The 115343-nt window shown below is 72.7% G+C and carries 100 protein-coding genes and 1 riboswitch (1 of these 101 running past the window's edge); of the genes, 72 read left to right on the top strand and 28 right to left on the bottom strand.

The genetic code is table 11. From position 1 onward, the window contains the following. From mltG to nusB, 10 genes are all read left to right on the top strand, one after another. Positions 1-45, top strand: partial view of an endolytic transglycosylase MltG gene (gene mltG / locus ACIRB4_RS13205; protein WP_403290668.1) — the 3' end only. Its footprint begins 1662 nt before the window's first position; 45 of the gene's 1707 nt are visible here — the last part of the coding sequence; its start codon lies off the left edge, out of view; its stop codon occupies positions 43-45. Then, positions 45-872, top strand: a complete 828-nt coding sequence (locus ACIRB4_RS13200; protein WP_403290666.1) for a shikimate dehydrogenase — start codon at positions 45-47, stop codon at positions 870-872. Before mltG ends, ACIRB4_RS13200 begins: the two co-directional genes overlap by 1 nt. 167 nt (positions 873-1039) lie before the next feature. Then, positions 1040-2224, top strand: a complete 1185-nt coding sequence (gene aroC, locus ACIRB4_RS13195; protein WP_403290664.1) for a chorismate synthase — start codon at positions 1040-1042, stop codon at positions 2222-2224. A 29-nt stretch (positions 2225-2253) separates the two neighbouring features. Then, entirely contained in the window at positions 2254-2739 is a 486-nt protein-coding gene (locus tag ACIRB4_RS13190) for a shikimate kinase (protein WP_403291225.1), read from the top strand. Further along, complete coding sequence (gene aroB, locus ACIRB4_RS13185) at positions 2736-3830, top strand: 3-dehydroquinate synthase (protein ID WP_403290662.1); 1095 nt, start codon at positions 2736-2738, stop codon at positions 3828-3830. The genes ACIRB4_RS13190 and aroB overlap by 4 nt, the downstream gene beginning before the upstream one ends. Next, positions 3827-4273: a type II 3-dehydroquinate dehydratase gene (gene aroQ / locus ACIRB4_RS13180; RefSeq protein ID WP_403290659.1), complete on the top strand. Its 447-nt coding sequence runs from the start codon at positions 3827-3829 to the stop codon at positions 4271-4273. Before aroB ends, aroQ begins: the two co-directional genes overlap by 4 nt. 115 nt (positions 4274-4388) lie before the next feature. Beyond that, a complete protein-coding gene (locus tag ACIRB4_RS13175; RefSeq protein ID WP_403290657.1) occupies positions 4389-5321 on the top strand; it encodes an AAA family ATPase in 933 nt (310 codons plus the stop codon). 157 nt (positions 5322-5478) lie between these two features. After that, a complete protein-coding gene (locus ACIRB4_RS13170; RefSeq protein ID WP_403290654.1) occupies positions 5479-6585 on the top strand; it encodes an aminopeptidase P family protein in 1107 nt (368 codons plus the stop codon). A 49-nt stretch (positions 6586-6634) separates the two neighbouring features. Continuing rightward, a complete protein-coding gene (gene efp / locus ACIRB4_RS13165; protein ID WP_403290652.1) occupies positions 6635-7201 on the top strand; it encodes an elongation factor P in 567 nt (188 codons plus the stop codon). A 2-nt stretch (positions 7202-7203) separates the two neighbouring features. Then, positions 7204-7635 carry a transcription antitermination factor NusB gene (gene nusB, locus ACIRB4_RS13160; protein WP_403290649.1) on the top strand — a complete coding sequence of 144 codons (432 nt, stop codon included), beginning with the start codon at positions 7204-7206 and terminating at the stop codon, positions 7633-7635. A 166-nt stretch (positions 7636-7801) separates the two neighbouring features. On the opposite strand, the gene bldD is transcribed toward nusB, so the two are convergent. Continuing rightward, entirely contained in the window at positions 7802-8302 is a 501-nt protein-coding gene (gene bldD, locus ACIRB4_RS13155) for a transcriptional regulator BldD (RefSeq protein WP_030214967.1), read from the bottom strand. Positions 8303-8549: 247 nt separating this feature from the next. Between bldD and pyrR the strand changes: the two genes are divergently transcribed. The 14 genes from pyrR (at position 8550) to ACIRB4_RS13085 (ending at position 25161) form a co-directional block, all read left to right on the top strand. After that, positions 8550-9113 (top strand): bifunctional pyr operon transcriptional regulator/uracil phosphoribosyltransferase PyrR, encoded by a 564-nt coding sequence (gene pyrR / locus ACIRB4_RS13150; protein ID WP_403290646.1) that lies wholly within the window; start codon positions 8550-8552, stop codon positions 9111-9113. 96 nt (positions 9114-9209) lie between these two features. Next, positions 9210-10196 carry an aspartate carbamoyltransferase catalytic subunit gene (locus tag ACIRB4_RS13145; protein ID WP_403290644.1) on the top strand — a complete coding sequence of 329 codons (987 nt, stop codon included), beginning with the start codon at positions 9210-9212 and terminating at the stop codon, positions 10194-10196. Positions 10197-10198: 2 nt separating this feature from the next. Next, on the top strand, positions 10199-11485 hold the full coding sequence (locus ACIRB4_RS13140) for a dihydroorotase (protein WP_403290642.1): 1287 nt from the start codon (positions 10199-10201) through the stop codon (positions 11483-11485). After that, positions 11482-12051: a hypothetical protein gene (locus tag ACIRB4_RS13135; RefSeq protein WP_403290640.1), complete on the top strand. Its 570-nt coding sequence runs from the start codon at positions 11482-11484 to the stop codon at positions 12049-12051. The genes ACIRB4_RS13140 and ACIRB4_RS13135 overlap by 4 nt, the downstream gene beginning before the upstream one ends. Next, the gene (gene carA / locus ACIRB4_RS13130; protein ID WP_403290637.1) at positions 12048-13205 is read left to right on the top strand and encodes a glutamine-hydrolyzing carbamoyl-phosphate synthase small subunit; all 1158 of its coding nucleotides are present in this window, start codon (positions 12048-12050) and stop codon (positions 13203-13205) included. Before ACIRB4_RS13135 ends, carA begins: the two co-directional genes overlap by 4 nt. Continuing rightward, positions 13198-16506 (top strand): carbamoyl-phosphate synthase large subunit, encoded by a 3309-nt coding sequence (gene carB, locus ACIRB4_RS13125; protein ID WP_403290634.1) that lies wholly within the window; start codon positions 13198-13200, stop codon positions 16504-16506. Before carA ends, carB begins: the two co-directional genes overlap by 8 nt. Before the next feature lie 56 nt (positions 16507-16562). After that, positions 16563-17672 carry a quinone-dependent dihydroorotate dehydrogenase gene (locus ACIRB4_RS13120; protein ID WP_403290632.1) on the top strand — a complete coding sequence of 370 codons (1110 nt, stop codon included), beginning with the start codon at positions 16563-16565 and terminating at the stop codon, positions 17670-17672. A 71-nt stretch (positions 17673-17743) separates the two neighbouring features. Further along, positions 17744-18577 (top strand): orotidine-5'-phosphate decarboxylase, encoded by an 834-nt coding sequence (gene pyrF / locus ACIRB4_RS13115; protein ID WP_403291224.1) that lies wholly within the window; start codon positions 17744-17746, stop codon positions 18575-18577. Between the two features lie 263 nt (positions 18578-18840). Next, the gene (locus tag ACIRB4_RS13110; protein ID WP_026246651.1) at positions 18841-19164 is read left to right on the top strand and encodes an integration host factor; all 324 of its coding nucleotides are present in this window, start codon (positions 18841-18843) and stop codon (positions 19162-19164) included. 50 nt (positions 19165-19214) lie between these two features. Further along, the gene (gene gmk / locus ACIRB4_RS13105) at positions 19215-19778 is read left to right on the top strand and encodes a guanylate kinase (RefSeq protein WP_403290629.1); all 564 of its coding nucleotides are present in this window, start codon (positions 19215-19217) and stop codon (positions 19776-19778) included. A 70-nt stretch (positions 19779-19848) separates the two neighbouring features. Beyond that, a complete protein-coding gene (gene rpoZ, locus ACIRB4_RS13100; protein ID WP_005319902.1) occupies positions 19849-20121 on the top strand; it encodes a DNA-directed RNA polymerase subunit omega in 273 nt (90 codons plus the stop codon). Between the two features lie 105 nt (positions 20122-20226). Continuing rightward, positions 20227-21441 (top strand): bifunctional phosphopantothenoylcysteine decarboxylase/phosphopantothenate--cysteine ligase CoaBC, encoded by a 1215-nt coding sequence (gene coaBC, locus ACIRB4_RS13095; protein ID WP_403290626.1) that lies wholly within the window; start codon positions 20227-20229, stop codon positions 21439-21441. A 264-nt stretch (positions 21442-21705) separates the two neighbouring features. Next, positions 21706-22914 carry a methionine adenosyltransferase gene (metK, locus tag ACIRB4_RS13090; RefSeq protein ID WP_403290623.1) on the top strand — a complete coding sequence of 403 codons (1209 nt, stop codon included), beginning with the start codon at positions 21706-21708 and terminating at the stop codon, positions 22912-22914. Between the two features lie 93 nt (positions 22915-23007). Next, positions 23008-25161 carry a primosomal protein N' gene (locus tag ACIRB4_RS13085; protein WP_403290621.1) on the top strand — a complete coding sequence of 718 codons (2154 nt, stop codon included), beginning with the start codon at positions 23008-23010 and terminating at the stop codon, positions 25159-25161. Positions 25162-25243: 82 nt separating this feature from the next. Here ACIRB4_RS13085 and ACIRB4_RS13080 read toward each other — a convergent pair whose 3' ends face one another. Beyond that, a complete protein-coding gene (locus ACIRB4_RS13080; protein WP_403290619.1) occupies positions 25244-25762 on the bottom strand; it encodes a hypothetical protein in 519 nt (172 codons plus the stop codon). A 228-nt stretch (positions 25763-25990) separates the two neighbouring features. Between ACIRB4_RS13080 and fmt the strand changes: the two genes are divergently transcribed. From fmt to ACIRB4_RS13050, 6 genes are all read left to right on the top strand, one after another. Next, the gene (gene fmt, locus ACIRB4_RS13075) at positions 25991-26923 is read left to right on the top strand and encodes a methionyl-tRNA formyltransferase (protein WP_403290618.1); all 933 of its coding nucleotides are present in this window, start codon (positions 25991-25993) and stop codon (positions 26921-26923) included. Positions 26924-27013: 90 nt separating this feature from the next. Continuing rightward, positions 27014-28456, top strand: a complete 1443-nt coding sequence (locus tag ACIRB4_RS13070) for an RsmB/NOP family class I SAM-dependent RNA methyltransferase (protein ID WP_403290617.1) — start codon at positions 27014-27016, stop codon at positions 28454-28456. A 204-nt stretch (positions 28457-28660) separates the two neighbouring features. Beyond that, positions 28661-29344 (top strand): ribulose-phosphate 3-epimerase, encoded by a 684-nt coding sequence (gene rpe / locus ACIRB4_RS13065; RefSeq protein WP_403290615.1) that lies wholly within the window; start codon positions 28661-28663, stop codon positions 29342-29344. A 182-nt stretch (positions 29345-29526) separates the two neighbouring features. Further along, on the top strand, positions 29527-30516 hold the full coding sequence (locus ACIRB4_RS13060; protein WP_403291222.1) for a sugar-binding transcriptional regulator: 990 nt from the start codon (positions 29527-29529) through the stop codon (positions 30514-30516). A gap of 150 nt (positions 30517-30666) precedes the next feature. Continuing rightward, on the top strand, positions 30667-30999 hold the full coding sequence (locus ACIRB4_RS13055; protein ID WP_403290614.1) for a barstar family protein: 333 nt from the start codon (positions 30667-30669) through the stop codon (positions 30997-30999). A gap of 104 nt (positions 31000-31103) precedes the next feature. Beyond that, positions 31104-32546 (top strand): GuaB1 family IMP dehydrogenase-related protein, encoded by a 1443-nt coding sequence (locus tag ACIRB4_RS13050; RefSeq protein WP_403290612.1) that lies wholly within the window; start codon positions 31104-31106, stop codon positions 32544-32546. Between the two features lie 98 nt (positions 32547-32644). On the opposite strand, the gene ACIRB4_RS13045 is transcribed toward ACIRB4_RS13050, so the two are convergent. Continuing rightward, positions 32645-33697: a GDSL-type esterase/lipase family protein gene (locus ACIRB4_RS13045; RefSeq protein ID WP_403290610.1), complete on the bottom strand. Its 1053-nt coding sequence runs from the start codon at positions 33695-33697 to the stop codon at positions 32645-32647. Between the two features lie 288 nt (positions 33698-33985). Here ACIRB4_RS13045 and ACIRB4_RS13040 point away from each other — a divergent pair, with 288 nt between their 5' ends. From ACIRB4_RS13040 to ACIRB4_RS13025, 4 genes are all read left to right on the top strand, one after another. Continuing rightward, complete coding sequence (locus ACIRB4_RS13040; RefSeq protein ID WP_403290608.1) at positions 33986-35449, top strand: amino acid permease; 1464 nt, start codon at positions 33986-33988, stop codon at positions 35447-35449. A gap of 10 nt (positions 35450-35459) precedes the next feature. Beyond that, positions 35460-35915 carry an Lrp/AsnC family transcriptional regulator gene (locus tag ACIRB4_RS13035; RefSeq protein WP_030204433.1) on the top strand — a complete coding sequence of 152 codons (456 nt, stop codon included), beginning with the start codon at positions 35460-35462 and terminating at the stop codon, positions 35913-35915. A 243-nt stretch (positions 35916-36158) separates the two neighbouring features. Beyond that, complete coding sequence (locus ACIRB4_RS13030; RefSeq protein ID WP_403290606.1) at positions 36159-36965, top strand: carbon-nitrogen hydrolase family protein; 807 nt, start codon at positions 36159-36161, stop codon at positions 36963-36965. A 55-nt stretch (positions 36966-37020) separates the two neighbouring features. After that, a complete protein-coding gene (locus ACIRB4_RS13025; protein ID WP_403290604.1) occupies positions 37021-38715 on the top strand; it encodes a flavin monoamine oxidase family protein in 1695 nt (564 codons plus the stop codon). A 102-nt stretch (positions 38716-38817) separates the two neighbouring features. On the opposite strand, the gene ACIRB4_RS13020 is transcribed toward ACIRB4_RS13025, so the two are convergent. From ACIRB4_RS13020 to ACIRB4_RS13010, 3 genes are all read right to left on the bottom strand, one after another. Continuing rightward, on the bottom strand, positions 38818-39459 hold the full coding sequence (locus ACIRB4_RS13020; RefSeq protein ID WP_403291220.1) for a DUF5995 family protein: 642 nt from the start codon (positions 39457-39459) through the stop codon (positions 38818-38820). Between the two features lie 242 nt (positions 39460-39701). Then, positions 39702-41102 (bottom strand): uracil-xanthine permease family protein, encoded by a 1401-nt coding sequence (locus tag ACIRB4_RS13015; RefSeq protein WP_403290601.1) that lies wholly within the window; start codon positions 41100-41102, stop codon positions 39702-39704. 111 nt (positions 41103-41213) lie between these two features. Continuing rightward, positions 41214-42434 (bottom strand): MFS transporter, encoded by a 1221-nt coding sequence (locus tag ACIRB4_RS13010; protein ID WP_403290599.1) that lies wholly within the window; start codon positions 42432-42434, stop codon positions 41214-41216. Between the two features lie 109 nt (positions 42435-42543). Between ACIRB4_RS13010 and ACIRB4_RS13005 the strand changes: the two genes are divergently transcribed. Then, positions 42544-43677, top strand: coding sequence for an ROK family transcriptional regulator (locus ACIRB4_RS13005; protein ID WP_403290596.1), 1134 nt, complete (start codon positions 42544-42546; stop codon positions 43675-43677). A gap of 97 nt (positions 43678-43774) precedes the next feature. On the opposite strand, the gene ACIRB4_RS13000 is transcribed toward ACIRB4_RS13005, so the two are convergent. Together ACIRB4_RS13000 and ACIRB4_RS12995 are read right to left on the bottom strand one after the other, a co-directional pair. Continuing rightward, complete coding sequence (locus ACIRB4_RS13000; RefSeq protein ID WP_403290593.1) at positions 43775-44530, bottom strand: SDR family oxidoreductase; 756 nt, start codon at positions 44528-44530, stop codon at positions 43775-43777. 207 nt (positions 44531-44737) lie between these two features. After that, positions 44738-47110: a chitinase C-terminal domain-containing protein gene (locus tag ACIRB4_RS12995; protein ID WP_403290591.1), complete on the bottom strand. Its 2373-nt coding sequence runs from the start codon at positions 47108-47110 to the stop codon at positions 44738-44740. A 254-nt stretch (positions 47111-47364) separates the two neighbouring features. Next, positions 47365-47494: riboswitch (FMN riboswitch) on the top strand. Between the two features lie 175 nt (positions 47495-47669). On the opposite strand from ACIRB4_RS12995, the gene ribD reads away from it, so the two are divergent. From ribD to ACIRB4_RS12945, 10 genes are all read left to right on the top strand, one after another. Continuing rightward, entirely contained in the window at positions 47670-48758 is a 1089-nt protein-coding gene (ribD, locus tag ACIRB4_RS12990; protein ID WP_403290588.1) for a bifunctional diaminohydroxyphosphoribosylaminopyrimidine deaminase/5-amino-6-(5-phosphoribosylamino)uracil reductase RibD, read from the top strand. 2 nt (positions 48759-48760) lie between these two features. After that, the gene (locus tag ACIRB4_RS12985) at positions 48761-49369 is read left to right on the top strand and encodes a riboflavin synthase (protein ID WP_403290586.1); all 609 of its coding nucleotides are present in this window, start codon (positions 48761-48763) and stop codon (positions 49367-49369) included. Between the two features lie 44 nt (positions 49370-49413). Continuing rightward, the gene (locus tag ACIRB4_RS12980; RefSeq protein ID WP_403291219.1) at positions 49414-50004 is read left to right on the top strand and encodes a nicotinamide riboside transporter PnuC; all 591 of its coding nucleotides are present in this window, start codon (positions 49414-49416) and stop codon (positions 50002-50004) included. Then, entirely contained in the window at positions 50001-51278 is a 1278-nt protein-coding gene (locus ACIRB4_RS12975; RefSeq protein WP_403290584.1) for a bifunctional 3,4-dihydroxy-2-butanone-4-phosphate synthase/GTP cyclohydrolase II, read from the top strand. The genes ACIRB4_RS12980 and ACIRB4_RS12975 overlap by 4 nt, the downstream gene beginning before the upstream one ends. Before the next feature lie 43 nt (positions 51279-51321). After that, complete coding sequence (gene ribH / locus ACIRB4_RS12970) at positions 51322-51807, top strand: 6,7-dimethyl-8-ribityllumazine synthase (RefSeq protein ID WP_158985358.1); 486 nt, start codon at positions 51322-51324, stop codon at positions 51805-51807. 34 nt (positions 51808-51841) lie between these two features. Continuing rightward, the gene (locus ACIRB4_RS12965) at positions 51842-52114 is read left to right on the top strand and encodes a phosphoribosyl-ATP diphosphatase (protein WP_053643769.1); all 273 of its coding nucleotides are present in this window, start codon (positions 51842-51844) and stop codon (positions 52112-52114) included. 48 nt (positions 52115-52162) lie between these two features. After that, on the top strand, positions 52163-53011 hold the full coding sequence (hisG, locus tag ACIRB4_RS12960; protein WP_403290582.1) for an ATP phosphoribosyltransferase: 849 nt from the start codon (positions 52163-52165) through the stop codon (positions 53009-53011). Between the two features lie 63 nt (positions 53012-53074). After that, complete coding sequence (locus ACIRB4_RS12955; RefSeq protein ID WP_403290580.1) at positions 53075-53527, top strand: PH domain-containing protein; 453 nt, start codon at positions 53075-53077, stop codon at positions 53525-53527. Positions 53528-53769: 242 nt separating this feature from the next. Next, positions 53770-55110: a hemolysin family protein gene (locus ACIRB4_RS12950; RefSeq protein WP_403290577.1), complete on the top strand. Its 1341-nt coding sequence runs from the start codon at positions 53770-53772 to the stop codon at positions 55108-55110. Continuing rightward, positions 55107-56228 (top strand): hemolysin family protein, encoded by a 1122-nt coding sequence (locus tag ACIRB4_RS12945; RefSeq protein WP_403290575.1) that lies wholly within the window; start codon positions 55107-55109, stop codon positions 56226-56228. Before ACIRB4_RS12950 ends, ACIRB4_RS12945 begins: the two co-directional genes overlap by 4 nt. 163 nt (positions 56229-56391) lie before the next feature. Here the strand turns inward: ACIRB4_RS12945 and ACIRB4_RS12940 are convergent, their stop codons facing one another. Both ACIRB4_RS12940 and ACIRB4_RS12935 read right to left on the bottom strand, forming a co-directional pair. After that, complete coding sequence (locus ACIRB4_RS12940; protein WP_403290572.1) at positions 56392-58308, bottom strand: AAA family ATPase; 1917 nt, start codon at positions 58306-58308, stop codon at positions 56392-56394. Positions 58309-58673: 365 nt separating this feature from the next. Continuing rightward, on the bottom strand, positions 58674-59300 hold the full coding sequence (locus ACIRB4_RS12935) for a uridine kinase (protein ID WP_403290570.1): 627 nt from the start codon (positions 59298-59300) through the stop codon (positions 58674-58676). 253 nt (positions 59301-59553) lie between these two features. Between ACIRB4_RS12935 and ACIRB4_RS12930 the strand changes: the two genes are divergently transcribed. From ACIRB4_RS12930 to ACIRB4_RS12920, 3 genes are all read left to right on the top strand, one after another. Next, positions 59554-60924: a peptidase C39 family protein gene (locus tag ACIRB4_RS12930; RefSeq protein ID WP_403290567.1), complete on the top strand. Its 1371-nt coding sequence runs from the start codon at positions 59554-59556 to the stop codon at positions 60922-60924. Positions 60925-60998: 74 nt separating this feature from the next. Continuing rightward, positions 60999-61145 carry an SCO1431 family membrane protein gene (locus tag ACIRB4_RS12925; protein WP_403290565.1) on the top strand — a complete coding sequence of 49 codons (147 nt, stop codon included), beginning with the start codon at positions 60999-61001 and terminating at the stop codon, positions 61143-61145. A 235-nt stretch (positions 61146-61380) separates the two neighbouring features. Further along, positions 61381-62553 (top strand): acyl-CoA dehydrogenase family protein, encoded by a 1173-nt coding sequence (locus ACIRB4_RS12920; protein ID WP_403290564.1) that lies wholly within the window; start codon positions 61381-61383, stop codon positions 62551-62553. Here ACIRB4_RS12920 and ACIRB4_RS12915 read toward each other — a convergent pair. Together ACIRB4_RS12915 and ACIRB4_RS12910 are read right to left on the bottom strand one after the other, a co-directional pair. Then, positions 62516-62812 carry a hypothetical protein gene (locus ACIRB4_RS12915; protein WP_403290562.1) on the bottom strand — a complete coding sequence of 99 codons (297 nt, stop codon included), beginning with the start codon at positions 62810-62812 and terminating at the stop codon, positions 62516-62518. The two genes, ACIRB4_RS12920 and ACIRB4_RS12915, sit on opposite strands and share 38 nt — an antisense overlap. A gap of 154 nt (positions 62813-62966) precedes the next feature. Further along, positions 62967-63335, bottom strand: a complete 369-nt coding sequence (locus tag ACIRB4_RS12910) for a hypothetical protein (RefSeq protein WP_403290561.1) — start codon at positions 63333-63335, stop codon at positions 62967-62969. A 225-nt stretch (positions 63336-63560) separates the two neighbouring features. Between ACIRB4_RS12910 and ACIRB4_RS12905 the strand changes: the two genes are divergently transcribed. From ACIRB4_RS12905 to fxsA, 4 genes are all read left to right on the top strand, one after another. Beyond that, positions 63561-64001 (top strand): Lrp/AsnC family transcriptional regulator, encoded by a 441-nt coding sequence (locus ACIRB4_RS12905; protein ID WP_403290559.1) that lies wholly within the window; start codon positions 63561-63563, stop codon positions 63999-64001. Positions 64002-64011: 10 nt separating this feature from the next. Then, a complete protein-coding gene (locus ACIRB4_RS12900) occupies positions 64012-65640 on the top strand; it encodes an amidohydrolase (RefSeq protein ID WP_403290558.1) in 1629 nt (542 codons plus the stop codon). Positions 65641-66162: 522 nt separating this feature from the next. Beyond that, positions 66163-66942: a polyprenol monophosphomannose synthase gene (locus ACIRB4_RS12895; protein ID WP_403290557.1), complete on the top strand. Its 780-nt coding sequence runs from the start codon at positions 66163-66165 to the stop codon at positions 66940-66942. Positions 66943-66989: 47 nt separating this feature from the next. Next, positions 66990-67586, top strand: coding sequence for an FxsA family membrane protein (fxsA, locus tag ACIRB4_RS12890; protein ID WP_403290555.1), 597 nt, complete (start codon positions 66990-66992; stop codon positions 67584-67586). Between the two features lie 145 nt (positions 67587-67731). Here fxsA and ACIRB4_RS12885 read toward each other — a convergent pair whose 3' ends face one another. The 4 genes from ACIRB4_RS12885 to ACIRB4_RS12870 all read right to left on the bottom strand — a co-directional run bounded on the left by ACIRB4_RS12885 (position 67732) and on the right by ACIRB4_RS12870 (position 71235). After that, the gene (locus tag ACIRB4_RS12885; RefSeq protein ID WP_026278069.1) at positions 67732-68106 is read right to left on the bottom strand and encodes an RNA polymerase-binding protein RbpA; all 375 of its coding nucleotides are present in this window, start codon (positions 68104-68106) and stop codon (positions 67732-67734) included. Positions 68107-68361: 255 nt separating this feature from the next. Next, positions 68362-69720: an MFS transporter gene (locus ACIRB4_RS12880; RefSeq protein ID WP_403290554.1), complete on the bottom strand. Its 1359-nt coding sequence runs from the start codon at positions 69718-69720 to the stop codon at positions 68362-68364. A 40-nt stretch (positions 69721-69760) separates the two neighbouring features. After that, positions 69761-70525: a glycerophosphodiester phosphodiesterase family protein gene (locus ACIRB4_RS12875; protein ID WP_403290552.1), complete on the bottom strand. Its 765-nt coding sequence runs from the start codon at positions 70523-70525 to the stop codon at positions 69761-69763. Further along, the gene (locus ACIRB4_RS12870; RefSeq protein ID WP_403290550.1) at positions 70522-71235 is read right to left on the bottom strand and encodes a YitT family protein; all 714 of its coding nucleotides are present in this window, start codon (positions 71233-71235) and stop codon (positions 70522-70524) included. The genes ACIRB4_RS12875 and ACIRB4_RS12870 overlap by 4 nt, the downstream gene beginning before the upstream one ends. A 64-nt stretch (positions 71236-71299) precedes the next feature. Between ACIRB4_RS12870 and ACIRB4_RS12865 the strand changes: the two genes are divergently transcribed. Next, complete coding sequence (locus tag ACIRB4_RS12865; protein WP_403290548.1) at positions 71300-72805, top strand: PLP-dependent aminotransferase family protein; 1506 nt, start codon at positions 71300-71302, stop codon at positions 72803-72805. A gap of 161 nt (positions 72806-72966) precedes the next feature. Here the strand turns inward: ACIRB4_RS12865 and ACIRB4_RS12860 are convergent, their stop codons facing one another. After that, the gene (locus ACIRB4_RS12860) at positions 72967-74646 is read right to left on the bottom strand and encodes a hypothetical protein (RefSeq protein WP_403290547.1); all 1680 of its coding nucleotides are present in this window, start codon (positions 74644-74646) and stop codon (positions 72967-72969) included. A 37-nt stretch (positions 74647-74683) separates the two neighbouring features. After that, positions 74684-74878 carry a hypothetical protein gene (locus ACIRB4_RS12855; protein ID WP_361232465.1) on the bottom strand — a complete coding sequence of 65 codons (195 nt, stop codon included), beginning with the start codon at positions 74876-74878 and terminating at the stop codon, positions 74684-74686. 355 nt (positions 74879-75233) lie between these two features. Between ACIRB4_RS12855 and ACIRB4_RS12850 the strand changes: the two genes are divergently transcribed. The 6 genes from ACIRB4_RS12850 (at position 75234) to ACIRB4_RS12825 (ending at position 84839) form a co-directional block, all read left to right on the top strand. Next, the gene (locus ACIRB4_RS12850) at positions 75234-75626 is read left to right on the top strand and encodes an ankyrin repeat domain-containing protein (RefSeq protein ID WP_403290545.1); all 393 of its coding nucleotides are present in this window, start codon (positions 75234-75236) and stop codon (positions 75624-75626) included. A gap of 241 nt (positions 75627-75867) precedes the next feature. Continuing rightward, positions 75868-77283 carry a HEAT repeat domain-containing protein gene (locus ACIRB4_RS12845; protein ID WP_403290543.1) on the top strand — a complete coding sequence of 472 codons (1416 nt, stop codon included), beginning with the start codon at positions 75868-75870 and terminating at the stop codon, positions 77281-77283. A gap of 179 nt (positions 77284-77462) precedes the next feature. Beyond that, a complete protein-coding gene (locus ACIRB4_RS12840; RefSeq protein ID WP_403290541.1) occupies positions 77463-78641 on the top strand; it encodes a glycosyltransferase family 4 protein in 1179 nt (392 codons plus the stop codon). Then, a complete protein-coding gene (locus ACIRB4_RS12835; protein ID WP_403290538.1) occupies positions 78638-80029 on the top strand; it encodes a glycosyltransferase in 1392 nt (463 codons plus the stop codon). The genes ACIRB4_RS12840 and ACIRB4_RS12835 overlap by 4 nt, the downstream gene beginning before the upstream one ends. Positions 80030-80244: 215 nt before the next feature. Then, positions 80245-81201, top strand: a complete 957-nt coding sequence (locus ACIRB4_RS12830; protein ID WP_403291217.1) for an SGNH/GDSL hydrolase family protein — start codon at positions 80245-80247, stop codon at positions 81199-81201. Further along, on the top strand, positions 81198-84839 hold the full coding sequence (locus tag ACIRB4_RS12825) for a hydantoinase B/oxoprolinase family protein (RefSeq protein WP_403290536.1): 3642 nt from the start codon (positions 81198-81200) through the stop codon (positions 84837-84839). Before ACIRB4_RS12830 ends, ACIRB4_RS12825 begins: the two co-directional genes overlap by 4 nt. 70 nt (positions 84840-84909) lie before the next feature. On the opposite strand, the gene ACIRB4_RS12820 is transcribed toward ACIRB4_RS12825, so the two are convergent. The 4 genes from ACIRB4_RS12820 to ACIRB4_RS12805 form a co-directional block, all read right to left on the bottom strand. After that, positions 84910-85773: a biotin-dependent carboxyltransferase family protein gene (locus ACIRB4_RS12820; protein ID WP_403290535.1), complete on the bottom strand. Its 864-nt coding sequence runs from the start codon at positions 85771-85773 to the stop codon at positions 84910-84912. After that, on the bottom strand, positions 85770-86396 hold the full coding sequence (pxpB, locus tag ACIRB4_RS12815; RefSeq protein ID WP_403290533.1) for a 5-oxoprolinase subunit PxpB: 627 nt from the start codon (positions 86394-86396) through the stop codon (positions 85770-85772). The genes ACIRB4_RS12820 and pxpB overlap by 4 nt, the downstream gene beginning before the upstream one ends. Continuing rightward, positions 86393-87163 carry a LamB/YcsF family protein gene (locus ACIRB4_RS12810; RefSeq protein ID WP_403290531.1) on the bottom strand — a complete coding sequence of 257 codons (771 nt, stop codon included), beginning with the start codon at positions 87161-87163 and terminating at the stop codon, positions 86393-86395. The genes pxpB and ACIRB4_RS12810 overlap by 4 nt, the downstream gene beginning before the upstream one ends. A gap of 106 nt (positions 87164-87269) precedes the next feature. Beyond that, complete coding sequence (locus tag ACIRB4_RS12805) at positions 87270-88550, bottom strand: MFS transporter (RefSeq protein WP_403290529.1); 1281 nt, start codon at positions 88548-88550, stop codon at positions 87270-87272. Between the two features lie 170 nt (positions 88551-88720). Between ACIRB4_RS12805 and ACIRB4_RS12800 the strand changes: the two genes are divergently transcribed. The 5 genes from ACIRB4_RS12800 to ACIRB4_RS12780 all read left to right on the top strand — a co-directional run bounded on the left by ACIRB4_RS12800 (position 88721) and on the right by ACIRB4_RS12780 (position 97475). Further along, positions 88721-89425: a GntR family transcriptional regulator gene (locus tag ACIRB4_RS12800; protein ID WP_403290527.1), complete on the top strand. Its 705-nt coding sequence runs from the start codon at positions 88721-88723 to the stop codon at positions 89423-89425. Between the two features lie 158 nt (positions 89426-89583). After that, a complete protein-coding gene (locus ACIRB4_RS12795; protein ID WP_403290524.1) occupies positions 89584-91110 on the top strand; it encodes a hypothetical protein in 1527 nt (508 codons plus the stop codon). Positions 91111-91433: 323 nt separating this feature from the next. Continuing rightward, on the top strand, positions 91434-91616 hold the full coding sequence (locus ACIRB4_RS12790) for a hypothetical protein (protein WP_403290521.1): 183 nt from the start codon (positions 91434-91436) through the stop codon (positions 91614-91616). Further along, positions 91613-92506 carry a hypothetical protein gene (locus ACIRB4_RS12785; protein ID WP_403290519.1) on the top strand — a complete coding sequence of 298 codons (894 nt, stop codon included), beginning with the start codon at positions 91613-91615 and terminating at the stop codon, positions 92504-92506. The genes ACIRB4_RS12790 and ACIRB4_RS12785 overlap by 4 nt, the downstream gene beginning before the upstream one ends. An 85-nt stretch (positions 92507-92591) precedes the next feature. After that, on the top strand, positions 92592-97475 hold the full coding sequence (locus tag ACIRB4_RS12780) for a hypothetical protein (protein WP_403290516.1): 4884 nt from the start codon (positions 92592-92594) through the stop codon (positions 97473-97475). A gap of 136 nt (positions 97476-97611) precedes the next feature. On the opposite strand, the gene ACIRB4_RS12775 is transcribed toward ACIRB4_RS12780, so the two are convergent. After that, positions 97612-98034, bottom strand: a complete 423-nt coding sequence (locus ACIRB4_RS12775) for a hypothetical protein (RefSeq protein WP_403290513.1) — start codon at positions 98032-98034, stop codon at positions 97612-97614. Between the two features lie 408 nt (positions 98035-98442). Between ACIRB4_RS12775 and ACIRB4_RS12770 the strand changes: the two genes are divergently transcribed. Genes ACIRB4_RS12770 through ACIRB4_RS12755 form a run of 4 tightly spaced genes read left to right on the top strand, consistent with a single transcriptional unit; the run spans position 98443 to position 102830 of the window. Continuing rightward, entirely contained in the window at positions 98443-101334 is a 2892-nt protein-coding gene (locus ACIRB4_RS12770) for a nitrate- and nitrite sensing domain-containing protein (protein ID WP_403290510.1), read from the top strand. After that, positions 101331-101759 (top strand): roadblock/LC7 domain-containing protein, encoded by a 429-nt coding sequence (locus ACIRB4_RS12765; RefSeq protein ID WP_403290508.1) that lies wholly within the window; start codon positions 101331-101333, stop codon positions 101757-101759. The genes ACIRB4_RS12770 and ACIRB4_RS12765 overlap by 4 nt, the downstream gene beginning before the upstream one ends. Positions 101760-101779: 20 nt before the next feature. Continuing rightward, entirely contained in the window at positions 101780-102241 is a 462-nt protein-coding gene (locus ACIRB4_RS12760) for a DUF742 domain-containing protein (RefSeq protein WP_403290506.1), read from the top strand. Then, entirely contained in the window at positions 102222-102830 is a 609-nt protein-coding gene (locus ACIRB4_RS12755; RefSeq protein ID WP_403290503.1) for a GTP-binding protein, read from the top strand. The genes ACIRB4_RS12760 and ACIRB4_RS12755 overlap by 20 nt, the downstream gene beginning before the upstream one ends. Positions 102831-102991: 161 nt before the next feature. Here ACIRB4_RS12755 and ACIRB4_RS12750 read toward each other — a convergent pair whose 3' ends face one another. After that, positions 102992-103846 carry a M15 family metallopeptidase gene (locus tag ACIRB4_RS12750; RefSeq protein WP_403290500.1) on the bottom strand — a complete coding sequence of 285 codons (855 nt, stop codon included), beginning with the start codon at positions 103844-103846 and terminating at the stop codon, positions 102992-102994. A 59-nt stretch (positions 103847-103905) separates the two neighbouring features. Here ACIRB4_RS12750 and ACIRB4_RS12745 point away from each other — a divergent pair, with 59 nt between their 5' ends. Then, a complete protein-coding gene (locus ACIRB4_RS12745; protein ID WP_403290498.1) occupies positions 103906-104406 on the top strand; it encodes an NUDIX domain-containing protein in 501 nt (166 codons plus the stop codon). Positions 104407-104443: 37 nt separating this feature from the next. Here ACIRB4_RS12745 and ACIRB4_RS12740 read toward each other — a convergent pair whose 3' ends face one another. Then, entirely contained in the window at positions 104444-106798 is a 2355-nt protein-coding gene (locus ACIRB4_RS12740) for a glycoside hydrolase family 31 protein (RefSeq protein WP_403290495.1), read from the bottom strand. A gap of 214 nt (positions 106799-107012) precedes the next feature. On the opposite strand from ACIRB4_RS12740, the gene ACIRB4_RS12735 reads away from it, so the two are divergent. Further along, a complete protein-coding gene (locus ACIRB4_RS12735) occupies positions 107013-108983 on the top strand; it encodes an acetoacetate--CoA ligase (RefSeq protein ID WP_403290493.1) in 1971 nt (656 codons plus the stop codon). 85 nt (positions 108984-109068) lie between these two features. Here the strand turns inward: ACIRB4_RS12735 and ACIRB4_RS12730 are convergent, their stop codons facing one another. Further along, entirely contained in the window at positions 109069-110388 is a 1320-nt protein-coding gene (locus ACIRB4_RS12730) for an aminotransferase class I/II-fold pyridoxal phosphate-dependent enzyme (RefSeq protein WP_403290490.1), read from the bottom strand. Between the two features lie 46 nt (positions 110389-110434). Between ACIRB4_RS12730 and ACIRB4_RS12725 the strand changes: the two genes are divergently transcribed. Together ACIRB4_RS12725 and ACIRB4_RS12720 are read left to right on the top strand one after the other, a co-directional pair. Continuing rightward, positions 110435-111697, top strand: coding sequence for an MFS transporter (locus ACIRB4_RS12725; protein ID WP_403290487.1), 1263 nt, complete (start codon positions 110435-110437; stop codon positions 111695-111697). A 22-nt stretch (positions 111698-111719) separates the two neighbouring features. Further along, positions 111720-112616, top strand: coding sequence for a hypothetical protein (locus ACIRB4_RS12720; protein ID WP_403290485.1), 897 nt, complete (start codon positions 111720-111722; stop codon positions 112614-112616). Positions 112617-112682: 66 nt separating this feature from the next. Here ACIRB4_RS12720 and ptsP read toward each other — a convergent pair whose 3' ends face one another. Both ptsP and ACIRB4_RS12710 read right to left on the bottom strand, forming a co-directional pair. Then, positions 112683-114353, bottom strand: coding sequence for a phosphoenolpyruvate--protein phosphotransferase (gene ptsP, locus ACIRB4_RS12715; RefSeq protein ID WP_403290483.1), 1671 nt, complete (start codon positions 114351-114353; stop codon positions 112683-112685). Positions 114354-114436: 83 nt separating this feature from the next. Continuing rightward, positions 114437-114886, bottom strand: coding sequence for a PTS glucose transporter subunit IIA (locus ACIRB4_RS12710; RefSeq protein ID WP_403290480.1), 450 nt, complete (start codon positions 114884-114886; stop codon positions 114437-114439). Positions 114887-115343 lie beyond the last annotated feature (457 nt).

Below are 115343 nucleotides of genomic sequence, written 5' to 3'. Positions count from 1 at the left end.
CACGACAAGCTCGTCGAGAAGTTCAACGCCTCCGGGAGCAGCTGATGTCCGCAACGCGGCGGGCGGCCGTCCTCGGCTCGCCCATCGCCCACTCGCTCTCCCCGGTGCTCCACCGGGCGGCGTACACCGCGCTCGGCCTGGAGAACTGGTCGTACGACCGGTTCGAGGTGGACGAGGCCGGGCTCCCCGGCTTCGTCGCCGGCCTGGACGGCTCCTGGGCGGGGCTCTCGCTGACCATGCCGCTGAAGCGGGCGATCATCCCGCTGCTCGACGAGATCAGTGACACGGCCGCCTCCGTCGAGGCCGTCAACACCGTCGTCCTCAGGGAGGACGGCCGCCGCGTCGGCGACAACACGGACATCCCCGGCATGATCGCGGCTCTGCGCGAGCGGGGCGTCGAGAAGGTGGAGTCCGCGGCGATCCTCGGCGCGGGCGCCACCGCCTCCTCGGCCCTGGCCGCACTCGCCCGGATCTGCGGCGGGCCGGTCACCGCGTACGTACGGAGCGAGGCGCGGGCCGAGGAGATGCGGGGCTGGGGCGAACGGCTCGGCGTCGACGTGCGTACGGCCGACTGGGGGAGCGCGGCGGAGGCGTTCGCGTCGCCGCTGGTCATCGCCACCACGCCGGCCGGCACCACGGACGACCTGGCACCGGCCGTCCCGGACGCCCCGGGAACCCTCTTCGACGTGCTGTACCACCCCTGGCCGACGCCGCTCGCCGCCGCATGGTCGGACCGCGGCGGCAAGGTGCTCGGCGGCCTCGACCTCCTCGTCCACCAGGCGGTCCTTCAGGTCGAGCAGATGACGGGGCGGTCTCCTGCGCCCCTGGCGGCGATGCGGGCCGCGGGCGAGCGGGCGCTCGACGAGCGCTGAGCGGTCGGCTCGGACGTCCGTTTCCGATCCGACCTGACAGGGTGCGTCCGATACCTGGACCGGCGGGCAGGTTCGCGCCCCGGACGTGGGAGGATCGGATACGGCGGGCTCGGGCCGCGCACCCGGTCGCGCCACAGCAGTTCCAGGCGCGAGCATGAGGAGCATCGTTGAGCAGGTTGCGTTGGCTGACCGCTGGGGAGTCCCACGGACCCGCGCTGGTCGCGACGCTGGAGGGTCTTCCCGCCGGTGTCCCGGTCACCACCGAGCTGGTGGCGGACCACCTGGCGCGGCGGCGTCTGGGCTATGGGCGCGGTGCGCGGATGAAGTTCGAGCAGGACGAGATCACGTTCCTCGGCGGTGTCCGGCACGGTCTCTCGCTGGGCTCGCCGATCGCCGTCATGGTGGGCAATACGGAGTGGCCGAAGTGGGAGAAGGTGATGTCGGCCGATCCGGTCGACCCCGCCGAGCTGAAGGAGACGGGCCGCAACGCGCCGTTGACCCGGCCCCGTCCGGGCCATGCGGACCTGGCCGGTATGCAGAAGTACGGTTTCGACGAGGCCCGGCCGATCCTGGAGCGCGCCAGCGCCCGGGAGACGGCGGCCCGGGTGGCTCTCGGCGCCGTGGCCCGTTCGTTCCTCAAGGAGGCGGCGGGTATCGAGATCGTCTCCCATGTGGTGGAGCTGGCCGGCGCGAAGGCGCCGTACGGCGTGTATCCGGTCCCGGGCGATGTGGCGAAGCTGGACGCCGACCCGGTGCGCTGTCTGGACGCGGACGCGTCGAAGGCGATGGTCGCGGAGATCGACCAGGCCCACAAGGACGGTGACACCCTCGGTGGTGTCGTGGAGGTCCTCGCGTACGGGGTGCCGGTGGGGCTGGGTTCGCATGTGCACTGGGACCGGCGGCTCGACGCCCGGCTGGCGGCGGCGCTGATGGGGATCCAGGCGATCAAGGGGGTCGAGGTCGGTGACGGCTTCGAGCTGGCGCGTGTGCCCGGTTCGAAGGCGCACGACGAGATCGTCTCGACCCCTGAGGGCATCAAGCGCACGTCCGGCCGCTCGGGCGGTACGGAGGGTGGTCTGACCACCGGTGAACTGCTGCGGGTGCGGGCGGCGATGAAGCCGATCGCGACCGTGCCGCGTGCGCTGGCCACCGTCGACGTCGTCACGGGCGAGGCCGCGCAGGCCCACCACCAGCGCTCCGACGTGTGCGCGGTGCCGGCGGCCGGGATCGTCGCGGAGGCGATGGTCGCGCTGGTCCTGGCGGACGCGGTGGTGGAGAAGTTCGGCGGCGACAGCGTCCCGGAGACCCGCCGCAACGTCCGCTCCTACCTCGACAACCTCCAGATCCGGTGACCGGACCGAAGGTCGTCCTGGTCGGACCGATGGGCTCCGGCAAGTCCACGGTGGGCGCGCTCCTGGCCGAGCTGCTCGGCGCGCCCTACCGGGACACCGACGCCGACATCGTCGCCGCCCAGGGCCGGGAGATCTCGGACATCTTCATCGAGGACGGCGAGGACCACTTCCGCGCCCTGGAACGCGACGCCGTACGGACCGCGGTCACCGAGCACGAGGGAGTCCTCGCGCTCGGCGGCGGCGCCATCCTCGACGCCTCCACCCGCGAGCTGCTCAGCGGGCTGCCCGTCGTCTATCTCTCGATGGACGTCGACGAGGCGGTCCGCCGCGTCGGCCTCAACACCGCGCGGCCGCTGCTCGCCGTCAACCCGCGCCGCCAGTGGCGCGAGCTGATGGAGGCGCGCCGCCCTCTCTACACCGAAGTCGCACGCGTCGTCGTCGCCACGGACGACCGCACCCCCGAAGAGGTCGCGAGCGCGGTCCTCGACGCTCTGGAGCTGAAGAAGGACGTATGACGGACCAGGAAGTGACCCGTATCCAGGTCGACGGCTCGGCGGGCACGGATCCGTATGAGGTGCTGGTGGGACGGCAGCTGCTCGCCGAGCTGCCCACCCTGATCGGCAACCGCGCCAAGCGCGTGGCCGTGATCCACCCCGAAGCCCTCGCCGAGACGGGCGAGGCCCTGCGCGCCGACCTCGCCGGCCAGGGCTTCGAGGCCGTCGCCATCCAGGTGCCGAACGCCGAGGAGGCCAAGACCGCCGAGGTCGCGGCGTACTGCTGGAAGGCGCTCGGCCAGACCGGCTTCACCCGCACCGACGTCATCGTCGGCGTGGGCGGCGGCGCCACCACCGACCTCGCCGGGTTCGTGGCGGCGACCTGGCTGCGGGGCGTGCGCTGGATCGCCGTCCCGACGACCGTGCTCGCCATGGTGGACGCGGCCGTCGGCGGCAAGACCGGCATCAACACCGCCGAGGGCAAGAACCTCGTCGGCGCCTTCCACCCGCCCGCCGGAGTGCTCTGCGACCTGGCCGCGCTGGACTCGCTGCCGGTCAACGACTACGTGAGCGGGCTCGCGGAGATCATCAAGGCCGGCTTCATCGCCGACCCCGTCATCCTCGACCTGGTGGAGGAGGACCCGCAGGCGGCCCGGACACCCGCGGGACCGCACACCGCCGAGCTGATCGTCCGCTCGATCCGGGTGAAGGCGGAGGTCGTCTCCGGCGACCTCAAGGAGTCCGGTCGGCGGGAGATCCTCAACTACGGCCACACCCTGGCCCACGCCATCGAGAAGAACGAGCGGTACAAGTGGCGGCACGGCGCCGCCGTCTCCGTCGGCATGGTCTTCGCCGCCGAACTCGGCCGGCTCGCCGGCCGGCTCGACGACGCCACCGCCGACCGGCACCGCACGGTCCTGGAATCGGTCGGCCTGCCGCTGACCTACCGCGGCGACCAGTGGCCCAAGCTGCTCGAGACCATGAAGGTCGACAAGAAGTCCCGCGGCGACATGCTGCGCTTCATCGTCCTCGACGGCCTCGGCAAGCCGACCGTCCTCGAGGGCCCCGACCCGGCGGTGCTCGTCGCGGCCTACGGCGAGGTGTCCGCGTGAGCGACCTCAGCCCCGTTCTGGTGCTGAACGGCCCGAACCTCGGCCGGCTCGGCTCCCGCGAACCCGACATCTACGGCGCCACGTCCTACAAGGGCCTGGCGGAGTCCTGCCGGACGCTCGGCGCCGAGCTGGGCTTCGACGTGGAGGTCCGGGAGACCAACGACGAGGGCGAGATGATCCGCTGGCTGCACGAGGCCGCGGACGGATCGATTCCGGTCGTTCTCAACCCCGGTGCGTTCACGCACTACTCGTACGGAATGCGCGACGCGGCCGCCCAGCGGACCGCCCCGCTGATCGAGGTGCACATCTCGAATCCGTACACCAGGGAGGAATTCCGGCACACCTCGGTCGTCGCCGCCGTCGCGACGGGGACGATCGCCGGGTTCGGGATCGGCTCGTACCGGCTGGCGCTGCGCGCGCTGGCCGAGGAACTGACCGGCTGAGAGTGAACGGCCCCGCCTGAGGGCACTGCGGACCGCCCCCGGCCGTTCCCCTTGAGGGGGCCGGGGGCGGTAACGTTCCCGGAAGTATCGGCCGTACGAGACGGAGTGGCACCGGATGCAGCACGCAGTGGGGGCTCCGTTGCCACCGCCCGAGCGCTCGGGATGGGCAGCGGCCCAGGGCGGACACCAGGCGCAGTCCCCGCACTCCCCGCCGCACCACCCGTCGGCGCCCCACGCCCACCCCGCGCCGTCCCATCCGGGGGTGGCCCCGCATCCGGCGCCACAGGTGCACCACCCGGCCCCCCAGGGACCGCCGCCGTCCCCGCCCGCACCGGGCTGGGCCGCCGGAGGGATGCCGCCGCACCCCGGACCGCCGCACCCGCCCCAGCAGACCCCCGCCCACCCCGGCCCGCCACGGGACACCACCGCGCACGTCCAGCTGCCGCCGGTCGGCATACCCGCCGCGCCGCCCGCCGAGGCCGGCACCGGCACCGCGACCCTCGCCGTCCTGCTCATCGGCCCGGCCGGCGCGGGCAAGACGACCGTCGCCCGTCACTGGGCACAGCGCCGTCGCGTCCCCACGGCGCACATCAGCCTCGACGACGTCCGCGAATGGGTCTGCTCCGGCTTCGCCGACCCCCAGTCGGGCTGGAACGAGCACTCCGAGGCCCAGTACCGCCTCGCCCGCCGCACCTGTGGCTTCGCCGCCCGCAACTTCCTCGCCAACGGCATCTCCTGCATCCTCGACGACGCCGTCTTCCCGGACCGCCCCGTCGTCGGCCTCGGCGGCTGGAAACGGCACGTCGGCCCCGGCCTGCTCCCGGTGGTCCTCCTGCCGGGCCTGGAGATCGTCCTGGAGCGCAACGCCGAACGCAGCGGGAACCGGCGCCTGTCGGACGAGGAGGTCGCCTCCATCCACGGCCGGATGGCGGGCTGGTACGGCTCCGGCCTGCCGATCATCGACAACTCCAAGTACGACGTGGAGACCACCGCCCGCGTCCTCGACGAGGTCCTGGCCCGCTCCATCGCCAGCCCGCCGTCCTGGTAGCCCGCCTTCCGGTCGCTGGGCCGGCTGGTGGCCAGCCCGCCCGTACGGCCCCCTGGCCAGCGCTCCGGCCCCCGCGACCTGGCCGGATCCGTCCGGCGATGGCCCGGTCGGCCGCGCTGAGCGGGCCGGGGCGCCCAGCCCCTCGTAGGCTCGGAACATGTCACAGGTGTATGCGGACCGCCGTGTGCGGCTGCGCGACCGGTGCGCGGCAGCGGGCAGCCCGGCGGCCATGGTCTCCCGCCCCGCCAACGTCCGCTATCTCGCGGGCGCTTCACCCCCAGGAGCCGTCCTCCTCGTCGGTCCGGACGAAGACGTGCTGCTCTGTCCCGTACCGCCCGGCGGCGATCCGGCCGACGGACGGCTCGACGAACTGCTCCGGCAGGCCGTCCTGCCCGCCGGCAGCGGCGATCCCGCCGTCGCGGCCGTCGACTTCGCCCACAAGGCGGGCGCGGACGCCCTCGCCGTCGAGGAGCACCACCTGACGGTCGCCCGGCACCGGGCCATGGGGTCGATCGCGCCCCGGCTCCGGCTCGCCGACCTCCGCGGGGCCGTGGAACAGCTGCGGATCGTCAAGGACGAGGACGAGATCGCCTGTCTGCGGATCGCCGCGGAGATCGCCGACCAGGCCCTCGGCGAACTCCTCGAATCCATCCTGGTCGGCCGGACCGAGCGCCACCTCGCCCTGGAACTGGAGCGGCGGCTCGTCGACCACGGCGCCGACGGCGCCGCGTTCCCGACCTCCGTCGCCACCGGCCCGAACTCCGGCCGCAGAGGCCACCGGCCCTCCGACCGCCGGGTCGAGGAGGGCGATTTCCTCTCCGTCTGCCTCGGCGCCGAGTACCGCGGCTACCGCTGCGAGATCGGCCGCACCTTCGTCATCGGCACGACCCCCGCGGACTGGCAGATCGAGCTCTACGACCTCGTCTTCGCCGCTCAGCGGGCCGGGCGGGAGTCCCTCGTGCCCGGCGCGGCGTACCGCGACGTGGACCACGCCGCCCGTCACATCCTGGACGCCGCGGGCCACTCGGAAGCCGTTCCGCCGCTCATCGGACACGGTGTCGGCCTCGAAATCGACGAGGACCCGCAGCTCGCACCCTCGGCCATGGGTAAACTGGACGCTTGTGTGCCGGTCACCGTCGAACCGGGGGTCCACCTCCCGGGCCGGGGCGGGGTCCGGATCGATGACACGCTCGTCGTGCGCCAGGAGGCGGACGGCGGACCCGAGCTACTCACCATTACGACCAAGGAGCTGCTCGCGCTGTAGGGCGCGTACTCCTCTCTGGTCCCACGTCAGTCCAGGAGATTCCGCAACCGTGGCTTCCACGAACGACCTCAAGAACGGCATGGTGCTCAAGCTCGACGGGGACCAGCTCTGGTCCGTCGTCGAGTTCCAGCACGTCAAGCCCGGCAAGGGCCCGGCCTTCGTGCGCACCAAGCTCAAGAACGTGCTCTCCGGCAAGGTCGTCGACAAGACCTTCAACGCCGGTGTGAAGGTCGAGACGGCCACCATCGACCGCCGCGACATGCAGTTCTCGTACATGGACGGCGACTACTTCGTCTTCATGGACATGCAGACGTACGACCAGCTGCACGTCGACCGCAAGGCCGTCGGCGACGCCGCCAACTTCCTGGTCGAGGGCTTCACCGCCTCCGTCGCGCAGCACGAGGGCTCGGTGCTCTACGTCGAGCTCCCCGCCGCCGTCGAGCTGACCATCCAGCACACCGACCCGGGCGTCCAGGGCGACCGCTCCACCGGCGGCACCAAGCCCGCCACGCTGGAGACCGGCCACGAGATCCAGGTCCCGCTCTTCATCACCACCGGTGAGAAGATCAAGGTCGACACCCGCACGAGCGACTACCTCGGCCGGGTGAACAGCTAACCGTGGCTGCCCGCAGCAACGCCCGTAAGCGCGCCTTCCAGATCCTCTTCGAGGCCGACCAGCGCGGCGCGTCCGTGCAGCAGGTCCTCGCGGACTGGGTACGGCACGCTCGCTCCGACGACCGGCAGCCCGCGGTCAACGAGTTCACGATGCAGCTGGTCGAGGGGTACGCGGACCACGTGGACCGTATCGACGACCTCATCGCCACCTACGCGGTGGACTGGGACCTCGACCGGATGCCGGTCGCCGACCGGAACATCGTGCGCCTCGGCGCGTACGAACTGATCTGGCTGGACGAGACGCCGGACGCGGTCGCGATCGACGAGGCGGTGCAGCTCGCCAAGGAGTTCTCCACCGACGAGTCCCCGACCTTCGTCAACGGCCTCCTGGGCCGCTTCAAGGACCTGAAGCCTCGCCTGCGCCGGGACGCCTGACCCAGGCACCCCCGGCAGTCGAAGGGGCCCGCAGCACCTGGTGCTGCGGGCCCCTTCGGCGTACGCGGGCGGCGGCGGACGAAAAGACCGCCGGGGCGGCGGAAGACCCGCAGGTCTTCCGCCGCCCCGGCGGCAACGTTTCTGCTGAGCTCTCAGCGGATGAGGATCAGCTGTCCTCGTGGGCGACCGCGCGGCGCGCGTCCGCGTCCAGGACGCCCCAGCTGATGAGCTGCTCGGTCAGCACCGACGGCGACTGGTCGTAGATCACGGCGAGGGTACGGAGGTCGTCCTGGCGGATCGACAGCACCTTGCCGTTGTAGTCACCGCGCTGCGACTGGATCGTCGCGGCGTAGCGCTGCAGCGGGCCGGCCTTCTCCTGCGGGACGTGGGCCAGGCGCTCCAGGTCCAGGACCAGCTTCGGCGGCGGCTCGGCGGCGCCGCCAGGGGTCGTACCGGGCAGGAGCTCCTGCACCGGGACGCCGTAGAAGTCCGCCAGCTCGGCGAGGCGCTGCACCGTCACCGCGCGGTCGCCGCGCTCGTACGAGCCGACCACGACGGCCTTCCAGCGGCCCTGGGACTTCTCTTCCACACCGTGGAGGGAAAGGCCCTGCTGGGTGCGGATGGCGCGGAGCTTGGCCCCGAGCTGCTTTGCGTATTCGCTGGACATATAGCTCCCCGGACGCTGTGACAACGTGCGGCTCCGCCGCGTGGCTGGTAACTCACTGTGAGGTTACGCAGCGTTACTTGGCTCCGTCAAGCCGAATGGTCCATACCGCCCCCTCCCGGGGGACGGCGCCCGGAGTGGCGGGAGGGGTGTGAGCGGGACACCCGCCCGCCCCTGCTACAGTCGAAGGCGCAGTTCCGACGTCCTTTAAGAGCCGTCCCGTGAGGCGGAGAAGGAGGTCCGTTTTCATATGGACACACAGCAGCACACCGATGCCGCGCGCCCCGTCCTCGAGGGCCCGGACATCGCGCGGGTTCTGACCCGCATCGCCCACGAGATCGTCGAACGCGCGAAGGGCGCCGACGACGTGGTCCTCCTCGGCATTCCCACGCGTGGCGTCTTCCTCGCCCGCCGACTGGCCGACAAGCTCGCCGAGATCACCGGACGCACCATCCCGGTCGGCTCCCTCGACATCACCATGTACCGGGACGACCTGCGGATGAAGCCCGCCCGGGCGATCGGCCGCACCGACATCCCCGCCGACGGCATCGACGGCCGCCTGGTCGTCCTCGTCGACGACGTCCTCTTCTCCGGCCGCACCATCCGCGCCGCGCTCGACGCGCTCGGCGACATCGGCCGCCCCCGCGCCGTCCAGCTCGCGGTCCTCGTCGACCGCGGCCACCGCGAACTCCCGATCCGCGCCGACTACGTCGGCAAGAACCTCCCCACGTCGCTGCGGGAGACGGTCAAGGTCCAGCTCGCCGAGGAGGACGGTCGCGACACCGTGCTGCTCGGCGGCAAGCCCATCGCCTAGCCGGGCCCCAGCCGGAACGGCACCCCGACGGGTCCAGGGCACACCCCTGCGTGCCCGCACGCCCTCACCTCGCCACCACACGGAGCGAAACCCCCGATGATGCGTCACCTCATCTCGGCCGCCGACCTCACCCGCGACGACGCCGTCCTCATCCTCGACACCGCCGAGGAGATGGCCCGGGTGGCCGACCGGCCGATCAAGAAGCTGCCCGCGCTGCGCGGCCGCACGATCTGCAACCTCTTCTTCGAGGACTCCACCCGCACCCGGATCTCCTTCGAGGCCGCCGAGAAGCGCCTCTCCGCCGACGTCATCAACTTCGCGGCCAAGGGATCCAGCGTCTCCAAGGGCGAGTCCCTCAAGGACACCGCGCAGACCCTGGAGGCGATGGGCGTCGACGCCGTCGTCATCCGGCACAGCGCCTCCGGCGCCCCCTACCGCCTCGCCACCTCCGGCTGGATCGACGCCCCCGTCATCAACGCCGGCGACGGCACCCACCAGCACCCCACCCAGGCCCTGCTGGACGCCTTCACCATGCGCCGCCGCCTCGTCGGCCGCGACGCCGGTCTCGGCCAGGACCTCGCGGGCAAGCGCATCACGCTCGTCGGCGACGTCCTGCACAGCCGGGTCGCCCGCTCCAACGTCGACCTGCTGCACACCCTCGGCGCCGAGGTCACCCTGGTCGCCCCGCCCACCCTCGTACCGGTCGGCGTGGAGGCATGGCCCTGCGACATCAGCTACGACCTCGACAGCGTGCTGCCGAAGTCCGACGCGGTGATGATGCTCCGTGTGCAGCGCGAGCGGATGAACGCCGCCTTCTTCCCGACCGAGCGCGAGTACTCGCGGCGGTACGGCCTCGACGGCGACCGGATGGCCAAGATGCCCGAGCACGCCATCGTGATGCACCCCGGCCCCATGGTCCGCGGCATGGAGATCACCGCCGAGGTCGCCGACTCCGACCGGTGCACGGTCGTCGAGCAGGTCGCCAACGGCGTCTCCATCCGGATGGCCGTCCTCTACCTGCTTCTGGGCGGCAACGAGCCCGCCGTCACCCCGCACACCTCCGCCACCGAGGAGAGCAAGTAACCATGAGCAAGATCCTTATCCGAGGTGCCAAGGTGCTCGGCGGCGAGGCCCAGGACGTCCTCGTCGACGGCGAGACCATCGCCGCCGTGGGCACGGGCCTGTCGGCCGACGACGCCACCGTCGTCGAGGCGGAGGGCCGGATCCTGCTGCCCGGCCTGGTCGACCTCCACACCCATCTGCGCGAGCCCGGCCGCGAGGACTCCGAGACCGTGCTCACCGGCACCCGCGCCGCCGCCTCCGGCGGCTACACCGCCGTCTTCGCGATGGCCAACACCTTCCCCGTCGCCGACACCGCCGGCGTCGTCGAGCAGGTCTACCGACTCGGCAAGGAGTCCGGCTACTGCGACGTGCAGCCCATCGGCGCCGTCACCGTCGGCCTGGAGGGCAAGAAGCTCGCCGAGCTCGGCGCCATGCACGACTCCGCCGCAGGCGTCACCGTCTTCTCCGACGACGGCAAGTGCGTCGACGACGCCGTGATCATGCGCCGCGCCCTGGAGTACGTGAAGGCCTTCGGCGGAGTCGTCGCCCAGCACGCCCAGGAGCCCCGCCTCACCGAGGGCGCCCAGATGAACGAGGGCGTCGTCTCCGCCGAGCTCGGTCTCGGCGGCTGGCCGGCCGTCGCCGAGGAGTCGATCATCGCGCGCGACGTCCTGCTCGCCGAGCACGTCGGCTCCCGCGTCCACATCTGCCACCTCTCCACGGCCGGCTCGGTCGAGATCGTCCGCTGGGCCAAGTCCCGCGGCATCGACGTCACCGCCGAGGTCACCCCGCACCACCTGCTCCTGACCGACGAGCTGGTCCGCACCTACAACCCGGTCTACAAGGTCAACCCGCCGCTGCGCACCGAGCGCGACGTCCTCGCCCTGCGCGAGGCCCTGGCCGACGGCACGATCGACATCGTCGCCACCGACCACGCCCCCCACCCGCACGAGGACAAGGACTGCGAGTGGGCCGCGGCCGCCATGGGCATGGTGGGCCTGGAGACCGCGCTCTCCGTCGTCCAGCAGACGATGGTCGAGACCGGACTGCTCGACTGGGCCGGCGTCGCCGACCGGATGTCCTTCGCGCCCGCCCGGATCGGGCGGGCCGAGGGCCACGGCCGCCCCGTCTCGGCTGGTGAGCCCGCCAACCTGACCCTGGTCGATCCGGCATACCGTGGAGCCGTGGACCCCGCGGGCTTCGCCTCCCGCAGCCGCAACACCCCCTACGAGGGCCGCGAGCTGCCGGGACGCGTCACCCACACCTTCCTGCGGGGCCGGGCGACGCTCGTGGACGGGAAGCTGGCGTGACATCTCTGATCATCCTGGCCGCCGGGGAGAAATCGGCGGAGGTCACCAACTGGGCCGGACGCATCGGCTGGCTGGTCGGCCTGACCCTCTTCGTCGCCTTCGTCTACTGGCTGATGCGCCAGGGATGGAAGTGGCGCGGCAGCCTCCAGTCCGACCTGCCCGAGCTCCCGGGAGTGCCGGAGACGCCGGGCGAGGCGAAACTGACTCTGAGCGGGCGCTACCACGGGTCCACCACCGCCGGGCAGTGGCTCGACCGGATCGTCGCCCACGGTCTCGGCACCCGCAGCCGTGTCGAGCTCACGCTCACCGAGGCGGGGATCGAGGTCGTACGCCCCGGGGCGAACGACTTCCTCATCCCGGCCGACGCCCTGCGCGAGGCCCGCCTCGACAAGGGCATCGCCGGCAAGGTCCTCGCCGAGGGCGGGTTGCTCGTCGTCACCTGGACGCACGGCGACCGGCTGCTCGACTCCGGCTTCCGCTCCGACCGCGCGGCCGAGCACACCGCCTGGGTCGAGGCCATCAACTCCATGAACCACACACGCACGACGGAAGGCACCGCACGATGACGACCTCCAGCCAGGGGGCCCGCTCGCAGGGGCACAAGGCAGCTCCCGCCGTACTCGTCCTGGAGGACGGCCGCATCTTCCGCGGCCGCGCCTACGGGGCCGTGGGGGAGACCTTCGGCGAGGCCGTGTTCTCCACCGGCATGACCGGCTACCAGGAGACCCTCACCGACCCGTCGTACCACCGCCAGGTCGTCGTGATGACCGCCCCGCACGTCGGCAACACCGGCGTCAACGACGAGGACCCCGAGTCCAAGAAGATCTGGGTCGCCGGTTACGTCGTCCGAGACCCCGCCCGCGTCTCCTCCAACTGGCGCTCCCGCCGCTCGCTCGACGAGGAGCTGGAGAACCAGGGCGTCGTCGGCATCTCCGGCATCGACACCCGCGCCCTCACCCGCCACCTGCGCGAGCGCGGCGCCATGCGCGTCGGCATCTTCTCCGGCGACGCCGTGATGGACGACGCCGTCCTGCTCGCGAAGGTCCAGGAAGCCCCGCAGATGAAGGGCGCGAACCTCGCCGCCGAGGTCGCCACCCACGAGACGTACGTCGTCCCGGCCATCGGCGAGAAGAAGTTCACCGTCGCCGCCGTCGACCTCGGCATCAAGGGCATGACCCCGCACCGGATGGCCGAACGCGGCATCGAGGTGCACGTCCTGCCCGCCACCGCCACCGTCGAGGACGTGTACGCCGTCCGGCCCGACGGCGTGTTCTTCTCCAACGGCCCGGGCGACCCGGCCACCGCCGACGGCCCCGTCGCCGTCATGCAGGGCGTCCTGGAGCGCAAGACCCCGCTCTTCGGCATCTGCTTCGGCAACCAGATCCTCGGGCGCGCCCTCGGCTTCGGCACCTACAAGCTGAAGTACGGCCACCGCGGCATCAACCAGCCCGTGCAGGACCGTACGACCGGCAAGGTCGAGGTCACCGCGCACAACCACGGCTTCGCCGTCGACGCTCCGCTCGACAAGGTCTCGGACACCCCCTACGGGCGCGCCGAGGTCTCCCACGTATGCCTGAACGACCAGGTCGTCGAAGGCCTCCAGCTGCTCGACCAGCCGGCCTTCAGCGTCCAGTACCACCCCGAGGCGGCCGCGGGCCCGCACGACGCCGCGTACCTCTTCGACCGCTTCGTATCCCTGATGGAGGCCGAGCGTGCCTAAGCGCACCGATATCCAGTCCGTCCTGGTCATCGGCTCCGGCCCGATCGTCATCGGTCAGGCCGCCGAGTTCGACTACTCCGGCACCCAGGCCTGCCGCATCCTCAAGGCCGAGGGCCTGCGGGTGATCCTGGTCAACTCCAACCCGGCCACGATCATGACCGACCCGGAGATCGCCGACGCCACCTACGTCGAGCCGATCACCCCCGAGTTCGTCGAGAAGATCATCGCCAAGGAGCGCCCCGACGCCCTCCTGCCCACCCTCGGCGGCCAGACCGCGCTCAACACCGCGATCTCCATGCACGAGCAGGGCGTCCTGGAGAAGTACGGCGTCGAGCTCATCGGAGCCAACGTCGAGGCCATCCACAAGGGCGAGGACCGCGACCTCTTCAAGGGCGTCGTCGAGGCCGTCAAGGCCAAGATCGGTTACGGCGAGTCCGCCCGCTCGGTCATCTGCCACTCCATGGACGACGTCCTCAAGGGCGTCGAGACGCTCGGCGGCTACCCCGTCGTCGTCCGCCCCTCCTTCACCATGGGCGGCGCCGGCTCCGGCTTCGCCCACGACGAGGAGGAGCTGCGCCGCATCGCCGGCCAGGGCCTGACCCTCTCGCCGACCACCGAGGTGCTCCTGGAGGAGTCCATCCTCGGCTGGAAGGAGTACGAGCTGGAGCTGATGCGCGACAAGAACGACAACGTCGTGGTCGTCTGCTCCATCGAGAACTTCGACCCGATGGGCGTCCACACCGGTGACTCGATCACCGTCGCCCCGGCGATGACCCTCACCGACCGCGAGTACCAGCGGCTGCGCGACATCGGCATCGCGATCATCCGCGAGGTCGGCGTCGACACCGGCGGCTGCAACATCCAGTTCGCGGTCAACCCGGACGACGGCCGGATCATCGTCATCGAGATGAACCCGCGCGTCTCGCGCTCCTCCGCGCTCGCCTCCAAGGCGACCGGCTTCCCCATCGCGAAGATCGCGGCCCGTCTCGCCGTCGGCTACACGCTGGACGAGATCCCCAACGACATCACGGAGAAGACCCCGGCGTCCTTCGAGCCCACGCTCGACTACGTCGTCGTCAAGGCGCCGCGCTTCGCGTTCGAGAAGTTCCCCTCCGCCGACTCCACGCTGACCACGACCATGAAGTCGGTCGGCGAGGCCATGGCCATCGGCCGCAACTTCACCGAGGCGCTCCAGAAGGCCCTGCGCTCCCTGGAGAAGAAGGGCAGCCAGTTCACCTTCGTCGGCGAGCCCGGCGACAAGGACGAGCTGCTGCGGGAGGCCGCCCGCCCCACGGACGGCCGGATCAACACCGTCATGCAGGCCATCCGCGCCGGCGCCACCCCCGAGGAGGTCTTCGACGCCACGAAGATCGACCCCTGGTTCGTCGACCAGCTCTTCCTCATCAAGGAGATCGCCGACGAGCTGGCCGCCGCCGAGCGGCTCGACCCGGACCTGCTCGCCCACGCCAAGCGCCACGGCTTCTCCGACGTCCAGATCGCCGAGCTCCGCGGCCTGCGCGAGGACGTCGTCCGCGAGGTCAGGCACGCCCTCGGCGTCCGCCCGGTCTACAAGACCGTCGACACCTGCGCCGCCGAGTTCGCCGCCAAGACCCCGTACTTCTACTCCTCGTACGACGAGGAGAGCGAGGTCGCCCCGCGCGAGAAGCCCGCCGTGATCATCCTCGGCTCCGGCCCGAACCGCATCGGCCAGGGCATCGAGTTCGACTACTCCTGCGTCCACGCCTCCTTCGCGCTCAGCGACGCGGGCTACGAGACCGTGATGGTCAACTGCAACCCCGAGACCGTCTCGACCGACTACGACACCTCCGACCGCCTGTACTTCGAGCCGCTGACGCTCGAGGACGTGCTGGAGATCGTCCACGCCGAGTCGCTCGCCGGGCCCATCGCCGGCGTCGTCGTCCAGCTCGGCGGCCAGACCCCGCTGGGTCTCGCCCAGGCGCTCAAGGACAACGGCGTGCCGGTCGTCGGCACCTCCCCGGAGGCCATCCACGCCGCCGAGGACCGCGGCGCCTTCGGCCGCGTGCTCGCCGAGGCGGGCCTGCCGGCCCCCAAGCACGGCACCGCCACCACCTTCGCGGGCGCCAAGGCCATCGCCGACGAGATCGGCTACCCCGTCCTCGTACGCCCGTCGTACGTGCTCGGCGGCCGCGGCATGGAGATCGTGTACGACGAGGCCCGCCTCGAGACGTACATCGCCGAGTCCACCGAGATCAGCCCCACCCGGCCGGTCCTGGTCGACCGCTTCCTCGACGACGCCATCGAGATCGACGTCGACGCGCTCTACGACGGTCACGAGCTCTACCTCGGCGGCGTCATGGAGCACATCGAGGAGGCCGGCATCCACTCCGGCGACTCGGCCTGCGCCCTGCCCCCGATCACCCTCGGCGGCTTCGACATCAAGCGGCTGCGCGCCTCCACCGAGGGCATCGCCAAGGGCGTCGGCGTCCGCGGCCTGATCAACATCCAGTTCGCGCTCGCCGGCGACATCCTGTACGTCCTGGAGGCCAACCCGCGCGCCTCCCGGACCGTCCCCTTCACCTCGAAGGCGACCGCCGTGCCGCTGGCGAAGGCCGCCGCCCGCATCTCGCTGGGCGCCACCATCGCCGAACTGCGCGAGGAGGGCCTGCTGCCGAAGAACGGCGACGGCGGCACCCTGCCGCTCGACGCGCCGATCTCCGTCAAGGAGGCCGTGATGCCGTGGTCGCGCTTCCGCGACGTCCACGGCCGCGGGGTGGACACCGTCCTCGGCCCGGAGATGCGCTCCACCGGTGAGGTGATGGGCATCGACGCGGTCTTCGGCACGGCGTACGCCAAGTCGCAGGCCGGCGCCTACGGCCCGCTGCCCACCAAGGGCCGCGCGTTCATCTCCGTCGCCAACCGCGACAAGCGATCGATGATCTTCCCGGCCCGCGAACTCGTCGCCCACGGCTTCGAGCTGCTCGCCACCTCCGGCACGGCCGAGGTCCTCAAGCGCAACGGCATCAACGCCACCGTCGTGCGCAAGCAGTCCGAGGGCGAGGGCCCGGGCGGCGAGAAGACCATCGTCCGCCTCATCCACGAGGGCGAGGTCGACCTCATCGTCAACACCCCGTACGGCACCGGCGGCCGCCTCGACGGCTACGAGATCCGCACCGCGGCCGTCGCCCGTGGCGTCCCGTGCCTGACGACGGTCCAGGCGCTCGCCGCCGCCGTCCAGGGCATCGAGGCGCTCGGCCACGGCGGTGTGGGCGTCCGCTCGCTCCAGGAACACGCGGAACACCTGACCGCGGCCCGCGACTAGCAGCCCACAAGGGGGACACCGGAAACGGTGTCCCCCTCTTGCTGAGGACACCTCCCATGTACAAGTTCTTCTTCCACCTCGTCTTCAAGCGCATGGACCCCGAGGACGCCCACCACCTGGCCTTCCGCTGGATCCGCCTGGCCGCCCGCGTCCCCGTGCTGCGCACCTTCGTCGCCGCCGTCCTCGCTCCCCGCCACAAGGAGCTGCGCACCGAGGCCCTGGGCCTGCGCATGCACGGCCCCTTCGGCCTCGCCGCCGGCTTCGACAAGAACGCCGTCGCCATCGACGGCATGTCGATGCTCGGCTTCGACCACGTCGAGATCGGCACCGTCACCGGCGAGGCCCAGCCGGGCAACCCCAGGAAGCGGCTCTTCCGGCTGGTCCCCGACCGCGCCCTGATCAACCGCATGGGCTTCAACAACGACGGCTCCGCCGCCGTCGCCGCCCGCCTCCACGCGCGCGTACCGGTCTTCCGGACCGTCGTCGGCGTCAACATCGGCAAGACGAAGACCGTCCCCGAGGCCGAGGCCGCCGCCGACTACGTCAAGTCGACCGAGCGCCTCGCCGCGCACGCCGACTACCTCGTCGTGAACGTCTCCTCGCCCAACACCCCCGGCCTGCGCAACCTGCAGGCCACGGAGTCGCTGCGCCCGCTGCTCACGGCGGTACGGGAAGCGGCCGACCGCACGGTCACCGACCGGCGCGTCCCGCTCCTGGTCAAGATCGCCCCCGATCTCGCCGACGACGACATCGACGCCGTCGCCGACCTCGCCCTTGAGCTGGGCCTCGACGGCATCATCGCCACCAACACGACCATCGCCCGCGAGGGCCTGGGCCTGAAGTCCGACCCCGCGCTGATCAAGGAGACCGGCGGTCTGTCCGGCGCGCCCGTCAAGCAGCGGTCCCTGGAGGTCCTGCGCCGCCTCTACGCGCGCGTGGGCGACCGTCTGGTCCTGGTGGGCGTCGGCGGCATCGAGAACGCCCAGGACGCCTGGCAGCGGATCCTCGCCGGAGCCACGCTGATCCAGGGATACAGCGCCTTCATCTACGAGGGCCCGTTCTACGCCCGCGCGATCCACAAGGGCCTCGCCGCGCGCCTCGCGGCCTCCCCGTACGCCACCCTCGCCGAGGCCGTCGGCGCCGACACCCGAAAGGCCGCCTCGTGACCGCACTCCCGTCGCCCGACCACCGCCCCTCGACGACGCCCTCCGGGCGGCCCCGCGCGTTCGGTACCCGCCTGCGCACCGCCATGGACGAGCGCGGCCCCCTCTGCGTCGGCATCGACCCGCACGCCGCCCTGCTCTCGTCGTGGGGCCTGAGCGACGACGTCACGGGCCTGGAGCGGTTCTCCCGTACGGTCGTCGAGGCGCTGGCCGACCAGGTCGCCGTCTTCAAGCCGCAGGCCGCCTTCTTCGAGCGCTTCGGCTCCAAGGGGATCGCGGTCCTGGAGCGGACCGTGGCGGACGCCCGCGCCGCCGGGACCCTCGTCGTCATGGACGCCAAGCGCGGCGACATCGGCTCGACCATGGCCGCCTACGCCGAGACCTTCCTGCGCGCGGACGCCCCGCTCTTCTCGGACGCGCTGACCGTCTCCCCGTACCTGGGCTACGGCTCGCTGAAGCCGGCCGTCGACCTGGCCAGGGAGAGCGGTGCCGGCCTCTTCGTCCTGGCCCTCACCTCCAACCCGGAGGGCGCCGAGGTCCAGCGCGCGGTCCGCCCCGACGACCCGGCCGGTCGCACGATCGGCGCCACCATGCTGGCCCACCTCGCCGCGGAGAACGCGGGAGAGACCCCCATGGGCTCCTTCGGCGCGGTCGTCGGCGCCACCCTGGGCGACCTCTCCTCCTTCGATCTCGACATCAACGGCCCCCTGCTGGCCCCCGGCCTCGGCGCCCAGGGCGCGACCCCGGCCGACCTCCCGGCCGTCTTCGGCACGGCGGTCCGCAACGTCGTCCCGAACGTCAGCCGGGCCGTGCTGCGGCACGGGCCGGACGCCTCCGCGCTGCGTGCCTCGGCGCGGCGGTGGGCGGACGAAATCCGCGAGGCCGTCGCCGCGGCACCGCACATCTGACCAATCCGCAGGTCGGAGCCTTCTGGCCCGGAGACGCCGAACTTGGCCGAAAACCCGGTCGATATGCCGGAAAAGTCCTGGTCGGTCGATGCTGACCAGGACTTTTCCTCCGTTCTCGCTGACTGGAGAGGCATAGGCCGCTAGTCTCCGGGGCAGAGTCAGCGTTCAACGGAGGCTTGCGTTGATCGCTGCTCCACTGGTGTGGGGCGACAGGTTCCTCACCGGTCCGTATCCGACAGTTCGACATCCGAGGTGACGTAGGCGTGGCTCTTCCGCCCCTTACCCCCGAACAGCGCGCAGCCGCGCTCGAAAAGGCCGCCGCGGCTCGCCGGGAGCGGGCCGAGGTCAAGAATCGACTCAAGCACTCCGGCGCCTCCCTCCACGAGGTCATCAAGCAGGGCCAGGAGAACGACGTCATCGGGAAGATGAAGGTCTCCGCCCTGCTGGAGTCGCTGCCGGGCGTGGGCAAGGTCCGCGCCAAGCAGATCATGGAGCGGCTCGGCATCTCCGAAAGCCGCCGGGTGCGTGGTCTCGGTTCCAACCAGATCGCTTCCCTGGAGCGCGAGTTCGGCAGCACCGGCGCCTGAGCCGGGGACCGCCGTCCCTGGCATACCCGTAAAGCTGGAATAATCGCTGCATGGCAGCAGAGGTTCGTCCGCGACTGACCGTGCTCTCCGGCCCCTCAGGGGTCGGCAAGAGCACGGTCGTCGCTCATATGCGCAAGGTCCACCCCGAGGTATGGCTCTCGGTGTCGGCCACGACACGAAAGCCGCGGCCCGGCGAGAAGCACGGCGTCCAGTACTTCTTCGTCACGGACGACGAGTTCGACAAGCTGGTCGCCAACGGTGAGCTCCTCGAGTGGGCCGAGTTCGCGGGCAACCGCTACGGCACCCCCCGGCGCGCGGTCCTGGACCGGCTGGAGGCGGGCGAGCCCGTCCTCCTGGAGATCGACCTCCAGGGCGCCCGGCAGGTCAAGGAGTCGATGCCCGACTCCCAGCTGGTCTTCCTGGCCCCGCCGAGCTGGGAGGAGCTGGTCCGCCGGCTCACCGGCCGCGGCACCGAGTCGCCCGAGGTCATCGAGCGGCGCCTCCAGGCCGCCAAGATCGAACTGGCCGCCGAGCGGGAGTTCGACACCACCCTGGTCAACACCTCCGTCGAGGACGTGGCGCGTGAGCTGCTAGCCTTGATGAACGTTGTCTGATCTATTCCTGATCACCTGGATCTGATCATCCCGATCAGCTCACCCAGAAGTTTCTTCGGAAGGCTAGAGCGTGTCCTCTTCCATCACCGCGCCCGAGGGCATCATCAACCCGCCGATCGACGAGCTGCTCGAGGCCACCGACTCGAAGTACAGCCTCGTGATCTACGCGGCCAAGCGAGCGCGTCAGATCAACGCGTACTACTCGCAGCTCGGCGAGGGCCTGCTCGAGTACGTCGGTCCGCTGGTGGACACCCACGTCCACGAGAAGCCGCTCTCGATCGCCCTGCGTGAGATCAACGCGGGTCTGCTGACCTCCGAGGCCATCGAGGGCCCGGCGCAGTAAGCACGTATCCGAGCGCGTGACGCTCGTCACCACAGGCCCGGCGGAACATCCGCCGGGCCTGTGGTGTCTCATGGAGTCGTACGCATCCGAGTGCGGGGAGCAGCAGTGGCAGAGCCGAAGGTCGTCCTGGGGGTGAGCGGCGGCATCGCCGCCTACAAGGCGTGCGAGCTGCTCCGGCGGCTGACCGAGTCCGGTCATGACGTACGGGTCGTCCCGACCGACTCCGCCCTCCACTTCGTCGGCGCGGCCACCTGGTCCGCGCTCTCCGGCCACCCCGTCTCCACCGAGGTGTGGGAGTCCGTCCACGAGGTCCCGCACGTACGGATCGGGCAGGCCGCCGATCTCGTCGTCGTGGCCCCCGCCACCGCCGACATGCTGGCCAAGGCCGCCCACGGCCTCGCCGACGACCTGCTCACGAACACGCTGCTCACCGCCCGCTGCCCGGTCGTCTTCGCCCCGGCGATGCACACCGAGATGTGGGAGCACCCCGCCACCCAGGAGAACGTGGCCACGCTGCGCCGCCGCGGCGCCGTCGTCATCGAACCCGCCGTCGGCCGGCTGACCGGCGTCGACACCGGCAAGGGGCGGCTGCCCGAGGCCGCCGAGATCTTCGAGGTCTGCCGGAGGGTCCTGGCCCGCGGCACCGCCGCGCCCGACCTCGCCGGCCGCCATGTCGTCGTCAGCGCCGGCGGCACGCGCGAGCCCCTCGACCCCGTCCGCTACCTGGGCAACCGCTCCTCCGGCAAGCAGGGCTACGCCCTCGCCAAGGCCGCCGCCGCCCGCGGCGCCCGGGTCACCCTCGTCGAGGCCAACACCGGCATCCCCGACCCGGCGGGCGTCGACGTCGTGCACGTCGGCACCGCCGTCCAGCTGCGCGAGGCGGTCCTCAAGGCCGCCGCCGACGCCGACGCGGTCGTGATGGCCGCCGCGGTCGCCGACTTCCGCCCGGCGGTCTACGCCACCGGCAAGATCAAGAAGGCGGACGACGGCGGCGCCCCGACCGTCGAGCTCGTCCGCAACCCCGACATCCTCGCCGAGATCTCCGCCGACCGCGCCGTACCGGGCCAGGTCGTCGTCGGATTCGCCGCCGAGACCGACGACGTCCTCGCCCACGGCCGCGAGAAGCTGCGCCGCAAGGGCTGCGACCTGCTGGTGGTCAACGAGGTGGGGGAGCGCAAGACCTTCGGCTCCGAGGAGAACGAGGCCGTGGTGCTCGCGGCCGACGGCGCCGAGACGCCCGTACCGTACGGGCCGAAGGAAGCCCTCGCCGAGACGGTCTGGGACCTCGTCGCACCGCGACTGCGGTCCGTGTCCGGGTAGGATTCCGGAAATCCCCGGTCCGCCCGGACATCACCGCGATGGCGGAGCGAAACTCCGCGAAAGCGGGCCACTCGGGCGCACCGGAGCGGTGTTCCCGCTGGTTGAGGGCCGATTTTCTCGTATGATCCGGCTCCCACCTTGCGAGACACCCGGTCCCATGCGGGACCATGACCGATAGACTGGTCGCGGAACGTCGCGGGGCGCAGCCCCCTGCCGGTCCGCACATGCATTGAGCCAGCAGCCGCTGCAACCACAGGGAGCGTTGTGTCCCGTCGTCTCTTCACCTCGGAGTCCGTGACCGAGGGTCACCCCGACAAGATCGCTGACCAGATCAGCGACACCATTCTCGACGCGCTCCTCCGGGAGGACCCCACCTCCCGCGTCGCCGTCGAGACGCTGATCACCACCGGTCTCGTACACGTCGCCGGCGAGGTGACCACGAAGGCGTGGGCCGACATCCCCACCCTGGTGCGGAACAAGATCCTCGAGATCGGGTACGACTCCTCGAAGAAGGGCTTCGACGGCGCCTCCTGCGGCGTCTCGGTCTCCATCGGGTCGCAGTCCCCGGACATCGCACAGGGCGTCGACACGGCGTACGAGAACCGCGTCGAGGGCGATGACGACGAGCTGGACAAGCAGGGCGCCGGCGACCAGGGCCTGATGTTCGGCTACGCCACGGACGAGACCCCCGAGCTGATGCCGCTCCCGATCCACGTCGCGCACCGGCTCTCCCGGCGCCTGACCGAGGTCCGCAAGAACGGGACCATCCCGTACCTGCGTCCCGACGGCAAGACCCAGGTCACCATCGAGTACGACGGCGACAAGGCCGTCCGTCTCGACACCGTCGTGGTCTCCTCGCAGCACGCCTCGGACATCGACCTCGAGTCGCTGCTCGCGCCCGACATCCGCGAGTTCGTCGTCGAGCACGTCCTCAAGCAGCTCCTGGACGACGGCATCAAGCTGGACACCGACGGCTACCGCCTCCTGGTCAACCCGACCGGACGCTTCGAGATCGGCGGCCCGATGGGCGACGCCGGCCTCACCGGCCGCAAGATCATCATCGACACCTACGGCGGCATGGCCCGCCACGGCGGCGGCGCCTTCTCCGGCAAGGACCCGTCCAAGGTCGACCGCTCGGCCGCCTACGCCATGCGCTGGGTCGCCAAGAACGTCGTGGCCGCCGGCCTCGCCTCGCGCTGCGAGGTCCAGGTCGCCTACGCCATCGGCAAGGCGGAGCCCGTCGGCCTCTTCGTCGAGACCTTCGGCACCCACACCGTCGAGCCCGAGAAGATCGAGCACGCCATCGGCGAGGTCTTCGACCTCCGCCCGGCCGCGATCATCCGCGACCTCGACCTGCTGCGCCCGATCTACTCCCAGACGGCGGCCTACGGCCACTTCGGCCGCGAGCTCCCCGACTTCACCTGGGAGCGCACCGACCGCGTCGACGCCCTGCGCGAGGCCGCGGGTCTCTGAGCGACCCCAGCACTGCCAGGAAGCCCGGCACCCCTCGGGGGAGCCGGGCTTCCGCATGTCCCGCTGTCGGTGCGGTCTGGTAGGTATGTGGCTGTGAGCAGCGAGAACGAGAAGCCCGACGAGGCGGCCGGTGAGCCGCCCGAGCAGCTCGCGCTCATCCGGGAGACCGTGCGCAAGGCGAAGGTGCCACGGGCCAAGCCGCGGACCTGGCGGGGCGCCGCACTGGCCAAGGAGCTGCCCGTGGCACGGGTGGTGGTCAACAAGGGAGTGCTGCACCTCGACCAGTTCTTCGACTACGCCGTGCCGGAGGAGCTGGACGCCGTCGCACAGCCGGGCGTGCGGGTGCGCGTGCGGTTCGGGGCCGGGGCGCACCAGGTCCGGGACGGGCGGCGCGAGGGAGGGCGGCTGATCGACGGGTTCCTCGTCGAGCGGCGGGCCGAGTCGGACTACAAGGGAGCCCTCGCCGCGCTCGCCGACGTCGTCTCGCCCGAGCCGGTCCTGAGCGCCGAGCTGCTCGCCCTGGCCCGCGCGGTCGCCGACCGGTACGCCGGGAGCCTGGCGGACGTCCTCCAGCTGGCGGTCCCGCCGCGCAGCGCCCGGGCGGAGGGCAAGGCCTCGCCGGAACCGCTGCCGCCGCCGGAGGCGCCGGAGCCCGGCACCTGGGGGCGGTACGAACGGGGACCGGCGTTCCTGGAGTCCCTCGCCCGGGGCGGGGCGCCCCGCGCGGTCTGGAACGCGCTGCCGGGGCCGCACTGGGCGGACGAGCTGGCCCGGGCCGTGTGCGCCACGCTCGCCTCCGGGCGCGGCGCCCTCGTCGTCGTGCCCGACGGCCGGGCGGCGAGCCGGGTCGACGAGGCGCTGGGCCGGGTGCTCGGCGAGGGACGGCACGCGGTGCTGACGGCGGAGACCGGCCCGGAGAAGCGGTACGCCCAGTGGCTCGCGGTACGGCGGGGCTCGGTGCGGGCGGTGGTGGGCACCCGGGCCGCGATGTTCGCTCCGGTACGCGACCTGGGCCTGGTGGTCATCTGGGACGACGGCGACGGCAGCCACAGCGAGCCGCACGCCCCCCAGCCCCACGCGCGGGACGTCCTGCTGCTGCGCGCCGCGCACGACCGGTGCGGCTTCCTCCTGGGCAGTACGAGCTGCACGGTCGAGGCCGCCCAGCTCGTGGAGTCCGGCTGGGCCCAGCCGCTGCTGGCCCGCCGGGACCAGGTCAGGGCCGCCGCCCCGCTCGTACGGACCGTGGGCGACACCGACCTCGCCCGCGACGAGGCCGCGCGCGCCGCCCGCCTGCCCTCACTGGCCTGGCAGACGGTACGCGAGGGGTTGAAGACCGGCCCGGTCCTCGTCCAGGTCCCGCGCCGGGGCTATGTGCCGAGGCTGGCGTGCGAGCGGTGCCGGACCCCGGCGCGCTGCAGGCACTGCGCCGGACCTCTGGAGGCGCCCGAACAGCGGGAGTTGACCTGCGGCTGGTGCGGGCGTGGCGCCGCAGACTGGCACTGCGTGGAGTGCGGTTCCACCCGGCTGCGCGCCCAGGTGGTGGGAGCGCGGCGGACGGCGGAGGAGCTCGGCCGGGCGTTCCCCGCCGTGCCGGTACGCACATCGGGCCGCGACCACGTCCTGGACCGTGTGCCGGGGAGGCCCGCGCTCGTCGTGTCCACGCCCGGGGCCGAGCCCGTCGCGGACGGCGGGTACGCGGCCGCGCTGCTCCTGGACGGCTGGGCCATGCTCGGCCGGCCCGATCTGCGGGCGGGCGAGGAGGCCCTGCGGCGCTGGATCGACGCCGCCTCGCTCGTACGGGGGCAGGGGGCGGACGGGACGGGCGGCGTCGTCGTCGTGGTGGCCGAGCCGACGCTGCGGCCGGTGCAGGCGCTCGTGCGGTGGGACCCCGTGGGCCACGCGCAGCGGGAGCTGGCGGAGCGGGCGGAGCTGGGCTTTCCGCCGGTGTCCCGGATGGCGGCGGTCTCGGGGCCGCCGGAGGCCGTCCAGGCCTTCCTGGCGGCCGCCGAACTGCCCGGGGACGCCGAGATCCTGGGCCCGGTGCCCCTGCCGGTCGCCCGGGCGGGCGGTCCGCGCCGTCCGGGCGACCCGCCACCGGGGGAGCAGTGGGAACGCGCGCTGATCCGCGTCCCGCCGGGCAACGGGGCGGCGCTCGCTGCCGCGCTGAAGAAGGCGCGGGCGGCCCGTCTGGCCCGGGGCGGCGGCGACCCGGTGCGGGTACGCGTGGATCCACCGGACATCGGCTGAACCGGCGATCGGTCGGAGCCCCGGACGCGGCTCGGCCGCCCGGCCCCGGGGCGGGGCTGGGCGGCCGGAGGAGCGGGGAGCGTCAGCCGTTGCGCGGGCCCGGAAGGGCCGACGGGCGGGGGTCCTCGCGGAGGGAGGCGGTGGCGGGCGTGGGCTGCGGGGGCATCGTGCGGGCCGACGGGACCACCGGGATCGTCCGGGTCGGGCCCGGCTCCGGCGCCCGGTCCTGCTCCACGACGCCCGCCTGCTGGGGCGCGCGCCGGGCGCCGTAACGGCGGTGGACGGCCTGTTTCGTGACCCCGAGCGCCGAGCCCACCGCGTCCCACGAGAAACCGAGCGAGCGGTCGAAGTCGACCGCCGCCGTCACCAGGGTCTCGACGCTGTCCCGCAGCTCCTGGGCGAGCCGGACGGTCGGGGCGGGCGCCCGTCCGTAGACGACGAAGCCCGTCGACGGGCCGGAGCGGCGCGGGCGGTAGACATTGCCCAACTGGGCCGTGAGCGTGCGCAGTGCGTCCACCTGCCGCCGGACCCGCTCGATGTCCCGCACCAACAGATGCAGACTTGCCCGGGCTTGGGCGTCGTGGGTTGCGTGGTCGGCCATGTGAAAGCCTCTCGAACCGGCGTGGAATAGGGGCGGGCCACGACGAGGGGGCGGCCCGTTTCGGTCAATCTCTCTTGACCAACGCGTCACCCGTGCTCGGGGTCACGCTGCGGGGGCGTACACGCATATGCGTGGGGCGCTCGTCCTCACGTACGCCCCCTCCTGTCCCGGCCCCTAGACTGGGGCGCTGCCCGCCAACAGCCCCGACAGACAGGCAGTCAGCCCCCGATGAAGCTCGTCTTCGCAGGCACCCCCGAGGTCGCCGTACCCGCCCTGGACGCCCTGCTCGCCTCCGGGCGGCACGAGGTGGCCGCCGTCGTCACCCGCCCGGACGCCCCCGCCGGGCGTGGCCGGCGCCTGGTCGCCAGCCCGGTCGCCCAGCGCGCGGAGGAGGCCGGTATCGAGGTGCTCAAGCCGGCGAAGCCACGGGACGAGGAGTTCCTCGCACGGCTGCGCGAGATCGCCCCGGACTGCTGCCCGGTGGTGGCCTACGGCGCCCTCCTGCCCCGCGTCGCCCTGGACATCCCGGCGCACGGCTGGGTCAACCTGCACTTCTCGCTGCTTCCGGCCTGGCGTGGCGCCGCGCCCGTACAGCACGCGGTGATGGCCGGGGACGAGGTGACGGGCGCGTCGACCTTCCAGATCGAGGAGGGGCTCGACTCCGGCCCCGTCTACGGCGTCATCACCGAGGACGTCCGGCCGACCGACACCAGCGGCGATCTGCTCACCCGGCTCGCCTTCGCGGGCGCCGGGCTGCTCGCCGCGACGATGGACGGCATCGAGGACGGCACGCTGAAGGCCGTTCCCCAGCCCGCAGAGGGCGTCACCCTCGCGCCCAAGCTCCAGGTCGAGGACGCGCGCGTGGACTTCACCGCCCCCGCGCTCCGCGTGGACCGCGTCGTGCGCGCCTGCACCCCGGCCCCCGGCGCCTGGACCGTCTTCCGGGGCGAGCGCCTCAAGCTGATCCAGGCGCACCCGGTCCCCGACCGCACCGACCTCGCCCCCGGCGAGCTCGCGGCCGGCAAGAACAACGTGTTCGTCGGCACCGGCTCGTACGCCGTCGAACTGGTCTGGGTCCAGCCCCAGGGCAAGAAGCCGATGAAGGCCGCCGACTGGGCGCGCGGGGTGCGGATCGCCCACGGGGAGAGGGTCGGCGCGTAGCGACGCCGGCCGAGGGGGGCGGTGGGTGGCTCGGCGGGGCGGACGTAGGCTGAGGGGGTTGGACCTCTCACTTCGTCAGCGGAGCACCTTTTGAGCGAGCAGGCACGTCGCCGTCCCTCCAAGCCGTACCGGCGCCCCAAGAAGGATCCCGTCCGGATCCTGGCCTTCGAGGCGCTCAGGGCCGTCGACGAGCGCGACGCGTACGCGAACCTCGTGCTGCCGCCGCTGCTGAAGAAGGCGCGGGAGAAGGAGGGGCCCGAGAAGTTCGAGGCCAGGGACGCGGCGCTGGCCACCGAGCTGGTCTACGGGACGCTGCGGCGGCAGGGGACGTACGACGCGATCGTCGCCGCGTGCATCGACCGGCCGCTGCGCGAGGTCGACCCGCCGGTCCTCGACGTGATCCTGCTCGGGGCGCATCAGCTGCTCGGTACGCGCATCCCCACCCACGCCGCCGTCTCGGCGACCGTGGAACTGGCGCGGGTCGTGCTCGGGGACGGCCGGGCCAAGTTCGTGAACGCCGTTCTGCGGAAGATCTCGCAGGACGACTTCGACACCTGGGTGGAGCGGGTCGCCCCGCCGTACGAGAAGGACGCCGAGGAGCACCTCGCGGTCGTCCACTCGCACCCCCGCTGGGTGGTCTCCGCGCTGTGGGACGCGCTCGGCGGCGGGCGGGCCGGCATCGAGGACCTGCTGGAGGCCGACAACGAGCGGCCCGAGGTCACGCTGGTGGCCCGGCCGGGCCGGTCCACGGCCCGTGAGCTGGTCGAGGTCCTGGGCGAGGACTCGGTGCTGCCGGGCCGCTGGTCGCCGTATGCCGTACGGCTGGCCGAGGGCGGCGAGCCCGGCGCCATCGAGGCGGTCCGCGAGGGACGGGCGGGCGTCCAGGACGAGGGCAGCCAGTTGGTCGCCATCGCGCTCGCCCAGGCGCCCCTGGAGGGCCGCGACGAGCGCTGGCTCGACGGGTGCGCCGGACCCGGCGGCAAGGCCGCGCTGCTCGGCGCACTCGCGGCGGAGCGCGGCGCCGCGCTGCTCGCCTCCGAGAAGCAGCCGCACCGCGCCCGCCTCGTCGAGCGCGCGCTGGCCGGGAACCCCGGCCCGTACCAGGTCATCGCCGCCGACGGCACCCGCCCGCCGTGGCGCCCCGGATCCTTCGACCGCGTCCTGATGGACGTTCCCTGCTCGGGTCTCGGCGCCCTGCGCCGCCGCCCCGAGGCCCGCTGGCGCCGCCGCCCGGCCGACCTCGACGGCTTCGCCCCGCTCCAGCGCGGGCTGCTGCGCGAGGCGCTGCAGGCCGTCCGCGTCGGCGGGGTCGTCGGCTACGCGACCTGCTCGCCGCACCTCGCCGAGACCCGCGTCGTCGTCGAGGACGTCCTCAAGGGGCGGGGCGGCCCGGCGGTCGAAGCCGAGTGGATCGACGCCCGCCCCCTCATGCCGGACGTCCCCGCCCTCGGCGACGGCCCGGACGTCCAGCTCTGGCCGCACCTCCACGGCACCGACGCGATGTATCTGGCGCTTCTGCGCCGCACGGCCTGACGGAGGGCGCGCCTCCGGAGGCGGCGGCCGCCACGGGGACCGCTTCCGGAGGCGGTCCCCGTGGCGGCGAAAAGCCGGGTATGCCTGGCCTGTGGCGGTCTCGGGGACCGCGATCGGTGCCGAAGTCGGACCGATGTGGGACCGAACCCGGTCCGAAACCGGTCCGCGGCAAAGAACCGCCCAAGAACATGGCAGGCTTGGCACATGGCGCAGATCAATCCCAGCATCCTGTCCGCGGACTTCGCTCGCCTCGCCGAGGAGGCGAAGGCCGTCGAGGGCGCCGACTGGCTCCACGTCGACGTGATGGACAACCACTTCGTGCCCAACCTGACCCTCGGCGTGCCGATCGTCGAGTCCCTCAGCCGGGCCACGGACACGCCGCTGGACTGCCACCTCATGATCGAGGACCCCGACCGCTGGGCCCCGCAGTACGTGGAGGCCGGCGCCGGCTCCGTCACCTTCCACGTGGAGGCGGCGGCCGCGCCCGTCCGGCTGGCGCGGGAGATCCGGGCCAAGGGCGCGCGGGCGTCGATGGCGCTGAAGCCGGCGACGCCCATCGAGCCCTACGAGGACCTGCTCCCCGAGCTCGACATGCTGCTGATCATGACGGTCGAGCCCGGCTTCGGCGGCCAGGCCTTCCTCGACATCATGCTGCCCAAGATCCGGCGCACCCGTGAGCTGATCTCCAAGCACGGCCTGGAGCTGTGGCTCCAGGTCGACGGCGGTGTCGCGGAGTCGACGATCGAGCGCTGCGCCGAGGCCGGAGCCGACGTCTTCGTGGCCGGTTCCGCCGTCTACGGCGCGAGCGACCCGGCCGGGGCCGTGCGCGCCCTGCGGGCCAAGGCCGACGCCGCGACCGCGAACGCGGCGTGGGCGTGTGGCCACTGAGCCTCCGGGAGATGAACGCGGCCCGAAGGCGGGCCGACAGGACTGATCAAGGACCGTGGGATCTGACAGGATGAACCGCGAGTCCAGAGTGTGAACAGCAGTGACGTGAGCAGCGGTACGTGAACAGCAGCAGTGAGGAGATCGCGGTGGCGGGTATCTCGGCGGGACGGTCAGCCCTGCGGATGGGACCCGCGGAGCTGGTGCAGGCGGCGGCCATGGCCCGCCGCTTCTATCTCGAAGGCAAGTCCAAGATCCAGATCGCCGAGGAGTTCGGCGTGAGCCGCTTCAAGGTGGCCCGGGTCCTGGAGACCGCCCTCGAACGCGACCTCGTACGCATCGAGATCCGCGTACCCGCCGAGCTGGACGCCGAGCGCTCCGACGCGCTCCGCGCCCGCTTCGGGCTCCGCCACGCCGTCGTCGTCGAGTCCCCCGCGGAGGGCGAGGACGAATCGCCCGACCCGGAGAACCTCGGCGAGGTCGCGGCCGATCTGCTCGGCGAGCTGGTCAACGAGGGCGACGTCCTGGGCCTGGCCTGGGGCCGCTCGACCATCCACATGGCCGCCGCGCTCGACCGGCTGCCGCCGTGTACGGTCGTCCAGCTCACCGGGGTGTACGACGCCGGGACCGCCGAGCGCGGCTCGGTGGAGGCGGTACGCCGTGCCGCCCAGGTCTCCGGCGGCGAGGCACACCCCATCTACGCCCCGATGCTCCTCCCGGACCCGGCCACGGCGGCCGCGCTCCGCAACCAGACCGGGATCGCCCGCGCCTTCGACTACTTCGACAAGGTCACGGTCGCCTGTGTGTCCATCGGCTCCTGGGAGCCGGGCATCTCCACCGTGCACGACATGCTCACGGACGAGGAGCGGGCCCACTACGCCTCCCTCGGCGTCGCCGCCGAGATGTCCGCGCACCTCTTCGACGCCGAGGGCCGCCGGGTCGGGCGGGACCTGGGCGAGCGCTGCATCACGGTCGAGGCCGACCGGCTGCGCCGGATCCCCGAGGTCGTGGCCATCGCGGGCGGGCAGCGCAAGGCGGCGGCGATCGGCGCGGTCCTGCGGTCGGGTCTCGTCACCAGCCTCGTGACGGACCGCGCCGCGGCGGACTACCTCCTCACCGAGGCGGCCCCCGGCACCCGCCCGGCCCTGGACCGCGCGGACCCGGACGGCGTCTGACCGGGACGGCGTCCGACCGGGACGGTGTCCGACCCGGCGGCACGGCTTCCGGACCGGGACGACGGCCGCTCCGGACCCGGACCGCGTCCGCGCCGAGGTCCCCGGCCGTACCCCGACGACCCTACGAGACCATCCGGGAGGTCGTGCCCGATGAAGCCCGCCGACGCGTTCCCCGGCGCCCTCGTCCTCGATCTGCGCGGCGCCATGGACAAGGCCGCCTTCATGGACCGCTGCGCGTCCGCCCTCCGGCTGCCCGGCTGGTTCGGGCGGAACTGGGACGCCCTCGCCGACTGCCTCTCCGATCTCCCCGAACCCCTCACCGTGGTCGTCACCGGCTGGCAGGCCTACGCCGCGGCCCACCCCTGCGAGTGGGAGACCGCCCAGGAGGTCTTCGCCGCTGCGGTCGACACCCGCCCCTCCGGCCTCGCCGTCCTCCTCGCGCTCGGAGGATCCGACAAGAGCGATGCCGCAAGCCTCGGATGAATCGCCCGGGTCTGGTATCCGTACCGGCGTGGGACAATGAACTACGTGCTTTTTCCCCTGGCTGAAATGCCTAGGGGCCACTCCGATCGACTGGGATTCAGCACGTGCGTTTCCTCAATGACGTCAAGCCGCCGTACGACCTGACGTACGACGATGTGTTCATGGTGCCGAGCCGCTCGGCCGTCGGCTCCCGCCAGGCCGTGGACCTCACCTCGCCGGACGGCTCCGGTACGACGATCCCGCTGGTCGTCGCGAACATGACCGCGATCGCCGGCCGCCGCATGGCCGAGACCGTCGCCCGCCGCGGCGGGCTCGTCGTCATCCCCCAGGACATTCCGATCGAGGTCGTCACCGACGTCATCTCCTGGGTCAAGAGCCGCCACCACGTACTCGACACCCCCATCGTCCTGGCTCCGCACCAGACCGTCGCCGACGCCCTGTCGCTGCTGCCCAAGCGGGCGCACGACGCCGGTGTCGTCGTCGACGAGGACGGCCGTCCGGTCGGTGTCGTCACCGACGCCGACCTGTCGGGAGTGGACCGCTTCACGCAGCTGTCCGAGGTCATGTCGAAGGACCTGCTGCTCCTCGACGCCGACATCGAGCCGCGCGACGCGTTCAACACGCTCGACCACGCCAACCGCCGCTACGCCCCGGCCGTCGACAAGGACGGACGCCTGGCCGGCATCCTCACCCGCAAGGGCGCCCTGCGCGCCACCCTGTACACCCCGGCCACCGACGCCGACGGCAAGCTGCGCATCGCCGCCGCCGTCGGCATCAACGGCGATGTGGCGGGCAAGGCCAAGCAGCTCCTCGACGCCGGTGTGGACACCCTCGTCGTCGACACCGCGCACGGCCACCAGGAGTCGATGATCGCCGCGATCAAGGCCGTCCGCGGTCTCGACCCGCACGTCCCGATCGTCGCCGGCAACATCGTCGCCGCCGAGGGCGTCCGCGACCTCATCGAGGCCGGCGCGGACATCATCAAGGTCGGTGTCGGCCCCGGCGCGATGTGCACCACCCGCATGATGACCGGTGTGGGTCGCCCGCAGTTCTCCGCCGTCCTGGAGTGCGCCGCCGAGGCGAAGAAGTACGGCAAGCACGTCTGGGCCGACGGCGGTGTCCGCCACCCGCGTGACGTCGCCATGGCGCTCGCCGCCGGCGCGTCCAACGTGATGATCGGCTCCTGGTTCGCCGGGACGTACGAGTCCCCGGGCGACCTCCACCAGGACGCCCAGGGCCGGTACTACAAGGAGTCCTTCGGCATGGCGTCCGCCCGCGCCGTGCGCAACCGTACGAGCGAGGAGTCGGCCTACGACCGCGCCCGCAAGGCGCTGTTCGAGGAGGGCATCTCCACCTCCCGGATGTTCATCGACCCGGCCCGCCCGGGCGTCGAGGACCTGATCGACTCGATCATCGCGGGCGTCCGCTCCTCCTGCACCTACGCCGGTGCGGGCTCGCTCGCCGAGTTCGAGGAGAAGGCCGTCGTCGGCATCCAGAGCGCCGCCGGTTACGCCGAGGGCAAGCCGCTGCACGCCAGCTGGAGCTGAACACCGTAACCAAGAGGGCCCCCGGGACACGTGTCCCGGGGGCCCTCTGTCGTGTCCGGAAAGCCTCGCCGTTCCCGTACGGGCGCCAGGGGACGGCGTCAGGCGGTGCGACCGGCGGACCGGCCCACGAAGCCGGCCTCCCGCAGCGCCCCCGCCACCGCCGCCGCCAGCCGGGCGTGGCCGCGGTCGTCGGGGTGGAGGCCGTCGGGGAGGTCCTCCGGGGCGAGCAGCGGCAGCCCGCTCAGCAGCGCCAGCCGGGGGTCCCCGGCCGAGACGAGGTCGCGGACCGCCTCCTCCATCGCGGTACGGAGCTCCGCCAGCGTGGCTCCCAGCGCGTTGGGCGTCGTCTCGGCCGCCGGGCGCAGAACGGGGGAGAGGACCAGCAGCGGTGTGTCCGGGTGCCCTCGGCGCACCAGCGCGACGAACGCCCGCGTCGTCTCGTAGAGGAGCGGGGCCGAACTCGGCACGGCTCCCCAGCAGTTGGTGCCGAAGGCCAGGGTGACGAGCTCGCCCGGCAGGGTCGCGAGCTGCTCGGCGAGGGACAGCTCGCCGCGCGCTCCGCCCGCGAACCCGAGGTTGACCGTGTCGAGACCGAGCATCCGTCCCGCCGTCGCCGGCCAGGAGTGGGCCGGCCTGGTCGACCACCAGCCCTCGGTGATCGAATCGCCGTGCACCAGCCAGCGCGGTCGCCGCGGGGCGGGCGCAAGCGCGCCGTCGAGCGCTCGCAGGCCCAGGACGACCGGCCCCCGGCTGTCGGGCGGGTGGACGGCGAACGAGCCGCCGCCCGGCGGCAGGGGCAGGCGGACCGTCGCCTCCTCGGCCGGGTCCGTCATGACCTCGCTCACGCACCGCCCGTGCTGCCACAGCGCGAAGCAGTGCGGCAGGGACCCGGGCAGGGCCGCGCGGTAGCGCAGGTCGACCGCGCGCGTGCCCGGCGTGGCCGTGAACTCGATCCGCACCCCGATCGGCAGGGCCGCCCGCTCGGCGATGTCCCAGGGCAGCCGGTCGAGGTCGGCGGGATCGGCGCGTACCGCACGCCCCCCGTCGAGCCACGCCGTACCGCGCAGAAAGGGTTCCGGATCGAGCCAGGGCGCCGCCGTCTCCTCCGATCGGGGCGGGGCCGAGGGCTCGCGCAGGGGGTCGTCCGGCATGAGAAGTCCATGCCACGCCGTAGGCGCTTCACACCCCCGATGTGTCGATTCATGCGGTGAGGCGCAATGTTTCCCCGTCCGTGCCCCAACAGCGCAATGATCAACCATAGGTGCGCAACAACCCTGCATTACGGACGCGAAGCGTGAAGGCTTAGGCTCAAGCCTCGTACCAGGAGTGGCGGCGACCGCCTGCTCGGCGGTCCCCCATCCCTCGCGGGTTCCTTCCCCCAGCTCGCGTGCCGCCGCGGTCGTCGCGTCCCGACAGGCAGCGATCAAGGAGCCCCCGCAGTGCTGGATCAAGGCACAGCCCCCCCGGCCACCGAGCCGACCGTCCCCAAGAGCTCGGTGCTCTCCGCCCTCACCCGACGCAAGCCGGTGGAACAGCTGGTCGCGGAGGGTGGACAGGGTGAGGGCGGCAGTCTTCGCCGCACGCTCTCGATGTGGCAGCTGACCATGATCAGCATCGGTGCCACGCTCGGTACCGGCATCTTCGTCGTGCTCGGCGAGGCCGTTCCGCTGGCCGGCCCCGCCGTCACCGTCGCCTTCGTCTTCGCGGGCCTCACGGCGCTCTTCTCCGCCCTCTCGTACGCGGAGCTGGCCGGCACGATCCCCGTCGCCGGATCCTCCTACTCGTATGCGTACGCAACGATGGGTGAAGTCGTCGCCTGGATCTGCGGCTGGTGTCTGCTCCTGGAGTACGGCGTCTCCGTCGCCGCCGTGGCCGTCGGCTGGGGTGACTACCTCAACGAGCTCCTCGACGGCACCCTCGGCGTGACCCTGCCCACGGTGCTCACCGCGCCCCCCGGCGACGGCGGCATCTTCAACCTGCCCGCCCTGATCGTCGTGATGCTGGCGATGATCTTCCTCCTGGGCGGCGCCAAGGAGTCCGCCCGCGCCAACACGATCATGGTGTTCGTCAAGATCGCCTCGCTCGCGCTGTTCTGCGCGGTCGGCTTCATGGGCTTCACGTCCGGCAACTACGCGGACTTCATGCCGCTGGGCGTCGGGAGCATCGGCGCCGCCGGCGCCATCCTCTTCTTCTCGTACATCGGCTTCGACGCCGCCTCCACCGCGGGCGAGGAGGCCAAGAACCCCAAGCGCGACCTGCCCCGGGCGATCATGCTCTCCCTGGTGATCGTCACCGCGCTGTACGTGCTCGTCGCCGCGGTCGCCGTCGGCGCCTGGGACTGGAAGAAGTTCGCCGGCACCGACGCCACTCTCGCCGCGATCATGAACGATGTCACCGGACAGAGCTTCTGGGGCACCCTGCTCGCGGCCGGCGCGGTGATCTCCATCGCCAGCGTCGTCCTCACCGTGCTCTACGGCCAGACCCGCATCCTCTTCGCGATGTCCCGCGACCGCCTGGTGCCCAAGGTCTTCGGCAAGGTGAACCCGAAGACCGGCACCCCCCGCGCCAACACCGTGATCGTCTCGCTCTTCTGCGGCATCCTCGCCGCGGCCGTCCCGCTCGGCGAGCTGGTGAACGCGACCAGCATCGGCACGCTCTTCGCCTTCGCCCTGGTCAACATCGCCGTCGTGGTGCTCCGCTACCGCCGCCCCGACATGGACCGCTCCTTCAAGGTGCCCTTCGGTCCGCTCTTCCCCGTGCTGGGCTTCGTCTTCTGCGGATACAGCATGTACAGCCTCGACCTGATCACCTGGGCGTACTTCGGTGCGTGGATGGCGGTCGGCCTCGTGTTCTACTTCCTGTACGGCATGCGCCGCTCCCGACTGGCCTCCGCAGAGAAGTGATCCACCCGTAGTGCGACTCAACGACCTCGACGAACGCATCGTCCACGCCCTCGCGGAGGATGCCCGTCGCTCCTACGCCGACATCGGCTCGCTCGTCGGACTCTCCGCGCCCGCCGTCAAGCGGCGCGTGGACCGGCTCCGCGCCGAGGGCGCCATCACCGGCTTCACCGTACGGGTGGACCCGGCGGCGCTCGGCTGGGAGACCGAGGGGTTCGTCGAGATCTACTGCCGTCACAACACCTCCCCGAACGACATCCGGCGAGGTCTGGAGCGGTATCCCGAGGTGGTGTCCGCGTCGACCGTCACCGGTGACGCGGACGCGGTCGTCCAGGTCTTCGCGTCCGACATGCGTCACTTCGAGCGCGTCCTGGAGCGGATCGCGGGCGAGCCGTTCGTGGAGCGCACCAAGTCCGTGCTGGTGCTCTCGCCGCTCCTGCGGCGCTTCTCCTCCGGCTCGCCGGCGTAGGGCCTCCCGTTCGGTTCAGGTGGGGCGGCGCGGGCCCATGGCCCGCACCTCCCCACCTTTCGCTTCGTCACGCCCCCGGCACGGCGCCGCCGGGACGGAGCCGCGCAACGAATCGCCGTGGCGCCCGGCGATCGCGCAACGGTTCGACGGTTGGTCCGCAACGGTCGCGCCTTGTCCGCGGCCGGTGCGGAACCGTACGGTTTTGACGTCTTCCTTCCACCCTTTTTCACGCGAGGTCTGCCGATGCCGCCGCTGCGCACCGCCCTGCTCCAGAGCTCCGGACAGCCCGGTGACGTAGCCGCCAATCTCGCCGTCCTCGACGCGGCCGCCGCCCGCGCCGCGGCCACCGGCGCCCGCCTCCTGATCGCCCCCGAGCTCTTCCTCACCGGGTACGCGATCGGCGAGGACGTCCCCCGGCTCGCCGAGCCCGCCGACGGCCCCTCCGCGCAGGCGATCGCCGCGCTCGCCGTCCGCCACGGCCTGGCCATCGCGTACGGCTACCCGGAGCGCGACACCGAGCGGCACGGGGTCCTGTACAACAGCGCCCAGGTCATCGGCGCCGACGGCAGCCGCCTGGCGAACTACCGGAAGACCCACCTCTTCGGCTGCTTCGAGCAGAAGTGGTTCACCCCCGGCGAGGACACCGTCACACAGGCGGAGCTCGACGGCGTCCGGCTCGGCATCATGATCTGCTACGACGTGGAGTTCCCGGAGAACGTCCGCTCGCACGCCCTGGCCGGCACCGACCTCCTCGTCGTCCCGACCGCGCAGATGCACCCCTTCCAGTTCGTCGCCGAGTCCGTCGTCCCGGTGCGCGCCTTCGAGAACCAGATGTACGTGGCGTACGTGAACCGGACGGGCCCCGAGGGCGAGTTCGAGTTCGTCGGCCTCTCCACGCTCGCCGGCCCCGACGGCACCGCCCGGGCCCGCGCCGGCCGGGGCGAGGACCTGGTGGTCGGCGACGTCGACCCCGACTTCCTGGCGGCCTCCCGCGAGAACAACCCGTACCTCCGCGACCGCCGCCCCGGCCTCTACGGCTCCCTCGTCTGAGCCGTCCCCCTCACCGCCCCTCCCCAGTCTTTTCCGTGCAAGGAGTCCGTACCCCATGACGTCCACGGTGCCCACCGCCGTCCAGCACACCGACGCCCAGCCGCCGATCACCATGTTCGGTCCGGACTTCCCGTACGCCTACGACGACTACCTGGCCCACCCGGCCGGGCTCGGCCAGATACCCGCGACCGAGCACGGCACCGAGGTCGCCGTCATCGGCGGCGGGCTCTCCGGCATCATCGCCGCCTACGAGCTGATGAAGATGGGCCTCAAGCCCGTCGTCTACGAGGCCGACCAGATCGGCGGCCGGCTGCGCACCGTCGGCTTCGAGGGCACCGGCACCGACGGGCTGACCGCCGAGATGGGCGCGATGCGCTTCCCGCCGTCCTCCACCGCGTTCCAGCACTACATCGACCTGGTGGGTCTGGAGACGCGGCCCTTCCCGAACCCGCTCGCCGAGTCGACCCCGTCGACCGTCGTCGACCTCAAGGGCGAGTCGCACTACGCCGAGACCGTCGACGACCTGCCGCAGGTCTACCGCGACGTCGCCGCGGCCTGGAACAAGTGCCTGGACGAGGGCGCCGACTTCTCCGACATGAACCAGGCCATGCGCGAGCGCGACGTCCCGCGCATCCGCGAGATCTGGGCCAAGCTCGTCGAGAAGCTCGACAACCAGACCTTCTACGGCTTCCTGTGCGAGTCGGAGGCGTTCAAGTCCTTCCGGCACCGCGAGATCTTCGGCCAGGTCGGCTTCGGCACCGGCGGCTGGGACACCGACTTCCCCAACTCCATCCTGGAGATCCTCCGGGTCGTCTACACCGAGGCCGACGACCACCACCGCGGCATCGTGGGCGGCTCCCAGCAGCTGCCGCTGCGCCTGTGGGAGCGCGAGCCGGAGAAGATCGTCCACTGGGCGCAGGGCACCTCCCTCTCCTCGCTCCACGGCGGCGCCCCGAAGCCGGCCGTGACCCGGCTGAACCGCACCGCGGGCAACCGGATCACCGTCACGGACGCATCCGGCGACATCCGTACGTACCCGGCGGCGATCTTCACCGCGCAGTCCTGGATGCTGCTGTCCAAGATCGCCTGTGACGACTCGCTCTTCCCGATCGATCACTGGACGGCGATCGAGCGCACCCACTACATGGAGAGCTCCAAGCTCTTCGTCCCGGTGGACCGGCCCTTCTGGCTGGACAAGGACGAGGAGACCGGGCGGGACGTCATGTCGATGACGCTGACCGACCGGATGACCCGCGGCACGTACCTCCTGGACGACGGCCCGGACAAGCCGGCCGTCATCTGCCTCTCGTACACCTGGTGCGACGACAGCCTGAAGTGGCTGCCGCTGTCCGCGAACGAGCGGATGGAGGTCATGCTGAAGTCGCTCGGCGAGATCTACCCCAAGGTCGACATCCGGAAGCACATCATCGGCAACCCGGTGACGGTCTCCTGGGAGAACGAGCCCTACTTCATGGGCGCCTTCAAGGCGAACCTGCCGGGCCACTACCGCTACCAGCGCCGTCTGTTCACGCACTTCATGCAGGACCGGCTGCCGGAGGACAAGCGGGGCATCTTCCTCGCGGGTGACGACATCTCCTGGACGGCCGGCTGGGCCGAGGGCGCCGTCCAGACCGCCCTCAACGCGGTGTGGGGCGTGATGCACCACTTCGGCGGCGCCACCGACGCCACCAACCCCGGCCCTGGCGACGTGTACGACGAGATCGCCCCGGTGGAGCTCCCGGAGGACTGACTCCGTACGCACACAGACCGGCCCCCGTGGAACTTCCCGGGGGCCGGTCCCGTTGGGGGAGTGGGGCGGACAGCATCGGTGCGCGAGCGGCCGCGAGAGCGGTCAGCCGCACGGTGCGAGCGGCGTCAGCAGCATCCGCCCCACCAGACCCACCGACCGGTCGAGGCGTTCGGAGAACTCCTCGGCCAGGTCGGGCAGCCCCCGCAGCTGCCACAGCGAGCGGGCGGCGAGCCAGGCCCCGTCGCGGGCCCGGTCCAGGCTCCAGCAGCCGAGCAGATGCGTCAGCGGGTCCGTGACCTCCAGGAGGTCCGGGCCCGGCATCACTTCCTCCCGGATGCGCTCCTCCAGCAGGACGAGGATGTCGCCGACGCGGTCGAACTCGTCCTCCAGCTCCTTCGGCGCGCAGTCCAGCGCCTGGCACGTGTCGACCACGGCGAGCGCCAGGTCGTGGCCGATGTGCGCGTTGATGCCGGCCAGCGCGAACTGCAGCGGCCGTACGCCGGGATGGCGCCGGTAGCTGAAGAGCGGCCGCCAGCAGGCCGGGGCCGGCCTTCCCCCGGCGACGGCGTCGACCACCGAGAGATAGCGCTCGGCGAAGCGGACGTCGAGGGTCGCGGCGGCACGCCGGTCCGCGAAGGTGCCCGCCGCGATGGCGTGGCCGATCTCCTCCGTCACCGTCAGATAGACGCGGTTGAAGACGGCGACACCGTCGGTGGGATGCCAGGCCGACCGGATGGCCCGCATCCGGTCCACCACCGGGTCGACCGCCGTGAAGGGCCCGATCCCCTCGGTCCCGATCTGTTCGTCACCGATCCGCTCGCCGTCGAGCCGGGGGCTGCCGATCTGCTGGGTCTGCGCCATGAGGGCAGCGTTCCAGCAGCCGGGCCCGGTGGGAACTCCCCGGGCCCGGCTTCCCCAGAACGGGCGAACGCGGCTGGGCCGAGGCGCCCGGCCCCGTAAGCCCGGCATGATCCGAGCGGGAGGCCCTACGCCTTGGTGGCGGGCTTCTCGTCGGGGGTGCTCTCGTACGAGCTGGTGCCGGAGTCCAGCAGGGGCTCCTGGCCCTTCATGTGCGCCGGGGCGAAGGCCCGCAGCACGTGGTAGCCGGTGATCACGACGAGGGTGCCGAGGGCGATCCCGCCGAGCTCGAAGGTGTCGGTGAAGGTGAGCTTCACCCCGCCGACCCCGATGATGATGCCCGCCGCAGCCGGCACGAGGTTGAGCGGGTTGCGCAGATCGACCTTGGCGTTGATCCAGATCTGCGCGCCGAGCAGGCCGATCATGCCGTAGAGGATCACCGTGATGCCGCCGAGCACACCGCCCGGGATCGCCGCGACGACCGCGCCGAACTTGGGGCAGAGGCCGAAGAGCAGCGCGAAGCCGGCCGCGGCCCAGTAGGCGGCGGTGGAGTAGACGCGGGTGGCGGCCATGACGCCGATGTTCTCGGAGTACGTGGTGTTGGGCGGGCCTCCCACGGCGGTGGAGAGCATCGACGCGGCGCCGTCCGCGGCGATCGCGGTGCCGAGCTTGTCGTCCAGCGGGTCGCCGGTCATCTCGCCGACGGCCTTGACGTGGCCGGCGTTCTCGGCGATCAGGGCGATCACGACGGGCAGCGCGACCAGGATCGCCGACCATTCGAAGCTGGGGCCGTGGAACGACGGCAGGCCGATCCAGTCGGCCTTGGCGACACCGGAGAGGTCGAGCCGCCAGTGGTCGGTGACCTGGCCGCCCGGGGACATGGAGTGGATCTTGCCGAAGACCAGGTCGAAGACCCAGGAGACGGCGTAGCCGAAGATCAGGCCGAGGAAGATCGCGATGCGCGACCAGAAGCCGCGCAGGCAGACGACGGCGAGCCCGGTGAACAGCATCACGAGCAGCGCCGTCCACTGGTCCTGCGGCCAGTAGGTGGCGGCGGTGACCGGGGCGAGATTGAAGCCGATCAGCATGACGACGGCGCCGGTGACGATCGGGGGCATCGCCGCGTGGATGATCCGCGCGCCGAACTTCCGTACGGCCAGACCCGCCAGGAACAGCGCCGCGCCGACGACCAGGACCGCGCCGGTGACGGTGGCGCTGCTGCCTCCGGAGGCGCGGATGGCGGCGGCGACTCCGACGAAGGAGAGCGAGCAGCCGAGGTAGCTGGGGACCGTGCCCCGGGTGGCGAGGAGGAAGATTACCGTCGCCACGCCGGACATCATGATCGCGAGGTTCGGATCGAGTCCCATGAGGACCGGGGCGACGAAGGACGCGCCGAACATGGCCACCACGTGCTGGGCGCCGAGTCCGGCCGTACGCGGCCAGGAGAGGCGCTCGTCGGGCCGGACCACGGCTCCTGGAGCGGGTGTCCTCCCGTCGCCGTGCAGGGTCCAGCGCACGCCGAGGTTCATGGGTCGCTCCAGTTCTCCGGTTCCGGTGGCCGGTTCGCCGCGCGAGACATCAGCCGAAAAAGATCAGCCACATGGTAATCCGCCGCTGGTCACCGGCGTCCGGCGAGAGGTCTACGAGACCTTGCCCGTGCTCGCCGCCGGGCTGTCGCTCGCGGCCGGGGCGGTCGTGGCCCGGGCGCCCGGCCGGAGCACCCCGGCGAAGAGCACCAGGCCGAAGGTCAGCAGAGTGACCAGGCCGAAGGAGAACATCAGCGAGGTCGCGTCGGCGATCCCGCCGATCGCCGAAGGGGCGATCAGACCCGAGGTGTACGTGATGGTGGCGACGCCCGCGATGGCCTGGCTGGGGTTGGGACCGCTGCGGCCGGCCGCAGCGAAGGCGAGCGGGACGACGACCGCGACCCCCAAGCCGATCAGACCGAAACCGGCCATGGCGAGGGCCGCGTGCGGAGCGAACACCACGAGCAGCCCGCCGAGGGTGGCCGCGACGCCGCCGACCCGTACCGTCCGTACGGCGCCGAACCGGTCCACCACCCGGTCGCCGACCAGCCGGGCGACGGCCATGGTCAGCGCGAAGGCGGTGGTCGAGGCGGCCGCGACGCCGGCCGACGAGCCCAGCTCGTCCCTCAGATAGACCGCCGACCAGTCCAGGCTGGCGCCCTCGGCGAAGACCCCGCAGAACCCGATCGCTCCGATGACGAGCGCGGACTTCGGAGGCAGGGAGAAGCGCGGCGGCGGTTCCTGGTCGGGAGTGCTCCGCAGATCGGGCACGCCCTGGCAGAGGGCGAGGCCGAGGGCGGTCAGGACGAGGGCGGCGATCAGATGGTGGAGCCGGGCGTCCCCGCCGAGATGGGCGGCGACGGTGCCCGCGGCCGAGCCGATGAGCGCGCCCGCGCTCCACATGCCGTGCAGACTGGACATGATCGACTTGCCGAGCCGGTTCTCGACCTCGACACCGAGGGCGTTCATCGCCACGTCGGACATGCCGGCCGTGGCGCCGAAGACGAAGAGCGCCGCGCACAGCCCGTAGATGTTCGGGGCGAGCGAGGGCAGGGTCAGGGAGAGCGTCCACAGGGCGAGTAGTCCGCGCAGCGCGGGGCGGGCGCCGAAGCGGTGGCTGATCGCGCCGGCCACGGGCATCGCGAGCGAGGCGCCGATGGCGGGGAAGGCGAGGGCGAGGCCCAGCTGACCGGCGCCGACGCCCGCGTGGTCCTGGATCCACGGGATGCGGGTGGCGAAACTGCCGGTGACCGCGCCGTGGACGCAGAAGACGGCGGCGACGGCGAAACGGGCCCGCCGCAGGCGCTCGGTACTGAAGACGGTCTCGCCCGCCATGGGCCCTCCCCGGCTGTCACTCTCGCTCCGCTGCTGGTGCCGCCGTAAACTATCAGGAACCCTGCCTGATAAATAGTGGGCGCTACCAGAAGTCTGAGAGGATCCCGGCATGCCCGCATCTCCGAGCACCGCCCGGGCCATCAACGACCGGCTCGCCCTGCGACTGCTCCAGGACGAGGGGCCGCTGACGGCGACTCAGCTCAAGACGCTGACCGGACTCTCCCGGCCGACCGTCGCCGACCTCGTCGAACGGCTCCAGGGCTCCGGACTCGTCCGGGTCGTGGGGGAGTCCGGTGCGCAGCGGCGCGGCCCGAACGCCAAGCTGTACGGGATCGTCGCCGACCGCGCCCATCTCGCCGCCCTCGACGTGCGGACCCGGTCCGTCTCCGTCGTCGTCGCCGACCTGCTCGGCACCACGCTCGCCGAGGCGACCGTGCCGATCGGGGAGGGCACGGGCACGGAGCCCGCCGTCGAGCGGGCGGTCGCCCTCCTGGAACGCACGGCGAAGGAGGCGGGCGTCGGCGCGCTGCACAGCGTCGGCATCGGCGCGCCCGGCCTCATCGACCCGGCGACCGGGGAACTGCACGACTCCTCCGGGCTGCCGGCCTGGCACCGGCGGCTCGTCCCGGCGCTGCAGGAACGGCTTCCCGCGACCGTGCTGGTGGAGAACGAGACCAATCTGGCGGCCGTCGCCGAGCAACGCCTGGGCGCCGTGCGGGACCGCGACACCTTCGTCCTGCTCTGGCTCGGCCAGGGGGTCGGCGCGGCCGTCGTCCTGGACGGCAGGCTGCGCCGCGGGGCCTCGGGCGGCGCGGGGGAGATCGGCTTCCTGCCGGTCCCCGGCACCTCCGGGCTGCCCTCGGCGACCGACTGCGCGGGCGGCTTCCACGAGCTGGTCTGCGTCACGGCCGTCGACGCACTGGCCGTCCGGCACGGCCTGGAGCCCCGTACGGCCCTCGCCCCGGGCGACGGCCCCTTCCTGGATGCCCTCGCGGACCGCCTCGCCGTCGGCGCCGCCGCCGTCGTCTCGGTCCTGGACCCGGGGTGCGTCGTCCTCGGCGGCGAGACCGGCCACGCGGGCGGCGCCGCCCTGGCGGCCCGCGTGGAGAAGCGGCTCACGGCCCTGTCGCCCCTGCGGACGGAGGTCCGCGCCACCGCCCTCGGGGACGCGGCGGTCCTCCAGGGTGCTCTCCTGGCCGCCCGCGACGCCGCCCAGGACGCCCTCTTTCCGGCCGGCGCCTGACCGACCGAGACCGAGGCCGCCCGTACGTCGCGGGGGAGCGGGCTTTACGGCGTGCTCCGAGCCGGCCCGTACGTCGCGGGGCGCGGGGGAGCGGGGCTTACCGGGCGCTCGGCCGCGCGTGCTCCGTCCTCGCGAGGAACTCGGCGAAGGTGCCCTTCCCCACCGCCCGCTCCGGCGTGAGGTTGCCGCCCTCGCGCAGCGCCCGCGCCACGCGGCCCGGAAGCGGGAGCGGCACCCGGAGCCGCCGCCGCCCCGAGGCCCGCAGATACAGCTCGGCGAACTCCCCGAACGACAGCGCCTCCGGGCCGCCCATGTCCGGGACCCGCCCGGCCGGAGCCGCGGTCGCCAGCTCGGCCAGGCGGTCGGCGGCCTCGGCGGCCTCGATCGGCTGGGAGGAGATTCCCGACGGCACCGGCATCACCGGCAGCCGCGCCGCTCCCCGCACGAGCGAGAGGATCAGATCGTGGAACTGCGTCGTCCGCAGCACCGTCCAGCCGAGCCCGGACTCCTCCACGAGCCGCTCCACGGCCAGCTTCGTTCTGTAGTAGCCCAGCGGGACGCGGTCCACGCCGACGATCGAGATGTAGACCAGGTGCCCGATCCCGGCCCGCCGCGCCGCGGCGATCAGCCGGCGGGCCGCGTCCTCGTCGCCGCGTGGCGCCGTGGCGCAGTGGACGACGGTGTCGACACCGTCCAGGGCGGTGTCGAGGCCGGGCCCGCCGGCCCGCAGATCGACGGCGTACGGCCGGGAGTGCCGGCTCAGCACCCGTACGTCGTGCCCGTCGGCCGTCAGCCGTTCGACGACGAGCCGGCCGAGTGTCCCCGTACCGCCGGTCACCACAATCGTGGTCATCGCTGCTTCGTCCCCTCGTGGTGTGTGCACGCTGTCGAGGGTATGAACGCACGGCGTCCTCCGAATGTGACATCGACCGCCGCGTCGAGACGGCCCGCCGCCACGGGCCCGGCCTGCCGGAGGAGGCCGGGACCCGTGACGACGGGCCGGGGACCCGGCGGCGGCAAGGGCCGTGAACCGCCGCCGGGCGTTCTTTCGCGGAGAGGGTCAGCAGGCGCCCTGGTCCCGCCAGACGCCCCACTCGCCGGTCGTGCCCGGCTCCTCGTTCTGGGTCCACCACTGGGCCTTCCAGGTGCGGCCCTTGTGGGAGACGAGCGAGCCGCCGTTGTAGACCGTGCCGGCCACGTACGCCGGCGCGGTGCAGCTGCCGCCCGGGTTCGTCGGGGTCGGCGTCGGTGTCGGCGTCGGGTTGGTGGGCGTGGGCGTGGGCGTGGGGGTGGGCGTGGGCGTCGGGGTCGATCCGCCCGGCTCCACCACCGTCGTCCCCCGCGCCAGGTCACCGGCGAGCGCGTACGTCGTACCTGCGATGTTCACCGTCCAGTTCGACGGCGTGGAGACCGGCAGGTAGTAGTTGAACGCCAGGTCGACGCTCGCGCCCGGGGCCAGCGACTGCCAGGCCGGCAGCTTCAGGGACACCCGGTGGAAGTCGCCCTTCAGCCCGCCCACGTTGCTGCCCGTGTGGTCGCTGCTGATCACCTTCGTACCGAAGCCGGACTGGTCGGAGGCGTTGCCCGGCGCGGCCGTCGCGTAGTCGAACTGGAACTCCGTACCGCCCGGCAGCGTGGCCGCGGTGCGGTTGGTGATCTTGATCTTGGGGGTGATCGGGTAGTTGGAGTCGCCCAGCTTGAACTCGGTGAACTCGACGCCGACGTTCACGGCCTTCGTCGGCAGCGTCGCGTTCGACTTCTTCGCGCCATAGGGGGCGGCCGCCTTGAACTTGTCGTACATCAGCGAGGTGAGCGTGTCACCCATCTCGTACTGGCCCTTGGCGGCGTTCCAGTCGTAGTCGCCCGCCATCTCCCAGACCATGGTGCCGCCGATGCCGCGGTCGACGACGTAGTCCGACTTGGCGGCCACCGACTGCTCGTCCTCCGTGGAGAGGAAGACCTTCTTTTGCGCGTTCCACAGCCACGGCGCGACCAGCGTGGAGTCGTACTTACGGGCGTAGGTGCCGGTCAGCGTGGTGCCCGCCGGGAATCCGTACCGGGTGACGTAGTCGCCGACGATCCCCTTCTCCAGGTTCTTGGCGTGCCACATGGGGTTGGAGCCGGCCGGGGACTCGGCGCCATTGGTGTCCTTGTCGTGCCACAGGTTGTCGATGCCGACCGCGCCGTCACCGCACTTGGTCAGCCCCGAGCCGGCCGGGCAGGTGGTCGCGGCCGCCTTGCCCCACAGTCCGTCGGTGCCCCCCTGCACGTTCTTGTGGCCGCGGGTGTAGTAGGGCAGGCCGATGTTGATCCGGCCCGCCGGCATGGAGCCGCGGAAGTAGTGGTACGCCCAGTCGGTGTTGAGGTAGCCGATGCCGCCGTACTGGGAACTGCCGTAGACGTTGGCGGCGGCCAGCTCGGCGTCCTTGCCGTCGTCGAAGAGCGAGGCGTTGGGGCCGACGTACTCGTTCCAGGCGCCGTGCAGGTCGTAGGACATGATGTTGACGTAGTCCAGGTACCGCTGCATCTGGTACGTCTCCATGCCGCGCAGCAGATAGCCGGAGGAAGGCGCGGCGACGGTCAGCAGGTAGTGCCTGCCGTCGGCGGCGCCGGCCCGGTCGAGCTTCTCGCGCAGCGACTTCATCAGCGCGTCGTAGCCCTTGACCAGGCCCGCGCGGCGGGCGTTGGAGAGCTGCCAGTCGAGCGGGTTGCCCGCGTCCTTCATCGTCGTCGGGTACTCGTAGTCGATGTCGACGCCGTTGAAGCCGTACTTCTTGATGAAGGCGACGGCCGAGTCCGCGAACGTGTCGATCCCGGCGTGGTTGACCGAACCGTCGGCGTTGGTCGCCATCGAGTAGAAGCCGCCGGAGTTCACGCGGGTCCCGTTGTCGTCGAAGTAGCCGCCGGTCTCCGCCCAGCCGCCGACGGAGATCAGCGTCTTGACGTCCGGGTGCTGCTTCTTGAACTTGTTGAGCAGGTTGAAGTGGCCCTTGTAGGCGAAGGCCGGGTCCATCTCCGCGCCGGCGACCCCTGGCCAGGTCATCCCGGTGGCCGCGTTGTTCGGCCCGTCCGTGCCCACCGACAGCTTGTTGTCCGAACCGACGTGCCCGAAGGCGTAGTTGATGTGGGTGATCTTGTCCCAGGGGATGTCGTGGGCGAGGTAGGCGGGCTCGCCGTTCTTGCCGGTCCGCCAACCGGTGAAGTAGCCGATGACCCGGCGCTGGTGGTCCGCGCCCATCTTCTCGCGGCCCTCGGCGTCGTAGACCGAGCAGTACGGGACGTCCACGCCGGGGGTCTTGTACAGACCGTCCGGCCGGCAGCTCTCGTTGTCGGCGGCATGCGAGACACCGCCGGAGAGCGTGCTGATCAGCAGCCCGGCGACGGCCGCACCGGACGCGAGCAGCGAGGCTCTCGTCTTCGTGGGGGACAACACGATCGGTTCCTCCTGGGAGGTAGGACAGAACACAACGAACAAAGGGGTGGGTCGTGTTGGGCCCGTGGAGTGCGCACACCGGCGAGCCGTACCTCGGAGGTGACACGGAGATTAAGAGGACTAGACCAGTGCGTCAATAGGTCTGTACCAACTGGAGGGTTTCGGTGGTGCCGCCACAGCCCTGTGAGCCAGCCCACAGGGCCTCACCCGCATGGCCCATGAGCGTCCGTGGCACACTGGCCCTGTATCAGCAGCAGCGCACTCCGGGGTCGGTGTAATTCCGAACCGGCGGTATAGTCCGCGACCCGTCCGCAGCCAGCGGCCGGTTGACCAGGTGAGATTCCTGGACCGACGGTGAAAGTCCGGATGGGAGGCAGTGCGCGGCGGGCGACCCTTCACGGGCGCGCCGGCCGTATTCCGCTGGTCGCCGCCGCCGGACCTCCGGCGCCCGACGGCCACCGGTGTATCCGGCCTCGGCGTCCCTTTGCGAAGCGTCGTACCCGCTCTCTGTCGTCATCGACAGCCCCGGAGTCCGTGCCCGAAGAGGCAGGAGGACCCGGTGGCCCCGCAGGCCGACATCACCGCCATGCGCCGAGCGGTCGCGCTCGCCGCCCGAGGTCTCGGCTCCACCAGCCCCAACCCGGTCGTCGGCTGCGTCATCCTCGACGCCTCGGGACACCAGGTCGGCGAGGGCTTCCACCAGCGCGCCGGCGGACCGCACGCCGAGATCCACGCCCTGCGCGCGGCCGGCGTCCTCGCCCGCGGCGGCACCGCCTATGTCACCCTCGAACCCTGCAACCACACCGGTCGCACCGGCCCCTGCGCCCAGGCCCTCGTCGAGGCCGGGATCAGCCGGGTCGTCTACGCGGTCGGTGACCCGAACCCGCAGGCCACAGGCGGTGCGGACACGCTGCGAGCAGCCGGCGTGGAGGTCTCCCGGGGCCTCCTGGCCGACGAGGCGGAGGCGGGCAACATCGCCTGGCTCACCTCCGTACGCCTCGGCCGGCCCTTCGTACGGTGGAAGTACGCCGCCACCCTCGACGGCCGGATCGCCGCCGCCGACGGCAGCTCCCGCTGGATCACCTCCGCCGAGTCCCGGGCCGACGTCCACCGGCTGCGCGCCGAGGCCGACGCCGTCGTGGTCGGTTCCGGCACCGCCCGCGCCGACGACCCCCATCTGGCGGTACGGGGCTTCGAAGGGGCCGTCCAGCCCCTGCGGGTCGTCGTCGACACCGAGGCGAGCGCCGTCAAGCCGGGCGCCCGGGTCCTCGACGACGCCGCCCGCACCGTGATCGCCGTGGCCGAGGACGTGCTCCCGGAGGAGACCATGCACTTCCCCGAGACCTGGCGGCTCTCCCGCGCACCCGGCGGCGGCCTCGACATCCCCGAACTCCTCGCGGCCCTCCACCAGCAGGGCGTCCGCTCCGTCCTCCTCGAAGGCGGGCCGACGCTGGCCGGCGCCTTCGTCCGCGCGGGCGCCGTCGACCAGGTCGTCGGCTATCTCGCCCCGGTCCTCCTCGGCGCGGGACCGAACGCCCTCGCCGACGCCGGAATCACCACCATCACCGACGCGTTGCGGCTCGATGTCAGCGAGACCGTCCCCGTCGGCCCCGACCTTCGTATCACTGCCACCCTCAAGGGAGCCTGAGCGTGTTCACCGGAATCGTCGAAGAACTGGGTGAGGTCACCGCCGTCGAGAAGCTGGCGGACGCCTCCCGCTTCCGTCTGCGCGGCCCCCTGGTCACGGAAGGCGCCAAGCACGGCGACTCCATCGCCGTCAACGGTGTCTGCCTCACGGTCGTCGAGTCCGGCGACGGCGAGTTCACCGCCGACGTGATGGCCGAGACGCTCAAGCGCTCCTCGCTCGGCGCGCTCGACGTCGGCTCCCGGGTCAACCTGGAGCGGCCCATGGCCGTCGGTGACCGCCTCGGCGGACACATCGTCCAGGGCCACGTCGACGGCACCGGCACGGTCCTGGACCGCACGCCGTCCGAGCACTGGGAGATCGTCAAGGTCGCCCTGCCGGCCCACCTCTCCCGGTACGTCGTCGAGAAGGGCTCGATCACGGTCGACGGCGTCAGCCTCACCGTCGTGGAGGCCGCCGCCGACTGGTTCACCGTCAGCCTCATCCCGACGACCCTCGCCCTGACCACGCTCGGCGTCAAGCGCCCCGGCGACCCGGTCAACCTCGAGGTCGACGTCATCGCCAAGTACGTCGAGCGACTGCTCGGCGCGGAAGCCGAGGAGAACGCGAAGTGAGCTGGCTCAACTCCGAGGCCTTCAGCGCCTTCGGTCAGCACATCATGTGGTCCGACATGATCGGCAACACGATCGGCCTGATCGCCCTCGCGCTCGGCTGGCGCCGCTCCATCCTCACCTGGCCCGCGCAGCTGCTCTCCGGCGTCGTCCTCGTCGGCGCCTACGCCTCCGCCCACCTCAGCGGCGGTGTCGGCAAGCAGCTCCTGGTCACCGCCGTCGCCGCCTGGGGCTGGTGGCAGTGGAACCGCGGCCGGCGGCAGGCCCAGGACGGCTCCATCGCCGTCCGCTTCGCCAGCTGGAAGGAGCGCGGCCTCCTTCTCACCGGCGCCGTCCTCGGCACCCTCGCGGTCGGCGGCCTGTTCACCCTCTACCCGTCGCTCTCCTGGAGCCCGTGGGCCGACGCGTACATCTTCGTCGGCACGCTCGTGGCGATGGTCGCCCAGGCCCGCGGCCTGGTCGAGTTCTGGTTCGCCTGGCTCCTCGTCGACCTGGTCGGCGTACCCCTCGCCTTCTCCAGCGGCCTCGCCTTCTCCGGCCTGGTCTACGTCATCTACTTCGCCCTCGTCATCTGGGGCATGCGCGACTGGTGGCTCCGGACGCGTAAGGCTCCCGCTCTGGAAGGAGCCCTCACATGAGCTCGCTGCACCTGTGGGACGCCGCCGACCTCTCCCTCGACCCCGTCGAGCAGGCCATCCGCGACATCGCCGCCGGCCGGCCCGTCGTCGTCGTCGACGACGAGGACCGCGAGAACGAGGGCGACCTCGTCATCGCCGCCGAGAAGGCCACCCCCGAGATCGTCGCCTTCATGATGACCGAGTGCCGCGGCCTGATCTGCGCCCCCATGGAGGACGAGGAGCTCCAGCGCCTCCAGCTCCCGCAGATGGTCGAGCACAACACCGAGTCGATGCGCACGGCCTTCACCGTCTCCGTCGACGCGGCCCCCGCCCACGGCGTGACCACCGGCATCTCCGCCGCCGACCGCGCCACCACCCTCCAGATGCTGGCGAGCGGCACGTACGAGCCGTCCGACTTCGTCCGCCCCGGCCACATCTTCCCGCTGCGCGCCAGGGCCGGCGGCGTCCTCGTCCGCAACGGCCACACCGAGGCCGCCGTCGACCTCGCCCGCCTCGCGGGCCTGCGGCCGGCCGGCGCGATCGTCGAGATCGCCGGCGAGGACGGCGTGATGCTGCGGCTGCCCGAGCTCGTCCCGTTCGCCCGCAAGCACGGCCTCACGATCATCTCGATCGAGGACCTCGTCGCCTACCGCCGCTCCGCCGAGCCGACGGTCCGCCGCGAGGCCGAGGTCCAGCTGCCCACCGCGCACGGCGAGTTCACCGCGTACGGCTACCGCTCCATCGTCGACGGCGTCGAGCACGTCGCCCTCGTCCACGGCGAGATCGGCGACGGCGAGGACGTCCTGGTCCGGGTCCACTCCGAGTGCCTGACCGGCGACATCTTCCACTCGCTGCGCTGCGACTGCGGCCCCCAGCTGCAGGCCTCCATGGACCGGATCACCGAGGACGGCCGCGGCGTCGTGGTCTATCTGCGCGGACACGAGGGCCGCGGCATCGGCCTGCTCTCCAAGCTGCGCGCGTACGAACTCCAGGAACGCGGCCGGGACACCCTCGACGCCAACCTGGAGCTCGGCCTGCCGGCCGACGCCCGCGACTACGCCGCCGGGGCGCAGATCCTCGTCGACCTCGGCGTCCGCAGCCTGCGGCTGATGACCAACAACCCCGAGAAGACCGCCGCCCTCACCCGGTACGGCCTGCGGGTCGAGGGCCGCGAGCCCATGCCGGTCCAGGCGGGCGAGCACAACCTCCACTACCTGCGCACCAAGCGGGACCGGATGGGGCACGACCTGCCCTGGCTGGACGGCGCCCCCGCCTCCACCTGCGGCAACCAGTAAGTCACCTCGTACAGCAAGGCGAGCAAGGCGAACAAGGAGAGACATGAGCGGCAAGGGCGCACCCGTCCTCAGCGTGAAGAACTGCGGCGACCTCAGGGTCGCGGTCGTCGCGGCGCAGTGGCACGAGAAGATCATGGACGGACTCGTCGACGGCGCCCTGCGCGCCCTGCACGAGCTCGGCATCGACGAGCCGACGCTGCTGCGCGTCCCCGGCAGCTTCGAGCTGCCGGTGGTGGCGAAGGTACTCGCCGGTCGCGGCTACGATGCCATCGTCGCCCTCGGCGTCGTCATCCGCGGCGGAACGCCGCACTTCGAGTACGTGTGCCAGGGCGTCACCCACGGCCTCACCCAGGTCTCGATCGACACCGGCGTACCCGTCGGATTCGGCGTCCTGACCGTCGACAACGAGGAGCAGGCCCTCGACCGGGCCGGCCTCGAAGGATCCAGCGAGGACAAGGGCCACGAGGCGGTCACCGCCGCCGTCGCCACCGCGACCACACTGCGCACGGTCAGCGAACCCTGGCGCTAAGTACGTGACCCTTACCCCGTACTCTTAGGACATCATGGCGAACAAAACCTTCGAAGAGCTCTTCGCCGAGCTCAAGCTCAAGGCCGAGAACGGCGACCCGGCCACCTCCCGCACCGCGGAACTGGTGGACAAGGGAGTCCATGCCATCGGCAAGAAGGTCGTCGAAGAGGCCGCCGAGGTCTGGATGGCCGCCGAGTACGAGGGCAAGGAAGCCGCCGCCGAGGAGATCTCGCAGCTGCTGTACCACGTCCAGGTGATGATGGTCGCCCGCGGGATCTCGCTCGACGACGTCTACGCCCACCTCTGAGCCCGGCCCGCTCACCCCTGACACTCCCACGCAAAGGAAGCCCACCCCATGCTGCGCATCGCCGTCCCCAACAAGGGTTCCCTCTCCGGACCTGCGTCGGAGATGCTCCATGAGGCCGGCTACCGCCAGCGCAAGGAGTCCAAGGAACTCGTCGTCATCGACCCCGACAACGAGGTCGAGTTCTTCTACCTGCGGCCGAAGGACATCGCGATCTACGTCGCCTCCGGCAAGCTGGACATCGGCATCACCGGCCGGGACCTGCTGCTGGACTCCGGAGCCAACGCGGAGGAGATCCTCCCGCTGAACTTCGGCCGCTCGACGTTCCGCTACGCCACCCGCCCCGGCACCGCGAACGGCCCCGAGGACTTCGGCGGCATGACCATCGCGACCTCGTACGAGGGAATCGTCGCCAAGCACCTCGCCGACCAGGGCATCGACGCCTCCGTCGTCCACCTGGACGGTGCGGTCGAGACCGCGATCCAGCTGGGCGTCGCCCAGATCATCGCGGACGTCGTCGAGACCGGCACCAGCCTGCGCAACGCCGGCCTGGAAGTCGTCGGCGAGCCCATCCTCAAGTCCGAGGCCGTCGTCATCCGGCGCAACGGCGCCGAGGCCGACCACCCCCAGGTGCAGCAGTTCCTCCGCCGCCTCCAGGGTGTCCTCGTCGCCCGCTCGTACGTGATGATGGACTACGACTGCCGCGCCGAGCACCTGGAGCAGGCGGTCGCGCTCACCCCGGGCCTGGAGTCGCCGACGATCTCCCCCCTGCACAACGAGGGCTGGGTCGCGGTCCGGGCCATGGTCCCGGCCAAGGAGGCGCAGCGGATCATGGACGACCTGTACGAACTGGGTGCCCGCGCCATCCTGACGACGGCCATCCACGCCTGCCGTCTCTGACGACGACGGCCGAGGCGAGGCACGAGGCATGAGGCACGAGGCATGAGGCACGAAGGAACCACGATGGCCGAGTCACCGACGCCCACCCTCCCGGTCACCTTCCGGCCGGGCCGCACCCGCGCGGTCCTGCTGACCGTGGGGACGGTGATGTTCGGCGTCATCACGGCCGTCGCGCTGATGCTGGAGAACCTCGGCCCGGGAGAACGGGCCAGCTTCGTCTTCACCGCGGCCCTCTTCCTCGGCGTCCTCGCGCTGCTCAGCCGCCCCAAGGTCGTCGCCGACGACGACGGCGTCACCGTCGTCAACATCACCCGGACACGCCGACTGGCATGGGCCGAGATCCTGCGGGTCAACCTGCGGCCGGGCGACCCCTGGGTCTTCCTCGACCTGAGCGACGGCACCAGCATGCCCGCGCTCGGCATCCAGCCCGGAATCGCCAAGCAGCAGGCCATCCGCGACGCCCGCGCCCTGCGCGCCCTCGCCGAGGCGCGCGGCACCGGTCCTGAGGCCGGCTGACCCGAACGTACGCCCGCCCACCACATCCGAGGGTCGCCCATACGGGGCCGACCCCCTGCCCCGGGCCCGGTCGGCGTGATTACTCTGGAGGCGGTGGTGCCGAGCGGCACCACCGCCTCGCATGTGCGGGGCCGCGACCGCGGCCCGCGGGGCCCCACCCTGCGACCCGAGGAGTGACTCCCTCCGGCAATGGACGGATCGTCCGGTAGTACCCGCGCCGCCCCCTCCACGGAGGCGGCGGCATGATCATCCCCCTCCTGCTGCTCACCGCGGCCTTTCTCCTGATCCTCGCCAACGGCTTCTTCGTGGCGGCCGAGTTCGGCCTCGTCACCGTGGAACGCGCCGACGCCGAACGCGCCGCGGCCGACGGCGACCGACGCGCCCGCAGAGTCGTCAAGGCGCTGCGCGAGCTGTCCTTCCAGCTCTCCGGCACCCAGCTCGGCATCACCCTCACCTCGCTCGTCGTCGGCATGCTCGCCGAGCCCGCGCTCGCCCGGCTCCTCGGCCCGCCGCTGACCTGGACCGGACTGCCCGAGGGCATCGTTTCCGGGGTGGCGGTCGTGATCGGGATGCTGCTCGCCTCCGCCGTCCAGATGGTGGTAGGCGAACTCGTGCCCAAGAACTGGGCGGTCTCCCGGCCGCTCCAGGTGGCCCGGTTCGTCGCCGGCCCGCAGCACCTCTTCTCGTCCCTCTTCCGGCCGGTGATCGCCCTGCTCAACCGGGTCGCCAACCGGCTGGTCCGGCTCCTGGGCGTGGAGCCCACCGAGGAGCTGGACTCCGTCCGCACCCCCGGTGAGCTGGTCGCCCTGGCCCGGCATTCGGCCCGGGCGGGCGCGCTGGAACAGGACACGGCCGATCTGTTCGTCCGCACCCTGACACTGGGCGGGCTCACCGCACAGCACGTCATGACCCCTCGGGTGAAGGTGAGCGCCCTGCAGACCGACGCCACCGCGGCCGACGTCCTCAACCTCACCCGGGCGACGGGCCTTTCCCGTTTCCCGGTGTACCGCGAACGCATCGACGAGATCGTCGGCATGGTCCATCTCAAGGATGCGCTCGCCGTGCCCCCGCACGTGCGGCCGCGCACCCCCGTCGGCCGGATCGTCGTCCCGCCGCTGCTCGTCCCCGAGACGCTGCCGGCCCAGGCGCTCCTGGAGCGGCTGCGCCGCGAGCAGCCGATCGCCGTCGTCGTCGACGAGTACGGCGGCACGGCCGGGGTCGTCACCCTGGAGGACATCGTGGAGGAACTCGTCGGCGAGGTCCGCGACGAGCACGACACCGCCGCCGACGAGCGGCCCGAGCTGGCCGCCGTCACCGCCGAGGACGGCAGCCCCGCCTGGGACGCCGACGGATCCTGCCGGGTGCACACCCTGCACCGGATAGGAGTCGACGTGCCCGACGGCCCGTACGAGACGGTCGCCGGGCTCGTCGCCGACCTCCTGGGCCGCATCCCGGCGCCCGGGGACCGGGCCGAACTGCCCGGCTGGCGGCTCTCCGTACGGCAGGTGGACCGCTATCGCGCCGCGCGCGTTCGGATCGTGCGCACGGCCGCGCTGCCCCTGGTGCCGGAGGCGGTCCGATGAGCCTGCTCCCGCTGCTGTTCGCCGTCCTTCTCGTGGTGGCCAACGGCTTCTTCGTCGGCGCCGAGTTCGCGCTCGTCTCGGTACGCCGCAGCCAGATCGAGCCGCTCGGCGGCGCCCGGGCCCGCCAGGTGCTGTACGGCCTGGAGAACCTGCCGCAGATGATGGCGGCGGCACAGTTCGGCATCACCGTCTGCTCGTTGACGCTCGGCGCGGTCGCCGAGCCGACGGTGGCCCGACTCCTCGAACCGGTCTTCCACGCCGTACGGGTGCCGGAGGGCCTGATCCATCCGCTCGGGTACGTCGTGGCGCTCGCCGCGGTCGTCTTCCTGCATCTCGTCATCGGCGAGATGGTGCCCAAGAACCTCGCGATGGCGGCGCCCGAGCGGACGGCGCTCTGGCTCGGCCCCGCCCTGGTCGGCTTCGCCCGGATCTGCCGGCCGGTGACCACCGCGCTGGGCGCCTGCTCCCGGCTGATCCTGCGCGCCTTCGAGGTGGAGCCCAAGGACGAGGTCGAGGCCGTCTTCACCCGCGTCCAGCTCGGACGCCTGGTGGAGGACGCGGGGCAGGCCGGACTGCTCGACCCGGCCGAGCAGGAGCGCCTGGAGGACGCCCTCGAACTGGGCAGCCGCCCGGTGACGGACGTGCTCATGGGCCCGGCGGCGCTGGTGACCGTCACCCCGGACGTCACCCCGCGCGAGATCGAGGAGCTGACCGTCCGCACCGGCTACTCGCGGTTCCCGGTGTGCGCCGAGGGGAGCGGGACGTACCTGGGGTTCGTGCACGTCAAGGACGTCCTGGACCTGGAGGAGCGCGAGCGGGCGGTGCCGCAGCACATCTGGCGCCCCATGGCGACGCTCCGCGCCGAGCTGCCGCTCGACGACGCCCTGACCGTGATGCGCCGCGCGGCCACCCACCTCGCCCAGGTGGCGGACGGCTCGGGCCGCGTCCTCGGCCTGGTCGCCCTGGAGGACGTCCTGGAGAAGCTGGTGGGCGAGGTCCGCGACCCGTCCCACCGCGCGCCCGCGCCCGCATCCGCCGACCTGGCGTACCGGGCACCCGCGGCCCGGCCGGTCGGGGACCCCCGCCCGGAGCGGCCGACGGGGGTGCTGGCGGGGTGACCGGGCGGGTCCGGTGGTGCCGGCCGGCCGACACGGGGTGCTGGCCGGCTGTCCCGGCGGGTCCGGGGTGGTGGCGGGGTGACCGGGCGGGTCCGGGGGTGCCGGCCGGCCAAGCCGGCGGTCCGGGGCGGGGGTCCGGGGTGCCGGCCGGCCCCCGGCCGGGTCAGAGGCCCGGTGGCTCCTGGGAGCCCCGGGCCGAGGGGCCGCGGCCCGAGAGGACCTCGCCGTACGCCTGCATCAGGTCCGCGAGCCTGAGCGTGGCCAGGTCCTCGCGGGTCGGGGTGCCGGGGTAGCCGGAGAGGCGGAGGTCGCGGTAGGCGCAGGACTTCTCGTACAGGGTCCGCAGGAAGCGGCCGTTGCCCAGCTCGTCGATCCAGCCCTGGTCGACGACATGGCCGCTGATCGAGCGCAGCTCGTCCAGCGCCTCCTCGTCCCAGGCGTCCCCGTTCGCCGCCGCCAGGACCTCGCCGATCGCGGTGAGTTCCCGGGGGCGGTACGAGGGGAAGTCCACGCGGGTCGTGAAGCGGGAGGAGAGCCCGGGGTTGGTGGCCAGCAGCCGGTCCATGCCCTCGGGGTAGCCGGCCAGGATCACGACCAGGTGGTCCCGGTTGTCCTCCGCCCGCTTCAGCAGCACCTGCAGGGCCTCGTCGCCGTACGCGTCGCCCTTGCTGTAGCCCGTGTTGGAGAGCGAGTACGCCTCGTCGACGAAGAGGACCCCGCCGACCGCCGAGTCGATCAGCTCGTTCGCCTTGACCGCGGTCTGTCCGAGGAACTCCCCGACGAGATCCGCCCGCTGGGCCTCCACGAGATGATCGCCGCCGAGCAGGCCGAGGGCGTAGAAGACCCGGCCCAGAATCCGGGCGACGGTGGTCTTCCCGGTGCCCGAGGGACCGGAGAAGACAAAGTGACGTTTCGGCGGCTGTACGGGCAGACCCTGCCCGGCCCGCAGCCGCGCCATCTCCAGCTGCGCGGACAACGCCTTGACCTGCCGCTTCACCGGCTCCATCCCGACCATGCGCTCCAGCTCGGCGAGCGCCTCGGCGAGCAGGGCCGGGTCGGTCGGGCTGGCCGGGAAGCGCGGGGGCGTCGGCTGGGGCGGGAGCGACGCCTTCTGCCGTACGACGTCGGGCGGCTCGGGCGGTCCGGCGGGAGCTGTGGGAGCCGCGGAAGCGGTGGGCGGCGGGGGCTCCGTGTCCAGCCGCACCCCGTCGGCCACCGGGCTCTCGGGATCGCCCTGGGTACCGCCGACCGCGTCCTGGCCGAGGCCGCCGAGGGTCACCGAGGCCAGCCCGGCGGGGTCCTCCGCGCCCTCGAAACCGTCGTACTCGGTGATCGCCGCCAGGCGGGCGGCCGTGTCCATGAACGCCGGATCGATGCGGTGCACGGCCCGGTAGAGCGGCAGCGCGGCGGCGCTGCGACCGGTTCCCTCGTGCGCCCTGGCCAGCCAGTAGCGCAGCTCCTTGCGCTGCGGCTGCTCGCTGCGGCAGCGCATCAGGGCCGCCGAGAGCAGCGGTTCGGCCTGGCTGTACATCTCCAGACGGACCCGGGCCATCCCGCCGAAGAGCCCCGCTTCGATCCCGAGCAGCGGATCGTCCACCAGCGTCTCGGTGTGCCGGACCAACTGGTCCCAGTCCTTGACCAGATACGACCGGCAGGCGTGCAGGAAGCGCACCTGGGGATCGGTGTCGACGGGGGGAAGGCCCGCGAGCGCCCGGTCCAGCTCGGGCACATGGCGCCCGTCCAGCCAGTGCGAGGCGTGGGCCAGGAGCAGGTCCCGCGGGGTCTCCAGGACGGGCTGCACCCACCAGCCGAGCCAGTACCAGGAGTTCAGGGTGCGGCGGTGGCGGGCCCGCTGTTCGCCGAACCGGTCGCGGTTGCGGTACATCCGCAGCAGCGCCGTCGTGGTGTCCACCCGCAGCGCGTGCAGCCCGAGCCAGCCGTCCGCCATCCCGGGATCGATGCGTACCGCCGTCCGGAACTCTTCCTCCGCCTGCGGATAGGCGCCCATCGTGTAGGCGTCGACTCCCCGCAGCCAGGCGAGCTCGGCCGGGGCCTGTCCGCCCTGAGTGCCGATGTCCATCGGGTCCCCCACAACACGTGCCCCCGTTGCCGTCCCGGCGGGCGGACGCCCGCCGGAAGCCGTACACAACCGCCTTCTCGCGGACGGGATTTGACCGCACCGAGGGGCATCGTACCTGCGCAGAGGGGACACGACGTAGGAGAAGCGCATGATCCGGCGGCGGTGACCCTGGGTGAGCACAGGGCCTTGACGGCTGGCCGGAGAACGGGATGATCAGGGCAGAACGAAGCCCCCGATCACGGGGGAACAACCGGGGGCTTCGTGTCCGCGGCGGCTCCGAAAAGCCGCACATTGAGAACGTAAGACCTGTACGCCCCTTGGGTCAAGCCGAGTTGAGGCACTTGCGGAAGCCGGTTTCCGGTTACTCAGTTCACCGGCCGAGCGCCGTCACGGTACGTGATGATCTGGTTCGGGCCTGCTGTCACTGAAGGCCCAGGAAGCCATTCGTAGCCCTCCTGACACTCCCGTACCAAGGTGTCGGCGAAGGGCCGCGAAGGGTCCTCCTCGAAATGGCGAGTCTCCGCCACCGTCCAGCCGTCCCAGAAGGCCGACAGGGCCGGTCCGTCCCGGTGCCTCCCTCGCGACCAGGACTCCTGCGCCCCGCGGTCCATCCACAGCAGCGCGGCGAGATACGGCCGCAACGCGCGCCTGCCCGCCCCGACACCCTCGATGAGGACGACCGGCGCCGGGGGCAGTGCGCGCGGCGGACCGAAGGCCCGCAGATTCCAGTCGTACGGGTGATACACCGCGGCCTCGCCCCGCGAGAGCGGCTCGATCACCTGGTCCCGCATCCGTTCCGTCCAGGCGAAGAGCTCCTCGTGCGTGGCGAGGTCGTCCAGGCGCAGGACCGGCGCCGCCAGCCGCGCGGCCAGCCGGCCGGCGAAGGTCGACTTGCCGGAACCCGCGTGCCCGTCGACCGCGATCAGCCGCACCGGCCCACAGGACGGGGGCAGGCGGCGCAGCGCGGAGGCGGCGAGGTCGAGGGAGTGCATGCCGTCAGCCTAGATCGTGACCGGAAAGCCTCGCCCGGTGCGCGACGCCTGCGTCGTGTCCGCAGGTCAAGCGCCTGCTCCCGTCACCGGTCTCGACCAATATTGGTCGGCCGACGCGGGGCGAATCGCTGGCAGAGGCGCTTCGCGAGCCGCGATAGTGGTCCCCGCGTTCCACCCCGCACGGCACCACCCGGCCGCGCACCCGCGGCCCCGTCCGTTCGCCACCACCGTTCTCGACTGGGGGTCACCGCCCATGACCAGCTCCACCCCGCGCAGAACCGTCCTCGCCGCCGCCCTCGCGGCCGCCGCCGGTACGGCCGCGGCCTCCGCGGCACCGGCGACCGCCCTGGTCCGCGACACCCCGGACACGGCCCACGTCCCCGCGTCCGCCCTCGTGGACAACCGTTTCTGGACCTCGTACACCGACTGGCGCTCCGGCAGCGCCGCGGGCACCCGCGCCGTCGCGGGCCACCGCCCCGGCCTGGTGATCGCGACCCCCGCCGGGCGCACCGACTACACCGACCCGCACACCGGCACGACCTCCGCCTGGGAGTACGCGAGCTGGACCTCACCGGTTCACATCTCCACCGTCCCCGCCACCGAGGTCATCACCTCCTGGAACGCCGACACCCCGCCCGGCACCTGGATCCAGATCGAGCTGCGCGGCACGTACGACGACGCCACGGCCACCCCCTGGTTCGTGATGGGCCGCTGGGCCTCCGGCGACGGGGACGGCGACATCCGGCGCACCTCGGTCGACGACCAGAGCGACGGCCGCAGCACCGTCTGGACCGACACCTTCGCCGTCGACGACGCCGCGAGCGGACTGCGCCTGGCCTCCTACCAGCTCAGGCTGACGCTCCACCGGACCCCTGGCACCACCGCCACCCCGACGGTGTGGCGGCTCGGCGCGATGGCGTCCGACATCCCGGACCGGTTCACCGTCCCCGCCTCCGTGCCCGGGCTCGCCCGCGAACTGGCCGTCCCGCGCTACTCGCAGAACACCCACGTCGGCCAGTACCCGGAGTACGACAACGGCGGCGAGGCATGGTGCAGCCCGACCTCCTCGCAGATGATCATCGAGTACTGGGGGCGCCGCCCGAGCGCCGAGGACCTCGCCTGGGTGAACCCGGCCTTCGCCGACCCCCAGGTCTGCCACGCGGCCCGGTTCACCTTCGACCACCAGTACGAGGGGTGCGGCAACTGGCCCTTCAACGCCGCCTACGCCGCCACCTACCCGGACATGAACGCCGTGGTCACCCGGCTGCGCTCGCTCACCGATCTGGAGACCCTGATCAGAGCGGGCATCCCGGCCATCACCTCGCAGTCCTTCCGCAAGGAGGAACTGACCGGAGCCGGCTACGGCACCGCCGGCCACCTCATGACCGTCATCGGCTTCACCGCGAACGGCGACGTGATCGCCAACGACCCGGCCTCGCCGAGCAACGAGGCCGTGCGCCGCGTCTACAAGCGGCGCGAATGGGAGAACATCTGGCTCCGCACCAAGCGCTACAACGCCAGCGGCAAAGTGGTCTCCGGCACAGGAGGGGTCTGTTACCTCTACTTCCCCGACCGCCCCACACCCGCGCAGCGCAAGGCATTGGCGGCGGTCGGCATCCGGTGACCGGCGCCCGCGGTCCCGGGGGGCGTGAGGAACGTCTCTACCCCGGGGCCGCCGTGGCTGGCACCGTGGTGGCCATGACCGCCACCACCCACTCCGCCGCCCGCGCCCGCGCCCGTACCGGCGGCCCCGAGGACAACGGACCCCAGCTGCTCGAGCACCTCCTGGGCTGGACCCTGGTCGTCGTGCTCGCCATGTTCGTCACGCAGGTCGGGCTGATGTGACGGCCTCCTCATGCCCGGCGGCCCGGGCCGGCGACGGCGCCTGAGGGGGCCGACGGCCACGGGAAGCCGCGGGGTGACCGGGACCCGCCGAATGGGCATACTCCCTCCGCCACGGGCGCCGGGCGCCCCCTCGCGTGATCCGCCCGGGGGAGCATCGGCGCAGACCGACCGACGGCGGTGCGTCGCCCTACCCCCGGCCCGCGCCGCCGCCCCCGACAGGGAGGAGTGCGCCGCCATGCCCGACCGCGCCCCGCAGACGGTGGACCGCAGGCTGCTCACGGAGGAGGCCGAGGATCTGCTCGCCCTTGTCCGTGACATCGCCGAGCGGGAGATCGCGCCCCACGCCGCCGAGGAGGAGGACGCGGGCCACTTCCCCCGCGAGCTCTTCTCGCTGCTCTCGGCCTCCGGCCTGCTCGGCCTTCCCTACGACTCCGAGTACGGCGGCGGCGCCCAGCCCTACGCCGTCTACCTCCAGGTCCTCGAAGAACTCGCCGCCGCCCGGCTCACCGTCGGCCTCGGCGTCAGCGTCCACACCCTGTCCTGCCACGCCCTCGCCGGATTCGGTACGAAGGAGCAGCGCGCCGCCCATCTGCCCGCCATGCTCGGCGGCGGCCTCCTCGGCGCCTACTGCCTCTCGGAACCGGCCTCCGGATCCGACGCGGCCTCGCTGCGGACGAAGGCGGTCCGGGACGGCGACGCGTGGGTGCTGACCGGCACCAAGGCGTGGATCACCCATGGCGGGATCGCCGACTTCTGCACGGTCATGGCCCGCACCGGAGGCGAGGGGCCCAAGGGCATCACGGCGTTCCTCGTGCCCGGGGACGCCGAGGGGCTGAGCGCCGCGGCGCCCGAGCGGAAGATGGGCATGAAGGGCTCGCCCACCGCCCAGCTGCACTTCGACGGGGTGCGGATCCCCGACGCGCGCCGGATCGGCGAGGAGGGGCAGGGGTTCGCCATCGCGCTGTCCGCCCTGGACTCCGGCCGGCTCGGGATCGCGGCCTGTGCGGTGGGGCTCGCCCAGGCCGCGCTCGACGAGGCCGTCGCGTACGCCCGGGAGCGGCGGCAGTTCGGCCGGCCGATCGCCGACTTCCAGGGGCTGCGGTTCCTGCTCGCCGACATGGCGACCCGGATCGAGGCGGGCCGGGCGCTGTATCTGGAGGCGGCCCGGCTGCGCGACGAGGGCCGGCCGTTCGGACGGCAGGCCGCGATGGCGAAGCTGTTCTGCACGGACGCGGCGATGGCGATCACCACGGACGCGGTCCAGGTCCTCGGCGGCTACGGCTACACCGCGGACTTCCCGGTGGAGCGCTACATGCGGGAGGCGAAGATGCTGCAGATCGTCGAGGGGACCAATCAGATCCAGCGGATGGTCATCGCCCGTCACCTTGTCGGACCAGAGTCCCGCTGACACCGCTCATACGCACCGTGCGGTCGGCCCAGACCGGTGCGGCGGCCAGCCGGTTCCACTCCTGGTCGTTGCGGCCCGGCAGGGTCCGGCCGTGGCTGGCCCACTGGCGGAGCAGCGCCTGGTAGATCGGCGGGTCGGTGAGGTGAGGAACCGGGTGGGTAACCACGTGCGGAGCCGCGCGCGGAACCGATTCTTCAAGGCGGGGCTCGGCGAGCCGCCGTCTTCCGTAGGTGCTCGGGGCGGTGTACGTGGACGTCATGTCCGGCCCAACGCGACGCGCCCGGCGGGGGTCACCGCCGGACCGATTCGAGCGGCAGTTCGGGAGTTACCCGGTTTTCCCGGACGAGGCCGACCGTGCCCGGCTCCGGCCTCGCGGGAACGCCTGACGTGCCGTCAACTCTTCTGGCGCGGTCTCAGGCCGCGCGCCGCATCTGCGGCACCTTGATCGGACGCGAGCCCGGACCGCCGACGTGCGAGAAGGGCTGCGTCCGCCAGTCGAGCCCCTGAGGGAGCGTCAGCAGCAGCGCGGTGTCCTGCTCCAGGACCTCCAGGGTCTCGTCGGCGGGGCGCGCCTCGGACGCGGCGCGACCGGTGCCGGGGCAGACCGTCAGGACGAACGGGTTCCACGGAGTCGGGCAGAGCGCGTGCTCCGGCAGCTCGTCCTCGTCCGCGAGCAGCGCGATCGGCTGCACACAGTCCGGGCAGATGACCCGGTACATCTCAAAGGTGTCGTACGCGTCGAGCTCGTCGGGCGTCTCGACCGAATCAACAGGCTCCTGCATGGAGAATCTCCCCCTCGGGTGGGTCGACCAAGTGCGTGTGGCCTCGACCACAAGAAGCAATTCCCATACGGCCCACCGCATAATCGTGAGGCACGACCCAAGCCGCTCCGCAAACCTGTGGCGTTCGTCACATGCCCGGCGCAGGTGCCGCGCGGACGGCCATAGCCACGCATACCGGCGGCGGCCGACTGTGCCGATGACCTCCCGGGGCAATAGGTTGACCGCATGGAGGAGCTGGATCGTCAGATCGTGGAGTTGCTCGTCGGGGACGGGCGGATGAGCTACACCGACCTGGGCAAGGCCACGGGCCTGTCCACCTCGGCCGTACATCAGCGCGTCCGCCGCCTGGAGCAGCGCGGGGTCATCCGCGGCTATGCCGCCGTCGTCGACCCGGAGGCCGTCGGTCTGCCGCTGACCGCTTTCATCTCGGTGAAACCCTTCGACCCCAGCGCCCCCGACGACACCCCCGACCGGCTCGCCGACATCCCCGAGATCGAGGCCTGCCACAGCGTCGCGGGCGAGGAGAACTACATCCTCAAGGTGCGCGTCGCCACCCCCCTGGAGCTGGAGCACCTGCTCACCCGCATCCGCTCCCAGGCCGGCGTCTCCAGCCGCACGACGGTCGTCCTGTCCACCCCGTACGAGGCCAGGCCGCCACGTATCTAACCTGGTCACCATGGACGAGAGCCTGTCGAAGACAGAACACCGCACCGTGCTGCTGCGCGGTGGAGAAGTGCACAGCCCCGCCGACCCCTTCGCCACCGCCATGGTGGTCGAGCGCGGGCACGTCGCCTGGGTGGGCTCGGAGGGCGCGGCCGACGCCTTCGCCTCCGGCGTCGACGAGGTGATCGACCTCGAAGGCGCCCTGGTCACCCCCGCGTTCGTCGACGCCCATGTGCACACCACCGCCACCGGTCTCGCGCTGACCGGCCTCGACCTCTCCGCCGCCGCCTCGCTCGCCGAGGCGGCGGAGATGATCCGCGCCCACGCCGCGGCCCGCCCCCACGACCGGATCCTCATCGGCCACGGCTGGGACGCCGCCCGCTGGCCCGAGCGCCGTGCGCCGCGCCGCGAGGAGCTGGACGAACTCGCCGGCGGCCGCCCCCTCTACCTCACCCGTATCGACGTCCACTCGGCCGTCGTCACCACCGCGCTGCTCGACCTCGTGCCCGGCGTCCGCGCCCTCACCGGCTTCCGCGCGGACGAACCGCTGACCGGCGACGCGCACCACGCCGTCCGTGCCGCCGCCTACGCCGCCGTCTCCTCCGGGCAGCGCACCGAGGCCCAGCGCGCCGCCCGCGCCCGCGCCGCCTCCCTCGGCATCGGCACCCTCCACGAGTGCGGCGGCCCCGAGATCTCCTCCGAGGACGACTTCACCGGACTGCTCGACCTCGCCCGTGCGGAGCCGGGTCCGCGCGTCGTCGGCTACTGGGCCGATCTCGACATCGAGCGGGCCCGCGCCATCGGCGCCGTCGGCGCGGCCGGCGACCTGTTCGCCGACGGCTCCCTCGGCTCCCACACCGCCTGCCTCCACGACCCCTACGCCGACCTGGCCGACGCCCGCACCGGGGTCGCCCACCTGGACGCCGCCACGATCGCCGCCCATGTCGTCGCGTGTACCGAGGCCGGGCTCCAGGCCGGCTTCCACGCCATCGGCGACGCCGCCCTGACCGCCGTCGTCGACGGCGTACGGGCCGCGTCCGAGAAGCTCGGCCTCGGCCGGATCCGCGCGGCCCGGCACCGCGTCGAGCACGCCGAGATGCTCACGCCCGAGACGATCGCCGCCTTCGCCGAACTCGGCCTCACCGCCTCGGTGCAGCCCGCCTTCGACGCGGCCTGGGGCGGCGAGCGGGGCATGTACGCCGAACGCCTCGGCGCCGAACGGGCCCGCACCCTCAACCCGTACGCGGCCCTGCTCCGTTCCGGGGTGCCGCTGGCCTTCGGCTCGGACAGCCCGGTCACCCCGCTGGACCCCTGGGGCACCGTCCGGGCCGCCGCCTTCCACCGCACGCCCGAGCACCGGATCTCCGTCCGTGCCGCCTTCACCGCCCACACCCGGGGCGGCTGGCGGGCCGTCGGCCGCGACGACGCCGGCACCCTCGTGCCCGGCGCTCCGGCCGACTACGCGGTCTGGCGCACCGGCGAACTCGTGGTCCAGGCCCCCGACGACCGGGTGGCCCGCTGGTCGACCGACCCGCGCTCCGGCACGCCCGGACTGCCCGATCTGACCCCCGGCGGCGAGCTCCCCGTCTGCCTGCGGACGGTGGTCCTGGGGCACACGGTCTTCGAGCGGCCGAACGAGTGACGCAGGGACATTCCGTACCACCGATCGATGATCCTTCCGCTCCTCCACGACCTGCGGATCGTCCCCGCTGACCTGGCGGTATAGGTCATTACCGCAGGTCAAAGGAGTATTGACAGCCAACCGCCACCGGCCGGTAGGTTCGGCGAGTCCACCACAGGACATCCGACGGGTTTCGAACCTCCACGCAGTCGTCGAACGCCGCTGGGTCAGGGGATGGTGTGCCGCACCTGGTTCACCAGCACCGCGAGCCAGGTTCAGCGCCCGCGCCTCGGGGGCGAGGGAAGGTTTTTTCCGGCGGAGGGTGGGATCCGGGTGGGGCCCGGACGTTCAGTAGACAACGGCTCTCGGTCGACCCGCACCCAGCGGGCCCCAGGTCGGCCCGAAGGACACCGGGCCCCGATCCGCAGCGCGCTTCCGTGGTGGCGTTGCGTGACGTCCCCGCCCCGACGAGTCCGGTCGCCGCAGACCCCTGACCGGGGCTCGCTATGGTGGGAGCTTACGTATGTATCCGAAGGGGCAGCAGTGAACGACGGTGGCCAGAGGCGTTACGGCCCGCTCGGCAGAGCCTTGGTGATCATTCCGACCTACAACGAGGCGGAGAACATCAAGCCGATCGTCTCGCGGGTACGGGAAGCCGTACCGGAGGCGCACGTCCTCGTGGCCGACGACAACAGCCCCGACGGCACGGGCAAGTTCGCGGACGAGCTCGCCGCGGAGGACGACCACGTCCATGTCCTGCACCGCAAGGGCAAGGAGGGCCTCGGCGCCGCCTACCTCGCCGGTTTCCGCTGGGGCGTCGAGAACGGCTACGGCGTCCTCGTCGAGATGGACGCCGACGGCTCCCACCAGCCCGAGGAGCTGCCCCGGCTGCTGACCGCGCTCAAGGGGGCCGACCTGGTGCTCGGCTCCCGCTGGGTGCCCGGCGGCCGGATCGTGAACTGGCCCAAGTCCCGCGAGTTCATCTCCCGGGGCGGCAGCCTCTACTCCCGCGTCCTGCTCGACGTCCCCATCCGGGACGTCACCGGCGGCTACCGCGCCTTCCGCAAGGAGACCCTGGAGGGCCTGGGCCTCGACGACGTCGCCTCGGCCGGCTACTGCTTCCAGGTCGACCTGGCCCGCCGTGCCGTCGCCGCCGGATTCCATGTCGTCGAGGTGCCCATCACCTTCGTGGAGCGCGAGGTCGGCGACTCCAAGATGAGCAAGGACATTCTCATCGAGGCGCTGTGGCGCGTCACCGGCTGGGGCCTGACGGCCCGCGCGCACAAGGTCGGCAAGCTGCTCGGCCGCAAGTCCGCGAGCTGATCCGTCCTTTACGACGTTCCTGCGGGGCGCCAGGCACACTGGGGACCATGACGACAGGCGCACCGCCCCCTCTCGCCCCCAAGCGCTCCCGCGCGCGCACGTTCCTCCCACTGGCCCTCGCCCTGTGGCTGGTCCTGGAGATCTGGCTGCTCACGATGGTGGCCGGAGCGGCCGGCGGACTGACCGTCCTCGGCCTGCTGGTCGGCGGCGCCGTCCTCGGCGCCGTGGTGATCAAGCGGGCGGGCCGGCGTGCCTTCAAAAACCTCACCGAGACCTTCGAGCGGGCCCAGGCGGCGGCCCGCACCGGTCAGCCCCCCACGGCCGCCGACCGGGTCGGCGCGCAGGACCGCAACGGCTTCCTGATGCTGGGCGGTCTGCTGCTGATGCTGCCGGGGCTCGTCTCCGACGTGGCCGGTCTGCTGCTGCTCGTCCCGCCGGTCCGCTCGCTGCTCGGACGGTACGCCGAGAAGGCCGTGGAGCGCCGGATGGCCGCCGCCCCCACCGGAAGCCTCCAGGACGCCTTTCAGCAGGCCCGTATGCACCGCCCGGACGGCAAGGTGGTCCAGGGTGAGGTCGTCCGCGAGGACGCCCCTGGGGGCGACGCCCGGCGGGCCGACGACCCCCGCCCTCCGCTGACGCCCTGAGAGCCTGACGAACGCGAGACCCTGACGACCTGTCCGAGACCTGACGGCCCGAGACCCTCCGAGGGCGGGCACGAGAACGCCGCGGGGCCCGGTACACAGATCGTGTACCGGGCCCCGCGGCGTTGCTTCGGACCGCGCCGTCCGCCTATGCGGACTTGCGGCTGTCTCGCGGATGGACGGCGATGTTCATGGCGCCGGAACGCAGGACCGCCAGCCTCTCGGCCAGCACCTCCTCCAGCTCCTCACGCGTGCGCCGCTCCATCAGCATGTCCCAGTGCGTACGCGCCGGCTTGCCCTTCTTCTCCTCGGGGCCGTCCCCGTCCACCAGAAGTGCCTGGCTTCCGCAGACCTTGCACTCCCACTCCGGCGGAATTTCCGCTTCCACCGAGAAGGGCATCTCAAAACGATGGCCCTTCTCGCATGCGTACTCCACGGCCTGGCGCGGGGCCAGATCGATGCCGCGGTCGGTCTCGTAGCTGGTCACCACGAGGCGCGTGCCGCGAAGAGCTCGCTCACTCATGAATCGTGCCTCCCGGGCTTGTCGCCCACAGGACAGGTGTCGCTGTCGTCGTCATCCGGTCAACGTCCGGTCGGCGGTAAAGATTCCCGTTCCGGGTCATGCGTCGCCCGTCGTGCCGCCCCTTGTTCTACCCACCAGTGCCCGGTTTGTCACATCTGGCAGCAGATGTCACCCAGCGCCTTCACTAAAGCAGCACGCAGTAACGGTCCGCCTGGCAGGCCAAAGGCGTACACTACCGGCCTTTCACTTCCGCGTCTAAATCCGCTCCGGAACCGGGTTGCCCGCGGCGGCCACGGCACGCCGTACCGGTACCCGCGCGAGCAGGACGAAACCTACCGCGAAGAAGATCACCAGGGAGATGATGGCATCGCGGTAACTGCCGGTCAGCTGATACGCGAGACCGAACACCAGTGGCCCCAGCCAGCTCAGACCCCGGTCGCTCATCTCGTAGGCCGAAAAGTACTCCGCCTCCTTGCCACGCGGCACCAGATGGGAGAAGAGCGAGCGAGACAGCGCCTGGCTGCCGCCGAGGACGAGACCGATCGCCGCCGCCAGACAGAAGAACGCCACCGGCGCGCCGGCCGGCAGGAAGTACCCGGCCGCCAGGATCAGCGTCCAGACGGCCAGGGACACCAGGATCGTCCGCTTGGCGCCGTACGAACGCGCCATCCGCCCCATCCCGAGAGCGCCCGCGACGGCGAGCACCTGCACCAGGAGCACCGCGGTGATCAGCGTCGTCTGCTCCAGGCCCAGCTCCTCCGAGCCGTAGATCGACGCCTGCGAGATCACCGTCTGCACCCCGTCGTTGTAGACGAGATACGCCAGCAGGAAGGAGAGCGTCAGCGGATGGCGCCGCATGTCCCTGAGCGTTGCCATGAGTTGCCGCCAGCCACCGCCGACGGCCCCCTCACCGCCTGTCTCCCGCACCCGGCGGTCCCGGAGCCTGCGCAGCGGTACGAGGGTGAAGGCGCCCCACCACACACCCGCCGACGCCAGACAGATCCGTACCGCCGTCCCCTCCGACACGCCGAAGGAGTCGTGCCCCGAGTACAGGACCAGGTTGAGGACCAGCACCAGGGCCCCCGACGTATAGCCGAAGGCCCAGCCCCGCGAGGAGACCGCGTCCCGCTCGTCCGGCTCGGCGATCTGCGGGAGATAGGCGTTGTAGAGCACCATCGAGACGGCGAGCGAGGCGTTCGCGACGATCAGCAGGAACGCGCCGAGCAGATACCGGTCGCCGTCCAGGAAGAACATGCCCGTGGTGGCCGCCGCGCCCAGATACGCCGCGACGGCGAGCAGCGGCTTCTTCCGCCCCGTACGGTCCGCGGCCGCGCCCACCAGCGGCATCACGCACACCGCCACCACGATCGAGGCCGAGACGGCGTAGGCGAACAGCGAGCCCGCCCGCACCGGGATCCCCAGCGGGTGGACGAACCCCTCCGCGTCCGCCGCCGCCTTGGCGACCGACGTCAGATAGGGGCCGAGGAACACGGTCAGCACGCTGGTCGAGTAGACCGAGCAGGCGAAGTCGTAGAAATACCAGCCGCGTTGCTCGCGTCTGCGGTCGGCGGGATCGGCGGTGTGCTCCTCCGGCTCGGCGGTGTTGGCGGTCAAGGCCGCGCCCCCTCGTTCGTCCCCGTGGCGGGACGCGCGCTCAGACCCACACCCCCCGGTCGGTGAGCACCGCGCGCAGCGTCTCCAGATGATCGGTCATGATGCCATCCACCCCCAGGTCGAGGAGAGAGTTCATCCGCTCCGGATCGTTGACGGTCCAGACGTGCACCTGCAGACCGCGCGCGTGCGCCTCCCGGACGAAACGCCGGTCCACCACGGGGATCCCTCCCTGGCTCTCCGGCACCTGGGCGGCGACCGCGCCCGCGCGCAGCGCCGCCGGTATGCCGAAGGACCGCAGCCACAGCCCGAGCACGCCCTTCACGCCGTACGAGGTGGCCAGCCGCGGCCCCGCCAGGCGCTGCGCCCTGGCCACCCGCGCCTCGGTGAAGGAGCCCACGCAGACCCGGTCCCAGGCGCCCGTCCGCTCGATCAGACCGACCAGCGGCGCCAGCGACGACTCCGCCTTCAGGTCCACGTTCCAGCGGGCCTCGGGGAACTCCTCGAGGAGCTCCTCGAAGAGCGGGAGCGGCTCCTTGCCGGCCACCCGCGCCTCCCGGACCGCGTCCCACGGCAGATCCCGGATCCGGCCGGTCGCGTCCGTGACCCGGTCGAGCGTCGCGTCGTGGAAGGCGACCAGCGCCCCGTCCGCGGTGGTGTGCACATCGGTCTCGAAGTAGCGGTAACCGGCCGCCGCGGCCCGTCGGAAGGCGGCCGCGGTGTTCTCCAGGCCGCCGGCCGAGCCGCCGCGGTGGGCGAACGGGATGGGCGACGGGTGGTCGAGATAGGGGTGGCGTACGCGAGTCACCGGGGCAGTATGGCCTGCTCCGGTGACCCGGAGGCGACCACGGTGCTGCGCGCGCTCACCTCGGGAATGGCGAACCGGCGCAGGAAGAACTGGGCGAGGGGGCCGATGGACAGCGCGTACAGGACCGTGCCGACCCCGACCGAGCCGCCGAGCACGAAACCGGAGGAGACGACGGCGACCTCCAGCGCCGTACGCACCAGGCGGATCGACCGGCCGGTGAGCCGGTGCAGACCGGTCATCAGTCCGTCACGCGGACCGGGGCCGAAGCGGGCGGCGATGTAGAGCCCCGTCGCCATGCCGTTGAGGACGATGCCGACGATCATCAGCGGGATCTGGCCCGCCAGGCCGTGGACGTCGGGGACGAGCGCCAGGGTGCCGTCCATCGCCACCCCGATCACGAAGACGTTCGAGACGGTGCCCAGGCCAGGCCTCTGCCGGATCGGGATCCACAGCAGCAGCACGACCGCGCCGACGACGATCGACACCACACCGATGGTCAGCCCGGTCCGCTCGGCCAGACCTTGGTGAAGCACCCCCCAGGGCTCCAGGCCGAGCCCGCCGCGCACCAGGAGCGCCGAGCTGATCCCGTACAGCGCCAGCCCGGCGTACAACTGCGCGAGCCGGCGGGTGAGGTGCCGGCCGCGCAGGCCCGTGGTGAAGGTCGTGATGGACAAGCGAGTGCCCCCTGTGGTGGTAGTGGACTGACTCATGACACTCTGTGGCGGGGGATCGCAGACCAACCATGGCCAATTCGAGGAAGGTGGACTGGTTTCCATGGCTCAGTGGACTTCGGCGGTCGGGCCGGCCCAGTTGGCCCGTCAGCTTCAGGCGCAGCAGCCCCGTCCCGCCGGGCCGGGGACCCGCAAGCCGCCCGCCTACCGCGCGCTGGCCGACGGCATCCGCCTCCTCGTGCTGGAGGGCCGGGTCCCGGTCGCCGCGCGGCTGCCCGCCGAGCGGGAGCTGGCACTGGCGCTGACCGTGAGCCGTACGACGGTGGCGGCGGCGTACGAGGCGCTGCGCGCCGAGGGGTTCCTGGAGTCGCGGCGCGGCGCCGGCAGCTGGACCGCCGTACCCGCCGGGAACCCGCTGCCCGCCCGCGGGCTCGAACCGCTGCCGCCCGAGTCCCTCGGCTCGATGATCGACCTCGGCTGCGCGGCGCTGCCCGCGCCCGAGCCGTGGCTCACGCGCAGCGTCCAGGGAGCCCTGGAGGAGCTGGCGCCGTACGCCCACACGCACGGGGACTACCCCGCGGGGCTGCCGGCGCTGCGGCAGATGCTCGCCGACCGGTACACCGAGCGGGGCATCCCGACCATGCCCGAGCAGATCATGGTGACGACGGGCGCGATGGGCGCCATCGACGCCATCTGCCACCTCTTCGCCGGGCGCGGCGAGCGGATCGCCGTCGAGTCGCCGTCCTACGCCAACATCCTCCAGCTCATGCGCGCGGCGGGAGCCCGACTGGTGCCGGTCGCCATGGCCGAGGGCCTGGCCGGATGGGACCTGAACCTGTGGCGTCAGGTGCTGCGCGACGCCGCTCCGCGGCTGGCGTACGTCGTGGCGGACTTCCACAACCCGACGGGCGCCCTGGCCGACGAGGACCAGCGGCGACAGCTGGTGGACGCGGCCCGCTCGGCCGGCACGGTCCTCGTGGTCGACGAGACCATGTCCGAGCTGTACCTGGAGGACGACCTGGTGATGCCCCGGCCGGTCTGCGCCTTCGACCCGGCAGGCTCGACGGTCCTCACGGTCGGCTCGGCCAGCAAGGCGTTCTGGGCCGGCATGCGCATCGGGTGGGTGCGGGCCGCGCCCGACGTCATCCGCTCGCTGGTCGCGGCCCGGGCCTACGCCGACCTCGGCACCCCGGTCCTCGAACAGCTCGGCGTCGACTGGCTGATGCGGACCGGCGGCTGGGAGCAGGCCGTCACCATCCGCCGCGAACAGGCCCGGGAGAACCGCGACGCCCTCGTCGCCGCGGTCCGGGCCGCCCTGCCGACCTGGGAGTTCGATGTCCCGCGCGGCGGCCTGACGCTCTGGGTCCGCACGGGCGGTCTGTCGGGCTCGCGCCTGGCGGAGGCGGGCGAGCGGGTCGGCGTACGGGTGCCCTCGGGCCCCCGGTTCGGCGTGGACGGCGCCTTCGAGGGCTACGTCCGCCTGCCGTTCACGGTCGGCGGCCCCGTCGCGGAGGAGGCGGCCTCCCGTCTCGCGGCCGCGGCACGCCTGGTGGAATCGGGCGCGGGGGCGGCGACGGGGGCGGAGCCGCCGAGGACGTTCGTGGCGTAGGGGAGCGGCAGGGCGGGTCAGGGGGGCGGCGTCACGTGGGACGGGCGTCGGGTCGGGCGTCGGGACGGGTCGGGCGCCGTGTCGTCGGGCGCCGTGTCGTCGGGCGTACGGAGGGCCGGTGCGGACCATCGTCCGCACCGGCCCTCCGGCTGTAGGTCCGCTCAGCCCTCCGCCGGCACCGGCGCGTGGCGCGGTGCCGGCCCCGCGTCGGGGGCGCGGCGTGGCGCGGGGCCGGGGTCCGGGGCGTGGACGGCGGTCGGCTGCGGGGCGTGGACGGGCGCCGGCTCCGGGTCCGGTGCGGAGCCCGGGACGGCCTCGACCGCCGCCGCCGTGGCGGTCTGGCGCTCCGGGAGCAGCTCCAGGACGGCCTGGCGGTGCGCCTCGCTCGTCGCGTCGTCGTACGGGTCGGGTGTCGCCGGCACCTGGAGCCGCAGCACCGGGCCCGTACCGAGGCGGGCGTAGCCGCGGCCCGGTGGGACGACCGGGATCGGGGTGGTGTGCGGCGCGACGCCGAGGACGGACTCGATCTGCTCCGAGGAGGCGGGGCCGAGCACGACCCGGGCGCGGGTGTGCGTCCGTACCGCCTCGTTCAGGGCGTCCACGCTGTCGAACTGCTCGATCACCACGACCGTGACCTGGGCGGCCCGTCCGTGCCTGAGCGGCACCTGGAGCAGGTCCTGCGGGTCGGTGCGGCCGTCGGCCGCCGCCAGGTGCCCGAGGATGCTCGGCCGGTCGAGGAGGATCCACAGCGGCCGCCGGGTGTCGTCGGGGGCCGGATGGCCCGCCTGGCGGGCCCGGTTCGCCGCGATCAGCCGCCGCTCCGTCTCGTGCGCGGCCCACTCCAGGCTGGCCAGAGCCCCGGCGAGGCCGCACTCGACGGCCAGGACCCCGGCGCGGCCGGTCAGACAGGCGTACTCGCCGGTGCCGCCGCCCTCGATGATCAGCACATCGCCGTGCGGCAGGGCCTGCAGGGCGATGGAGCGCAGCAGGGAGGTCGTGCCGCTGCCGGGCTGGCCGACGGCCAGCAGATGGGGCTCCGTCGAGCGGGGCCCGGTGCGCCAGACCACCGGGGGCGCGTCGGCCGGGCCGTCGGCGGTGAGCACCGGCACGGTCCGCTGCACGGCGCCCGCGTCGGTGAAGCCGAGGACCGTCTCGCCGGGCACGGTGACGAAACGCTGGGCGGCGATCGTGGTGGGCAGGGCGGGCAGCACGCTCATGACGAGCTGGTTGCCCTCCTCGTCCCAGTCGAAGAGGTACTCGCGCCCGCGCCCCGACTTGGCGCGCAGCAGCTGCTCGATCCGGGCGCGTGCGGCGGGCTCCCCGTCGGTGAAGTAGGCGGGGTACTTGATCCGCAGGCGGGTGAGGCGCCCGCCGTCGTCGAAGGCGTGGTCGTCGAAGGCGCCGCTCCAGTCGCCGCCGTGGGCGAAGAGCGGGGCCGGGTCCTCGGGGACGGAGAAGTACGGCACCAGCGCCTCGTACAGGCCCTTGAGCCGCTCGGTCTCCGCCTCGTCGGGCCCGGTCCTCACGACCGGACGCTCACGCCCCTTCCACGCGGCCGCCGCCATCACCGAGACGAGCGCGAGGAGCGGCCCGTACGGCAGGAGGGCGACGACGAGAACGCAGGCCGCGACCAGGAACAGCGTGGGACCGCGCCGCTCCTTGGGAGTGGCGGCCCACCTGGCGCGCGCGGTCGCGGCCAGCCTCCGCAGACCACGGGTGATGGTGATCAGCGGATGTAGCACATCGGTGGCGCTGTCGGCGGCCGTGCGCGCCATCTCTCGACTGCGAGCGATCTGGGCGCTGCCGCTGCTCAGAATGCGGGGGAGTGGTCGCCGGGCCACGTCGTACTCCTGGAGTTGTGGAAGGGGCTGAGGGGCGTCAGAACTTGATCCCGCCCAGGAGGCTGGCGAGACTCTGGCCGCCCGCGGTGATGCTGGGGGCGATGGCGGTGCCCGCGAGGTAGAACCCGAAGAGCGAGCAGACGAGGGCGTGGGATGCCTTGAGGCCGTCCTTCTTGAAGAACAGGAAGCAGATGATGCCGAGCAGGACCACGCCTGAGATGGACAGGATCATGAGGAGTTCTCCTGGTTGAGGGGACAGTCACCATGAGTCCTTCCAAGTTCACAGGAAGTATCTATACGATTAAAGGTGCATATGGGTGAAAAGCGGGCGATTTCACTTGACTGGCGGAGGTGGCAGGCTCGCCGTCGGCCGACGCGCGGAGCGTGCGAGCCGGGGCGGGCCTCGCGCCGGGCCGAGCTGCGGTGATCCTTGCCTCGGACGGCCCGCTCCATGTCGCGGCACGGGCAGTACCCTGTCGATTCACTCGTACGGCCGCGCCTGCCGTGTGCAGGTCAACGGCGGTACGGGTGCGGTCCACGAGCGGAACCGAAGAACGAGAAGAACGAACGGAAAGGCGTACACGTCGATGAGCGAGACTCCGGACCCCGAGGTCATCGAGCTGGCGGGCAAGGTCTTCGACCTGGCCCGCACCGGGGACGCCGAGACGCTGGCCGCCTACGTCGACGCGGGCGTTCCGGCGAACCTCACCAACGACAAGGGCGACTCCCTCGTCATGCTCGCCGCCTACCACGGTCACGCCGACGCGGTGACCGCCCTGCTCGACCGCGGCGCCGACGCGGACCGCGCCAACGACCGGGGACAGACCCCGCTCGCCGGCGCGGTCTTCAAGGGCGAGGAGGCCGTGATCCGCGCCCTGCTCGCCGGCGGGGCAAATCCGGAAGCAGGCACTCCGTCCGCTGTGGACACCGCGCGGATGTTTGGGAAGGCCGAACTCCTGGAACTGTTCGGCTCCTTGTGAAGCGGCGGGCAACGCACGCCGAACCCCAGGTGAGTGCGGTGTCGTAAATGTGGTCGCGGTGGCGAAATGGCTGGGTCATCATGACGTCGGGCCCGCAGGGGGCCACCGACGAGAGGCAGAGGAAGATGGTCAACACCAAGCGAAGGACGACTGGCGGCCCTCCATGTTGCTGCGCGGCCTAGGCGATCACCAGTACCCGGTCCCCCCGGGTTCGTCGACAGCTTGATGTGAGGCATCCTCCATGTTCGATCCAGTCATAGCGCCGAGCGGCACGCTGCTCGGCCTGCTGCAGAGGGGCCGCGGCGACGGCACCCTGCACGCCCTCGCCGCGCCGCGCGCCGAGGCCCTCGCGGCCCTGAACCACTGCGTTCTCCACGACCCCCGCCACGACTGGCAGGTCGAGAACCGCTCCCTCTACTACGCACGCCTGTACCTCGACCTGCACGGCGGGCTCGAGGAGATCGAGAGCCACCTCTTCGGGGCCGAGGACCACTTCGACACCGAGGAGAACAGGACCGGGCTCGCGCTCGCCGTCCTCGGACACCTCGCCTCGTACGGCCGTCAGGACGCCCTCGTGCTGCTCCGGCGGTACGCCGCGACCGGCGCCAACTGGGCGTGGGCGCTCGACGAGCTCGCCCTGCGCGACGACGACGCCGGACTGCGCGCGCTCGCCGTGCCGGTACTCGCCCGCTTCCCGGCCACCCCGGAGGGCGACGCCGAACTGGCGAGCACCGTACGGGACGCCTTCGAGCCCCGGCCGTGGCGGCTGTGGGCCGAGGACCCGCGCGACGCCGTCGGCAGCCGGATCAGGGCCGCCCGGGAACAGGGCTCCTTCGACCGCTGGCAGCGCCAGATGCGTCCGAGCGGGCCGCGACCCGGCTGGAGCGTCCAGGCGGTCTTCGACTGGGCCCAGGAGGGCCTGGAGCGCGGCGCCGTCCTGCACGGACCGGCCGCCCGCTGTCTGACCGCCGTCGCCGGACCCGAGGACCGGCCGGCCATCGTCGAGGCCGCCCGCAGCGGTCCCGACGGCGCGCGCTGCGCCGCGCTGCACTACCTCGCCGAGGCCATGGACCCCGCCGTCCTCGACCTCATCGAGGCCGCCGCCGGCGGTGGCTCCCGTACCGTCTCCGAAGCCGCCGTCACGGCCTTCGAGCGGATGTGCGGCCCCGCCGCCGTGGACCGCGCCCGCGGCTGGGTCCACCGGCCCGACGCGCTCGGCGCCGCGGCCGCCGGCCTCCTCGCCTGCCGGGGCGGGGCCCAGGACGCCCCCCTCGTCCTCGGCGCCCTCCGCGAGACCGTCCGGGCCGAGGGCCCCGACGCCACCGCCCTCTACACCCTCGTCGACGGCGCCGGACGCCTCGGCATCGCCTGCGCGGCCCCCGTGCTGCGCCACGTCTACCGGGAGACGGCCTCCTCCCAGCTGCGCGGCCGCACGGCCCGCGCCCTCGCGGCCACCGACCCGACCTATCCGACCGGCTTCGCCGTGGAATGCCTCTGGGACTGCGAGGAGACCACGCGCGAGATCGCGGCGCTGCACGCCGAGACCGGCGACGTACGGGTGGCCGAGCGATTGCGGCGCCTGGCCGCCGACCCGGCCGAGGAGGCCGAGGTCCAGACGGCCGTACGCAACCGCATAGGGCCGGACCTGCAGGTCTGACGCCCTCGCCCCCGGGGCGGCGCGGCCTGCGGCGGGGAAAGCCCCGTCGATGTGGCCCCGCCCCGGGGGACGGGCGCCCCGGCTGAGGGAGGAAGGCCGGGGCAAACGCTCATGGGACGTTCCCCGCGCGTCCAGATCCACGTTGGCAGGGACACGCCGGGCGGGACGACAACACGGGTATGCGTGTCGTCATCGTCACCGAATCCTTCCCTCCCGATGTCAACGGAGTGGCGCACTGCGCCCAGCAGACCGCCCGCCATCTCGTCCGGCGCGGTCATGACCCGCTCGTCATAGCGCCCGCGGTGCCGGGTTCCGGTCCGTCCGCGGCGGGCGCGACGCCCGGAGCGGTCGAGTGCGGGCCGGCCACCGCACCGGCCGGCGACGAGCTGCCCTGCCCGGTGGTCCGCGTTCCGTCCCTGCCGCTGCCCGGCTACCCCCAGGTCCGCGTCGCCCTGCCCAGCCGCCGGGTGGCCCACACGATCGCCGCGCACCGGGCCGACATCGTGCACCTGGCGAGCCCGTTCGTACTCGGGGTGCGCGGTATGACCGCCGCGACCCGGCTCGGCCTGCCCGCCGTCGCCGTCTACCAGACCGACCTCGCGGGCTATGCCCGCACCTACGTCGGCGCGGGCGAGGGCGCCGCCTGGCGCCGGCTGCGGGCCGTCCACGGTGCCGCCGACCGTACCCTCGCGCCGTCCAGCGCCGCCGTCCGCGACCTGGAGACCCATGGCGTCGGACGCGTACGGCTCTGGCGGCGGGGCGTCGACACGGACCGCTTCCGGCCCGTCCTGCGCGATGAGGCCCTGCGCCGCGAACTCGCTCCCGGTGGCGAACTGCTGGTCGGCTACGTCGGGCGGCTCGCTCCCGAGAAGCGCGTCGAGCTGCTCGCCGGGGTGTGCGGACTGCCGGGCGTACGGGTGGTGGTCGTCGGCGACGGGCCAAGCGAGCCCGGTCTGCGGGCGGCGCTGCCCGGAGCAATGTTCCTCGGCCGCCGTACGGGCTCCGACCTGGCGCGGATCTTCGCCTCGCTCGACGTGTTCGCGCACACCGGGCCGTACGAGACCTTCTGCCAGACGGTCCAGGAGGCGATGGCGAGCGGCGTCCCCGTCGTCGCCCCGGCCGCCGGAGGCCCCCTCGACCTCGTCGACCACCGCCGGACCGGGCTCCTCGTCCCACCGGGCGAGGCCACCGCGATGCGCGACGCGATCGCCTCGCTCGCGGCCGCCCCGACCCTCCGCGCCTCCTACGGGACGGCAGGCCGCGCGGCGGTGGAGGGCCGCACCTGGGAGGCCGTGGGCGACGAGCTGATCGGCCACTACCGGGAGGTCCTGCGCGAGCGGACGGCGGTGGCGGCATGAGCATGAACAGGCACCAGGGCGACAGACGCAGGGGCGACAGGCACGAGGGCACGGCGGGCGCAGGGCGCGGCGGGGCGGTCGCCCTGGCGGCCGCGGCCTCCGGCGGGCTCGTGGCCGGTGGCGTGGCGGCTCGGGAACGGGTGACGAGCACGGCGGCTCCGGGCGTCCTGCGGGCGGGCCCGGTGGCCGTCGGCGGGGCGGAAGCCGACCCGCCGGGCGGCCGTCCGGGGCCGACGCTGCGCATCGTCCGGCTCGCCAACTTCGTCACGCCCACTTCGGGCGGCCTGCGCACCGCCCTCGAACAGCTCGGCCGTGGCTACGTCGCCGCCGGCCACGAGCCCGTTCTCGTCGTCCCCGGAGACGTCGCGAGCGACCAGGTCACCGACCAGGGGCGGATCATCACCCTCCCCGGCCCCGTGCTTCCCGGCACCGGGGGCTACCGCGTGCTCGCCGACCGGCGCCGGCTGCGTCGCGTCCTCGACGCGCTCGCCCCCGACCGGCTGGAGGTCTCGGACCGGACGACGCTGCGCTGGACGGGGGAGTGGGCCCGGCGAGCCAGGGTGCCGTCGGTGATGGTCTCCCACGAGACCGCGGACGGCGTGCTGCGCACCTGGGGCGTGCCGGAGGCGGCCGCCACCCGCGCGGCGGACCGGCTCAACCGCCGCAGCGCGTGGGCGTACTCGCGGATCGTGTGCACCACGGAGTGGGCGGAGCGGGAGTTCGTACGGATCGGGGCCCGCAACGTCGTACGGGCGCCGCTGGGCGTGGACCTGGTGCGCTGCCGCCCGGGTCGGCGCAGCACCGTCCTGCGGGCCAAGCAGGCGGACGGTGAGCGGGTCCTGTTGCTGCTGTGCTCACGGCTCTCCGTGGAGAAGCGGCCGGGGACAGCCCTCGATACGCTCGCCGAACTCCGCGGCCGCGGGGTCCGGGCGGCGCTCGTCGTGGCCGGTGAGGGGCCCCTGCGGGGCGCGTTGGAGCGAAGGGCGCGGGAGGAACGGCTGCCGGTGCGGTTCCTGGGACATGTCGCCGACCGCGAGGCCCTCGCCGACCTCCAGGCCGCCGCGGACGTCTGCCTGGCGCCCGGACCCGCGGAAACGTTCGGCCTCTCGGCGTTGGAGGCCCTCGCCTGCGGCACGCCTGTCGTCGCCAGCGCCTCCTCCGCCCTGCCGGAGGTCCTCGGCGACGCGGGCGCCTGCGCGCCGGACGACCCGGCTGCCTTCGCCACGGCCGTCCGTGAGCTGCTCTTTCGCCCCGAGCCCGAACGCCGGGCCGCGGCACGCGCGCGTGCGGAACTCTTCGCATGGGACCGCTCGGTCGCCGCTTTCCTCCAGGCCCACGACGCGCCCCCGGCCTTGCTCCGCATCCCGACGCAGGGTGCCCGCCCATGACGACCACGGCTCGCCCCGGCCCCGACCGCCTCCCCGACTCCAGGTCCCCGGTGCCCCCGACCACCACGGCTCCCCCTGGCCCCGACCGCCTCCCCGACCCGACGCCCCCGGCACCCCCGACCGCTCCCGAGCCCGCCGTCGGCCAGCCCGCCTTCCGGGCGCACGGGATCGTTCAACCCCTGGCCGTGCCGGTCGGCGCCGACCCGCTGCCGGTGATGCCCGGGCACGCCCGCGTAGAGGCGTTTCCGGGCCCCCGGCGGGCAGGTGAAGCGTCCTGCGACCCCGGCCACGCGCGCGCGAGCCCGCCTCCGCCCGCCCCGCTCCGCTTCGCCGCGCTCGGTGACTCCCTCTCCGAGGGCGTCGGCGACCGGGTCGACGGAGCGTGGCGGGGATGGGCCGCACTGCTCGCGGACGGGCTCTGCGGGCCCGGCCGGCGGGTGGAGTTCCGCAACTTCGCCGTCAGCGGGGCGCTGAGCCGGGACGTCGCCGAGGCCCAGGCGGCCGCGGCGACCGCCTTCCGGCCCGACCTCGCGTCCGTCGTCGTCGGGGTCAACGACACCCTGCGACACACCTTCGACATCGAGCGGTTCGCCCGCCGCCTCGACCGGGTCTGCGGGGACCTGGCCGGACTCGGAGCCGTACTCCTCACGGCCTGTCTGCCCGACCCCGGCCGGATGCTCGGCCTCCCGGCGCCGCTCGCCCGCCCCCTCGCCCGGCGCCAGCAGGCCGTCAACGCCCTCGTCCACGCCGTGTCCGCCCGCTACGGCGCCGTCCATCTCCATCTCGCCGACAGCGCGTGGACCGACGACCGCACCCTGTGGAGCGCCGACCGACTGCACCCCGGCGAGCGCGGCCACCGCGCGATCGCCGCTGGTTTCCACGCCCTCCTCGCCGACCGGGGCCTCGCCCACGGCGCGCCGCCCTCGACGGAGCCCGATCAGGCGCCGCCCAGCCGCGCCGACGCCCTGCTGTGGCTGGCCACGGCCGGCACGGGCTGGGTGGTGCGCCGCTGCCACGACCTGCTGCCCCAGCTGCTGCACCTGGCCGGTACGGAGCTGCGGCATAAGGCGGCGGGCACCGCCGCCCGTCTCGACCGCCGGGCCGAACACGCCCTGTCCGACGCCTTCGCGGCGGTGTCCCTGGACCGTGCGGCGGCCACAATGGGGAGATGAGCGGGCGCTGGGAGTTCTGGATCGACCGGGGCGGCACCTTCACCGATGTCGTCGGCCGGCGGCCCGACGGCCGGCTCGTCACCCGCAAGCTCCTCTCCCACGACCCCGCCCGCCCCCACGACGCGGCCGTAGCCGGAATCCGGCTCCTCCTCGGACTCGGCCCCGACGACCCCGTCCCCGCCGACGAGATCGACGTCGTCAAGATGGGCACCACCGTCGCCACCAACGCCCTTCTGGAACGACGCGGCGAACCGACCGTCCTCGTCGTCACCGAGGGCTTCCGGGACGCGCTGCGCATCGCCTACCAGAACCGGCCCCGGCTCTTCGACCGCCACATCGTGCTCCCCGAGGCCGTCCACGAACGGGTCGTCGAGGCACCCGAGCGCCTGGACGCCCACGGGCACGTGGTGAGGCCGCTCGACGAGGACGCCGTCACCGAGGCGCTGGCGGCGGCCCGCCGCGACGGATACCGCTCCGTCGCCGTCGTCCTCATGCACGGCTACCGCCACCCCGACCACGAGGCCCGGATCGCCGCCATCGCCCGGGCGCTCGGCTATCCGCAGGTCAGCTGCTCCCACGAGGTCAGCCCCCTCGTCAAACTCGTGCCCCGGGGCGACACCACCGTCGTCGACGCCTACCTCTCCCCGATCCTGCGCCGCTACGTCGACGAGGTGGCCCGCGAACTCGCCGGAGTACGGCTGATGTTCATGCAGTCCAACGGGGGCCTGCGCGAAGCCGCCCACTTCCGCGGCAAGGACGCCGTCCTGTCCGGCCCGGCCGGCGGGGTCGTCGGCATGGCCCGCACGTCCGGGCAGGCGGGCTTCGACCGGGTCATCGGCTTCGACATGGGCGGCACCTCCACCGATGTGTCGCACTACGCCGGCGAGTTCGAGCGTGAACTCGGTACACAGGTCGCGGGCGTGCGGATGCGGGCTCCGATGATGAGCATCCACACCGTCGCCGCGGGCGGCGGCTCCGTCCTCCACTACGACGGACGGCGCTACCGCGTCGGCCCCGACTCCGCTGGCGCCGTCCCCGGGCCGGCCTGCTACCGCCGCGGCGGCCCCCTGACCGTCACCGACGCCAACGTCATGCTCGGCCGCGTCCAGCCCGCCCACTTCCCCGCCGTCTTCGGCGAGACCGGCGACCAGCCGCTCGACACCGCCGCCGTACGGGAGCGGTTCACGGCCCTCGCCCGGCGGATCGGCGGCGGCCGCACCCCCGAGCAGGTCGCCGCCGGCTTCCTGGAGATCGCGGTCCTCAACATGGCCAACGCGGTCAAGAAGATCTCCGTCCAGCGCGGGCACGACGTCACCCGCTACGCCCTCACCAGCTTCGGCGGCGCCGGCGGCCAGCACGCCTGCGCCGTCGCCGACGCCCTGGGCATCGACACCGTCCTCGTACCGCCCCTCGCCGGTGTCCTCTCCGCGTACGGCATCGGCCTCGCCGACGCCACCGCCATGCGGGAGCGTTCCGTCGAGGCGGAGCTCGACGGTCCGGAGACGCACGCGCGCGTGCGCGCCCTCTGCGCCGAACTCGCCGACACGACCCGGGCGGAGCTGCGCGCGGACGGTCTCGCGGACTCCGCCGTCACCACCCACGCGCGCGTACTGCTGCGTTACGCCGGCACGGACGCGAGCCTCCTCGTCGACCTCGCCTCCCCGGAGGAGATGACCGCCGCCTTCACCGCCATGCACCGCGCGCGGTACGCCTTCACCATGGACCGGCCCCTGGTCGTCGAGGCGGTCTCGGTGGAGGCCGCGGGTCTCGCCGGGCCCCATGGCCCGGTGGTCGTCGACGCAGGAGACCGCGCCAGAGAGCCGGCGGCCCGGGCGACGGTACGGATGTACAGCGGCGACGGCGCCGCGGACACGCCGCTGTACCGAAGGGAGGACCTGCGCCCCGGCGACACCGTCACCGGCCCCGCCATCCTGGCCGAGGCCGACGCCACCACCGTCGTCGACGCCGGCTGGCGGGCGACCGCCGCGGACGGCGGACACCTCGTCCTCGCGCGCGTGCTGCCCCGGCGCGCGCGCGTCGCCGTCGGCACGGAGGCCGACCCGGTCCTCCTGGAGGTCTTCAACAGCCTCTTCATGGCGATCGCCGAGCAGATGGGCGTACGCCTGGAGAACACCGCCCACTCCGTCAACATCAAGGAGCGCCTCGACTTCTCCTGCGCGCTCTTCGACGCCGACGGCAACCTCATCGCCAACGCGCCCCACATCCCCGTCCACCTCGGTTCGATGGGCGAGTCCATCAAGGAGGTGCTGCGCAGGCGCGGCGACTCGCTGCGCCCCGGCGACGTCTACGCGGTCAACGACCCGTACCACGGCGGCACCCACCTCCCGGACATCACGGTCGTGACACCGGTCTTCGACGACACCGGGTCCGAACTCCGCTTCCTGGTCGCCTCGCGAGGTCACCACGCCGAGATCGGCGGCATCTCCCCCGGCTCGATGCCCGCCTTCAGCCGGACCGTCCACGAGGAGGGCGTCCTCCTCGACAACTGGCTTCTCGTACGGGGCGGACGCCTGCGGGAGGCGGAGACACGGGCGCTGCTGACCGGCGCGAGCCACCCCTCGCGCGACCCGGACACCAACCTCGCCGACCTGCGCGCCCAGATCGCCGCCAACGAGAAGGGCATCGAGGAACTACGCAAGACGGTCGACCAGTTCGGCCTCGACGTCGTCCACGCGTACATGCGGCACGTACGCGCCAACGCCGAGGAGTCCGTCCGGCGGATCGTCACCCACCTGCGCGACGGCTTCTGCCGCTACGAGACGGACAGCGGCGCGATCATCCAGGTCGCGGTGCGCGTCGACCGCGAACGGCGCTCCGCCGTCCTCGACTTCACCGGCACCTCCCCGCAGCGGCCCGACAACACCAACGCGCCCACCTCCGTGGTCATGGCCGCCGTCCTGTACGTCTTCCGGACCCTCGTCGACGACGACATCCCCCTCAACAGCGGCTGCCTGGAACCCCTGGAGATCAGCGTCCCGCCCGGCTCGATGCTCGCGCCCGCCTACCCCGCCGCCACCGTCGCGGGCAACGTCGAGACCTCCCAGGCGATCACCGGCGCGCTGTACGCGGCCCTCGGCGTCCAGGCCGAGGGCTCGGGGACGATGAACAACGTGACCTTCGGCAACGCGCGCGTGCAGTACTACGAGACGGTGGCGAGCGGGTCCGGCGCGGGCGAGGGGTTCGACGGAGCCGACGCCGTCCAGACCCATATGACCAACTCCCGGCTCACCGATCCCGAGATCCTGGAATGGCGCTATCCGGTACGGGTGGACTCCTTCGCGGTACGCGGCGGGAGCGGCGGGGCCGGCCGCTGGCGGGGCGGCGACGGCACCGAACGCCGGATCCGCTTCCTGGAGCCGATGACCGTGGCCCTGCTGACCGGCCACCGCCGGGTGCCGCCCTACGGCATGGCCGGCGGGGCACCGGGCGCGCTCGGCGAGAACACGGTCGAACGTGCCGACGGCACCGTCGAGCGCCTCGGCGGGGTCGACGCGGTCGACGTGGGACCGGGCGACGTCCTCGTCGTGCGCACCCCCGGCGGCGGGGGATACGGAACCCCCGACCGGCACACCCCCGAGCCGCGCACCGGAGGCGGCTGCGCGCCCATGGAACGCTGAGACGCGACGGGACCCCGGGAGCTCAGCCGACGGGCACGAACCGTACGACCGTTCCCGGCATGCCGGGGCCTCAGCCGACGGGCACGAACCGTACGACCGTCCCCGGCACCGCCTGCGCCGCGGCGGCCAGATCGGCCTCCCGTACCACCGCCACCACCGGGTAGCCACCGGTCGTCGGATGATCGGCCAGGAACACCACCGGGCGCCCGTCCGGAGGCACCTGGACCGCCCCCAGCACCATGCCCTCACTGGGCAGCTCGCCGGTCACGGACCGCTCCAGGGGCGGGCCCTCGGTGCGCAGGCCGATGCGATTGCTCGACGGGGAGACCCGGTACGTGCGCGTGGCGAACGTTTCCAGGGCCGCGGGGGAGAACCATTCGTGCCGCGGCCCGAGCCGGACCCGCAGTGCGAGTTCGTCCGCCGGGCCCGACCACGGAGGAACGTCGACCGGAAACCGCGCGGGCGGCTCCGGGCCCAGCGGCAGCACCGCCCCGTCCGCCAGCGGAGCCGAGCCGAGCCCGGACAGCAGATCGGTGGAGCGGCTGCCGAGAACGGGCTCCACGGCGACGCCGCCACCCAGGCCGACATAGCCGCGCAGGCCGCTCACGGCCGCGCCGACCTGGAGCAGCGCCCCCGCCCCGACCCGTACCGCCGTACCCCAGGCCACCGGCCGGCCGTCGACCGTGACAGGGCATGGCGCGCCGCCCACCGCCACCGTCACCGCGCACCGGGGCCGCAGCGCACACCCGTCGACCGTGGTCTCGAGCACTCCAGCGCCCTCCGGATTGCCGACCAGCCGGTTCACGAGCCGCGCCGCCCCCGGATCCATCGCCCCCGAGCGCGGCACCCCGAGGTGCGCGTAGCCCGGCCGCCCCAGGTCCTGCACGGTGGTCAGCGCCCCTGCCCGTACGACGGCGAAGGCACGATCGGTCATCGGCCGTCCACCACGAAGCGGACCCGCGTGCCCGGTGTGAGCAGTGCGGCGGGCTCCCGCGCGGTGTCCCACAGCACCGCGTCCGTGGTGCCGATCAGCTGCCAGCCGCCGGGGGAGGAGCGCGGGTACACGCCCGTGTACGGCCCCGCGAGCGCGACCGAGCCCGCCGGGACCGCGGTGCGCGGAGTCGCCCGGCGCGGCACCTCGTACTGTCCGCCCAGGCCCGTCAGATAGGCGAACCCGGGCGCGAAACCGCAGAACGCGACCCGGAAACCGGTGCCCGAGTGGATCCGCACGGCCGCCTCCACGGAGACGCCCCACAGCGCGGCCACCTCCGCCAGATCGGGACCGTCGTAGCGGACCGGTACCTCGACGGCCCGCTCCACGCGCGCGTGGAGCTGCGGGATCGTCCACTCCCGCAGCTCCCGGGCCAGCGCGTCCGGGGCGTCGACCCCGTCGAGCAGCACCGTCCGCGCCGCCGGCACGATCTCCCGTACGGGGGGCAGCGCACCGCCCGCCCGGCGCCGCAGCAGCTCGGCGTGGAACGCCTCCGTCGCCTCCCCGCTCGCGAGCTCGACGAGCAGCGCCCGCTCGCCCACCCGGAACACCCGGCGCGCTCTCATGCGAACGCCTCCACCCGAACCCCGGCCGCCTCCAGCTCGGCACGGACCCGCCGGGCGAGCTCCACCGCGCCCGGGGTGTCCCCGTGGAGACAGAGCGACCGCGCCCGTACGGCGACGGACCGCCCGCAGTGGGAGGTCACCACGCCGAACCGGGCCATGGACACCGACCGTTCCACGACCTCCGCCGGATCCGTGACGACGGCACCCTCCCGTCCCCGTGGCAGCAGGGTGCCGTCCGCCGTGTACGCCCGGTCCCCGAAGGACTCCGTGACGACCGGAAGTCCCGCCTTCTCCGCCGCCTCGTGCAGCTTCGAGCCCGGCAGCCCCAGCACCGGAAGGCGCTCACCGCCGCCCCCGAGCAGAACCCCGTCGACGACCGCCCGCGCCTGCTCCTCGTCGCGGACCACCCGGTTGTAGAGCGCCCCGTGCGGCTTGACGTACGACACCCGTGACCCGGCCGCCCGCGCGAAGACCGCCAAGGCGCCGATCTGGTACGCGATCTCGGCCGCCAGCTCCTCCGCCGGGACGTCCATCGAGCGCCGTCCGAAGCCGGCCAGGTCGCGGTAGGACACCTGGGCCCCGATCCGTACCCCGCGCGCCGCCGCCAGCTCGCAGACGCGCCGCATGGTGACCGCGTCCCCGGCGTGGAACCCGCAAGCCACATTGGCGCTGGTGACCACCGAGAGCAGCGCCCCGTCGTCGGTCAGCGTCCAGCGGCCGAAGCCCTCTCCGAGGTCGGCGTTGAGGTCGATCGAGGCCCAGGTCATGGTGTCGGTTCCTTCCGTCCCTGGTCGTGCGGGTGGTACGGGTCAGACGGCGGCGCGGCGGCGCGCGTGCGGCGTTCTGCGTGCGGAGGGGCGATCGCCGGGCCGCTCATGCCAGTTCCCTTCCCCGGGTCTCCGGCAGCCCGAGCAGCGCCAGGACGGCGAGCCCGTAGCCGATGGCCCCGAAGACCAGCGCGCCACCGACGCCCCAGCTCTCGGCGAGGAAGCCCACCAGGGTGGGGAAGACGGCGCCCACCGCGCGGCCCGTGTTGTACGTGAAGCCCTGACCGGTGCCCCGTACCGCCGTCGGGTACAGCTCCGCCAGGAAGGAGCCGAAGCCGCTGAAGATGGCCGACATGCAGAAGCCGAGCGGGAAGCCGAGGACGAGGATGAGTGTGTTCGCCCCGGCGGGGATGTTGGTGTAGGCCACGATGCAGACGGCGGAGAGCACCGCGAACAGGGCGATGTTCTTCTTCCGGCCGAGCCGGTCGGTGAGGTAACCCCCGGTCAGATAGCCGATGAAGGCGCCGGAGATCAGGAAGGTCAGATAGCCGCCGGTGCCGACGACGGTCAGTCCGCGTTCGGTCTTCAGGAAGGTCGGGACCCAGGTCGCCAGGGTGTAGTAACCACCCTGCACACCGGTCGACAGCAGCACCGCGAAGAGCGTGGTGCGCAGCAGCGACGGCTTGAAGATGGCGGTGAACGAGCCCCGTTCGGTGCTCGCGCGCCGCGCCTCGGCGGCCTGCGGGGCGTCCTCGACGTTCCGCCGGACGTAGACGACCAGGAACGCCGGCAGCGCGCCGGTCCAGAACATGACCCGCCAGGCGGTGTCCGCGTCGACGAACTGGAAGACCAGCGTGTAGACGATCACGGCGAGTGCCCAGCCGGCCGCCCAGGCGCTCTGGACGGCGCCGAGGGTACGGCCCCGGTGCTTGGCGGAGGCGTACTCGGCGACCAGGATCGCGCCGACCGCCCATTCGCCGCCGAAGCCGAGGCCCTGCAGGGCGCGGAAGACGAGGAGCGTCTCGTAGTTGGGCGCGAAGCCGCACAGCACGGTGAAGAGCGCGTAGGTGACGACCGTGATCATCAGCGCCTTCACGCGCCCGATGCGGTCGGCGAGGATGCCGGCGAGCGCGCCGCCGATCGCCGAGACGACGAGGGTGACCGTGGTCAGCAGACCGGTCTGGCCCTTGTCGAGGCTGAAGTAGGCGGCGATGGCCACCATCGACAGCGGCAGGGTGAAGAAGTCATAGGAATCGAGGGCGTATCCGCCGAAAGCGCCGCCGAAGGCGCGCCGGCCGCGCGGCCCGAGGGCGCGCAGCCAGGCGAACGCGCCCGTGTCGTCGGGGCGTTCGCCCTGGGTCTGCTGCTGGGTCTGTGTCGTGCTCATCTGCACCTCGCAGAGGGGGAGGAGCGTGCCTGAGGACGTACGGGATGGCTGTGCGGTGCCGAACAACGTAGAGGATCGTTCAACGATCCGACAAGAGGCGTGTTGGCTCGTTCTTGCTTCTACGATGGACTCGGCCGACTCGGGCGCGGGCGACGGAGGGAACGAGCAGGGTGAGCGGAATCGACGAACTCGCGGACGACCGGGCCCTGTTGAGCAGGACGAGTACGGCGGAGCGGGTCGCGGACATCCTGCGGACCCGGATCGCCGAGGGCTTCTTCCCGCCCGGCACCCGGCTGTCGGAGGACAGCATCGGCGGCGCGCTCGGTGTGTCCCGCAACACACTGCGCGAGGCGTTCCGGCTGCTCACCCATGAACGGCTGCTCGTCCACGAGCTCAATCGGGGCGTCTTCGTCCGGGTGCTCGCCGTCGAGGACGTCGCCGACATCTACCGCACCCGGCGCCTGGTCGAATGCGCCGTCGTACGGAGCCTCGGCGAACCGCCGTTCGGCCTCGACGGCCTGGTGGCGGCCGTCGAGGAGGGCGAGAGGGCGGCCCGCGCGGCGGACTGGACGGGCGTCTCCACGGCCAACATCCACTTCCACCGCGAACTGGTCGCGATGGCGGGCAGCGCGCGCACGGACGAACTGATGCGAGGGGTGCTCGCCGAACTCCGCCTGGCCTTCCACGTCGTGGACGACGCGCGCGGACTGCACCAGCCCTATCTCGTACGAAACCGGGAGATTCTGGACGCGCTGCTGGCTGGTGAACGCACCACGGCCGAGCGGCTCCTCGCCCGCTACCTCGACGACTCCCGCACCCGGATCGTCGAGGTCTACGCGAAGGCGGTCGACGACCCGGCGGTCACCGACGCCTGAGCGGGCCGCCGCAGCGGGGGCGGCCGGGCGGTCTGCGACGGGGGAGTCGGCGGCCGGGCGGTGGTGCGGGCGACCGACGGCCCGGCGGTGGTGCGGCGAAGCCGGTCGCATCTGCGCCGTTTCGACCGTTGTCAGTGCGAGGACCTAATCTGTGCACCGTGACTTCGCCTGCCTCGACGGACCTCGCTCCGCCCCAGCTCAGCGCGGGGCCGCGGCCCGCGCCGGGCCCGGCCGCCGACGAAGGGCTCGCGCGGCGCCTCCGCGCGCTCGCGTGCACCGCCCCGCTGCACGACCTGGACGTGCGCAAGGCGAACCTCGCCGGCGAGTACTCGATCTACGCGATGGCCGAGGTCGCCCTCGCCGCCATCGACCTCGTCACACTCACCATGGACTTCGACACCGGCGCCGACCACGAACAGATCGTCGCCCGGCTGCTGCCCCGCGTCGCCGCCCAGGCACCCACCCGCCCCGCCGCCGAGCACGAGCGCGTCGCCCGCTGGGTCCTGGAGAACCTGATCAACGTCGGCAGCGTCGACCGCGGCTTCCGCGCCGTGTACGGCACCTTCGGCGCCGACGGCGTCTACACCCGCCGCGACTACGACTTCAAACTCCTCGAAGAGGTCCCCGGCCCCGGCGGCAGCGTCTACCTCCGTACGACCGACGAAGCGGTCAACGTCCTCGTCGGCGCCCTCGACACCGACGTCACCAGCGCCCAGATCGCCGCGGAGGTGAAGCTGGAGGTCCTGATCAGCCGGGGCAGGCTCGCCGACGCCCAGCTCGCCGCCGAGCAGGCGCGCTACCGCACCGTGCAGTACGCCGAGACCCTCCGCAAGACCCTGGAGGCGACCCGGCGCAACGTCCGCGCCGTCGACTGGCTCAGCGCCGTCCCCGACATGATCGCCGAGGCGCTCGACCACGTCGCTGACCGCTACCGCCACGAGAACGCGATCCTCACCAACATCCGCAAGGCCCGTGACGAGGCCGAGGACCAGGAACACAAGCGCCGCGCCGCCGAACTGGTCGACATCGTCAAGGACTGCATCCGCCGGCACACCCAGCTCCAGTCCCGCCTCCTGGAGGCCGGGCCGCTGTTCCGCGCCGAGCAGGACCGGCAGGCCTTCGCCGCGCCGACGTCGTACACCGGGATAGACCTGTACGGCCAGCTCGTCGCCCCGCTCCTGCCGCTTCCCGTCGAGCAGGCGACCAAGGTCACCGACGCCTTCTTCGCCAAGGGCACCGGACTGCGCACGCCCGTGTCGGTGCGCGTCGGCGACCTCGTCGACATGCTGCTCACCCCGCCCGTCGAGCGAGAGCACCTCGGCGCCGAGATGCCCGAGCCGGACCTGATCGCCACGCCCGACGACAGCCGGTTCAGCGAGGAGCAGCTGGCGAGCGCGATGGAACTTCTCGACCTGGAACACGACGCCCCGCGCCGCCTCTCCGGCCTCCTCGCCGACGCCCGCCTCCGCGACCCGGACCTCCCGTACCTGGTCGCCCTCCTCGCCGTGCACGCGGCGAGCCCCCCGGTCGGCACGGCCTACCGCCAGGGCGAGGAGCGCCTGCTGTTCGCCGTCGACGACGGCACTCCGCTCGACGACGAGGAGTTCGGCGGCGCGGACCTGATAGTGGGTACGGCCCTGCTGGACGCGGCGGGCATGGCGGCGGACCGCTCGGAGGCATCATGACCGACCCCGCGCCGACGCACGACGGACCACTGCCGTCGTCACCCGCCGCACTGCCCACGCGGTCGGACGAAACACTTCCGGGGGCGGTCGCGCTGCCCACGGGACCCACCGCCGCTCCCGCATCGCCCACGCAGGGGCCCCTGGCTTCGGACGAGGCACCCGCGGCTCCGGACGCGCGGCCCGGCCCGGGGCCCGTGACCTCGGACGAATCGCCCGCAGACCCCGACGCGCGGCCCGGCCCGGACGAGGCACCCGCTCACGATCCGGCAACGGCAACGGCAACGGCAACGGCGCTGGCACCCCGCCGGGCCCGCGTGGGTGCCGTGCCCGTCGCCGAGCCCGTACGGCGGAGCCCCGCGCCCTATGTGCGGGCCATCCGGCTGACGGACGAGGCGGCCGCCGCGGCCCGTGCGCGGCGGCCCGCCGTGAGCGTCACGCCCGTACGCCTGCCGCTGCCCCGACCCGACGCATCACCGACCACCCGTACCGAGGAGCCCCAGCCGTGAGCGAACACCACGCAGAGCACGCCGACGCGTGGAGCGAGCCGGAGCCCTCGCAGACCGCCGCTTCGTCGGCCGTCACCCCGGCCGACGCCGCCGACGCCGCCCGGCTGGTCTCCTTCGGGCTCCAGCCCAAGCTGCTGCCCGCCCGCGACGCCGAGTACGCCGAGCTGCTCCGGCGCTACCGCGAGGACACCGCCTTCGCACGCCTCGCCGACGCCGTCGCCACCGGCCTCGGACTCGTCGTCCTGGAGGTCTCCCCGCGCGCCGGCATGGTCGTCACCGCCGGCGAGGACTCCGTCTTCGCCGTCCGCATGGGCGACTACGCCCGCCGCGCCTCGACCGACTCAGCCGACCGCTTCCTCCACGGCCTCGCCCACCTCGCCGTAGCCGCCATGGCCTTCCCGCGCCCCGAGGACCTGGCCGACGACGGCTACATCGGCCGCCTCACCGTCAACGGCGTCGACGCCTTCGTACGACAGGCCTGCCGCCGCCTCGAAGAGCGCGCCGAGGAGCAGGGGGTGAACACCGACCCGGCCTCCGACGCCCCCGGCCTGGAGGCCGCCTGGCGGATCTACGCCCGCCGCAGCGCCACCGGCGCCACCAAGGACGCCCGCCGGCTCGCCGGCTCCACCACCGGCATCGTCGGCAAGGCCGTCGCCTTCCTCACCGACTCCGGCTTCCTCCAGCGCACCGGCGACGACGCGGGCGGCTCCTACCGCACCACCGCCCGCTACCAGCTCCAGGTCCGCGACATGGCCGGCAGCGCCGCCATGGCCGAGCTGCTCGAACTCGGCGTCGTCCCCGTCAGCGACGGCTCCGCCAGCCTCGTACCGCCGCCGGAGGGTGACGACCTGGAGCTCGCCGCCGACGCCGGCCTGCCCTTCCACGCCTGACCGCCTCATCACGACCGTCTCATCACGGCCAAAAACGCCGTCACGACCGCCTCATCACCGAACCAGTCGACGAGAGTCCGCCGCCATGTACGAGTTGTCCCGGGTCCGCCTCTACTCCATCGGTCCCGCCGGTGCGCGTTACGCCGACACCGTCCTGGACCTGCGCGGAGTCGGCGCCCCCGTGCCACAGCCCGCCCCCACCCAGGCGGAGTTCTTCGAGGAGGAGCCGGTCGGCCCGCCGCGCCGCCCCGCCCCCGCGGGCGTCCTCTTCCTGGAGAACGGCGGCGGCAAGTCCGTCCTCCTCAAGCTGATCTTCTCGGTCATGCTCCCCGGCCACCGCAACACCCTCGGCGGCGCCAGCTCGGGCGTGCTGCGCAAGTTCCTGCTCGCCGACGACTGCGGTCACGTCGCCCTGGAATGGCAGCACACCCTCACCGGCGAACTCGTCGTCGTCGGCAAGGCCAGTGAATGGCGCGGCCGCCAGGTCTCCAACGACCCCCGGAAGTTCGCCGAGGCGTGGTACTCGTTCCGCCCCGGCCCCGGCATGAGCCTGGACTCGCTGCCGGTCGCCGAGTCGACCTCCGTACGCCCGCCCGCCGAGGGCGCCTCCGGCGCACGCGGCCGCCGCCGCACCATGAAGGGCTTCCGGGACGCCCTCACCGAGGCGGGCAGGACCTACCCCCACCTGGAGGTGTACTGGGAGGAGATCCACGACCGCTGGAACGAGCACCTCGGCGACCTGGGACTCGACCCCGAACTCTTCCGCTACCAGCGTGAGATGAACGCCGACGAGGGCGAGGCCGCCGGCCTCTTCGCGGTCAAGAAGGACTCCGACTTCACCGACCTGCTGCTGCGGGCGGTCACCGACACCCGCGACACCGACGGCCTCGCCGACCTGGTCAGCGGCTTCGGCAACAAACTCGGCCGGCGCGCCGAACTCACCGCCGAACGCGACTTCACTGCGGGCTCCGTCGACCTCCTCGGCCGCATCGTCGAGGCCGCCGACACCCGTGCACGCGCGCGTGACGTCCATGCCGCGGCCGAGCGCCGCACCCGCACGCTCGCCCGCAGGCTGTCCGTCCGGGCCGCCGAGGAGCGCGGCCGCGCCGCCGAACTCGCCCAGCAGGTCACCTCGGCCGCCCACGCCGTCTCCGAGGCGGAGGCCGCGCGCGGGCGCAGCTCCCTCATCGCCGCCGAACTCGCCTACCGCCACGCCTCCCTGGCCCTGGCGGTCGCCGAGAAGGGCGCCGCGTCCCAGCGGCGGGAGCTCACCGAGGCCCGCACGCTCCACTCCGCCTGGCAGGCCACCGAGGTCGTCCTGCGGCACCGCGCGGCGGGCGACCGCTCCACGCGCGTGGCGGCGGCGATCCGCGAGGCCGAGCGGGACGCGGCCCCGGCGCTGGCCGCCCGCGCCAAGGCCGCCGCAGATCTCGTACGGGCCCTGGCCGCCGCGGCCGAGGAGGGCGAGCGCCACGCGGCGGAGGAGGAGGAACGCTCCGCGGCTCTCCAGGAGGCCGGCGAGACCGCCCACAGGGACGCCACCGCCGCCGCGACCGACGCCCAGCGGGCCCGCAGCGAGGCCGGACACCTGCGCCAGCGCCTCGCCGAGGTCGAACAGGAGACCGCCGAGGCGGTACGGGCGGGATGGTTGGACGACTCGGCCCCCGACGCCGACCCGGCCCGCGCCGCCCTGGCCGCCAGCGACGCCGAGAAGACCACGGTCGCCGCCTGGGACGCGGCCCGCGACGCCGCCCGCGCGGCGGCCGACCGCGCCCGCGAGGCCGCCGCCACCGAGGCCCGCGCCGAACTCGCGGCCGCCCGCGCCACGGACGCGGCCGAAGCCGCCGAGCACGCCTACGACGCGGAACGCCGCGCCGCCGAAGCCCTCGCCTCCGACGAGCGCCTCGCCGAACTCCTGAGCCTCCCGAGCACGGGCTCCTCCGTGCCGGGCCAGCGCGCCGGCGAGGGCGCGAACGGCAGGACCACCGGCGGCTCCTCGGGCCCGCAGCTCCCGTCCCAGTCCCCGACCGGCCCGGGCCCGACCGCCCCCGGCGCCACCGAGCCCGGCACACCCCAGGCCCAAGCCGACGACGGCGCCGGTGCCGGCTCCGCCCGTGACCTCGTGGTGCGGCCGGGATCCGCAGCCGATGGGGCGGAGGCGCCCGGCGCCCATACCGCCGGGGCCGCTTTCGGGCTCGTCGCCGACCCGGTCGCCGCTCCCCACGGTCCCCTCACCGTCACCGAGTTCGACCGGTACGCCGACGACCTGCGGCGGATGCTGGAGCAGTCCATCGCCTCCGCCGAGCGCAACCTCTTCGACCTGCGGACCGCCGCGGCCGACGACGCCCGCATCCTCGGGGCCCTCGGCGACGGCGGGCTGCTGCCGCCCGGCCCCGACGTGCTCGCCACCGTCGAGTACCTCGGCGAGCACGGCATCCCGGCCCTCCCCGGCTGGCGCTACCTCGCCCAGTCCGTCGACCCCGCCGACCACGCCGCCGTCCTCGCCGCGCGCCCCGAACTCGTCGACGGCGTCGTGATCACCGACCCCGTCTCGTACGCCCGCGCCCGCGAGGTGCTGGGCTCGGCCGCGCTGCTGCCCCGCTCCGCCGTCGCGGTCGGCACGGCCGCCGCCCTGCTCGCCCCCGTCCCCGGCCCGGAATCCGGCGACGACGCGGGAGTCTTCCTCGTACCGCCGAACCCGGCCATGCACGACGAGCACGCCGCCGACGAGGAACGGCACGCCCTGCGGGCCCGCGCCGCCGCGCGCGACGAGGAGATCCGTACGCTCGCGGCCTGCCTCACCGGGGACCGTTCGCTCGCCGCGCGGATCGGGTCCTGGCGGGCCGACTGCCCGCCCGGCATGCTCGCCGAACTCGCCGCCGGCGCCGCCACCGCGCGCGAGACCGCGGAGGCGGCCGCCGCCACGCTCGCCGAGGCCCGGACGGCCCGCGCGGAGGCCGACGAGGCGGCCGCCGACGCCGCGCGCGTGCGGGACGAGCGCCAGGAGGCCGCTCAGCGCGCTCGCCGCGTCGCCGACGCGCTCGCCGGCCTCGCCTTCCGCCTGCGCGAACGGTCCGCCTGGCAGGCCAAGCTCCGCGAACTGGCCGACGACGCCGCCGAGTCCGAGGCCCGCGCCCAGACCTGTCTGGAGCGCGCCCGCGCCGCCGACGAGGACCGCCGCGCCGCCCAGCGCGCCGCCGATGACGCCCACCGCACCGCCCGCGCCCTGCGGGCCGAGCGCGCCGAGATCGCCGGTGCCCCCGACCAGCTCCCGGAGCCGGACGCCGACGCCCCGCGCGCCGCGCTGCCCACGCTCCGCGAGGCGTACCGCGCCGCGTCGCAGCTGTACGAGAAGGTCGGCGTCGGCGCGGACCTGCGCGCCGAACAGGCCCGCGCCGAGAGCGACGAGTCCGCCGCACTCGCCGAGCTCGACCGGCTCACGAACAAGGTCCGTACCCGCGCCGAGCAGCTCCTCGAGTCCACCGACGGCGCCGACGGGCCCTCCCGTCAGGCCGCGGCGGCCCGCGCCGAGTCCCTCGTCCAGATGCTGGAGACCCGGGCCTCGGAGGCGAGCGAGAAGCTCGGCCGGCTCCGCGGCGAGGCGGAGCGGCTGGCCCCCGAGGACGGCGAGTCGCACACCGAGCTTCCCGAGGAGCTGATCCCCGCCGACGCCGAGCACGCCCAGGTCCTGCTCCGCTCCGCGACCACCGAACTCGCCTCCCTTACCGACGCGCTGGAAGCCGCGCGCACCGCGCACGCCGGCCTGCTGCGGGCGCACCGCGCCGCCGAGGACGCGGCGGGCGGCTTCGACGAGACGGCGGCGCTCCTGCGCGACCTGCTGCGCGACCACGCGGAGGAGGAGCGGCAGGAGACCGAGCCGTACCCCGGCACCCTCGAAGAGGCCCGGCACACCGCCGCCGAGGCCCGGCGCTCACTGCGCGGCTGCGTCGCCGAACTCTCGGCGGCCGACGCCTCCGTCCGCGAGGCCAGCGACATCCTCGTCCGGCACGCCAACTCCTCCCGCTACGAACAGGTCCGCACCCCCGCCCGGCAGCAGATCCGCGAACTGCCCGCGGCCGCGCTGCCCGAGCACGCCGCGAAGTGGGCCGAGGCGTTCGCGCCCCGGCTGCGCGTCCTCACCGACGAGCTGGAGCAGCTGGAGCGCAACCGCGACTCGATCGTCGACCGGCTGCGCGGTCTGGTGGAGTCCGCGCTGGCCACGCTCCGCTCCGCGCAGCGGCTCTCCCGGCTGCCCGAGGGGCTGGGCGAATGGTCGGGCCAGGAGTTCCTGCGCATCCGCTTCGAGGAGCCGGACCAGGCCACGCTCACCGAGCGGCTCGGCGAGGTCATCGACGAGGCGACCCGCGCCGCCGTCAAGAAGAACTCCGACCTGCGCAGGGACGGCATGTCCCTGCTGCTGCGCGGGGTGCAGGCGGCGCTCGAACCGCGCGGCATCGCGGTCGAGATCCTCAAGCCCGACGCCGTGCTCAGGGCCGAGCGCGTTCCCGTCGGTCAGATGGGCGACGTCTTCTCCGGCGGCCAGCTGCTGACCGCCGCCATCGCCCTCTACTGCACGATGGCCGCGCTGCGCTCCAACGACCGGGGCCGCGACAAGCACCGCCACGCCGGCACCCTGTTCCTCGACAATCCGATCGGCCGGGCCAACGCCACGTACCTCCTGGAGCTCCAGCGCGCCGTGTCGGACGCGCTGGGCGTCCAACTGCTCTACACCACCGGTCTCTTCGACACCACCGCACTGGCGGAGTTCCCGCTCGTCATCCGGCTCCGCAACGACGCGGACCTGCGGGCGGGGCTGAAGTACATCAGGGTCGAGGAGCACCTGCGGCCGGGTCTGCCGCAGCAGAGCACGGAGGGCGAGACCATCCACGGCGAGATCACGGCGACCAGGATGTTCCGCCGCACGCCCGCGGAGGACCCGCGGCCGACGACAGCGGACCAGCCGGCCTAGCCGGAAACGCCCACCGCGCGAGACGTACGAACGGCCCGGCCCCCCCAAGGGGACCGGGCCGTTCCGCACGCGCCGTTCCGCACGCGCCGTTCCGAATGCGTCACGCCAGACCGCGGTCATCCCGGACCGCGTCGTCTCAGGCCGCTTCCGACAGCCTCGCCGTCTCCGTCCGCCGTATGTCCGCGGGCCCGCGCCCCGGATCGACCTCCGGCGCCTGCGCCGCCTCCTGTGCCTGGCGCCGCTCGCGCCGCAGCTCACGAGCCGTACTGCTCGGCTCCGACACCACGCCGTTCCGCTGCCGCCACACCTGACGCGTCACCCACACATCGAGCACACTCCAGGTCGCGACGACCGTGCTGGCCACCGAGGTGAGCAGCATCGGAAACGCGAGCCACGAACCGCTGACGGCGGCGAAGAAGGCCACCATCGCCTGTATCAGCGTCACCGACGTGAGCAGCACGGCTCGTACGGCGGCGGTACGCACCGGATCGGGCAGCCGGCTCCGGCCCTTCTCGTCCTCCACCCACAACTGACGCGATGACCGCGCCTCATGTTCCATGGTCCTGTCACTCCCCACCGCTGAACGTCTCCCAGGGTGGCTGCTGCCCGTCTTGAGCCGCTTTACGCGGACACAACCCCCCGTTACTGAATGACGATCGCCAAGGGGAAAAGGTTTCCCCTCCCGCTTCACCGGAACGAAAAATTCCAGCCATCCGCGCAGCGTGACGAGGTGACCTCCGGCCAGGTGTCCTCCACCACTCGCCCGAATGCCAACTCCCCGATACCAGGACAACTCATGATCAACGCTCACTCGGGAGGCTGAAAATCGCACGGACACGCCTTCGAGTTGGCTGTGATGCAGTAGTAGGCTCGCGCAGCGTTTGTCGAATGTGAAGGTTGACGCCGTGTGTTGACGCGTCGACAAGAAGGACCTCCGCGCCGGGCGGGGGCCGAGCTGGGGGAGGCCATGCGCTTTCGCGGGAAGTCCATCCGCCGGAAGATCGTGGCGTTGCTGCTCGTGCCGCTCCTCTCCCTCACCGGCCTCTGGGGTTTCGCCACGACGCTCACCGGCCGCGCGGCCGACCAGCTCCTCGACGTCGGCTACATCGTCGAGAAGGTCGGCTACCCCCTGGAGGACACCGTCCGTGTCATCCAGAAGGAACGCCGCCAGTCGCTGATCTACCTCGCCGACCCGCGCGCCTCCGAAGCGCTCACCACCCTCCGCGAGCAGCGTGAGGCCACCGACCGGCAGATCGCCCGCATCCGCGAGAACGCCGCCGACTCCGGCGTACGCGAAGAGATGCGCCCCGTCACCTCCCAGCGGCTCACCTCCCTGCTCGCGGCGCTCGACGGTCTCGACTCGCTGCGCCGCTCCGTGGAGAACCGCAGCATCGGCCGGATGCAGGCCCTCGACTTCTACAACCGGCTCGTCGATCCCTGCTACGGCTTCCTGCTGACCCTCCACGCCCTGGAGAACGTGGAGATGGACAAGCAGGGACGCGCCCTGGTCGGCATCGTCCGCGCTCGTGAACTCCTCTCCCGCGAGGACGCCCTCGTCATGTCGGCGCTCATCGCCGAGCGCGTCACGGCCCCGGAGATCCGTGCCATCTCCGACCTCATCGCGAACCGCAAGCAGTTCTACGACGTCAGCCTCGAAGTCCTGCCGACCGCCGAGCGCGAGCGGTTCGAGCGCTACTGGGGCAGCCCCGACACCGAGCCGCTGCGCCGCGCCGAGGAGGACCTGGTCCTCGCGGGCGCGACCGAGAACCCGCGCACCATCACCGCCGAACGCTGGGCGGAACGAGCCAGTCCGGTCCTGGACGACCTGGCCCGCGAGAACACCGAGGCTGGCGACCGCTATCAGGAGCGTGTCCAGCCGGCCGCGTACAGCGTCCTGCTCAAGGCGGGAATCGCCGGCGTCGTCGGCTTCCTTGCGCTGCTCGTCTCCGTCGTCGTCTCCGTCCGGGTCGGCCGTGACCTCGTCCGCGACCTGCGCCGACTCCGCAAGGAGGCCCAGGAGGTCTCCGGCGTCCGCCTGCCCAGCGTGATGCGCCGGCTCGCCGCCGGTGAACACGTCGACGTCGAGACCGAGGTGCCGCACCTGCGGTACGAGGAGGACGAGGTCGGCCAGGTCGGCCAGGCCCTCAACACCCTCCAGCGCGCCGCCGTCGAAGCGGCCGTCAAACAGGCCGACATGCGCCGCGGTGTCTCCGAGGTCTTCGTCAACCTCGCCCGCCGCAACCAGGTGTTGCTCCACCGCCAGCTCACCCTCCTCGACACCATGGAACGGCGCACCGAGGACACCGAGGAACTCGCCGACCTGTTCCGTCTCGACCACATGACCACGCGTATGCGCCGCCACGCGGAGGGCCTGGTGATCCTCTCCGGCGCCGCCCCCTCCCGCCAGTGGCGCAAGCCCGTCCAGCTCATGGACGTCGTACGGGCCGCCGTCGCCGAGGTCGAGGACTACGAGCGGATCGAGGTACGGCGCCTGCCCCGCCTCGGCGTGGGCGGCCCGGCCGTCGCCGACCTCACGCACCTCATCGCCGAACTCCTCGAGAACGCCACCGTCTTCTCGCCGCCGCACACCGCCGTGCAGGTCCTCGGCGAGCGCGTCGCCAACGGCTTCACCCTTGAGATCCACGACCGCGGCCTCGGCATGACCCCCGACGCCCTGCTCGACGCGAACCTCCGCCTCGCCGAGACCCCCGAGTTCGAGCTCTCGGACACCGACCGCCTCGGCCTCTTCGTCGTCAGCCGGCTCGCCCAGCGCCAGAACGTCCGGGTCTCGCTCCAGCCCTCGCCGTACGGAGGGACCACCGCGGTCGTCTTCATCCCGGCCGCGCTGCTCACCGACGCTCCCGAGACGCAGGGCGCGGGCTTCCGCCTGGACCGCAAGAGCCTCGACCAGAAGGGCGGCCCCGGGCACGGGACGGGCCCGGGCGACCCCGCCGAGCTGCCGGCCCGGCGCGCCGCGCTCACCACGGTGCCGCAGGGCGGTTCCCTCGACGGCGTGCACGAGGGCCCTCTCAACGGCCCGGTCGAGCTCGAAGCGCCGCTCGGCACCGCCGGCTTCGACGACCTGCTCGACCGGTCCGCCGACCTGCTGGACACCGAGAGCGAGCGCGGCGGCCTCTTCCGCCCGCGCGCCCCCCGGCGCCGCGGCGGTCTCGCACCCGCGCCCGACGGCGATCAGCACCAGCATGCCGCGGATCCGGCGGCCCACCAGGTCCCCAGCCATGGCCCCGGCAAGGCACACGGTCGCGGACCCGCCCGGACACGGGACGGCCGGACCCGCGAGGACCGGAAGCGTGAGGACCGGACGCGTGACGAGGCGCGGGGTGCCGGCCCCGTACCGCTGCCCCGGCGCCAGCCCCCGACGCTCGTGGTCGACCACGGCCGCCGCGTCGACGAGCCGGGCCGCGCCCATCCCGCGTCCGCACAGGAGGCCGGAGGTGCCATGGCCCCGCGGACTCCGCCCGTGCCGGAACGCGGCACTCCGCCGCTGCTGGTCCCCGTACCGCCCGACGGCTCCGCACCGACGGACGACTCCGTGCGACGACCCGACGGCTCCGTACGGCCCGAGGACTCAGTACGGGCCGACGGCCCCGCGCCGTTCGGCGGGCTGCCCCGACGGGTCCGCCAGGCGAGTCTGGCGCCCCAGCTGCGCGAGACGGGCGAACGCACGGACGAGTGGGTGGCGCGGACATCCACCGGCCGGACCGACGCGGACTTCGAGCGCGACGCCGACGAAGTGCGCAGCCGCATGGCGTCGATGCAGCGCGGATGGCAGCGCGGACGACGGCAGAACGACGAGACGACAGCACCAGGAACGACACCCGAGGGGGACGGTCGATGACCGCACCGAACGCCGCAGCACCCAGCACCTCCGGAAACGGCGAGCTCAACTGGCTCCTCGACGAGCTGGTCCAGCGGGTCGGATCCATCCGCAAGGCCCTGGTGCTCTCCAGCGACGGGCTCCCCACCGGCGCCTCCGCCGACCTGACCCGCGAGGACGGCGAACACCTCGCCGCCGTCGCCTCCGGCTTCCACAGCCTCGCCAAGGGCGTCGGCCGCCACTTCGAGGCGGGCAGGGTCCGCCAGACCGTCGTGGAACTGGAGGACGCCTTCCTCTTCGTCACGGCGGCCGGCGACGGCAGCTGCCTGGCCGTCCTCGCGGACGCCGAATCCGATGTCGGCCAGGTCGCGTACGAGATGACGCTGATGGTCAAGCGGGTCGGAGCCCACCTCGCGACGGCGCCTCGGTCGGGTTCGTCCGCCTGAGAACGAGTTGGGGGGACGGTATGAGTGACACAGACCAGCAGGACCAGGAAAGGGCCCCGGACCAGGGCCAGGACGGGGCCCCGGGCCAGGGCCAGGGGCCGGAACGGCCCCACCACTGGTTCGACGACGAAGCCGGGCCGGTGGTCCGTCCGTACGCGATGACCCGCGGCCGGACCAGCGCCGCCACCCGCCACCGCCTCGACCTGATCGCCCTGGTGGTGCCGGAGCCGGCGGCCGACGACCCAGGCCGCGACCAGACGCTCTCACCGGAGCACGTGGAGATCGTCGAACTCTGCTCCGAGACCCCCCAGTCCATCGCCGAACTCGCCGCCGGGCTCGATCTCCCGGTCGGTGTCGTACGTGTCCTCGTCGGCGATCTCGTCGAGGACGCACTCGTCCATGTGACCCGCCCCGTTCCGCCGGCCGAGCTGCCGGACGTGAGCATTCTCCGCGAGGTGATCAATGGCCTTCGGGCGCTCTAGCCGCAAGAAGCCGCTCGTCGAACCGGTGACCTTGAAGATCCTGGTCGCGGGCGGCTTCGGGGTCGGCAAGACGACCCTCGTCGGCGCCGTCAGCGAGATCCGGCCGCTGCGCACCGAGGAGTTCCTCAGCGAGGCGGGGCGGCCCGTCGACGACGTGCACGGCGTGGAGACGAAGTCCACCACCACGGTGGCCATGGACTTCGGCCGCATCACCCTGCGGGAGGACCTGGTCCTCTACCTCTTCGGCACACCTGGCCAGGACCGCTTCTGGTTCCTCTGGGACGAGCTGGCGCAGGGCGCGCTCGGGGCGATCGTCCTCGCGGACACCCGGCGCCTGGAGGACAGCTTCGCGGCGATCGACTACTTCGAGCGGCGCGGGATCCCGTTCACGGTGGCGGTCAATTGCTTCGAGGGCGCCCAGCGGTTTCCGGCGGAGAGCGTACGCGGGGCGCTGGACCTCGACCCCGAGGTGGAGCTCCTGATGTGCGACGCGCGCGACCGGGAGTCCGTGAAGAACGTACTGGTGGCGGTCGTGGAGAACGCCCTGGTCCTGGCGGCGGACCGCACGCCCGCACCCGCCACGACCTGATCCGCCCCGCACCCGCCACGACCTGGGCTTCGTTCCCGCGGGTACCCGATCCGCCCCGTGCCCGTCGGCTGAGAACCGTACGGCCCCTTTCCGCGTCCTTCCAGGCGGCACGGGCGGCCGGGACCCACGGGGGTGGCCCCGACCGCCCCTGCCGAACCGTCTCAGCGCCCGGCCACCGACCGCCGTGCCACCGGGAAGTCGAAGAACGTGTCCGGATACGGCTCCGGCTTGAACGTGAAGTGCCACCACTCCTCGGGCAGGTTCACGAACCCCTGCTCCGCCAGCGTCGACCTCAGCAGCTGCCGGTTGGCCCGCTGGGCCCCCTGGATCCGGGCGTCATCGGTGTGCGAGAGCGTGTCGAAGCAGTCGAACCCCGTTCCCATGTCCACCGAGTTGTCGGGGAAGCGCTCGGCTCGCGGGGCGTGGCACTCCACCAGCGGCTCGCCCGGCACGTACGGCCGCGTGGGCGCGGCGGGCAGCTTCACGATCGTCACATCGACCGTCGAGCCGCGGCTGTGCCCGGACTTCTCCGCGATGTAACCGTCCGCGAACAGGCGGTCCTTCTCGACCAGCGGATAGAACTCCTTCTTCATCCGCTCGTCGTCGAGATCCTTCGCCCAGCGCACGAAGTGGTCGACGGCCCGCTGCGGCCGGTAGCAGTCGTAGACCTTCAGCGAGTAGCCCCGCGTCAGGAGCTTCACCTGCGCACGGTGCAGCGCCTCGGCGGCGGGACGGGTCAGGATGCACAGCGGCTGCCGATAGCCGTCGATCGGCTCGCCCACGAAGTTGTGCTCCGTGGTGTAGCGCATCTCCTGGATGATCGTCCGGTCCACCGAGCTCAGCGCCACGAACTCCTTCGGAGCCTTCGGCTCCGGCGCGGCCCGCGCGGACGGTTCGGCGGCAAACGGTTCTGCTGCGGACGGCACGGCGGCCGACGGTACGGCGGCGGTGACGGCGAACAGACCGGCCACGGCCAGCGCGCCGAGGGTACGGAAAGCGGAAGCAAGTCCTGTCATGTGCACCGTCTATCAGGTTCCACGGGGCGCGGGAAAGAGTGATCGCATACGGTCCTGCCGTGAAGGACTCCCACTGCTCCGCCTGCGGCGCCCCCTACGGCGAGGCCGCCCTCTGGCCCCGTACCTGCTCCGTCTGCGGCTCCGTCGCCTACCGCAATCCGCTGCCCGTCGCCGTCGCCCTCCTCCCGGCGACCGACGCCGCCGGCACCGGACTCGTCGTCATCACCCGCACGATCGAACCCCGGCGAGGCTGCGTCGCCCTGCCCGGCGGCTTCATCGACCACGCCGAGGACTGGCGTGACGCCGTCGTCCGCGAGCTGCGCGAGGAGACCCGGATCGATGTGCCGGCGGCCGAGGTGCGCCTCGCCGACGCGCTCAGCTCACCGGCCGGACACCTCCTCCTCTTCGGCCTCCTCCCGCCCCGCCCCGCCGCCGACCTGCCGCCCTCCGCCCCGACGGACGAGACGAGCGGCTGGCACCTGCTGCACGCTCCGGCGGAACTGGCCTTCCCCCTCCACACGGAGGCGGTACGGCGCTGGTTCGGGGGGATGTACGGCTGAAGGCTCCCGCCGCTCCCGGATTCCGGGGCGGCCCGGCTCACCCGTCGACACCCCGCACCCGGACCGGCAGCTCCACTTCCCGCACCCCGTCGTCCGTCACCCGCTCCACCACCACCCGGCCGTCCGCCCACCGCGACGCGTACCGCTCGATCTCGGCCGGCTCCCAGCCGTCCCCGGTGTCCCGCACGACAAGACCGCCACCGGTCCGCCCCACCGCCGGCGCCCAGACCTCCAGCTCCAGCTCGTCGCCCCAGCCCCGTACCGGAATCACCGCGCCCGCGCGCGCGAGCACCGGGACACGGGACAGCGGCGCGTCCACAAGCACCTGCCCCGGCCCCTCGTACGCCCGCCCCGTCGCCGTGTCGTACCAGCGACCGCGCGGCAGCCGCACCGCACGCCGGTCGGTGCCCCCGGACAGCACCGGTGCCACCAGCAGCGCGTCACCGAGCAGGAACGCGTCCTCGCAGTCGCGCAGCGCCCGGTCCTCCGGCGCGCCCCACCACACCGGCCGCACGTACGGCGCCCCGGTCAGCCGGGCGAGCCGCGCCAGGGTGACGAAGTACGGCCGCAACCGCTCGCGTTCGGCCAGGGCCACGCGCGCGTGCGCCAGAACCTCCGGGCCGAACTCCCACGGCTCGCGCCGCCCCGCGTCGATCGCCGCGTGCGTACGGAACAGCGGCAGCCACGCCCCCAGCTGGAACCACCGCAGGAACAGCTCCGGGGACGGATCTCCGTCGAAGCCGCCCACATCGGGCCCCGAATACGGCACCCCGCACAGCCCCAGCCCCAGAACCAGCGACAGCGACGCCCGCAGACCGGGCCACCCGGTCGACACGTCCCCCGACCAGGTCCCGCCGTAGCGCTGCATCCCCGCCCACCCCGAACGGGAGAACAGGAAGGGCCGCTCCGCGGGCCGCAGCCGGCACAGCCCCTCGTACCCGGCGCGGGCCATGGTCAGGCCGTACACGTTGTGCGCCTCGCGATGGTCGCCGCCGCGGCCCTCCAGCGCGTGCCGGGCCGAACGCGGCAGCGTCTGGTCGCCGAAGGGGGCGAAGGAGACCGGCTCGTTCATGTCGTGCCAGACGCCGGAGAACCCCTGCGCGAGCCGCTCCTCGTACAGACCGCCCCACCACTCCCGTACCGCCGGATCGGTGAAGTCCGGATAGGCGCACTCGCCCGGCCAGACCAGCCCGCGCACCTCCTGGCCACGCCCGTCCCGTACGAACGCCCCGGCGGCGCTCCCGCTGTCGTACACGGCGTTCCCCGGCTCCGCCTTCACGGCGGGGTCCACGATCGACACCAGCCGCACCCCCTGCTCCCGCAGGTCGGCGGCCAGCCCCGGCAGATCGGGAAAGCGCTCCCGGTCCACCGTGAACACCTGGTGCCGGTCGTAGTGATCGATGTCCAGATGCAGGACGGAGAGCGGCAGATCCCGCTTGCGGTAGCCGTCCACCACCCGCCGCACCTCCCGCTCGCTGCCGAACCCCCAGCGCGCGTGCTGCGGCCCCAGCGCCCACGAGGGCGGCAGCGCCGGAGCGCCCGTCAAGGCCGCCCAGCCGTGGAGCACGCGCGCGGGGGTCCCGACCACCACCCAGCAGCGCAACGGCCCCCCGTCCATGCGGACCTCGCTGGTCCCCGGCCGGTCGTGCCCGGAACCCGCCCCCTCCTCACCTTCGGTGAGGGTGACCCTGCCGTCCCAGGAGTTGTCGTGGAACGCCAGATGCGTCCCGGCGTCCGAGACGACGAACTGCACCGGCATGGTGATGTACAGCGGATCGTCGCCGGCGGAGAAGCTCCCGTGCGGATCGGTGTTCCACAGCCGGTACGAACCGTTCCGCAGGCGCGGCCCGCCCGAGCGGCCGCCGAGACCGAAGAACCGCGCGTCCGCGGGCACCTCACTGCGCTGCACCCAGCGCGCCGGCCCGCCTCCGACCGGCTCCCACCACCGCGGCGGCAGGTCCCGGCGCAGCACCACCCCGCCCGGCGTCCGGACCTCCACGGCGCCGTGCCGCGACACCGCGACCGTCACCCGCTCCGACACCACCCGCCAGCCGCCGTCCGTGTCCGGCTCCAGCGCCGCCCGCGCGTCCGGCTCGGGCGGCTCGCCCGCCAGCGCGTACGAGGGAAGCGGCTCGGCGCCGTCCCACCCCCAGAACACCGTGCCCCCGGCCGACACACTGATCCGCAGCGCCGAGCGGGCGAAGTGGACGGTCCCACCGCCCGGCGCGGGCACCGCCTCGCCGACCGGCCCCGGCACCCGGGCCCGCTCCCTCCCCCTCGGCGGCAGCCCCCGCGCGTCCGCCCGCCGCTGCCGCCACGCAGCGCGCACCGCCCGCAACCCCTGCACCGATCCGAACACCTTCATCGAACGCACCAGCTCACGACCGTCCATGGCGCTCACCCTGCCATCGGGCAACCCGCGCGCGAGCTCCGTTCAACTGCCGTTCACCCGTGGTGGGAGCACATATTCAGCTGCCGGACCATGGGCGGCGAAACCTGGTGCGAAAGCCGCTCCCATGGCATCGTCCCTGTCAGCCGCGTCACGCGCACACCCCGCACGTGCGCGCGACCCACGCAGACCCCGCGTACGCCCAGGGAGCCGCCCCATGACATCAGCGCACACCGAGCCGCTCTGGCAGCCGGACCAGGAACGTATCGCCGCCGCCGCGGTCACCCGTTTCCAGTCCTGGGCCGCCGAGCACCACGGAGCCCCGGCCGAGGGTGGGTACCCGGCCCTGCACCGCTGGTCGGTCGAGGAGCTGGAGTCGTTCTGGCAGGCGGTCGCCGAGTGGTTCGACATCCGGTTCGCCACGCCGTACGAGCGCGTCCTCGGCGACCGGTCGATGCCGGGCGCCCAGTGGTTCCCCGGAGCCACCCTCAACTACGCCGAGCACGCCCTGCGCACCGCCACCGAGCGCCCCCATGACCCGGCCCTGCTCCATGTGGACGAGACACATGAGCCACGGCCGATCAGCTGGGGCGAACTGCGCCGCCAGGTCGGCTCGCTCGCGGCGGAGCTCCGCGCCCTGGGGGTCCGGCCCGGTGACCGGGTCAGCGGCTATCTGCCCAACATCCCCCAGGCCGTCACCGCTCTGCTGGCGACCGCCGCCGTCGGCGCGGTGTGGACCTCCTGCGCGCCGGACTTCGGGGCGCGCAGCGTCCTGGACCGCTTCCAGCAGGTGGAGCCGGTGGTCCTGTTCACGGTGGACGGCTACCGCTACGGCGGCAAGGAGCACGATCGCCGCGACACCGTCGCCGAACTGCGCGCCGAACTCCCCACGCTCCGCGCGGTCGTCCACATCCCGCTGCTCGGCACGGAGGCGCCCGAGGGCGCCCTGGAGTGGTCGGCCCTCACCTCGGGCGACACCGACCCGCTCTTCGAGCACGTCCCGTTCGACCACCCCCTGTGGGTCCTGTACTCCTCCGGCACGACGGGCCTGCCGAAGGCGATCGTGCAGTCCCAGGGCGGCATCCTGATCGAGCACTTCAAGCAGCTGGGCCTCCACTGCGACCTCGGGCCCGGGGATGTGTTCTTCTGGTACACCTCCACCGGCTGGATGATGTGGAACTTCCTCGTCTCCGGCCTGCTCACCGGCACCACGGTGGTCATCTACGACGGCAGCCCGGGATACCCCGACACCGCCGCCCAGTGGCGGGTCGCCGAACGCACCCGCGCCACCCTGTTCGGCACCTCCGCCGCGTACGTCATGGCCTGCGCGAAGGCGGACGTCCACCCGGGCCGCGACTTCGACCTCTCGGCGGTCAGGTGCGTCGCCACCACCGGCTCACCGCTCCCGCCCGACGGCTTCCGCTGGCTGCACGACGAGGTCCGCGAGGACCTGTGGATCGCCTCCGTCAGCGGTGGCACGGACGTCTGCTCCTGTTTCGCGGGCGCCGCCCCGACCCTGCCCGTGCACATCGGCGAACTCCAGGCGGCCGGCCTGGGCACGGACCTGCAGTCCTGGGACCCGTCGGGCAAGCCGCTGATCGGCGAGGTCGGGGAGCTGGTCGTCACCAACCCCATGCCGTCCATGCCGATCCGCTTCTGGAACGACCCCGACGGCAGCCGCTACCGCGACAGCTACTTCGAGATGTTCCCGGGCGTCTGGCGCCACGGCGACTGGATCACGATCACCGACCGCGGCTCCGTCGTCATCCACGGCCGCTCCGACTCCACCCTGAACCGCCAGGGCGTCCGGATGGGCTCGGCCGACATCTACGAGGCCGTCGAACGCCTCCCCGAGATCCGGGAATCCCTCGTCATCGGCCTGGAAGAGCCCGACGGCGGTTACTGGATGCCGCTCTTCGTCCACCTCGCGGAGGGCGCGTCCCTGGACGAGGCGCTGATCTCCCGAATCAGGCGGACGATCCGCACCGAACTCTCCCCGCGCCACGTCCCGGACGACATCATCGAGGTCCCCGGCATCCCGCACACCCTCACGGGCAAGCGCATCGAGGTCCCGATCAAACGCCTCCTCCAGGGCACCCCCCTCTCGAAGGCGGTCAACCCCGGCTCGGTCGACAACCTCGCGCTGCTCTCCTTCTACGAGAAGCTGGCCGCGACCCGCCGGACATAGGTCGCGGCCCTGGGCAGGCGGCGCGGGGCGGTGAGGCCGGGGGAGGCCCCCTGCGTCGCCTGGGGGAGGCCCGGGGGCGCTCCCCTCACCCCCCGTACGTCGCCTGCGATTCCCCCAGCACCGCCGCGAAGTCCCCGGCGAGCCGCCCCGCCTCCTCCGCCCCCAGCACCGCCGCCGTGATCCGCACGCCCGTACCCGTCCTGATCCGGAACCGCGCCCCGGCCGCGACCCACCATCCGCGCGTCCGCAGCCCGTTGACCACCGCCGACTCGTCCCGCACCGGCACCCACACATTGAGCCCGCTCGCCCCGACCGCCGCGATGCCGTGCCCCGCCAGCGCCTCGATCAGCGCCGCCCGCCGCGCCGTGTACGCCGTCTCGCCGCGCGCCACCAGGCGCCGCACCTCCTCGTCCGTGAGAAGCCGCGCCGCGGTCTCCTGCAGGACGTGACTGATCCAGCCGGACGTCATCAGCATCCGCCCGTCGTGCCGTGCCAGGGTCACCGCGTCGCACGCGACCCCCGCCCACCGCAGGTCGATCCCCAGATGCTTGGACGCCGTCCGCACCTGAGCCCACCGCTCCAGACCGGCCGCCGCCAGCGTGTACGCGGACACCCCCGAGATGTCCGCGTTGTGGTCGTCCTCCACGACGAGGACCTCCGGGAACTCCCCGAGCACCGCGACCAGCTCGTCCCGCCGCCGCCGCGTGACGTAGGCGCCCGTCGGGTTCTGACCGCGCGGCGTGCACACCACCGCCCGTACACCCGACCGCAGCGCCGTCCGCAGGGCGTCCGGCACCAGCCCCTCCGTGTCGACCGCGACCGGCACCATCCGCAGCCCCAAGGCCGGTACCAGGTCCAGCAGATGATGGAAACCGGGGTCCTCGACCGCCACCGCGTCACCCGGCCGCAGCTCCGTCGACAGCAGCCGCGCGACGCAGTCCAGGGCTCCGTGCGCGAACGTCACATGCTCCGCCGGGACCCCGTCCCGCGCGAACCAGGCCCGGGTCAGCTCCTCCAGCCTGCCCAGTCGCGGCGACGCGCGATGGGACCCGTAGACCGGTGCCACCCGCGCCGGAGGTCGCAGTTCGGGCAGGAACGCGGGATCCGGGTGGCCGCCCGCGAGGTCCACGAGCCCCTCCGGCACGCGCGGCGGCCGCCGCGAGGCGACGGACGGCGCCTCCGCCACCACGGTCCCCCCGCGCCCCCGCGTGACCACGACCCCCCGCTGCCGCAGCTCCCGGTACGCCGTCGCGACCGTGCCCGGACTGACCCCCAGCTCCTCCGCCAGCCGCCGCACCGGAGGCAGCGCGTGCCCCGGCCCCAACCCGCCCTCGGACACGCCCCGTTCCACGGACGCGGCAATTCCCTTGGCCGTCGCCCCGACAATCGAATATTGTGCTGCCACGTACTGAACTATGTATCAATACAAAAGCAGAGTCAAGGGGGACCGCGTGAGCCGCGCATCGCTGAAGAACCGCATCCCGGGAGGTGTCGACGGCCGCCGCATGCTGCTCATCGGCTTCATCGACAAATGCGGCACCGGCCTGTGGGCCACCTCCATCGCCCTCTACTTCACCTACGTCTCCGGCCTCGGCCTCGGCCAGGTCGGCCTCCTCGTCGCCGTCTCCGGCGGAGTCGGCATCGCCGGCGCACCCCTCGCCGGACGCCTCGCCGACCGCTTCCCCGTCACCCGCGTCCTCATCGGCTGCCAACTCCTGCGCGCCGCCTCCCTCCTCGCCCTCCTCACCACCGACAACTACGCCCTGCTCGTCCTCTACTCGGCCGTCGGAGCCCTCCCCGACCGCGCCACGAACGTCCTCACCAAGCTCTACGCCGCCCGCATCGCCGGCCCGGAACGCGTCCGCTACCAGGCGATCAGCCGCACCGCCGGAAACCTCGGCTGGGCCGTCGGCGGCCTCGGCGCCGCCGCCGCCCTCTCCGTCGCCACCAGCACCGCCTTCCAGCTCCTGCTCGTCGGCAACGTCGTCTCGTACGTCGTGATGGCCGCCCTCACCCTGCGCTGCACCGAACCCCCGGCCCCCTCCCGCGTCGCGGCCACCTCCGCCACCGGCGCCCCGAGCGCCAAGCCCGCGGGCCCGTGGCGCGACCGCACCTTCCTGCTCTTCACCGCCACCGAGGCGGTCATGTTCCTCGACGACACGATCCTCCAGGTCGCCCTGCCGCTCTGGATCGTCCACGCCACCGACGCCCCGGTCGAACTCGCCCCGCTGCTCCTCGTCCTCAACAGCGTCCTCGTCGTCCTCTTCCAGGTCCCCCTCGCCCGCTTCGGCGCCACCACCGAGGCGGCCCGCCGCCTCCTCGTCCCGCTCGCCTGCCTCCTCGCCGTCGGCACCCTGGCCCTCGCCGCCTCCGCCTACGCCGGCCGCACCCTCGCCATCACGGCACTGGTCGCCGCCGCCGTCGCGCTCACCTTCGCCGAGATCCTCCACGCCACCGCCTCCTGGGAACTCTCCGTCGCCCTCGCCCCCGACGACGCCCAAGGCGCCTACCTCGGAGTCCACGGACTCGCCCCGGCCACCCAGCGCTTCGGCGGCCCGCTCCTCCTGACCGGCGTGATCTCCGCCGGCCCACTGGCCTGGCCGATCCTCGGCGCCGCCCTCGTCGCCACCTGCGCCGCACAGAGCCGCCTCGTCCGCCGACGCCTCGACAAGGAGTCACTGTCAGTGCCCGCCGCTACGGTGAGTGAGCAGTGATCGACAGCGCCCAGGGGGAGACATGGCACAACCCGGCACCACCACATCCATGCGCCGCGCACTGCGCCGCGAAGTACCCAGCACCGTCGGACTCCTCGCCGACGAGGACGACTTCGCCGCCATGCGCCGGTACACCACCTTCCGCTTCGACGACCACCCGGCCTACCTCCGGCAGGTCGAGGGCCTCCTCAAAACCCTGGCCGCCCAGGGCGGCCACACCACCGTCGCCCTCTTCGACCCCGACGAGTACGCCGCCTACTGCGACGAGACCGGGCTCGACCCCGACCACCCCGCCAGCCGCAGCCGCTACACCGCCGAACTGGCCGCCACCGGCGCCCGCGTCCCCTACACCGGCCAACCCATGACCACGCTCGTCCCCACCTTGATCGACACCGCCGTCCGCCGCGCGACCTGGGAGTACGCCACGATGCTCCTCGCCGACACCGGCCCCTGCGCCGAATGCGGCCAGGACATCGGCCAAGCCGCGTTCGACCGGGCCGCACGCCTGCTGACGCGGCTCCTCGAAGTGGCCGGCCCCGGCACCCACCACCTCGTCTGCAGCGTCCCCGCCGCGGACGAACAGCTCCTCGCCCTGCTCCACACCACCCGCGACGAGCAAGGACCGGCGCATCTCGACACAGCCGAGGGCGCCGAGTTCGTCACCGTCCTCGCCACCGGCATCGCCCTCGACAGCCCCGGCGGAGTGGTCCTGCGCACCACGACCCGCGGCGCCCGCGACCGGCTCCACGGCTGGCGCCTCACCCACGGCAACCTCCTCCCGCTCACCGAGGCGGAGGTCTTCAACGCCTACTGCACCGACGCCCGCACGGGAGAGCCCATCGCCCCCGAGCCCGGCGTCGACTACCGCGCCGGCTTCCCCCTCGCCCCCGAGGACGAGGACGGGCCGTTCCCCCACTGACGCCGAAGGGGCTCCCCGCCACCGATGTGACGGGGAGCCCCTTCGATCGACGCACGACTGCCGGGATCACTCCCCGGACAGCACCGCCTGCGCGGCCAGCCGGGCCTCGTCGGCCGTGTCCGCCGCACGCGCGGCCGCGGCCGCGCGCTCGCACTGAGCCAGCGTGTACTTCGCGAGCGTCGCCCGCACATAAGGAATGGACGCGGCACCCATCGACAGAGAGGTGACACCCAGACCCGTCAGCACACAGGCCAGCAGCGGATCCGAAGCGGCCTCGCCACAGACACCACAGCTCTTGCCCTCGGCCTTGGCCGCCTCGGCGGACATCGCCACCAGGTCGAGCAGCGCCGGCTGCCACGGGTCCTGCAGCCGCGAGACCGCACCGACCTGACGGTCGGCGGCGAAGGTGTACTGCGCCAAGTCGTTGGTGCCCAGCGACAGGAACTCCACCTCCTGCAGGATCGAACGCGCCCGCAGCGCGGCGGAGGGGATCTCCACCATCGCGCCGAACTTCGCCCGCAGCCCGGCCTCACGACACGCGTCGGCGAAGGCCTTCGCGTCCGTACGGTCCGCCACCATCGGCGCCATGACCTCGAGGTACACCGGCAGCCCCTCGGCGGCCTTCGCCAGCGCCGTCAGCTGCGTACGCAGCACCTCCGGGTGGTCGAGCAGCGTCCGCAGACCCCGCACACCCAGAGCCGGGTTCGGCTCGTCCGCCGGCGTCAGGAAGTCGAGGGGCTTGTCGGCACCGGCGTCCAGCACCCGCACCACGACCCGGCCCTCGGGGAAAGCCTCGAGCACCTTGCGATAGGCCTCGATCTGCTTCTCCTCCGACGGCGCCTTCTCACTGTCGTCCAGGAAGAGGAACTCCGTACGGAACAGACCGACGCCCTCGGCCCCGGCCTCCACCGCGGCCGGCACATCCGCCGGACCGCCGACGTTGGCCAGCAACGGCACCTTGTGACCGTCCGACGTCGCGCCGGGACCACTGGAAGCGGCGAGCGCCGCCCTGCGCTCGGCGGCGGCCGCGGTCAGCCGCGCCTTCCGGTCCTCGCTCGGATTCACGAAGATCTCGCCCGTGGAACCGTCCACCGCGATGACCGTGCCCTCACCGATCTCACCCGCACCCGGGAGCGCCACCACGGCCGGCACACCCAGCGCCCGCGCCAGGATGGCGCTGTGGCTGGTCGGCCCGCCCTCCTCGGTCACGAAGCCGAGCACCAGCGCCGGGTCGAGCAGCGCCGTGTCGGCCGGAGCGAGGTCCCGCGCGATCAGCACGTACGGCTCGTCACTGTCCGGCACACCCGGCATCGGCACACCCAGGAGCCGGGCGACGATCCGGTTCCGCACGTCGTCGAGGTCGGCCACCCGCCCAGCCATGTACTCGCCGGCACCCGCGAGCAGCTCGCGGTAGTGCGAGAACGCGTCGTAGATACCGCGCTCAGCCGTGCTGCCGACCGCGATCCGGCGGTCGACGTCGGCGATCAGCTCCGGGTCCTGGGCGATCATCGCCTGGGCCTCCAGCACGTGCTGTGCCTCGCCTCCGGCCAGATTGCCGCGCGCAATCAGGTCGGCAGCCACGGCTTCCACGGCCTGGCGGGCGCGCCCCTGTTCGCGCTCCGCCTCCTCGGCGGGAATCTGCTTGGCCGGCGGCTCGAGAACGGCCGTTCCCATGTGCCGGACCTCGCCGATCGCCACTCCGTGGCTGACGCCGACGCCTCGCAGCGTTGTCTCCATCTCACCCGTCTCCGAATAGAGCGGCGGCACCCGGCCGCCGCGATGAATGTCGAACCGTGACCGCCAAGAGGACGGCCCCGACGTCACTTCCAGCCGAAGAGCTGGTCGCCGGCCTTCACTTCGCCGTCCTCGACGACGTCGGAGAGGGAGTCGACCGTGGCCTCCAGGGCCACGACGGGGCAGATGGGGGACTTCCCGGCAGCCTCGACCTCCGCCGGGTTCCAGCGCACGACGGCCTGTCCGCGCGTCACGGTGTCCCCCTTGTTCACAAGCAGCTCGAAGCCCTGCCCGTTGAGCTGGACGGTGTCGATCCCCAGGTGGGTCAGCACACCGTGGCCTTCGCCGTCGACGACGACGAACGCGTGCGGGTGCAGGGAGACAATGACGCCGTCGACCGGCGACACCGCCTCCGAGGCCTCACGCTCGGGGTCGATCGCGGTACCGGGACCGACCATGGCGCCGGAGAAGACGGGGTCGGGTACTGCAGCGAGACCGATGGCGCGTCCAGCAAGTGGCGACGTCACGGTTGTCATGGGAAGCCTCCCAGGGGCGGAGATGGTGTGGCGCCGTCACTACCTGTCCTGGACGGCGTACTGTTCAGAAGCGTATGTCATGAGAAGTCCTAGTTCCGCACGATACGTACCAGTTGGCGGACCTAGCGACTACCCGGAAACGATTTGCCTCTACTGACGGTGGGATGTACTGTCGTACCTCTGCTTGACCCCAACGCGACGTTGAGTCGTGGGTCGGCAGCACCTATCGAGCCCGATCCTAACCCCAGTGGTCTACACCTCTGCATGCGCTGCGGAGGGAGTGGTCAGGGGGAGCGGAAAAGCCTGGTAGTGTTTGACCCCGCCGCAAGGGAAAGCGCGAAAAGCGAATTCCCGGAACGGCAAGCCCGCTCCAGCGGGTGGCGGAAACGGAAAACGGATCTGCTAAGCTGGAAACACGAAAGACCGAAGGGAAAAGCCCGGAGGAAAGCCCGAGAGG

The sequence above is a fragment of the Streptomyces sp. NPDC093600 genome (assembly GCF_044764755.1).
In the GTDB taxonomy this organism is placed as follows: domain Bacteria; phylum Actinomycetota; class Actinomycetes; order Streptomycetales; family Streptomycetaceae; genus Streptomyces.
The sequence above is the reverse complement of the archived record's forward strand: the minus strand, read 5'-3'. Positions and strand labels throughout refer to the sequence as shown.

Coding starts and splice junctions, on each gene's coding strand:
- ACIRB4_RS12830 (WP_403291217.1), top strand. CDS start 80,245: ATGCCCGGGCACGCCCGCGTAGAGGCGTTTCCGGGCCCCCGGCGGGCA.
- fxsA (WP_403290555.1), top strand. CDS start 66,990: ATGACGACAGGCGCACCGCCCCCTCTCGCCCCCAAGCGCTCCCGCGCG.
- ACIRB4_RS12710 (WP_403290480.1), bottom strand. CDS start 114,886: ATGACAACCGTGACGTCGCCACTTGCTGGACGCGCCATCGGTCTCGCT.
- ACIRB4_RS12900 (WP_403290558.1), top strand. CDS start 64,012: ATGGACGAGAGCCTGTCGAAGACAGAACACCGCACCGTGCTGCTGCGC.
- ACIRB4_RS12720 (WP_403290485.1), top strand. CDS start 111,720: ATGGCACAACCCGGCACCACCACATCCATGCGCCGCGCACTGCGCCGC.
- ACIRB4_RS12855 (WP_361232465.1), bottom strand. CDS start 74,878: ATGATCCTGTCCATCTCAGGCGTGGTCCTGCTCGGCATCATCTGCTTC.
- ACIRB4_RS12955 (WP_403290580.1), top strand. CDS start 53,075: ATGGCCGAGTCACCGACGCCCACCCTCCCGGTCACCTTCCGGCCGGGC.
- ACIRB4_RS13015 (WP_403290601.1), bottom strand. CDS start 41,102: ATGAACCTCGGCGTGCGCTGGACCCTGCACGGCGACGGGAGGACACCC.
- ACIRB4_RS12975 (WP_403290584.1), top strand. CDS start 50,001: ATGAGCTCGCTGCACCTGTGGGACGCCGCCGACCTCTCCCTCGACCCC.
- ACIRB4_RS12850 (WP_403290545.1), top strand. CDS start 75,234: ATGAGCGAGACTCCGGACCCCGAGGTCATCGAGCTGGCGGGCAAGGTC.
- ACIRB4_RS13000 (WP_403290593.1), bottom strand. CDS start 44,530: ATGACCACGATTGTGGTGACCGGCGGTACGGGGACACTCGGCCGGCTC.
- ACIRB4_RS12820 (WP_403290535.1), bottom strand. CDS start 85,773: ATGACCGATCGTGCCTTCGCCGTCGTACGGGCAGGGGCGCTGACCACC.
- ACIRB4_RS12780 (WP_403290516.1), top strand. CDS start 92,592: ATGTACGAGTTGTCCCGGGTCCGCCTCTACTCCATCGGTCCCGCCGGT.
- ACIRB4_RS12910 (WP_403290561.1), bottom strand. CDS start 63,335: ATGCAGGAGCCTGTTGATTCGGTCGAGACGCCCGACGAGCTCGACGCG.
- ACIRB4_RS12770 (WP_403290510.1), top strand. CDS start 98,443: ATGCGCTTTCGCGGGAAGTCCATCCGCCGGAAGATCGTGGCGTTGCTG.
- hisG (WP_403290582.1), top strand. CDS start 52,163: ATGCTGCGCATCGCCGTCCCCAACAAGGGTTCCCTCTCCGGACCTGCG.
- bldD (WP_030214967.1), bottom strand. CDS start 8,302: ATGTCCAGCGAATACGCAAAGCAGCTCGGGGCCAAGCTCCGCGCCATC.
- ACIRB4_RS13120 (WP_403290632.1), top strand. CDS start 16,563: ATGTACAAGTTCTTCTTCCACCTCGTCTTCAAGCGCATGGACCCCGAG.
- ACIRB4_RS12835 (WP_403290538.1), top strand. CDS start 78,638: ATGAGCATGAACAGGCACCAGGGCGACAGACGCAGGGGCGACAGGCAC.
- ACIRB4_RS13200 (WP_403290666.1), top strand. CDS start 45: ATGTCCGCAACGCGGCGGGCGGCCGTCCTCGGCTCGCCCATCGCCCAC.
- ACIRB4_RS12950 (WP_403290577.1), top strand. CDS start 53,770: ATGATCATCCCCCTCCTGCTGCTCACCGCGGCCTTTCTCCTGATCCTC.
- ACIRB4_RS12775 (WP_403290513.1), bottom strand. CDS start 98,034: ATGGAACATGAGGCGCGGTCATCGCGTCAGTTGTGGGTGGAGGACGAG.
- ACIRB4_RS12840 (WP_403290541.1), top strand. CDS start 77,463: ATGCGTGTCGTCATCGTCACCGAATCCTTCCCTCCCGATGTCAACGGA.
- ACIRB4_RS13005 (WP_403290596.1), top strand. CDS start 42,544: ATGCCCGCATCTCCGAGCACCGCCCGGGCCATCAACGACCGGCTCGCC.
- ACIRB4_RS13190 (WP_403291225.1), top strand. CDS start 2,254: ATGGGCTCCGGCAAGTCCACGGTGGGCGCGCTCCTGGCCGAGCTGCTC.
- ACIRB4_RS13140 (WP_403290642.1), top strand. CDS start 10,199: ATGAGCAAGATCCTTATCCGAGGTGCCAAGGTGCTCGGCGGCGAGGCC.
- ACIRB4_RS12825 (WP_403290536.1), top strand. CDS start 81,198: ATGAGCGGGCGCTGGGAGTTCTGGATCGACCGGGGCGGCACCTTCACC.
- ACIRB4_RS13025 (WP_403290604.1), top strand. CDS start 37,021: ATGACGTCCACGGTGCCCACCGCCGTCCAGCACACCGACGCCCAGCCG.
- ACIRB4_RS12885 (WP_026278069.1), bottom strand. CDS start 68,106: ATGAGTGAGCGAGCTCTTCGCGGCACGCGCCTCGTGGTGACCAGCTAC.
- ACIRB4_RS12930 (WP_403290567.1), top strand. CDS start 59,554: ATGACCAGCTCCACCCCGCGCAGAACCGTCCTCGCCGCCGCCCTCGCG.
- aroB (WP_403290662.1), top strand. CDS start 2,736: ATGACGGACCAGGAAGTGACCCGTATCCAGGTCGACGGCTCGGCGGGC.
- ACIRB4_RS13055 (WP_403290614.1), top strand. CDS start 30,667: ATGAAGCCCGCCGACGCGTTCCCCGGCGCCCTCGTCCTCGATCTGCGC.
- ACIRB4_RS12915 (WP_403290562.1), bottom strand. CDS start 62,812: ATGACGTCCACGTACACCGCCCCGAGCACCTACGGAAGACGGCGGCTC.
- ACIRB4_RS12920 (WP_403290564.1), top strand. CDS start 61,381: ATGCCCGACCGCGCCCCGCAGACGGTGGACCGCAGGCTGCTCACGGAG.
- ACIRB4_RS12760 (WP_403290506.1), top strand. CDS start 101,780: ATGAGTGACACAGACCAGCAGGACCAGGAAAGGGCCCCGGACCAGGGC.
- ACIRB4_RS13080 (WP_403290619.1), bottom strand. CDS start 25,762: ATGGCCGACCACGCAACCCACGACGCCCAAGCCCGGGCAAGTCTGCAT.
- ACIRB4_RS13020 (WP_403291220.1), bottom strand. CDS start 39,459: ATGCGGGCCATCCGGTCGGCCTGGCATCCCACCGACGGTGTCGCCGTC.
- ACIRB4_RS13045 (WP_403290610.1), bottom strand. CDS start 33,697: ATGCCGGACGACCCCCTGCGCGAGCCCTCGGCCCCGCCCCGATCGGAG.
- ptsP (WP_403290483.1), bottom strand. CDS start 114,353: ATGGAGACAACGCTGCGAGGCGTCGGCGTCAGCCACGGAGTGGCGATC.
- ACIRB4_RS12965 (WP_053643769.1), top strand. CDS start 51,842: ATGGCGAACAAAACCTTCGAAGAGCTCTTCGCCGAGCTCAAGCTCAAG.
- ACIRB4_RS12755 (WP_403290503.1), top strand. CDS start 102,222: ATGGCCTTCGGGCGCTCTAGCCGCAAGAAGCCGCTCGTCGAACCGGTG.
- rpe (WP_403290615.1), top strand. CDS start 28,661: ATGGCGCAGATCAATCCCAGCATCCTGTCCGCGGACTTCGCTCGCCTC.
- fmt (WP_403290618.1), top strand. CDS start 25,991: ATGAAGCTCGTCTTCGCAGGCACCCCCGAGGTCGCCGTACCCGCCCTG.
- ACIRB4_RS13175 (WP_403290657.1), top strand. CDS start 4,389: ATGCAGCACGCAGTGGGGGCTCCGTTGCCACCGCCCGAGCGCTCGGGA.
- ACIRB4_RS13010 (WP_403290599.1), bottom strand. CDS start 42,434: ATGGCGGGCGAGACCGTCTTCAGTACCGAGCGCCTGCGGCGGGCCCGT.
- ACIRB4_RS12735 (WP_403290493.1), top strand. CDS start 107,013: ATGACATCAGCGCACACCGAGCCGCTCTGGCAGCCGGACCAGGAACGT.
- ACIRB4_RS12805 (WP_403290529.1), bottom strand. CDS start 88,550: ATGAGCACGACACAGACCCAGCAGCAGACCCAGGGCGAACGCCCCGAC.
- ACIRB4_RS12980 (WP_403291219.1), top strand. CDS start 49,414: ATGTGGTCCGACATGATCGGCAACACGATCGGCCTGATCGCCCTCGCG.
- pyrR (WP_403290646.1), top strand. CDS start 8,550: ATGGACACACAGCAGCACACCGATGCCGCGCGCCCCGTCCTCGAGGGC.
- ACIRB4_RS13145 (WP_403290644.1), top strand. CDS start 9,210: ATGATGCGTCACCTCATCTCGGCCGCCGACCTCACCCGCGACGACGCC.
- ACIRB4_RS13170 (WP_403290654.1), top strand. CDS start 5,479: ATGTCACAGGTGTATGCGGACCGCCGTGTGCGGCTGCGCGACCGGTGC.
- ACIRB4_RS12870 (WP_403290550.1), bottom strand. CDS start 71,235: ATGAGTCAGTCCACTACCACCACAGGGGGCACTCGCTTGTCCATCACG.
- ACIRB4_RS12845 (WP_403290543.1), top strand. CDS start 75,868: ATGTTCGATCCAGTCATAGCGCCGAGCGGCACGCTGCTCGGCCTGCTG.
- ACIRB4_RS13030 (WP_403290606.1), top strand. CDS start 36,159: ATGCCGCCGCTGCGCACCGCCCTGCTCCAGAGCTCCGGACAGCCCGGT.
- ribH (WP_158985358.1), top strand. CDS start 51,322: ATGAGCGGCAAGGGCGCACCCGTCCTCAGCGTGAAGAACTGCGGCGAC.
- ACIRB4_RS12925 (WP_403290565.1), top strand. CDS start 60,999: ATGACCGCCACCACCCACTCCGCCGCCCGCGCCCGCGCCCGTACCGGC.
- pxpB (WP_403290533.1), bottom strand. CDS start 86,396: ATGAGAGCGCGCCGGGTGTTCCGGGTGGGCGAGCGGGCGCTGCTCGTC.
- ACIRB4_RS12740 (WP_403290495.1), bottom strand. CDS start 106,798: ATGGACGGTCGTGAGCTGGTGCGTTCGATGAAGGTGTTCGGATCGGTG.
- ACIRB4_RS12750 (WP_403290500.1), bottom strand. CDS start 103,846: ATGACAGGACTTGCTTCCGCTTTCCGTACCCTCGGCGCGCTGGCCGTG.
- ACIRB4_RS12935 (WP_403290570.1), bottom strand. CDS start 59,300: ATGCACTCCCTCGACCTCGCCGCCTCCGCGCTGCGCCGCCTGCCCCCG.
- carA (WP_403290637.1), top strand. CDS start 12,048: ATGACGACCTCCAGCCAGGGGGCCCGCTCGCAGGGGCACAAGGCAGCT.
- ACIRB4_RS12905 (WP_403290559.1), top strand. CDS start 63,561: ATGGAGGAGCTGGATCGTCAGATCGTGGAGTTGCTCGTCGGGGACGGG.
- ACIRB4_RS12945 (WP_403290575.1), top strand. CDS start 55,107: ATGAGCCTGCTCCCGCTGCTGTTCGCCGTCCTTCTCGTGGTGGCCAAC.
- ACIRB4_RS12940 (WP_403290572.1), bottom strand. CDS start 58,308: ATGGACATCGGCACTCAGGGCGGACAGGCCCCGGCCGAGCTCGCCTGG.
- ACIRB4_RS12865 (WP_403290548.1), top strand. CDS start 71,300: ATGGCTCAGTGGACTTCGGCGGTCGGGCCGGCCCAGTTGGCCCGTCAG.
- ACIRB4_RS12810 (WP_403290531.1), bottom strand. CDS start 87,163: ATGACCTGGGCCTCGATCGACCTCAACGCCGACCTCGGAGAGGGCTTC.
- ACIRB4_RS12765 (WP_403290508.1), top strand. CDS start 101,331: ATGACCGCACCGAACGCCGCAGCACCCAGCACCTCCGGAAACGGCGAG.
- ACIRB4_RS13060 (WP_403291222.1), top strand. CDS start 29,527: ATGGGACCCGCGGAGCTGGTGCAGGCGGCGGCCATGGCCCGCCGCTTC.
- gmk (WP_403290629.1), top strand. CDS start 19,215: ATGGCAGCAGAGGTTCGTCCGCGACTGACCGTGCTCTCCGGCCCCTCA.